At 64.4% G+C, this 112,505-nt stretch carries 102 protein-coding genes and 1 tRNA gene (2 of these 103 running past the window's edge); 56 read left to right on the forward strand and 47 right to left on the reverse strand.

What is annotated here, in order from left to right:
* From SKZ59_RS19255 to SKZ59_RS19275, 5 genes are all read right to left on the reverse strand, one after another.
* Nucleotides 1-46: the 5' portion of a TolC family protein gene (locus tag SKZ59_RS19255; protein ID WP_319992653.1), read on the reverse strand. Its footprint begins 1,226 nt before the window's first position; only the first 46 of its 1,272 coding nucleotides appear in the window; the start codon lies at nt 44-46; its stop codon lies off the left edge, out of view.
* A gap of 136 nt (nt 47-182) precedes the next feature.
* Nucleotides 183-7,226 carry a hypothetical protein gene (locus tag SKZ59_RS19260; RefSeq protein WP_319992654.1) on the reverse strand — a complete coding sequence of 2,348 codons (7,044 nt, stop codon included), beginning with the start codon at nt 7,224-7,226 and terminating at the stop codon, nt 183-185.
* Nucleotides 7,227-7,984: 758 nt separating this feature from the next.
* On the reverse strand, nt 7,985-8,986 hold the full coding sequence (locus SKZ59_RS19265) for a hypothetical protein (RefSeq protein ID WP_319992655.1): 1,002 nt from the start codon (nt 8,984-8,986) through the stop codon (nt 7,985-7,987).
* Nucleotides 8,983-9,855 carry an ABC transporter ATP-binding protein gene (locus SKZ59_RS19270; protein WP_034756930.1) on the reverse strand — a complete coding sequence of 291 codons (873 nt, stop codon included), beginning with the start codon at nt 9,853-9,855 and terminating at the stop codon, nt 8,983-8,985. The genes SKZ59_RS19265 and SKZ59_RS19270 overlap by 4 nt, the downstream gene beginning before the upstream one ends.
* Complete coding sequence (locus tag SKZ59_RS19275) at nt 9,852-10,232, reverse strand: GntR family transcriptional regulator (RefSeq protein WP_139091276.1); 381 nt, start codon at nt 10,230-10,232, stop codon at nt 9,852-9,854. The genes SKZ59_RS19270 and SKZ59_RS19275 overlap by 4 nt, the downstream gene beginning before the upstream one ends.
* Before the next feature lie 245 nt (nt 10,233-10,477).
* On the opposite strand from SKZ59_RS19275, the gene SKZ59_RS19280 reads away from it, so the two are divergent.
* Complete coding sequence (locus tag SKZ59_RS19280) at nt 10,478-12,718, forward strand: hypothetical protein (RefSeq protein ID WP_319992656.1); 2,241 nt, start codon at nt 10,478-10,480, stop codon at nt 12,716-12,718.
* Here SKZ59_RS19280 and SKZ59_RS19285 read toward each other — a convergent pair.
* From SKZ59_RS19285 to SKZ59_RS19300, 4 genes are all read right to left on the reverse strand, one after another.
* Nucleotides 12,715-13,434 carry a DUF72 domain-containing protein gene (locus SKZ59_RS19285; RefSeq protein ID WP_319992657.1) on the reverse strand — a complete coding sequence of 240 codons (720 nt, stop codon included), beginning with the start codon at nt 13,432-13,434 and terminating at the stop codon, nt 12,715-12,717. The genes SKZ59_RS19280 and SKZ59_RS19285 overlap by 4 nt on opposite strands.
* 69 nt (nt 13,435-13,503) lie before the next feature.
* A complete protein-coding gene (locus tag SKZ59_RS19290; protein WP_319992658.1) occupies nt 13,504-14,250 on the reverse strand; it encodes a UDP-2,3-diacylglucosamine diphosphatase in 747 nt (248 codons plus the stop codon).
* An 86-nt stretch (nt 14,251-14,336) separates the two neighbouring features.
* Entirely contained in the window at nt 14,337-14,828 is a 492-nt protein-coding gene (locus tag SKZ59_RS19295; protein ID WP_034756945.1) for a peptidylprolyl isomerase, read from the reverse strand.
* Between the two features lie 73 nt (nt 14,829-14,901).
* On the reverse strand, nt 14,902-15,531 hold the full coding sequence (locus tag SKZ59_RS19300) for a peptidylprolyl isomerase (RefSeq protein WP_319992659.1): 630 nt from the start codon (nt 15,529-15,531) through the stop codon (nt 14,902-14,904).
* A 277-nt stretch (nt 15,532-15,808) separates the two neighbouring features.
* Between SKZ59_RS19300 and cysS the strand changes: the two genes are divergently transcribed.
* The 7 genes from cysS (at nt 15,809) to SKZ59_RS19335 (ending at nt 23,254) form a co-directional block, all read left to right on the forward strand.
* Nucleotides 15,809-17,206: a cysteine--tRNA ligase gene (gene cysS / locus SKZ59_RS19305; RefSeq protein ID WP_319992660.1), complete on the forward strand. Its 1,398-nt coding sequence runs from the start codon at nt 15,809-15,811 to the stop codon at nt 17,204-17,206.
* Complete coding sequence (locus SKZ59_RS19310) at nt 17,206-17,916, forward strand: DNA-3-methyladenine glycosylase family protein (protein ID WP_219328453.1); 711 nt, start codon at nt 17,206-17,208, stop codon at nt 17,914-17,916. Before cysS ends, SKZ59_RS19310 begins: the two co-directional genes overlap by 1 nt.
* A gap of 54 nt (nt 17,917-17,970) precedes the next feature.
* Nucleotides 17,971-18,945, forward strand: coding sequence for an acetyl-CoA carboxylase carboxyltransferase subunit alpha (locus SKZ59_RS19315; RefSeq protein ID WP_034756951.1), 975 nt, complete (start codon nt 17,971-17,973; stop codon nt 18,943-18,945).
* A gap of 129 nt (nt 18,946-19,074) precedes the next feature.
* A complete protein-coding gene (tilS, locus tag SKZ59_RS19320; protein ID WP_319992661.1) occupies nt 19,075-20,493 on the forward strand; it encodes a tRNA lysidine(34) synthetase TilS in 1,419 nt (472 codons plus the stop codon).
* 196 nt (nt 20,494-20,689) lie between these two features.
* Nucleotides 20,690-21,937 carry an aspartate kinase gene (locus tag SKZ59_RS19325; protein ID WP_035817435.1) on the forward strand — a complete coding sequence of 416 codons (1,248 nt, stop codon included), beginning with the start codon at nt 20,690-20,692 and terminating at the stop codon, nt 21,935-21,937.
* A 110-nt stretch (nt 21,938-22,047) separates the two neighbouring features.
* Nucleotides 22,048-22,140, forward strand: a tRNA-Ser gene (locus SKZ59_RS19330).
* A gap of 433 nt (nt 22,141-22,573) precedes the next feature.
* On the forward strand, nt 22,574-23,254 hold the full coding sequence (locus SKZ59_RS19335; protein WP_413774576.1) for a DUF2325 domain-containing protein: 681 nt from the start codon (nt 22,574-22,576) through the stop codon (nt 23,252-23,254).
* On the opposite strand, the gene SKZ59_RS19340 is transcribed toward SKZ59_RS19335, so the two are convergent.
* Nucleotides 23,247-24,257 carry an alpha/beta hydrolase gene (locus SKZ59_RS19340; protein ID WP_319992662.1) on the reverse strand — a complete coding sequence of 337 codons (1,011 nt, stop codon included), beginning with the start codon at nt 24,255-24,257 and terminating at the stop codon, nt 23,247-23,249. The two genes, SKZ59_RS19335 and SKZ59_RS19340, sit on opposite strands and share 8 nt — an antisense overlap.
* 174 nt (nt 24,258-24,431) lie before the next feature.
* Here SKZ59_RS19340 and SKZ59_RS19345 point away from each other — a divergent pair, with 174 nt between their 5' ends.
* The 5 genes from SKZ59_RS19345 to SKZ59_RS19365 all read left to right on the forward strand — a co-directional run bounded on the left by SKZ59_RS19345 (nt 24,432) and on the right by SKZ59_RS19365 (nt 28,113).
* Nucleotides 24,432-25,256, forward strand: coding sequence for a TlpA disulfide reductase family protein (locus SKZ59_RS19345; protein ID WP_319992663.1), 825 nt, complete (start codon nt 24,432-24,434; stop codon nt 25,254-25,256).
* A 58-nt stretch (nt 25,257-25,314) separates the two neighbouring features.
* Entirely contained in the window at nt 25,315-25,590 is a 276-nt protein-coding gene (locus tag SKZ59_RS19350; protein ID WP_072454733.1) for a metal/formaldehyde-sensitive transcriptional repressor, read from the forward strand.
* 10 nt (nt 25,591-25,600) lie between these two features.
* Nucleotides 25,601-26,581, forward strand: a complete 981-nt coding sequence (dmeF, locus tag SKZ59_RS19355; RefSeq protein WP_319992664.1) for a CDF family Co(II)/Ni(II) efflux transporter DmeF — start codon at nt 25,601-25,603, stop codon at nt 26,579-26,581.
* Nucleotides 26,582-26,672: 91 nt separating this feature from the next.
* A complete protein-coding gene (locus SKZ59_RS19360) occupies nt 26,673-27,014 on the forward strand; it encodes a zinc ribbon domain-containing protein YjdM (RefSeq protein ID WP_034756972.1) in 342 nt (113 codons plus the stop codon).
* 64 nt (nt 27,015-27,078) lie between these two features.
* Nucleotides 27,079-28,113, forward strand: a complete 1,035-nt coding sequence (locus SKZ59_RS19365; RefSeq protein ID WP_319992665.1) for an RNA methyltransferase — start codon at nt 27,079-27,081, stop codon at nt 28,111-28,113.
* Between the two features lie 451 nt (nt 28,114-28,564).
* On the opposite strand, the gene SKZ59_RS19370 is transcribed toward SKZ59_RS19365, so the two are convergent.
* Nucleotides 28,565-28,969, reverse strand: coding sequence for a hypothetical protein (locus tag SKZ59_RS19370; protein ID WP_034756981.1), 405 nt, complete (start codon nt 28,967-28,969; stop codon nt 28,565-28,567).
* A 222-nt stretch (nt 28,970-29,191) separates the two neighbouring features.
* Between SKZ59_RS19370 and SKZ59_RS19375 the strand changes: the two genes are divergently transcribed.
* Complete coding sequence (locus SKZ59_RS19375; RefSeq protein ID WP_072454729.1) at nt 29,192-29,869, forward strand: phosphoribosylanthranilate isomerase; 678 nt, start codon at nt 29,192-29,194, stop codon at nt 29,867-29,869.
* Here the strand turns inward: SKZ59_RS19375 and SKZ59_RS19380 are convergent.
* From SKZ59_RS19380 to SKZ59_RS19410, 7 genes are all read right to left on the reverse strand, one after another.
* A complete protein-coding gene (locus SKZ59_RS19380; RefSeq protein WP_319992666.1) occupies nt 29,866-30,762 on the reverse strand; it encodes a LysR family transcriptional regulator in 897 nt (298 codons plus the stop codon). The genes SKZ59_RS19375 and SKZ59_RS19380 overlap by 4 nt on opposite strands.
* Nucleotides 30,763-30,960: 198 nt before the next feature.
* Entirely contained in the window at nt 30,961-31,476 is a 516-nt protein-coding gene (locus tag SKZ59_RS19385; protein WP_319992667.1) for a 4'-phosphopantetheinyl transferase family protein, read from the reverse strand.
* Nucleotides 31,477-31,491: 15 nt separating this feature from the next.
* Nucleotides 31,492-35,553, reverse strand: coding sequence for a Pls/PosA family non-ribosomal peptide synthetase (locus SKZ59_RS19390; RefSeq protein WP_319992668.1), 4,062 nt, complete (start codon nt 35,551-35,553; stop codon nt 31,492-31,494).
* A gap of 148 nt (nt 35,554-35,701) precedes the next feature.
* A complete protein-coding gene (locus SKZ59_RS19395) occupies nt 35,702-36,409 on the reverse strand; it encodes an anaerobic ribonucleoside-triphosphate reductase activating protein (protein WP_319992669.1) in 708 nt (235 codons plus the stop codon).
* On the reverse strand, nt 36,399-36,599 hold the full coding sequence (nrdD, locus tag SKZ59_RS19400; protein WP_092610345.1) for an anaerobic ribonucleoside-triphosphate reductase: 201 nt from the start codon (nt 36,597-36,599) through the stop codon (nt 36,399-36,401). Before nrdD ends, SKZ59_RS19395 begins: the two co-directional genes overlap by 11 nt.
* Nucleotides 36,596-38,344, reverse strand: coding sequence for a ribonucleoside triphosphate reductase (locus SKZ59_RS19405; RefSeq protein ID WP_319992670.1), 1,749 nt, complete (start codon nt 38,342-38,344; stop codon nt 36,596-36,598). The genes nrdD and SKZ59_RS19405 overlap by 4 nt, the downstream gene beginning before the upstream one ends.
* A 118-nt stretch (nt 38,345-38,462) precedes the next feature.
* Nucleotides 38,463-38,879, reverse strand: a complete 417-nt coding sequence (locus tag SKZ59_RS19410; protein WP_319992671.1) for a hypothetical protein — start codon at nt 38,877-38,879, stop codon at nt 38,463-38,465.
* A 162-nt stretch (nt 38,880-39,041) separates the two neighbouring features.
* Between SKZ59_RS19410 and ubiU the strand changes: the two genes are divergently transcribed.
* The 3 genes from ubiU to ubiT are packed head-to-tail and all read left to right on the forward strand — an operon-like array spanning nt 39,042 to nt 41,539.
* Complete coding sequence (gene ubiU / locus SKZ59_RS19415) at nt 39,042-40,079, forward strand: ubiquinone anaerobic biosynthesis protein UbiU (protein WP_413774577.1); 1,038 nt, start codon at nt 39,042-39,044, stop codon at nt 40,077-40,079.
* A gap of 9 nt (nt 40,080-40,088) precedes the next feature.
* A complete protein-coding gene (ubiV, locus tag SKZ59_RS19420) occupies nt 40,089-40,991 on the forward strand; it encodes a ubiquinone anaerobic biosynthesis protein UbiV (RefSeq protein ID WP_034757937.1) in 903 nt (300 codons plus the stop codon).
* Between the two features lie 20 nt (nt 40,992-41,011).
* Nucleotides 41,012-41,539, forward strand: coding sequence for a ubiquinone anaerobic biosynthesis accessory factor UbiT (ubiT, locus tag SKZ59_RS19425; protein ID WP_080698764.1), 528 nt, complete (start codon nt 41,012-41,014; stop codon nt 41,537-41,539).
* Nucleotides 41,540-41,570: 31 nt separating this feature from the next.
* Here ubiT and SKZ59_RS19430 read toward each other — a convergent pair whose 3' ends face one another.
* Nucleotides 41,571-41,834 (reverse strand): heavy-metal-associated domain-containing protein, encoded by a 264-nt coding sequence (locus SKZ59_RS19430; protein ID WP_070304264.1) that lies wholly within the window; start codon nt 41,832-41,834, stop codon nt 41,571-41,573.
* Between the two features lie 249 nt (nt 41,835-42,083).
* On the opposite strand from SKZ59_RS19430, the gene SKZ59_RS19435 reads away from it, so the two are divergent.
* From SKZ59_RS19435 to SKZ59_RS19470, 8 genes are all read left to right on the forward strand, one after another.
* On the forward strand, nt 42,084-42,953 hold the full coding sequence (locus tag SKZ59_RS19435) for a transporter substrate-binding domain-containing protein (RefSeq protein WP_319992672.1): 870 nt from the start codon (nt 42,084-42,086) through the stop codon (nt 42,951-42,953).
* 273 nt (nt 42,954-43,226) lie between these two features.
* Entirely contained in the window at nt 43,227-44,909 is a 1,683-nt protein-coding gene (gene aspT, locus SKZ59_RS19440; protein ID WP_319992673.1) for an aspartate-alanine antiporter, read from the forward strand.
* A 56-nt stretch (nt 44,910-44,965) separates the two neighbouring features.
* The gene (gene aspT / locus SKZ59_RS19445) at nt 44,966-46,654 is read left to right on the forward strand and encodes an aspartate-alanine antiporter (protein ID WP_034757016.1); all 1,689 of its coding nucleotides are present in this window, start codon (nt 44,966-44,968) and stop codon (nt 46,652-46,654) included.
* Nucleotides 46,655-46,699: 45 nt separating this feature from the next.
* Complete coding sequence (locus SKZ59_RS19450; RefSeq protein WP_070304267.1) at nt 46,700-48,310, forward strand: bifunctional aspartate transaminase/aspartate 4-decarboxylase; 1,611 nt, start codon at nt 46,700-46,702, stop codon at nt 48,308-48,310.
* Nucleotides 48,311-48,487: 177 nt separating this feature from the next.
* Nucleotides 48,488-49,897 carry a TolC family protein gene (locus SKZ59_RS19455; protein ID WP_319992674.1) on the forward strand — a complete coding sequence of 470 codons (1,410 nt, stop codon included), beginning with the start codon at nt 48,488-48,490 and terminating at the stop codon, nt 49,895-49,897.
* Between the two features lie 2 nt (nt 49,898-49,899).
* Nucleotides 49,900-50,874: an HlyD family secretion protein gene (locus SKZ59_RS19460; RefSeq protein WP_319992675.1), complete on the forward strand. Its 975-nt coding sequence runs from the start codon at nt 49,900-49,902 to the stop codon at nt 50,872-50,874.
* Between the two features lie 6 nt (nt 50,875-50,880).
* Complete coding sequence (locus SKZ59_RS19465; RefSeq protein ID WP_319992676.1) at nt 50,881-52,062, forward strand: ABC transporter permease; 1,182 nt, start codon at nt 50,881-50,883, stop codon at nt 52,060-52,062.
* Complete coding sequence (locus tag SKZ59_RS19470) at nt 52,059-53,207, forward strand: ABC transporter permease (RefSeq protein WP_319992677.1); 1,149 nt, start codon at nt 52,059-52,061, stop codon at nt 53,205-53,207. Before SKZ59_RS19465 ends, SKZ59_RS19470 begins: the two co-directional genes overlap by 4 nt.
* 59 nt (nt 53,208-53,266) lie before the next feature.
* On the opposite strand, the gene SKZ59_RS19475 is transcribed toward SKZ59_RS19470, so the two are convergent.
* Complete coding sequence (locus tag SKZ59_RS19475) at nt 53,267-54,130, reverse strand: LysR family transcriptional regulator (protein WP_319992678.1); 864 nt, start codon at nt 54,128-54,130, stop codon at nt 53,267-53,269.
* A 99-nt stretch (nt 54,131-54,229) separates the two neighbouring features.
* Here SKZ59_RS19475 and SKZ59_RS19480 point away from each other — a divergent pair, with 99 nt between their 5' ends.
* The 9 genes from SKZ59_RS19480 (at nt 54,230) to SKZ59_RS19520 (ending at nt 63,633) form a co-directional block, all read left to right on the forward strand.
* Complete coding sequence (locus SKZ59_RS19480; protein ID WP_319992679.1) at nt 54,230-55,087, forward strand: alpha/beta hydrolase; 858 nt, start codon at nt 54,230-54,232, stop codon at nt 55,085-55,087.
* Entirely contained in the window at nt 55,084-55,683 is a 600-nt protein-coding gene (locus tag SKZ59_RS19485; protein WP_319992680.1) for a glutathione S-transferase, read from the forward strand. Before SKZ59_RS19480 ends, SKZ59_RS19485 begins: the two co-directional genes overlap by 4 nt.
* 74 nt (nt 55,684-55,757) lie before the next feature.
* Complete coding sequence (locus SKZ59_RS19490; protein ID WP_319992681.1) at nt 55,758-57,338, forward strand: AAA family ATPase; 1,581 nt, start codon at nt 55,758-55,760, stop codon at nt 57,336-57,338.
* A complete protein-coding gene (locus SKZ59_RS19495; RefSeq protein WP_319992682.1) occupies nt 57,335-57,802 on the forward strand; it encodes a hypothetical protein in 468 nt (155 codons plus the stop codon). The genes SKZ59_RS19490 and SKZ59_RS19495 overlap by 4 nt, the downstream gene beginning before the upstream one ends.
* Nucleotides 57,803-57,811: 9 nt before the next feature.
* Nucleotides 57,812-58,783, forward strand: a complete 972-nt coding sequence (locus tag SKZ59_RS19500; RefSeq protein ID WP_319992683.1) for a hypothetical protein — start codon at nt 57,812-57,814, stop codon at nt 58,781-58,783.
* On the forward strand, nt 58,780-60,543 hold the full coding sequence (locus SKZ59_RS19505; RefSeq protein WP_319992684.1) for a VWA domain-containing protein: 1,764 nt from the start codon (nt 58,780-58,782) through the stop codon (nt 60,541-60,543). Before SKZ59_RS19500 ends, SKZ59_RS19505 begins: the two co-directional genes overlap by 4 nt.
* Before the next feature lie 83 nt (nt 60,544-60,626).
* The gene (locus tag SKZ59_RS19510; RefSeq protein WP_070304279.1) at nt 60,627-61,220 is read left to right on the forward strand and encodes a hypothetical protein; all 594 of its coding nucleotides are present in this window, start codon (nt 60,627-60,629) and stop codon (nt 61,218-61,220) included.
* On the forward strand, nt 61,217-62,596 hold the full coding sequence (locus SKZ59_RS19515) for a capsule biosynthesis protein CapK (protein WP_319992685.1): 1,380 nt from the start codon (nt 61,217-61,219) through the stop codon (nt 62,594-62,596). The genes SKZ59_RS19510 and SKZ59_RS19515 overlap by 4 nt, the downstream gene beginning before the upstream one ends.
* Nucleotides 62,593-63,633, forward strand: a complete 1,041-nt coding sequence (locus SKZ59_RS19520) for an AAA family ATPase (protein WP_319992686.1) — start codon at nt 62,593-62,595, stop codon at nt 63,631-63,633. The genes SKZ59_RS19515 and SKZ59_RS19520 overlap by 4 nt, the downstream gene beginning before the upstream one ends.
* 77 nt (nt 63,634-63,710) lie before the next feature.
* Here SKZ59_RS19520 and SKZ59_RS19525 read toward each other — a convergent pair whose 3' ends face one another.
* Nucleotides 63,711-64,268: a TetR/AcrR family transcriptional regulator gene (locus SKZ59_RS19525; RefSeq protein ID WP_319992687.1), complete on the reverse strand. Its 558-nt coding sequence runs from the start codon at nt 64,266-64,268 to the stop codon at nt 63,711-63,713.
* Between the two features lie 165 nt (nt 64,269-64,433).
* Between SKZ59_RS19525 and SKZ59_RS19530 the strand changes: the two genes are divergently transcribed.
* Nucleotides 64,434-65,243 (forward strand): SDR family oxidoreductase, encoded by an 810-nt coding sequence (locus SKZ59_RS19530; RefSeq protein WP_319992688.1) that lies wholly within the window; start codon nt 64,434-64,436, stop codon nt 65,241-65,243.
* On the opposite strand, the gene SKZ59_RS19535 is transcribed toward SKZ59_RS19530, so the two are convergent.
* From SKZ59_RS19535 to SKZ59_RS19585, 11 genes are all read right to left on the reverse strand, one after another.
* Nucleotides 65,240-66,526 (reverse strand): O-acetylhomoserine aminocarboxypropyltransferase/cysteine synthase family protein, encoded by a 1,287-nt coding sequence (locus SKZ59_RS19535; protein ID WP_070218279.1) that lies wholly within the window; start codon nt 66,524-66,526, stop codon nt 65,240-65,242. The genes SKZ59_RS19530 and SKZ59_RS19535 overlap by 4 nt on opposite strands.
* A 94-nt stretch (nt 66,527-66,620) precedes the next feature.
* Nucleotides 66,621-67,532, reverse strand: a complete 912-nt coding sequence (locus SKZ59_RS19540; protein ID WP_319992689.1) for a carbohydrate kinase family protein — start codon at nt 67,530-67,532, stop codon at nt 66,621-66,623.
* Nucleotides 67,529-69,163 carry an alpha-amylase family glycosyl hydrolase gene (locus tag SKZ59_RS19545; protein WP_072454707.1) on the reverse strand — a complete coding sequence of 545 codons (1,635 nt, stop codon included), beginning with the start codon at nt 69,161-69,163 and terminating at the stop codon, nt 67,529-67,531. Before SKZ59_RS19545 ends, SKZ59_RS19540 begins: the two co-directional genes overlap by 4 nt.
* 2 nt (nt 69,164-69,165) lie before the next feature.
* On the reverse strand, nt 69,166-70,056 hold the full coding sequence (malG, locus tag SKZ59_RS19550) for a maltose ABC transporter permease MalG (protein ID WP_034757081.1): 891 nt from the start codon (nt 70,054-70,056) through the stop codon (nt 69,166-69,168).
* A gap of 9 nt (nt 70,057-70,065) precedes the next feature.
* Nucleotides 70,066-71,577, reverse strand: coding sequence for a maltose ABC transporter permease MalF (gene malF / locus SKZ59_RS19555; RefSeq protein ID WP_072454706.1), 1,512 nt, complete (start codon nt 71,575-71,577; stop codon nt 70,066-70,068).
* 122 nt (nt 71,578-71,699) lie between these two features.
* Nucleotides 71,700-72,920 (reverse strand): maltose/maltodextrin ABC transporter substrate-binding protein MalE, encoded by a 1,221-nt coding sequence (gene malE, locus SKZ59_RS19560; protein WP_058047926.1) that lies wholly within the window; start codon nt 72,918-72,920, stop codon nt 71,700-71,702.
* A 109-nt stretch (nt 72,921-73,029) separates the two neighbouring features.
* Nucleotides 73,030-74,115: a sn-glycerol-3-phosphate ABC transporter ATP-binding protein UgpC gene (locus SKZ59_RS19565; protein ID WP_319992690.1), complete on the reverse strand. Its 1,086-nt coding sequence runs from the start codon at nt 74,113-74,115 to the stop codon at nt 73,030-73,032.
* Nucleotides 74,116-74,199: 84 nt separating this feature from the next.
* Nucleotides 74,200-75,837, reverse strand: coding sequence for an alpha-amylase family glycosyl hydrolase (locus tag SKZ59_RS19570; RefSeq protein WP_319992691.1), 1,638 nt, complete (start codon nt 75,835-75,837; stop codon nt 74,200-74,202).
* A gap of 299 nt (nt 75,838-76,136) precedes the next feature.
* Nucleotides 76,137-77,147 (reverse strand): substrate-binding domain-containing protein, encoded by a 1,011-nt coding sequence (locus SKZ59_RS19575; RefSeq protein ID WP_319992692.1) that lies wholly within the window; start codon nt 77,145-77,147, stop codon nt 76,137-76,139.
* 412 nt (nt 77,148-77,559) lie between these two features.
* On the reverse strand, nt 77,560-78,777 hold the full coding sequence (locus SKZ59_RS19580) for a maltoporin (RefSeq protein WP_034757095.1): 1,218 nt from the start codon (nt 78,775-78,777) through the stop codon (nt 77,560-77,562).
* A gap of 221 nt (nt 78,778-78,998) precedes the next feature.
* Nucleotides 78,999-80,558: an MFS transporter gene (locus SKZ59_RS19585; protein WP_070304285.1), complete on the reverse strand. Its 1,560-nt coding sequence runs from the start codon at nt 80,556-80,558 to the stop codon at nt 78,999-79,001.
* Between the two features lie 106 nt (nt 80,559-80,664).
* Here SKZ59_RS19585 and SKZ59_RS19590 point away from each other — a divergent pair, with 106 nt between their 5' ends.
* The 3 genes from SKZ59_RS19590 (at nt 80,665) to SKZ59_RS19600 (ending at nt 84,757) form a co-directional block, all read left to right on the forward strand.
* A complete protein-coding gene (locus SKZ59_RS19590; RefSeq protein ID WP_319992693.1) occupies nt 80,665-81,591 on the forward strand; it encodes a LysR family transcriptional regulator in 927 nt (308 codons plus the stop codon).
* A gap of 313 nt (nt 81,592-81,904) precedes the next feature.
* On the forward strand, nt 81,905-83,026 hold the full coding sequence (locus SKZ59_RS19595; RefSeq protein WP_070304287.1) for a patatin-like phospholipase family protein: 1,122 nt from the start codon (nt 81,905-81,907) through the stop codon (nt 83,024-83,026).
* An 84-nt stretch (nt 83,027-83,110) separates the two neighbouring features.
* On the forward strand, nt 83,111-84,757 hold the full coding sequence (locus SKZ59_RS19600; RefSeq protein ID WP_319992694.1) for a methyl-accepting chemotaxis protein: 1,647 nt from the start codon (nt 83,111-83,113) through the stop codon (nt 84,755-84,757).
* A gap of 23 nt (nt 84,758-84,780) precedes the next feature.
* On the opposite strand, the gene SKZ59_RS19605 is transcribed toward SKZ59_RS19600, so the two are convergent.
* Entirely contained in the window at nt 84,781-85,218 is a 438-nt protein-coding gene (locus SKZ59_RS19605) for a GFA family protein (RefSeq protein ID WP_319992695.1), read from the reverse strand.
* 31 nt (nt 85,219-85,249) lie between these two features.
* Nucleotides 85,250-85,666: a hypothetical protein gene (locus SKZ59_RS19610; RefSeq protein ID WP_319992696.1), complete on the reverse strand. Its 417-nt coding sequence runs from the start codon at nt 85,664-85,666 to the stop codon at nt 85,250-85,252.
* A 134-nt stretch (nt 85,667-85,800) separates the two neighbouring features.
* Here SKZ59_RS19610 and SKZ59_RS19615 point away from each other — a divergent pair, with 134 nt between their 5' ends.
* From SKZ59_RS19615 to phaP, 6 genes are all read left to right on the forward strand, one after another.
* The gene (locus SKZ59_RS19615) at nt 85,801-86,271 is read left to right on the forward strand and encodes an SRPBCC family protein (protein ID WP_319992697.1); all 471 of its coding nucleotides are present in this window, start codon (nt 85,801-85,803) and stop codon (nt 86,269-86,271) included.
* A 142-nt stretch (nt 86,272-86,413) separates the two neighbouring features.
* Nucleotides 86,414-87,307: a creatininase family protein gene (locus SKZ59_RS19620; RefSeq protein ID WP_319992698.1), complete on the forward strand. Its 894-nt coding sequence runs from the start codon at nt 86,414-86,416 to the stop codon at nt 87,305-87,307.
* 54 nt (nt 87,308-87,361) lie between these two features.
* Entirely contained in the window at nt 87,362-88,633 is a 1,272-nt protein-coding gene (locus SKZ59_RS19625) for a YncE family protein (protein WP_319992699.1), read from the forward strand.
* Nucleotides 88,634-88,748: 115 nt separating this feature from the next.
* Nucleotides 88,749-89,120, forward strand: coding sequence for a VOC family protein (locus tag SKZ59_RS19630; RefSeq protein ID WP_128139780.1), 372 nt, complete (start codon nt 88,749-88,751; stop codon nt 89,118-89,120).
* A 27-nt stretch (nt 89,121-89,147) separates the two neighbouring features.
* Nucleotides 89,148-89,483, forward strand: coding sequence for a hypothetical protein (locus tag SKZ59_RS19635; protein ID WP_319992700.1), 336 nt, complete (start codon nt 89,148-89,150; stop codon nt 89,481-89,483).
* A gap of 274 nt (nt 89,484-89,757) precedes the next feature.
* Nucleotides 89,758-90,393: a TIGR01841 family phasin gene (gene phaP, locus SKZ59_RS19640; protein WP_034757122.1), complete on the forward strand. Its 636-nt coding sequence runs from the start codon at nt 89,758-89,760 to the stop codon at nt 90,391-90,393.
* A gap of 118 nt (nt 90,394-90,511) precedes the next feature.
* Here the strand turns inward: phaP and SKZ59_RS19645 are convergent, their stop codons facing one another.
* Nucleotides 90,512-91,540, reverse strand: coding sequence for an alpha/beta hydrolase (locus SKZ59_RS19645; RefSeq protein WP_319992701.1), 1,029 nt, complete (start codon nt 91,538-91,540; stop codon nt 90,512-90,514).
* A 105-nt stretch (nt 91,541-91,645) separates the two neighbouring features.
* Complete coding sequence (locus SKZ59_RS19650; RefSeq protein ID WP_319992702.1) at nt 91,646-92,536, reverse strand: LysR family transcriptional regulator ArgP; 891 nt, start codon at nt 92,534-92,536, stop codon at nt 91,646-91,648.
* A gap of 202 nt (nt 92,537-92,738) precedes the next feature.
* Here SKZ59_RS19650 and SKZ59_RS19655 point away from each other — a divergent pair, with 202 nt between their 5' ends.
* The 6 genes from SKZ59_RS19655 (at nt 92,739) to SKZ59_RS19680 (ending at nt 96,367) form a co-directional block, all read left to right on the forward strand.
* The gene (locus SKZ59_RS19655; protein WP_034757131.1) at nt 92,739-93,344 is read left to right on the forward strand and encodes a LysE/ArgO family amino acid transporter; all 606 of its coding nucleotides are present in this window, start codon (nt 92,739-92,741) and stop codon (nt 93,342-93,344) included.
* A gap of 88 nt (nt 93,345-93,432) precedes the next feature.
* Nucleotides 93,433-93,882 (forward strand): thioredoxin TrxC, encoded by a 450-nt coding sequence (gene trxC, locus SKZ59_RS19660; RefSeq protein ID WP_219328264.1) that lies wholly within the window; start codon nt 93,433-93,435, stop codon nt 93,880-93,882.
* 70 nt (nt 93,883-93,952) lie between these two features.
* On the forward strand, nt 93,953-94,462 hold the full coding sequence (locus SKZ59_RS19665; protein ID WP_319992796.1) for a MarR family transcriptional regulator: 510 nt from the start codon (nt 93,953-93,955) through the stop codon (nt 94,460-94,462).
* Nucleotides 94,459-95,205 (forward strand): HEAT repeat domain-containing protein, encoded by a 747-nt coding sequence (locus tag SKZ59_RS19670; RefSeq protein ID WP_319992703.1) that lies wholly within the window; start codon nt 94,459-94,461, stop codon nt 95,203-95,205. Before SKZ59_RS19665 ends, SKZ59_RS19670 begins: the two co-directional genes overlap by 4 nt.
* A gap of 16 nt (nt 95,206-95,221) precedes the next feature.
* On the forward strand, nt 95,222-95,587 hold the full coding sequence (locus tag SKZ59_RS19675; RefSeq protein ID WP_319992704.1) for a DUF6616 family protein: 366 nt from the start codon (nt 95,222-95,224) through the stop codon (nt 95,585-95,587).
* Between the two features lie 189 nt (nt 95,588-95,776).
* Nucleotides 95,777-96,367 carry a DUF1287 domain-containing protein gene (locus tag SKZ59_RS19680; protein ID WP_072454688.1) on the forward strand — a complete coding sequence of 197 codons (591 nt, stop codon included), beginning with the start codon at nt 95,777-95,779 and terminating at the stop codon, nt 96,365-96,367.
* Here the strand turns inward: SKZ59_RS19680 and SKZ59_RS19685 are convergent.
* A complete protein-coding gene (locus tag SKZ59_RS19685) occupies nt 96,336-97,808 on the reverse strand; it encodes a PLP-dependent aminotransferase family protein (RefSeq protein WP_319992705.1) in 1,473 nt (490 codons plus the stop codon). The two genes, SKZ59_RS19680 and SKZ59_RS19685, sit on opposite strands and share 32 nt — an antisense overlap.
* Nucleotides 97,809-97,913: 105 nt before the next feature.
* Between SKZ59_RS19685 and SKZ59_RS19690 the strand changes: the two genes are divergently transcribed.
* Both SKZ59_RS19690 and SKZ59_RS19695 read left to right on the forward strand, forming a co-directional pair.
* Nucleotides 97,914-98,354 (forward strand): carboxymuconolactone decarboxylase family protein, encoded by a 441-nt coding sequence (locus SKZ59_RS19690; protein ID WP_034757156.1) that lies wholly within the window; start codon nt 97,914-97,916, stop codon nt 98,352-98,354.
* 80 nt (nt 98,355-98,434) lie between these two features.
* On the forward strand, nt 98,435-98,731 hold the full coding sequence (locus SKZ59_RS19695; protein WP_128139773.1) for a hypothetical protein: 297 nt from the start codon (nt 98,435-98,437) through the stop codon (nt 98,729-98,731).
* Between the two features lie 80 nt (nt 98,732-98,811).
* Here the strand turns inward: SKZ59_RS19695 and SKZ59_RS19700 are convergent, their stop codons facing one another.
* Nucleotides 98,812-99,987, reverse strand: a complete 1,176-nt coding sequence (locus SKZ59_RS19700) for a multidrug effflux MFS transporter (RefSeq protein WP_319992706.1) — start codon at nt 99,985-99,987, stop codon at nt 98,812-98,814.
* A gap of 188 nt (nt 99,988-100,175) precedes the next feature.
* Here SKZ59_RS19700 and epsC point away from each other — a divergent pair, with 188 nt between their 5' ends.
* The gene (epsC, locus tag SKZ59_RS19705; RefSeq protein WP_319992707.1) at nt 100,176-101,114 is read left to right on the forward strand and encodes a serine O-acetyltransferase EpsC; all 939 of its coding nucleotides are present in this window, start codon (nt 100,176-100,178) and stop codon (nt 101,112-101,114) included.
* Nucleotides 101,115-101,221: 107 nt separating this feature from the next.
* Here epsC and SKZ59_RS19710 read toward each other — a convergent pair whose 3' ends face one another.
* From SKZ59_RS19710 to SKZ59_RS19750, 9 genes are all read right to left on the reverse strand, one after another.
* On the reverse strand, nt 101,222-101,701 hold the full coding sequence (locus tag SKZ59_RS19710; RefSeq protein ID WP_319992708.1) for an META domain-containing protein: 480 nt from the start codon (nt 101,699-101,701) through the stop codon (nt 101,222-101,224).
* 72 nt (nt 101,702-101,773) lie between these two features.
* Nucleotides 101,774-102,658 carry a subclass B3 metallo-beta-lactamase gene (bla, locus tag SKZ59_RS19715; protein WP_319992709.1) on the reverse strand — a complete coding sequence of 295 codons (885 nt, stop codon included), beginning with the start codon at nt 102,656-102,658 and terminating at the stop codon, nt 101,774-101,776.
* A gap of 64 nt (nt 102,659-102,722) precedes the next feature.
* Nucleotides 102,723-103,481, reverse strand: a complete 759-nt coding sequence (locus SKZ59_RS19720) for a hypothetical protein (protein WP_319992710.1) — start codon at nt 103,479-103,481, stop codon at nt 102,723-102,725.
* Between the two features lie 75 nt (nt 103,482-103,556).
* A complete protein-coding gene (locus SKZ59_RS19725; RefSeq protein ID WP_319992711.1) occupies nt 103,557-104,291 on the reverse strand; it encodes an ABC transporter ATP-binding protein in 735 nt (244 codons plus the stop codon).
* Nucleotides 104,292-104,306: 15 nt separating this feature from the next.
* On the reverse strand, nt 104,307-105,131 hold the full coding sequence (locus tag SKZ59_RS19730; RefSeq protein WP_319992712.1) for an ABC transporter permease: 825 nt from the start codon (nt 105,129-105,131) through the stop codon (nt 104,307-104,309).
* Between the two features lie 6 nt (nt 105,132-105,137).
* Nucleotides 105,138-106,124 carry an aliphatic sulfonate ABC transporter substrate-binding protein gene (locus tag SKZ59_RS19735; RefSeq protein ID WP_319992713.1) on the reverse strand — a complete coding sequence of 329 codons (987 nt, stop codon included), beginning with the start codon at nt 106,122-106,124 and terminating at the stop codon, nt 105,138-105,140.
* 28 nt (nt 106,125-106,152) lie between these two features.
* The gene (locus SKZ59_RS19740; protein WP_319992714.1) at nt 106,153-107,544 is read right to left on the reverse strand and encodes an LLM class flavin-dependent oxidoreductase; all 1,392 of its coding nucleotides are present in this window, start codon (nt 107,542-107,544) and stop codon (nt 106,153-106,155) included.
* Nucleotides 107,545-107,547: 3 nt separating this feature from the next.
* Entirely contained in the window at nt 107,548-108,375 is an 828-nt protein-coding gene (locus SKZ59_RS19745; protein ID WP_319992715.1) for a MetQ/NlpA family ABC transporter substrate-binding protein, read from the reverse strand.
* A gap of 147 nt (nt 108,376-108,522) precedes the next feature.
* On the reverse strand, nt 108,523-109,737 hold the full coding sequence (locus SKZ59_RS19750) for an acyl-CoA dehydrogenase family protein (RefSeq protein ID WP_319992716.1): 1,215 nt from the start codon (nt 109,735-109,737) through the stop codon (nt 108,523-108,525).
* Between the two features lie 254 nt (nt 109,738-109,991).
* Here SKZ59_RS19750 and ssuE point away from each other — a divergent pair, with 254 nt between their 5' ends.
* The 3 genes in view from ssuE to ssuD are tightly spaced (at most 24 nt apart) and all read left to right on the forward strand, a layout consistent with a single transcriptional unit that may run on beyond the window.
* Nucleotides 109,992-110,612: an NADPH-dependent FMN reductase gene (ssuE, locus tag SKZ59_RS19755; protein WP_319992717.1), complete on the forward strand. Its 621-nt coding sequence runs from the start codon at nt 109,992-109,994 to the stop codon at nt 110,610-110,612.
* A 24-nt stretch (nt 110,613-110,636) separates the two neighbouring features.
* The gene (locus SKZ59_RS19760) at nt 110,637-111,641 is read left to right on the forward strand and encodes a sulfonate ABC transporter substrate-binding protein (protein ID WP_413774578.1); all 1,005 of its coding nucleotides are present in this window, start codon (nt 110,637-110,639) and stop codon (nt 111,639-111,641) included.
* A gap of 21 nt (nt 111,642-111,662) precedes the next feature.
* A protein-coding gene (gene ssuD / locus SKZ59_RS19765) for an FMNH2-dependent alkanesulfonate monooxygenase (protein ID WP_034757207.1) crosses the window boundary here: on the forward strand, nt 111,663-112,505 show its 5' portion. The gene runs 318 nt beyond the window's last position; the window shows 843 of its 1,161 coding nt (coding positions 1-843); its start codon is at nt 111,663-111,665; its stop codon lies off the right edge, out of view.

A 112,505-nucleotide genomic window follows, 5' to 3' on the forward strand; every position in this document is an offset into this window, starting at 1 on the left:
TGGCCATGGCCGCCAGCAAGGCCGCGCCACGTGGCAGTACAAACAATGCTGGGGAACCGCGTAATCTCATCCCGTATTTTTCCGGCATCAGGCCTGACGCATTTCTAGGTGTGGCGGGAGCGCCCGCTGTGCTGCGCTCCCGCCGCCGTGCCAGGCGCGGCGCCTGGCGTGGGTGCCCGGCTTCAGACGACGAAGTTGGCGCCCGTCAGCTGCGTGATGTTCACGCCGCTGAGCAGCACCAGCGCCGTGTCGATGGCGTTGGTGTTGCTCAGGTCAGTCGAGTGATACACGGTCACGGCGCCGCTGTTTTGCGCATCGGCGATGACGATGTAGCCCTGTCCCGACAAGACGCTGTCGTCGGCCGCGATGGCGCTGGCTGCCGCGCCGATCGACACGGACGTGCCGTCGAAGATGAACAGGTTGTTGTTGCCAAAGTCCGTGCTCACGTTGACGCCTACGGCCACCGATGCCGTCAGGTCGGCGATGGCCGACATGTCGATCACGTCGCCACCGGCGGCCGGCAATCCCGTGCTGAAGTCGGCTACCGTCAGCGGGTTGTGCAGGGCATTCTGGCTCAGCACGAACAGCTGGCTCGCGTCCGTCAGGTCGGCCTGGGCCTGGGCCGCCGCTGCCGCCGCGGCATCGGCATTCGCCGCCACCGTCAGCGAGCCGGCGTCCGTCAGGTCCGCCTGCGCCTGCGCCTGCAGGGCGGCGGCCGCGGCCGCATCGGCTGCCAGTTGCAGTGCGCTGGCGTCCGTCAGGGCGGCCGTCTGCGCCGCTGCCAGCGCTGCTGCCGTTGCCGCATCGGCGGCCTGCGTGAGCGCCACGGCATCGGTCTGGTCGGCGATCGCTTGCACGGCGGCGGCGTTGGCCGCATCCGCATTCGCCACGACGGCCAGCGCGCTGGCGTCGGTCTGCGCCGCGATGGCGTTCGCTTGCGCCAGTGCCGCGTCGGCTGCCTGCGCGTCGGCATTGGCCTGGGCCGCCGCCGCGTCGTCCGCCTGCGCGGCATCCGCATTGGCATGTGCTTGCGCCGCAGCCGCTGCCGCGCTGGCGGCGATCGCATCGTCCGCTTGCGCCGCTTGCAGGGCCGCCAGGGACGCGGCGGCCTGTGCCTGCGCCAGCGGCGCGGCGGCATCGGCCGCATGGGCTGCCGCTGCCGCTGCTATCGCATTGTTGGCGTTGACGGTGGCGGCCGCTGCCGCCGCATCGTCGGCCTGTGCCGCCTGGGTGATTGCCAGCGAGGCGGCGGCCTGGGCCGCTGCGGCTGCTGCGGCGTCATCGTCGTTCTGCGCTGCCGTGGCCGCTGCCAGTGCGCTGGCGGCCGTTGCCGCCGTGCTGACGGCCAGCGCGTCGGCGGCGATGGCGGCCGTGTGCGCGGCGGTGGCGGCAGCGGCATTGGCCGCTGCCTGGTTGGCGGCCGTGTCGTCGGCTTGCGCCGCCTGGGCTGCGAGCAGCGATGCTGCCGCTGCGGCGGCGCTGGCGGTGGCGGCGGCATCGGCGGCTGCCGCTGCCGTGGCAGCCGCTTGCGCCAGTGCGGCGGTTGCGGCGGCATCGGCCGCGGCCTGGTCGTCGGCGACGGCGGCATTGTGCGCCGCCTGGGCGTTGGCCGCGTTGGCCGCTGCCAGCGCGGCTGCCGCGTCATCGGCCTGCGCCGCCTGTGTGGCGGCCAGGGTGATGGCGGCCGCAACGGCCGCTGCCGCTGCCGCAACATCAGCGTCATGCGCGTTTTGCGCCGCCAGCTGGGCTGCCGCCGCGGCGGCGGCCGTGGCGGCGACGTCGGCGTCGGCGGCCAGCGCTGCATCGAGTGCCAGTTGCGCATTGGCTGCGGCGGTGGCGGCTGCTGCCGCAGTGGCGTCGTCCGCCTGGGCATTGAGGGTGGCGGCCAGGGAAATGGCCGCTTGCGCTGCTGCCGCTGCCGCGGCGGCATCGGCGTTTTGCGCCGCGACCGCCGCCGCATGCGCGGCAGTGGCATTGGCGGCAGCGGTGGCTGCAGCCGCATCGTCGGCCTGGGCCGCCGCCAGCGCCGCATGGGCGGCAGCCGCATTGGCATTGGCCTGGGCCGCGTCATCGGCCGCACTCTGGGCGGCGATGAGGAGGTTCAGTTTCAGCGTCTTGTCATTGTCGGCATCCGTCGCGTTGATATCGGCCGTCACGGCGGCGTTCAGGTTGAGGATGGCCGCATCGAGTGCGGCATGGGCGTTGAGGGCTGCCGTATCGGCCAGTTGCGCCGCCAGGGTGGCGGCCGCCGAGAGGGCGGCCGTGTGCGCGGCATTGGCGGCTGCATCGTCTAGGGCCAGCGCCGCGCTGGCTGCCGCCAATGCATTATTGGCAGCCGTGGCAAGGGCCGCCAGGGCGACATCGGCCACCAAGGCCGCATCGGAAAGCAGCTGGGCCGCTGCGGCCGCGGCTGCCGTGCTTGCCGCCGTGGCGTCGTCTGCCGCAGCGGCATTGGCGGCGGCGAGCGAGGCGCTGGCCGTCAATATCGCCGCGTTGAGTGTGGTCGTGGCGTTGTTCAGGGCCGCTTGCGCGTTGGCCGCTGCCGTGGCTGCGGTAGCAGCGGCGCCGTCGTCGGCCAGGGCCTGGTTCAGCGCGGCCAGGGCGCTCGCTGCCGTTGCCGCAGTCGTGCCGACGGCGAGATCGGCGGCCAGCGCGGCTTGCGTGGCTGCCAGCGAGATCGATGCCGTGAGGGCGGCGGCGGCAGCAGCGATATCGTCCGCTTGCGCGTGCTGCGTGGCGGCGGCCGAGATGGCGGCCACGGCGGCCGCCGCGGCAGCAGCCGTGTCGGCGGTGGCGGCGGCCACCGCGGCGGCCGTTGCATTGGTGGAGTTCAGCACGGCCGCAGCGGCAGCCGCATCGTCGGCCAGGGCCGCATTCAGGGAAGCGAGCGCGTTGGCGGCGATGGTGGCGGCGCTGGCGGCGGCATTGTCTGCCAGTTGCGCCGCTTGCGCGGCCGCTTGCGAGACGCTGGCGACAGTGGCGGCCGTCGCAGCGGCCAGATCGTCGGCGATGGCGGTAGCGGTGGCCGCACTCGCCGCCACGGCGGCAGCGGCCGTGGCGGCCGCATTCGCGTCCGCTTGCAAGGCCGCATTCAGGGCGGCCAGGGCGTTGGCCGCCGTCGCTGCCGTCGCGGCGGCGGCGGCATCGGCTGCCTGCGCCGCCTGGGCCGCGGCCAGCGAGGTGGCGGCCACGCCAGCGGCCGTGGCCGCGAGCGTGTCGTCCAGCGCCGCCGCCGTGGCTGCCGCCTGGGAAGTCAGGGCCAGGGTGGCGGCGGCGGTGGCGGCACTGTCGGCCGCGAGAGCATTGTTCAGGGCGGTCAGGGATGCTGCCGCCGTGGCGGCTGTCGAGGCGGCAGCCGCGTCATCGGCTTGCGCCGACTGCGCGACGGCCTGCGACAGGGCCGCCGTGGTAGCCGCTGTGGTGGCCGCCAGCGCCGCCACCAGGTCGAACGGGTGGGCAGCTGAATAGGCGGCCAGGGCGGCGGCATTGGCCGCATCGTTGCTGGCGATGGTGGTCAGTGCGGCGGCATCCGTCAGGGCAGCCTTGGTGGCCGCCACGGTGGCGGCCGTCACATTGAGCGTGTGGGCGGTACCGAGCAGGACGGCGTCGGTGAGACCGGCGACGGCGGCTGCTGCCGTCGAGGCGGTGGCATTGACGGTCGCGACCAGGCCCAGGGCGACGGCGTCCGTCAGGTTGGCCGTCGTTTGCGCGGCAGTGGCGGCGGCCGCATCGACGGTGGACACCAGGCCCAGGGCGACGGCGTCGGTCAGCGCGGCGGTGGCCGCTGCCGTGTTGGCGGCGGCCGTGGCGGCCGTCGACACGGTGCCCAGGGCGACGGCATCGGTCAGGCTGGCGACGGCGGCAGCGGCGCTGGCGGCCGTGTTGGCGGCCGTCGACACGAGGCCCAGTGCTACTGCATCGGTCAGGTTGGCTGTCGTTTGCAGGGCGGCGGCGGCAGCCGCATCGGCCGTGGCGACCAGGCCCAGTGCCGTGGCGTCCGTCAGCGCGGCGGTGGCGGCAGCCGTATTGGCGGCCGTGGTGGCCGCTGCCGAGAGCGTGCCCAGGGCCACCGCATCGGTCAGGTTGGCAACATTCGTCGCCGTATTGGCGGCGGCGGCGGCGGCCGTGGCGAGCAGGCCCAGGCCGGCGGCGTCCGTCAGGTCGGCCGTTGCCTGCAGGGTGGCGGCCACGGTGGCATCGGCGGTCGAGATCAAGCCCAGCGCCGTGGCGTCCGTCAGCGCCGCCAGGCTGGCTGCCGAGGAGGCGACCAGCGCATCGGCATTCGAGATGAGGCTCAGCGTGGTGGCATCGGTCTGGCCAGCCGTCGTGACGGCCAGGGCTGCGGCCGCGTCGGCTGCGGAAGAGACCAGACCCAGGGCCACGGCGTCGGTCAGGTTGGCAACGGATTGTGCCGCCGTCAGCGCGTTTTGCGCCAGCGTGTTGGCGGCCGTCAAGGTGGTGACAGCCGTCTGGGCAGCAAGTTCGGCGGCGGCGTCGGTGGTGGAAACGAGGCCTAGCGCGCCGGCATCGGTCAGCAGGGCCGTGGCGGCGGCAGCTGCGGCGGCGGCCTGTGCGGCGGCGGCAGCACTGACTGCCGAGATATCGATCCCGCCCAGCCCAGCGGCCACCTCCGCCGCCGAGACGGCAGCGGCCGCCGCAGTGATGAGTGCATCGGCATCGGTCGCGGCGGCGAGGGTTTGCAGGCCGGCTGCCGTCAGCGCATCGGCGGTGGAGATGCCGGCAAGGATGGTGGCATCGAACAGGGAGGCAGTGATATCGGCATTATCGGCACCGAGCTGCAAGGTATTCACGGTGGCCGTCAGGTCGAGCACGCTGGTTTGGCCAGCCGTGACGTTGGCGGCCAGGGCGGCGAGGCTGGCGAGATTGAAGGCATTGAGCGCGACATTGACGTCCAGCAGGCTGGCCTGCGCATTGGCGGCGGCCGCATCGGCATCGGCCTGATCGGCCGCTTGCTGCAGGGCGACCACATCGGTCTGGTCGGCCACTGCCTGGGCGTTGGCGGCATCGCTGGCGGCCGCTGCGTCGGCGGCGGCCAGGGCGGCCGCATCCGTCTGGTTGGCCGTCGTTTGCGCTGCCAGCGCGGCGGCGGCATCGGCGTCGGAAACCAGTTGCAGGGCGGCCGCGTCCGTCAATGCCGCTTGTGCGGCGGCGCTGGCGGACGTGCTGGCGGCCGCATCGGCCGTGATTTGCAGGGCGGCCGCGTCGCTCAGGCTGGCTGTGACGACGGCGTTGGCCGCCACGGTGGCGGCAAGGGCGGCGGTGGCGTCGAGCGCGGCGGCATCGCTACTGGCGGCCAATGCGGCTGCGGCTGCGGCGGCAGCGTCGGCATCGGAAATCAGGGCCAGCGCAGCCGCATCCGTCAAGCCGGCCTGCAGTTGTGCCGCGTCCGACGCCAGGGTAGCGGCATCGGCGATCAGGCCCAGGGTGGGCGCGTCCGTCATGTTCGCTTGCGTCTGGGCATTGGCGGCGTTCGTCGCGGCGGCATTGGCGGCCGCTTGCAGGGCGACGGCGTCCGTGGCGTTGGCGATGGCGGCGTCCTGGGCGGCAATACCGGCGGCGGCGTCCGCTGCCATCGTCAGCGCGACGGCATCGGTGAGGTTTGCTTGTGCATCGGCGGCAATGGAGGCATTCGCGGCGGCGGTGGCGGCAATGCCCAGTGCCGTGGCGTCGCTGGCATTGGCCGCTGTCGCCGCATCGGCGGCGGCCGTGGCGGCGGCGCTCGCGGCGGCGGCCAGGGCGGCGGCATCGGTGACATCGGCCAGTTCGGTCGCGGCGGCAGACGCGGCGGCATCCGCATCCGAGATGAGGGCCAAGGCAGCGGCATCGGTAAAGCTGGCCTGGATGCCTGCGGAGACGGCGGTGTTGGCGGCGGCGGTTGCCGCCAGGTCCAGCGCGGCGGCGTCTGTGGCATTGGCCAGCGCCGTGGCGGCGGCTGCAGCGGCGGCGTCATTGGCCGCGATGACGCCCAGTGCGGCCGCATCGGTCAGCGCCGCCTGCGTGATGGCCGCGGCGGCGACCACGTCGGCCGCATCGGCGATGGCTTGCAGGGCAGGGGCGTTGGTCTGGTCCGCTTGTGTTTGCGCCGCATCGGCGGCGGCGTGTGCGGCGGCGGCGTTGGCGGCGGCCGTGGCGGCAGCCGCATCGGCATTTTGCGCCGACGTGGCGGCGGCCTGGGATATGGCGGCAGCAGCGGCAGCGGCGGCGGCAGCGCTGTCGTCATTCGTGGCGGCGCCAGCGGCCGCTTGCGCACCGGGCACGACAGCGGCCGTGCTGGCCGCCAGCGCATCGTCGCTGGTGGCGCTATTGGCGGCGAGCAAGGCTGCCGCCGCGTCAGCGGCCGCTTGCGCCGCCAGCTGGTCGGCCAGGATGGCCGCATTTGCCGCGGCCAGCGAAGCTGCGGCCGTGGCCGCTGCAGCCGCCGCTGCGGCGTCATCGGCCAGGGCATTGGCGGCGGCCGCCGCGGCGGCAGCGGCGGCCAGCACGGCTGCGTTGCTCACGACGGTGGTGGTGGATTGATTGCCCGTGCCACCGCCGGTCGAGCCGCCCGTGCCACCTGTGCCGCCGGTACCGCCCGTCCCCGTGCCGCCTCCGGTACCACCGGTGCCGCCTGTCCCCGTGCCGCCACCGGTGCCGCCTCCGGTGCCGGAACCGCCAGCCGCGGCGCCACCGCCTCCGCCACCGCCGGCTGCGGCGGCGACCAGGCCAAGGCCGCCGAGCGCGCCCAGCACGCCAAGTCCGCCCAGGCCACCCGCAGCGCCAGCGCCCGCGCCGCTACCGGCGCCAGCCGATGCCCCGGCCACATCCACGACACTGCCGCTGGGGATGCCGGCAGCGCCTGCGCCTGTTCCCGCGGCGCCTGCGGCGCCACCATTGTTATCGCTTTGCGGCGTGCCGAGGTCGGCACTGCCATTGCCGGCCTGGCCTGCGGCCGCGCCACTGCCACCGGCTGCCAGGGCGGCTGCCGCCACAGCGGCCGCCGCGCCCACGGCGCCGGCATTGCCGTTGGCGGCGCTTCCCGTGACTTCCACGACATTTTCAGGCGGCATGGTCGCGCTGGCATCGTCCCCTTTGATCAGTTCATCTTCGTCATACTGCTTGCGGTCGCCGTTTTTTGGGTCGACGGCTTTTTTTGCGGGCGTCGCGATCTTGGCGCCAGCGCCTTCGGCATTGGCGGGAACTTGTGCTGGGTTTTGGGTGGTGGCCATTTGAAAGTCTCCGGAAAAGGTTAAGTATTCGTACAATTTTCTAAAATAATAAAAAATCAATAATCTGCTTCGATTCCTTGCTTGCTCCGGCGAGGCTTGGGCCGTGGTTGAACTCTGGTGTTTCCGCTGTTGATAGTGGCAAGTAAAACATAATTGGGAAAAAAACGTTGGGGCAAAAGAACGCGATTGCGGCGATATTTAAAATGTTATTTCCATATTCGTTTTATGCGTTGCCGCTTTCCTGTATTTTGTGGCGCCGGCAACTGGCTGGTCCGGCGAGACGTAACGGCAGGATGCAGCGTTTGCACGAGGTATGTGCTGGCTGCCACTATGAGGATAGTTTCAATTTTGAAACTTCCAATTTCATTTTGATCACTTCCCACGGTCTTATTTTCTCTGGCGTCATGCGGGTAAATACTCACGAATTGTCACGAAACAGGTGTTTTCGGCTGAGTCTGCTGTCGTGCCCGCGTATTTCTGTGCTTTTTATCCAAAAAACCGCCTTGCTATCGAATTGCTAGTTGTTGTTTTTTAACTGTCGATTATCAAATGTGATTGGTAATAAAATACGATAGAAATAATTATTTGTAATTTTTATATCGGATTAATGCTATCGAATGAATAGTCTTGATGTTGCGATGGGGAGTTTTCATAATAACTATCGCTAAGGTAGTTATTATTTTTTGGGGCTGAATGGAGTAGAAATGAAAAACGCCCCGGCGGGCGGGGCGTTTTGTGGGGGAGGTGATATGGCGCTGTCAGCCTTCCTCGCGCCAGCGGCGCAGGCGGATGGCGGCGTAAATCAGCGCCGCGCCTGCCGCCGCCCCCAGCCAGACGGCTGGCAAGGCCAGGCTGGACCAGGAGTTGCTGAACACATCGATGCGCGTCATGTGCGATCCCCCTTCTGCCAGGGCATGCATTTGCGACAGCAATTGCGGCTCGAACAGATACCAGCTGCCGGGAAGGGTGCCCAGCAGGGCGCGTCCGATGACATTCATCTGTATCCAGCCGACATTGCTTTCTGTCTGCGTCAGCTTGCCGGCCCAGACGGTCAGGATGAGCAGCAGCAGCGGCACGCCGACGGCCCACAGGAAGACTTTCGACTTGGCCCAGCTCGATACCATCAGCAGCCAGCCGACCGTCGGCAATGCCCACAGGCAATACACGGGCAGCAAGCCGAACACGCGCAGCGGTCCCAGGTACAGGCCCGGGGTGGCGAGCAGTTCGGCAAACACGTGGATGCCGTTGGCTGCCAGCACGCCGCTGAGGATCAGGATCAGGGCCAGCGAAGTCAGGCTGGCGGCGGCGGCCACGATCAGCGGCGCGACCAGCAGGGCGATGGCTGCTTTCGACAGCACCGTCTGCGCATCCGAGATGGGCAGCGATTTCCAGAACAGCACGCTGCGGTCGCGGCGGTCGTCATGCAGGGCGCTCAGGCAATAGAAGAACACGAGGAAACCCAGCGCCAGGAACAGCGGCGCGGCCGCGTACGTGTAGTTGTTGGCGACGGCGTCGATGATTTCCGTGCGGCGCGGGCCGAAGGTGCGCGTGTTGAAGACGGTGCTCCAGGACACTTCCTCGCCATTGACGATGAGCGCCGTGCGCATCTTGGTCTTGGCGATGGTACCTATCGTCATCAAGGCGCCCAGCACGGTCATGGCGATGCCGATCAGGGCGGGTGTCCATACCAGCATGCCCTTGTGTTCCCACAGTTCACGCCGGATCAGCCATTGCAGCTTGTTGGCAGGGGAAATACTCATTGGTACGATCCTTTCATGGTCGCGACAAACAGGTCAGCCAGGCTGGGCGTGCGTACTTCGCCCAGGGCGGCCAGCTGGGTGCGGGCGACGCCGTCGAACAGCATCACCGACTTGCCGAATACGCTGCGTTCGCTGATCGGCTGCAGCGCGCGCGCCGGATTGACGTGCTGCGGGCCCACCATCACTTCGATATAGCGCTCGCCCACTTCTTCCATGCTCGAGGCCAGTACGATCTTGCCGTCGCGAATGAACATCAGGTCGCTGAGGATGTGTTCCACTTCCTCGATCTGGTGTGTGGTGATGACGATGGTCTTGTTTTCATCGAAATAGTCTTCCAGCAAGTTCTGGTAGAACTGCTTGCGGTACAGAATGTCCAGGCCCAGGGTCGGCTCGTCGAGCACCAGCAGTTTGGCGTCGATGGCCATCACCAGCGCCAGGTGCAGCTGCACCACCATGCCTTTCGACATGGCCTTGACCTTCATCTTCGGCGACAGCTTGGTGTGGGCCAGGTAGCGCTCGGCCTTGCTGCGGTCGAAACGTGGATGCACGCCAGCAACGAAATCGATGGCGTCGGCCACGCGCAGCCAGCCCGGCAGGATGGCCACGTCGGCGATGAAGCACACGTCGTCCATCAGCGCATCGCGCTGCACACGGGGATCGCGCCCCAGCACCGACAAGTCGCCTTCGAAGCCCGTCAGGCCCAGGATGGCTTTCAGGGTGGTGGTCTTGCCGGAACCGTTCGGCCCGATCAAGCCGACGATGCGTCCCGGCGCGATATCGAAGCTGATGCCGTCGATGGCCACCTGCTTGCCATATTGCTTGCGCAAGCCGCGCGCGCTGATGACGCTATCCTTGTTCAATGCATTCATGCGCTCTCTCCGTGTGCGCCGCTGTCGCGGCTCGCTTGCAGTAGTTGCTCGAGGTTCAGGCCCAGTTGCGTGATGCGTTCAAGCATCGCCGGCCATTCTTCGCGCATGAAGCGCTCGCGTTCACTGGCCAGCAATTTGTCGCGGGCGCCTTCCAAGACATACATACCGAGTCCTCTGCGTTTTTCCACCAGGGCATCGTCGACCAGTTCCTGGTAGGCGCGCGACACCGTGATGGGATTCAATTGATAGTCGGCCGCCACCTGGCGCACCGAAGGCAGGGCGTCGCCGGACTGCAGCACGCCATCGAGCATCATGCCCACCACCCTGGCCTTGAGCTGGCGGTAGATGGGGCTATTGTCGTTCCATTCCGCGCTCATGGAATGCGCTCCCATAAGGGTGGTGCGGCGCGGCGCGTGAAAAATGCGGTAGGCATCGAAGCTCCGTGATGTATTGAGTTGGTGTTGTAGTTAACTATAACAGTAAAAAATCACATGTCAACACAATCTGTGTATTTTCAATATTGTTAAACGGGTAATATGCTGGATCTCGAATAATGCCCATAGGCAATTATTAGAGAAAATCTTCCTCAATAGCAATGAAAGCAACGATGAGAATGAAGTGCATGGAGAAACAGAATCTATACGGGCGCGCTGCCTGCGGCGTCGCCTTGCTCATTGGCCTGAGCGCCTGCGGCGGCGGTTCCAGCGATGCCGCTGCCCCGGTTGCGCCAGTCGCGCCGGTCGCACCGGTGGCCGAAGCGCCGAGTTACCTGGTGGGCGGCACAGTGAGTGGCCTGGTGCCCGGCACCCAGGTGCTGCTGGCCAACGGCGGTGACAAGATCACCGTCACCGCCAACGGCGCCTTTCACTTTGCGGGCAAGCTGGCGCCAGGCGCCAGCTACGATGGCAAGATAGTAAGCACGTCCGAGGGCCTCGGCTGCACCCTCGCCAAGGGGGCGGCGACGGTGGGCAATGCGGATGTCAACACCTTGGCCGTGCGTTGCCTGCCCGTCATGCTGGCCGGCGTGCAAGAGAAAATCCATAATGTGTCCGGCATGGTGCAAGATGCGGCCGGTAACTATTACATCGCCGATGCTGTCCGGCAAGTCATCCATAAAGTGACGCCTGCCGGCGCCGTGAGCGTGTACGCGGGCATTCCGGGCAAGCCGGGCGCCGACGATGGCGCCGCTGCCACAGCCACTTTCTACATGAGTAGCGGTGTGTCGATCCTGGCCATCGACCGGGCAGAGAATCTGTATCTCTTCGAAAATTGCAATACGCTCCTGCGCAAGATTACGCCAGCCGGCGTTGTCAGCACGGTGGCGGGGCAGCGCAGCGCGGCCTGCGATTGGTCCGCCCCGGAATCCGTGGTCGCCGATGGGCAGGGCGCGCAGGCGCAATTCGCCTGGATGACGGGTATGGCCATGGATAGCAATGGCGATGTCCTGCTTGCGAATGCGGGGCAGCAAATGATTCGCCGGGTGACGCCCGCGGGCCTCGTCAGCTCCGAAAAGCTGATCGATGGGAAGGGCTTCCGTATATCCCCATCGCAAATTGCCGTCGATGCCAGCGGCATGATTTACTTCAGCGAAGGGGCTGGCAGCCGGATATTCCGCTGGCAGCAGGGCGTGGCCGTCGTGGTTGCGGGAAGCAACAAGCGTGTGAGCTCGGACGGCAAAGGCGTCGCCGCCAGCTTCAGTAACATCCGGGGCATGGCGACTGACCGTGACGGCAATGTGCTGCTGGCCGATACCACCTCTCTTCGCCGCGTCACTCCGGATGGTAACGTGACGACCCTGGTGGGCGGGACGGTGACCGATGCGGCGGGGACTTCGGCCGACTGGACAAACCTCGGTTCGCTATTGCTGGAGCCTTCCGGCAGCATGATCGTCCACGATGTCAGCAAGCACCGTTTGAACAGGCTTGACACGGCAAGGGTGTTGTCCGCCATGCCTGTCATGCCGGGCAATAGGGGCGTGACCGAAGCTGTCGGCGGGGCGGCCCGCGTGGGAAACGTGGGGAGCTCTGGCATGTGCAGCGATCCTGCCGGCAACGTTTATTTGCTCGATATGACAAACAAGGTGCTGCGCCGTGTAACGCCGGATGGGACATTGAGCGTCTACGCGGGCATGGCTGGCGTCGCCGGCAGCAATGACGGGCCGCGCGCAAGCGCGACCATGCTTGGTCCTGTCGCGATCGCCTGCGACCAGGATGGCGCCGTATATTTTGCCGACAAGGCAGCGGCAGGCACCGCGTTTAATTTGCGCAAGATCAGCAAGGATGGCCAGGTGTCGACACAGGAAGCGTTGCCTGCCGGCACAGGCAAGCCTTTGCAGTATCGGCTGGCCATCGACAAGGATGGCTATATGGCCTGGCTGGGCTGGGGCCGCGACGGCGTTTTCCGCCGCCCTCCCGGTGGAACGTTCTCGGCGTTTCTGTCATTCGAAGCCATGATGCGCTCGCTGGGGGAGACAGGCAATTGGGAGCACATGGACCCGGGCAGCCTGGTTTTTGACAGCAAGGGCAATCTGTATTTTGACGATAGTGTGCACCAAGTCGTCTTCAAGGCCGATCGCACAGGCAAGGCCAGCGTGTTTGCCGGTACCCTCAACAAGGGCAACGGCGGCGATGGCCCGCCAGGCGTGGGCGGCTTGCCGTTTTCGGGGATATCAACCCTGGCTGTCGATGCGAGCGACAATCTGTACCTGAGCGGCCAGGGCTGGGTGCGGAAGATCGATACGGCTGGCGTCATTTCCACGCCAGCATTGGCCTGGGGCCATCCTGCCATCAGTATCCTCGCCTTCGGCAACGGTACCCTGTACGGTTTCACGGCCCAGGCCGTGTTGCAGACACTGATGCCCTAGGCGCAGATCCGCGCCTGCAAGTCCAGCGCATTGAACAGGGCCGCCCCGGCCGCCGTGTTGTCGAATATGCACCAGCTGTCCGCCTGCGCCGATGCGTGCAATTCAGCGGCCAGTGCTGCCAGGTCATCGGCCGGATAGTCCGAATAATATATTCTCGGGCTGCCATGCAGGCGCACGTAGGCTACGCTGGTCGTCGGTACGTGCGGGCCCGGCTGGCCGGCGGGCGGATCGGCGCGCACGCGCGTGATGCGCTGCATCGTCAACAGCTCGGTCGCGCCTTGCTCGAACCAGCTGGGATGGCGCGCTTCACACGCGAGCATGCCGTCGAAGCGTTGCCGTAGCGCAGTCAGGAAGTCAAAGGCCGCGTCCGCTTCGAATCGCAGGCTGGGCGGCAGCTGCACCAGCACGCAGCCCAGCTTGCTTCCCAATTCCCCCACTTCCGACGCAAAGCGATCGAGATCGGCCTCACCACCGCGCAAACGCCGTTCGTGCGTGATGCTGCGCGGCAATTTCACGCTGAAGCGGAAGTGGTCGGGCACGCTGTCTGCCCAGCGCGCGTAGGTGGCGGGCTGGTGCGGGCGGTAGAACGAGCTGTTGATTTCCACGCAGTTGAGCACGTGGGCATAGCGCTGCAGGTGGCTGCCATCGAGGGGGAAGTGGCTGGCGGCGGCGCTGGAAATGCTCCAGCCGGCCGTGCCGATGTAAACAGTATGCATGGCGCCATTACAGCAAGGCCAGGCGGGCGCGGCTATCGGACAAACGCCCGTGCCGCCGTCGGCGCAGAGCTAGTCGATGATGTTGCCGTTCAGGTCGTGGCGCGTGATGTTGCCGCGCGCATCGATGGCGATCCAGCCGCCGCGCGGCGGCGTGACATCGCATTCCCAGTCGGGCAGGACATAGCGCAGGGTATGGCCGACCTGGTGCAGTGCAGGGCGGTGCGTATGGCCGTGGATCATGATGGTGCTCGCATGTTCGGCAAATACTTGCGCGACAGCATCGGGGGTGACATCCATGATGTCCATGGATTTTTCGCCATTGTGCTCGCGGCTGCTCTTGCGCAAACCGTCGATGATGGCCTTGCGCTGCGCCAGCGGCATGGACAGGAACTGTTTTTGCCAGGCGGGCTGGCGCACCATGGCGCGAAACTCCATGTATTGCACGTCTTTCGTGCATTCGGCGTCGCCGTGCAGCAGGACGATGCGCTGGCCCGCTATCGTGGCCACGTGCGGTTCGCTGAGCAGGGTGGCGCCCGCGGCGGCGGCAAAGCCGGAGCCGACAAGAAAGTCGCGGTTGCCGGCGATCCAGTAGACGTGCACGCCAGCATCGCTGACGGCGCGGATGGCGGCCGTCATGCGCGCATTGAACGCGTCTTCCAAGTCATCGTCGCCGGCCCAGTATTCGAACAGGTCGCCTAATAGATACAGCGCTTGCGCATATTGCGCATGGTGTTCCAGGAAAGAAAGAAACGCCGCGCTGGTGCGCGGGTGCGAGCTCTGCAGATGCAGGTCGGAAATAAAGAGTGCGGCAGGCATTGTCATCGTTCAACGCTCCCAAAAAGTGATGTACATGGAGAGGCGAAAACGCTGCAATGCCTGTTATTCATGATGCTGAAGCCTGATTACGCGGCTTCTACCTTCTCGATGATCACGTCCGTCACTGGCACGTCGGCGAACATGCCGGCGCGCGAGGTTTTCACGGCGCGGATGGCGTCGACGACTTCCTTGCCTTCGGTGACTTTACCGAACACGGCGTAGCCCCAGCCGTCCTGGCCTGGATAGTCGAGGAAGCTGTTGTTCTTGATGTTGATGAAGAACTGGGCCGATGCCGAATGCGGATCCGACGTGCGGGCCATGGCCAGCGTGTAGGTATCGTTTTTCAGGCCGTTCTTGGCTTCGTTTTCCACGGTGGTGTCGGCTGGCTTTTGTTTCATGCCTGGCTCGAAACCGCCGCCCTGGATCATGAAGCCGTCGATGACGCGGTGGAAAATCGTGTTGTCGTAGTGACCGGCTTTCATGTAGGCCAGGAAGTTGGCAACCGTTTTCGGCGCTTTTTCGGCGTCCAGTTCAGCGGTGATCTTGCCCAGATTTGTGGTGATGATGACGGAGGTCATGATGATCCTTAATAAATTGGATGAATAATTGATTCAGCGGCGCCAGGCAGGCCGGCGCCGCAAAAACGCTATTTTACAGTTTTGCGGGCGCGGATTTGAGTAAAGTCGCCGATTCGATCACCACGGGGGCGACCGGCACGTTCTGGTGCGGGCCCTTGTCGGCAACGGGCACGGCCTTGATCTTGTCGACCACGTCCATGCCGCTGACGACTTTGCCGAACACCGTGTAGCCGAAACCGTCGCGGCCAGGGTAGTCGAGCGCGCCATTGTCGTTGACGTTGATAAAGAATTGCGCGGTGGCCGAATGCGGGTCCCCCGTGCGCGCCATGGCGATGCTGTAAGTGACGTTTTGCAAGCCGTTTTGCGCTTCATTCTTGATCGGCGCCTTGGTGGCTTTCTGCTTCATGTTCTTGTCGAAGCCGCCGCCCTGTATCATGAAGCCGTCGATGACGCGGTGAAACACCGTGCCCTTGTAATAACCGCTTTTGACGTACTGCAAGAAATTGGCCACGCTGTGCGGCGCTTTTTCCTGGTTCAGTTCCAGCACGATCTCGCCCATGCTGGTTTTCAGGGCCACGTGGGGCGTGGGGTCGAGGGCGGTCGCCGGAGCGGCTGCCACGACGGCGCTGCCCAGGGTCAGGCCGGCAAACAGGGTGCAAAAGCGGGCCAGGAAAGACAGGCGTTTCGATTTGGTTTCTTGCATGAGGTGTCCTTGATCGTTATTTTTCTCTAAACTTGCTTTAATTGTAAAGAAATGAAAATTCGGTTGAACATCGTAAAAACCTGATTCATATCGGGCCAGTATGGTTTTTATCAATGTTATACTTGACCGCTAACGCCCTAATTCTAACAAACAAGAACAACAATACAGCGGGTCGTCCCGTCTCGGCGCACACGGCAGTTCTGTGGCGCGGCACCCCCGGTGTCCGCGCCTGTCTGTCGTTTTGCCAGGCTGGCGGCCGCTCCACTTGCAAAGTACGATGAGCAATCTAAAGATTTACAACACCCTGGCGCGCGAGAAGCAGGTATTCGTTCCGATGGAAGCGGGCAAGGTACGCATGTACGTGTGCGGCATGACCATCTACGATTATTGCCATATCGGCCATGCGCGCATGATGATGGCGTTCGACGTCATCTACCGCTGGCTGAAAGCCTCCGGTTTCGACGTCACCTATGTGCGCAACATTACGGACATCGACGACAAGATCATCCGCCGCGCCGTGGAAAACGGCGAGACGATTTCCCAGCTGACGACGCGTTTCACCCAGTACATGGATGAAGACACGGCCGCGCTGGGTATTTTGACGCCCGACCACACGCCGCGCGCCACCGAATACGTGCCGCAGATGCTGCGCCTGATCGAGCAGCTGGAAGCGAAGGACCTCGCTTACCAGGGCGCCGATGGCGACGTGAACTATGCCGTGCGCAATTTCCCCCACTACGGCAAGCTGTCGGGCAAGTCGCTCGACGACCTGCGCGCGGGCGAACGTGTCGACGTGAACACGGGCAAGCGCGATCCGCTCGACTTCGTGCTGTGGAAGTCGTCGAAAGAGTCCGAACCGGAAGAAGTCAAATGGGATTCGAAGTGGGGCAAGGGCCGCCCGGGCTGGCATATCGAATGCTCGGCCATGTCATGCGCCTTGCTTGGTGAACAGTTCGACATCCATGGCGGTGGCGCGGACTTGCAATTCCCGCACCACGAAAACGAGATCGCCCAATCCGAAGGCGCGTTCGGCCACACCAGCGTCAATTACTGGATACATAACGGTTTCGTGCGCCTGGACAATGAAAAGATGTCCAAGTCGCTCGGCAACTTCTTCACCATCCGCGAAGTGCTGCAAAAGTTCGATGCCGAAGTGATCCGCTTCTTCATCCTGCGCGCGCACTACCGCAGCCCCCTCAATTACTCGGATGTGCACCTCGACGATGCGCGCCTGTCGCTGACCCGCTTGTACACGGCGCTGGCCGACGTGGTGGTGGAAGAGGGCGCCATCGACTGGAGCGAAGCACATGCCGTGCGCGTGCGCGAAGCGATGGATGACGATTTCAATACGCCGCTGGCCGTGGCCGCCCTGTTCGATCTGGCAACGGAAGTCAACAAGAGCAAGTCGCCAGCCCTGGCGCGTCAATTGAAGGGCCTGGCGGGCGTATTCGGCTTGCTTGAGCGTACGCCGCAGCAATTCCTGCAAGCAACCGTCGGCGCCGCCGCTGGCGGCCAGGACGAAGCGGCCGGCATCGAAGCGGCCATCGCGGCGCGTAGCGCGGCAAAAAAGGCGCGCGACTTTGCGCAGTCCGACAAGATCCGCGCCGACTTGCTGGCGGCGGGCATCATTCTTGAAGACAAGCCTGACGGCTCGACCAACTGGCGCCGCGCATGATGCCAACGTCCAGGGAAAACGGGGAAGCGCCAGTAGTTGCGCAGGTGATCCAGGTGCCGCACTACTGGGAAGAGGCGAAGATCGAGCTGATGAAGCGCGATCGCATCATGAAAAAGCTCATCCCGCAATTTGGCGACCTGCACCTGGTCGGCCACAGCGACCCGTTTACGACCCTGGCCCGTTCGCTGGTGGGACAGCAGATCACGCCCAAGGCGGCCGATGCTGCCTGGAAAAAGCTGCTGCTCGCTTGCCCGAAATGCACGCCGTCGCAAGTATTGAAAGCAGGCGCCGAGCAGCTGTCCGCCTGCGGCTTGTCCAAACGCAAGACCGAATACATCCTCGACCTGGCGGACCATTTCAAGGCCAAGCGCGTGCACGCGAGCCAGTGGGACCAGATGGATGACGAAGCCGTCATCGCCGAACTGGTGCAGATCCGCGGCATCGGCCGCTGGACAGCCGAGATGTTTCTGATATTTAATCTGCTCCGGCCGAATGTCTTGCCGCTCGACGACCCCGGTTTGATCCAGGGCATCAGCGTCAATTATTTCTCCGGCGAACCAGTTTCCCGCAGCGATGCGCGCGAAGTTTCCGCCAATTGGGAACCGTGGCGCACCGTGGCGACGTGGTATTTGTGGCGCAGTCTCGACCCTGCAGCCGCCCCTGCCGCACCCGATGCAGCCCCCGGCGCACCAGCCGGTACGGTAAAATAAACATAGATGACGCCGCGCGCCTTGGCGCCGTGGCCGGTAAAACCTGGAGGTACAATGACTAAAACGACTTTCCTCAATTTTGAACAGCCGATCGCGGAACTCGATTCCAAGATCGAAGAGTTGCGCTTCGTGCAAGACGATTCGGCCGTCGATATCTCCGAAGAGATCGACCGCCTGGCCAAGAAGAGCCAGCAGCTGACCAAAGATATCTACGCCAAGCTGACCCCTTGGCAAGTGGCGCAGATCGCGCGCCACCCGCAGCGCCCCTACACCATGGATTACGTGAATGAAATCTTTACCGATTTCCACGAATTGCATGGCGACCGCAGCTACGCGGACGATCTGTCCGTCGTGGGTGGCCTGGCCCGCTTCAACGGCCAGCCGTGCATGGTCATCGGCCACCAGAAGGGCCGCGACACGAAAGAGCGTGCCATGCGCAATTTCGGCATGCCGAAACCGGAAGGCTACCGCAAGGCCATGCGCCTGATGAAAGTGGCTGAAAAGTTCAACTTGCCCATCTTCACCTTCGTCGACACGCCAGGCGCCTTCCCCGGCATCGATGCGGAAGAGCGCGGCCAGTCGGAAGCCATCGGCCACAACCTGTACGTGATGGCCGAACTGAAAGTGCCGCTGATCGCCACCATCATCGGTGAAGGCGGTTCCGGCGGCGCGCTGGCCATTGCCGTGGGCGACGCCGTGCTGATGCTGCAATACTCGACCTATGCCGTGATCTCGCCGGAAGGCTGCGCCTCGATCCTGTGGAAGAGCGCCGAGCGCGCCTCCGACGCGGCCGAAGCGCTGGGCCTGACCGCCCACCGCCTGAAAGCCATGGGCCTGATCGACAAGATCATCAACGAACCGCTGGGCGGCGCCCACCGCGATCCGAAACAGATGGCCACCTTGCTCAAGCGCGCACTGGCCGACACCCTGCGCCAGTTCCACGGCATGAAAACCAAGGACCTGCTGGCCGCGCGCCATGAAAAACTGCTGAGCTACGGCAAGTTCAAGGAAACGACGCCGAGCGAGTAAGGCTGGGGTCAGACCCGTCGGGTCTGACCCCAAATGTAAGCCAAGATAGCATTCAAACACCAGGGACAGCCAGCTAAACGAACCCATCCGTTTAGCAGCCTGTCCCTCTTTGCATTCCCGGAGTCCTGATTGAAAAAGCAACAAACCGCCACTGTCGCCGATATCTTTGCCCACGCGCTGGACGCCTGCGCACCGCAAACCGGCGAGACGGTCGCCATCGCCCTCAGCGGCGGCCTCGATTCCTCGGCCCTGCTGCACCTGGCCCATGCCTGGGCGCAAGAGCACGGCGTTGCTCTGCACGCCTTTCACGTGCACCACGGCCTGAGCCCGAATGCGGATGCGTGGCTGGTCCACTGCGAACAATTGTGCGCCGGCATGGGCATCGCTTTCGAGGCGCGCAAGGTCACCCTGGAAAAAAATGCGAAGACGGGCACGGAAGAAGCGGCCCGCAAGCGCCGTTACGCGGCCCTGGGCGAGCTGTGCGCCGCGCACGGCGTGCGCCTGCTGCTCACTGCCCACCACCAGGATGATCAGGCGGAAACCGTGCTGCTGCAATTGCTGCGCGGCTCCGGCACGGCGGGCTTGTCCGGCATGGATGGCGTCAACAGCGCGCCCGAGCTGCTGGGCAATCGGGACCTCGTGATGGCGCGCCCCTTGCTGCCCGTGTCGCGCAAACAGCTCGAAGCGTATGTGGCGAAACATGCGATCGCGCATATCCACGATGAATCGAACGACGATCCCCGCTTTGCCCGCAATGCCCTGCGGCACCAGGTGATGCCCGTGCTGGCGCAGGCCTTTCCCGGCTTCCAGGAACGCTTCGCCCGCAGCGCCCAGCACGCGCAATCGGCGCAGCGCTTGCTGACGGAACTGGCGACGCAGGATCTGGCGGCGTGCCTCGATGGCGACTGCATCGAACTGGCGAAATTGCGCGCGCTGAGCGCGGACCGCTGCTACAACCTGCTGCGCCACTGGTTCGGCACGCGCGGCTTGCGCATGCCGTCGACGGCGTGGCTGGCGGAAATGCTGGCACAATTGCTGGAAGCGCGGCCCGATGCGCAATTGCTGGTCACGCATCCAGAATGCCACGTGCGGCGCCACCGCGACCGGCTGTACCTGACGCCGAAGCTCGATGACCTGGCCGGCATGCGCGACAAGAGCGATGCGGGCATTCCCGGTCTGGAAAAAGCCAGCCAGGAATTTGTGTGGAAAGGCGAGGCCAGCCTGGCCTTTCCCGCGTATGGCGGCGTGCTGCATTTCGATGCGGTGGAAGAGGGTGGCCAGGGTATCGATATTGCCTGGCTGCAGTCTCAAACCTTGACCATCGATTTTCGCCAGGGTGGCGAGCGCCTGAAACTGGCCTTGAACCGTCCCACGAAGAGCTTGAAATACCATTACCAGGCGTTTGACGTGCCCGCCTGGGAACGCGAACGCCTGCCGCTTGTCTGTGCGGCGCAACAATTGCTGTTCGCGGCTGGTATTGGCCTCGATTGCCATTGCCTGAGTCTGCTGGATCGTCCCCGCGTCACCTTGCGCTGGGTCTCCTGCTGAGCGCAGGGGCAGCCGCTACGGCCACTCCCGGGGTGGCCGCCAAGCGGCTGCCCAAGCCGGCTGGACTGCATGGATTGGTTATTTCCATATGCGCAATCGGTATGAGCTAATGCGCTTTTTAGCTTGTTATTTTGCATTGCGGCATGTAGAGTAAAGCCCTCCTTTTTTATTCTTCTTGAGCGGAAACTTCACTCTTATGGCTTTAATCGTCCACAAATATGGCGGTACGTCGATGGGCTCGACTGACCGTATCAAGAATGTCGCCAAGCGCGTTGCCAAGTGGCACGACGCTGGGCATCAAATCGTGGTGGTGCCATCCGCCATGTCGGGCGAAACCAACCGCCTGATTGGACTGGCCAAGGAAATCATGGATCAACCCGATCCCCGTGAACTTGACATGATCGCCTCGACAGGCGAACAAGTGTCCGTCGGCCTATTGTCGATGGCACTGCTGGCGATCGGCAAACAAGCCGTATCCTATGCTGGCTGGCAAGTCGCGATCAAGACCGATTCCGCCTTTACCAAGGCACGCATCCAGTCGATCGATGACGAAAAAGTCAAACGCGACCTCGATGCGGGCAAGATTGTCATCATTACCGGTTTCCAGGGCGTCGACGAACACGACAACATCGCGACCCTGGGCCGCGGCGGTTCGGACACCTCGGCCGTGGCGATCGCCGCTGCCATGAAGGCGGCCGAATGCCTGATCTTCACGGACGTCGACGGCGTCTACACGACCGACCCGCGCGTGGTCTCCGAGGCGCGCCGCCTGAAGACCATCACCTTTGAAGAAATGCTGGAACTGGCTTCGCTGGGCTCCAAAGTGCTGCAAACGCGTTCGGTGGAATTCGCCGGCAACTACCGCGTTCCCACGCGCGTGCTGTCGTCGCTGACCGACCCGATGTTGCCGCTGGAAATAGAAGCCAATTCAGGCACCCTGATTTCGTTTGAGGAAGATACAAACATGGAACAAGCAGTCATCTCCGGCATCGCCTTCAACCGCGATGAAGCCAAAATCACCGTGCTCGGCGTACCCGACCGTCCAGGCGTGGCGTACCACATCCTGGGACCGGTGGCGGACGCGAACATCGAAGTCGACATGATCATACAGAATCAGTCGGTCGACGGTAAAACGGACTTCACCTTCACCGTCTCGCGCGGCGAATACACGCGCGCGCTGGCCGTGCTGGAAGCGAACCGCGAATCGCTGGGCGCGGCCAGCATCACGGGCGACGCGAAAGTGTCGAAACTGTCCGTCGTCGGCGTGGGCATGCGTAGCCACGTTGGCGTCGCATCGCAAATGTTCCGTACCCTGTCGGAAGAGGGCATCAACATCATGATGATCTCCACTTCCGAGATCAAGATCTCCGTGCTGATCGACGAAAAGTACATGGAACTGGCCGTGCGCGCGCTGCATAAAGCGTTCGAGCTGGAAAAAGCTTAAATATCCAAAAATATTGCCCCACGCCCTTGACCAAAGGGGGGGCAATCGATATTATGACGTTCGTCGCTGCAGCGCAGTTAGCTACAGAGACATAGTTGAGTAATCAGCTAGGAGACGTGGCCGAGTGGCCGAAGGCACATCCCTGCTAAGGATGCATACGGCTTATACCTGTATCGTGGGTTCGAATCCCACCGTCTCCGCCAGAATCAAATAAAAAAGCCTCCCCTGCGGGAGGCTTTTTTATTTGTCTGGACGGAACGGTGGGATTCGAAGACGGATCGCCCTAAGGGGTGCGAGGCTATTCGAATCGCCATTCTGCCGCGCCCCGCGCGGCCCCGCTGACCGCGCAGTGGCCAGCGCCGTCCCCTCATCTCAGGCACTAGCAGCCAGCTCTCCCACCGGCGCCACGTCCCACGCCAGGCCAGCATCCATGCCGACATGGAGTGGTGAACGTACAGTGGCTCAATGAATCGTTTGCCAGAAAGAATGCGCACAATCGCTGGCCGGCAGCCCCACATACCCCTACGGCGCACGCGCGCATACACAAATAATAATAATTCTCATTTATAATTCGGGTCAATGGGGTAGCATGGGCTGGCGCCATGGCGCCATGGCGCCACGGGCGGTGAAGGAGGCATGATGGGCAGTGTGTATGGCAACGAGGATGTGATCGCGCACGAGCATCGCGTGCTGATGGGAGAGTATGGCCGCGCGCAGGCGCGCTGCAGTGCGCAACTGGCCGCGCAGGCGGCCCGCATCGCGCAGCTGGAATCGGAATTGATGCGCGCGCGGGCGCAGGTTGTGATCCGCGATACCAAACTGGCGCTGGCGCGCGACGAACTGGCTGAACTGGCGGCCAGCGTGCCGGGCTTGCCGACGCGTGCCAGGCTGGCGCGCAAGGTCGAATGGCTCGGTGAGCGCGTGCAGGACCTGATGCGCGAGTTGCTGCGCCTGCAGTGGCTGCCCACGCCAGCCTTGCAAGCCGACGTGCGCGAAAAAGCCGTGCTGTATGTGGGCAGCTATCTGGAGCAGAATGCGGGCCAGCAGGCCGCCGGCGCCAACGTGGCGCAGCAGGCCATCGAGCAGGCCGGTGGGCGCTTCCTGCACCATGCGGGCGGCGACGATGGCGCCGATGACGTGGCGGCGCTGGAAGCGGGCCTGGTGGCGGCCGACCTGGTGATTTGCCAGACGGGCTGCGTCAGCCACGACGCCTACTGGCGCGTGCACGACCACTGCAAGCGCACGGGCAAGCGGTGCGTGCTGGTGGACCAGCCGCAAGCCATGCATTTCGTGCGCAAGGAAGCGCTGCTCACCTGACGCCTGTTTCTTCCTGGCCGAGTCCGATGCCGGCGTCGTATCCGACGCGCGCCGTTTCGCGCAGCAGGGTGGGTTGCGACAGGTGCTGGATCATGTGGCCTGCGCCGGGCAGCAAGGTCAGTTCGCTGTTGTCCAGCGCATCGTGCAGGCGCGCGGAATGGTAGCTGGCGCTGACGATCGCATCCTCGCGCCCTGCCACGATGGACACGGGCATGCGCAGTGCCGGGTAGTGTTTGCGCAGCACCGCCGCGCTCGGGATCATCATGGCCGTTTCTTCCGCCTCGGCGCGCAACTGGCGGGGCCGCAGCATCATCCACGGCGACAGGCGCTTGAAGCTGTCCGGCACCGCCGAGGGCGCGAACGCGCGTTTGACCAGCAGGGGCCACATCAGGCGCCCCAGCAGGGGCGACACGGTATGGCTGAGCACGTCGCCGATGACGGGGATGGCCGGCGTTGCCGTCAGCACATCGAAGCGCACGCTGGGATAGTAGTAGCCGGAAGCGAGCACCAGGGCTTGCACCAGCTGCGGGTGCTGCACGGCCATCGAGATCGCCACCAGGGTGCTCCAGGAGTGCGCCAGTACCACGGCGCGGTGTACGCCCAGCTGCTCGAGCGCGGCCGCCAGCAACGCGGCCTGGGCGGCCGGCGTCCACAGCGTGCCGCGCGGCCGGCTGCTGTAGCCGAAACCGGGCCGGTCGAAGGCGATCACGCGGTGCGTGCGCGCCAGCTGCTCGAACAGGCCCGCATGGCGAAAATCCTCGGCGATCACGCCGTTTCCATGCAATAGCACGATGACGGGGCCTTCACCCTGGCTCAGGTAATGCAGGCGCGTGCCGTGCACATCGAGAAATTGGCCGGCCGGCGGATGCGCGCGCTCCGCCTGCCGGCTGCGGCTGCGGACAAACAGCCACGCCGCGCCCAGAGCCAGCGCGCCCAGGGCCCAGCCCGTATGTGCCGACACCGGCGCGCCCTTCGCCACAGCGTTGTTGATGTCTTTGTTCATCTCTTGCTCCCGTGCGAGTGTGCCAGGCATCCATGATGCCCATGGCAGCCCGCTGGCGCGGTAGGCGCGCTGCGGTGCCTGGCGTAGGAAAAAGGCCCGCTCGTCTTTGCCGTGTGGCGCTGCCCGGCGGAGCTTGAGGCACAATGGGCGCCTTGACTGTTGATGAAAGCGCCCATGCTGTCCCTGCAAATCGGTCCCCTGGTCCTGCCCACGGGCCTCGTCCTGCTGTTCGTTTCCCTGTGCGTCGCTTACGGCGTGGCGTGGTGGCTGCGCAGATCCCGCCAGTTGCCGGACGCCGGTCCCCTCGTTTCCGACATGCTGATCGCCGGCCTGCTGGCGGCGCGGCTGGCATTCGTCTTGCGCTGGCACGAACAGTACCTGGCCGCTCCCTGGTCCATCATCAATATCCGCGATGGCGGCTTCCTTGCGCCGGCCGGTATCGCGTCCGCGCTGGCCATTGCCGCGTGGCGCTGCCGGCGTCCCGCCATGGCGGCCATGCGCCGACCGCTGGCCATCAGCGTGGCGGCCGGCGCGCTGGCCTGGGGCATGTTGAGCGCGGGGATCTCGCTGGCCTACGACAAGCCGGCGGCCTTGCCGGCCGTGGCCCTGCATGCGCTCGACGGTGCGCCAACGACCCTGGCCGCGCTGGCCGGCGGCAAGCCGCTGGTGGTGAACTTGTGGGCCAGCTGGTGTCCGCCATGCCGGCGCGAGATGCCCGTGCTGGCCGCCGCGCAGCAGGCGCGCGCCGATATCGTCTTCGTGTATGCGAACCAGCGCGAGGATGCGGCGGCGGCCAGCAATTTCCTGGGCAGGAGCGGCGTGACCCTGCGCAATGTGGTGCTTGACAGCGAGGCGGCGCTGGGCAAGGCGGCCGGTTCCTCGGCCCTGCCCACCACCCTGTTCTACGACGCGCAGGGGCGCCTGGTCGACACGCACTTGGGCGAACTGTCCGATGCCTCGCTGGCCAGCAAGCTGCAAAAGATCGCGCCGGCGCCTTGAGGCGGCCGTGGCCGTTTCTGATAGTATACCCCCCTATAGTATTGATCGAGGTGAAATCATGGGACACACGACGCACAACAAGACCAAGCTGCTCAATCGCGTAAAGCGTATCCGGGGGCAGGTGGAAGGCCTGGAGCGGGGCCTGGAAGAGGGGCGCGACTGCGGCGAAGTGCTGCAGCTGATCGCGGCCGTGCGCGGCGCCGTCAATGGTTTGATGGCCGAAGTCATCGAAGAACACTTGCGCGAGCACGTGGCCAGTCCCGATATCTCCGGCGAGGAGCGGGCCAGGGGCGCCGACGACATCGCGGGCATCCTGCGCACCTACCTCAAATAAGGAGAACGTCATGAAAACGCAATCCCTCGGCGAAGACCTCTCCGCCTGGCAGCACGAACACGTTTTTGACAGCAGCAATGGCAAGGCCGAACGCCGCGCGCGCATCGTCATGTGGATCACCCTGGCCACGATGGTGCTGGAAATCGTCGCCGGCTGGTGGTACAACTCCATGGCCCTGCTGGCCGATGGCTGGCATATGAGTTCGCACGCGCTGGCCATCGGCCTGGCCGCGTTTGCGTATGCGGCCGCGCGCCGCTATGCGCGCGACCCCCGCTTTGCCTTCGGCACGTGGAAGATCGAAGTGCTGGCTGGCTACACGAGCGCCATCCTGCTGCTGGGCGTGGCCGTGCTGATGGTCGTCGCCTCGCTCGAGCGCCTGTTCTCGCCGCAGCCCATTCACTATCCGCAGGCGATGGCGGTGGCGGCCATCGGCCTGGCGGTCAACCTCGTGTGCGCGCTGATCCTCGGCGGGCATCACGATCACGATCACCACCATGGCCACGGCCACCATGACCATCACCGCCACCACGATCACCACGATCACCACGCCCATGGCGAAGACCTGAACATGAAAGCCGCGTACATCCACGTGCTGGCCGATGCCGCCACGTCCGTGCTGGCCATCGTCGCGCTGGGCGGCGCTTGGGCTTACGGCTGGCAGTGGCTCGATCCCGTGATGGGTATCGCGGGCGCCGTGCTGGTGGCCCTGTGGGCGAAAAAACTGATGCAGGAGACGGGCAAGGTCTTGCTGGACCGCGAGATGGACCACCCCGTCGTGGCTGAAATCCGCGAGGCCGTGGAAGTGGAAAGCGCCGGCGATACGCCGCGCATCGTCGACCTGCACGTGTGGCGAGTCGGCAAGCAGCTGTATTCGTGCGCCTTGTCCGTCGTCAGCCGCGATGCCGCATTGACGGCCGCCGAGCTGCGCGCGCGCATCGGCATCCACGAGGAAATCGTCCACAGCACCATCGAGATTATTCGCCGGCCTTGACAATGATGGTGAAACAAGCCCGCTGATGCGGGGCGTAGGCAGTATAATGTCGGCTTTTACAGCACGCGCTGTTCACCAGACAGAGAAGAAAATGAGCACATTACCACCATGCCCGCAATGCAAGTCCGAATTCACGTACGAAGACGGCAGCCAGTTGATCTGCCCTGAATGCGCGCATGAATGGTCGGCCACGGCCGGCGAAGCGGTCGAAGAGGGCGCCAAGGTGTACCGCGATTCGGCCGGCAATATCCTGCAGGACGGCGACACGGTCAGCGTCATCAAGGACTTGAAATTGAAGGGCGGCGGCGGTGTCGTCAAGATGGGCACCAAGGTCAAGAACATCCGCCTGGTCGACAGCGACCACGATATCGACTGCAAGATCGACGGTTTCGGTTCCATGAGCCTGAAGACGGAATTCGTCAAGAAGGTCTAAAGCTTTTACCCGTAACACGGCGCGCCGGTTTCATTCCTGCGCGCCGTTTTTTTATTCAGACGCCATGCAAATCGATACCATCCGCCAGCGCCTGAGGGCCCTGGGCGCCAAGCCCCTGCACGAACAGCGCGTGCTGCGCGACTGGATACAGGGCCAGCCGCACGACCAGGGCCGGCGCCGCGCCGAGGATTTTTTGCCGCTGCCCGTGCGCGTGGCCTTGCCCGCGCTCGACCTGGAATTGCAGGGCATGCTGAAACTGCTCAGCACCCATCCGGGCGCGGACGGTTCCGCGCGCCTGCTGGTGGGACTGCACGACGGCCAGACGGTGGAAAGCGTGCTGCTGCCGCGCGAGGGCTTGTGCGTCTCGAGCCAGGTCGGCTGCGCCGTGGGATGCCAGTTCTGCATGACGGGCCGCGATGGCTTGATCCGGCAAGTCACCAGTGGAGAAATTGTCGCCCAGGTGGTACTGGCGCGCACCATGCGCCCCGTAAAAAAAGTCGTCTTCATGGGCATGGGCGAGCCAGCGCATAACCTGAACAATGTGATGGAAGCGATCGAGCTGCTGGGCACCGAAGGCAATATCGGCCACAAGAACCTCGTGTTTTCCACGGTGGGCGACCCGCGCGCCTTCGAGCGCCTGCCGCAAGGCAGGGTCAAGCCGGCGCTGGCCCTGTCGCTGCACACGACCAAGCCGGAACTGCGCGAACAGCTGCTGCCGCGCGCGCCCAAGCTCACTCCGCGCGAACTGGTGGACTTTGGCGAGTCGTATGCGCGCCTGACCGGCTACCCGGTGCAGTACCAGTGGACCCTGATGGAAGGTATCAACGATGGCGAGGACGAGATGGACGGCATCGTGGAACTCCTGAAGGGCAAGTACGCGGTGCTGAACATGATTCCGTATAACACCATAGCCGACTTGCCGTTCAAGCGCCCCAGCTGGGAAAAGGCGCGCGCCATTGCCGCCGCCCTGCACGAACGCGGCGTGCTGACCAAATTGCGCGATTCGGCCGGGCAGGACGTGGAGGGCGGCTGCGGGCAGTTGCGGGCGCGCGAAGCGAAGGGCAAGGTCATTCCCATCCGCGCCAGCGTGGCGGCGTAGGTCGGATTAGCGGAGCGTAATCCGACATTCGAGCATACGCTAACAATGGTGTCGGATTACGCGGTGCCCGCTAATCCGACCTACGTGACTGAGCAAATTGCGCGATTCGGCCGTGGAAGGTGGCTGCGGGCAGTTACGGGCGCGCGAAGCGAAGGGCAAGGTCATCCCCATCCACGCCAGCGTGGCGGCGTAGGTCGGATTAGCGGAGCGTAATCCGACATTCGAGCATACGCCAACAATGGTGTCGGATTACGCGGTGCCCGCTAATCCGACCTACGTGACTGAGCAAATTGCCCGACTCGGCGGGGCAGGACGTGGAAGGTGGCTGCAGGCAGTTACGGGCGCGCGAAGCGAAGGGCAAGGTCATCCCCATCCACGCCAGCGTGGCGGCGTAGATCGGATTAGCAGAGCGTAATCCGACATTCGTGCATACGCCAACAATGGTGTCGGCTCACACCCCGCCCAGCAAATCGTTTTCATTCAAGATCGCAAACGCGATCTCGGGGTGTGCGGCCAGGCAGCGGCGCACGGCGGCCGGAATGGCGGCGCGCGTCTTGCGGCACAGGCCGGGCCGCTCCAGCAGGCGGATCTGGAAGCCGCGCACGGTGCGCACTTCGCCGCTGCCCGCTGCAATCTGCAATTCCACGCCCAGGTTTTTCTGCAACAGCAGTTGCAGTTTCCGCAGCTGGGCAAGCGTGGCGATGCCCTCGATGTGCGCGAGCAGGCGCTTTTCTTCCGTCAGGTTCAGGCGCAGGATAGACAGGTCCGCCTGCGCATCGCCTAGCAGGCGCTCGCGCTCGCAGTCGCATAACTGCGGCGGACACTCCTTGCGGACTTCAAAGTCGACGATACGCATGTACGGCTTCCAATAGCAACCCCGGATGTCAAGTATCGTCCGCCACCTGGCGCGTGTCAATCAGCGCGGGCTGGCGAGCAGGCGGCATGAATGGCCTTCCGTCGGGACGAAGTGGGCGCTCCCTATTCTGGTACTCAATCGTGCGCGGCCTTGACCGCGTGTCTTGGCGCGCGCGCCGCCCTGTGTTGTAATGTTGATCATCCAGACTGCACACGCAAGGCCATGAGAACCCGCATCAAGATCTGCTGTATCGCTTCCATCGACGAAGCGCAACTGGCCATTGCCGCCGGCGCCGACGCGCTGGGCCTGGTGGCGGCCATGCCGTCCGGCCCCGGCCCGATTCCCGACGCGCGCATCGCACAGATCGCCGCCTGGACGCCGCCGCCCGTGGCCACGTTCCTGCTGACGTCCGAGACGACGGCGCAAGCCATCGCCGAACACGTGCGCGCCACGCAGCCATCGACCGTGCAGATCGTCGGCCATATCGACCCGGGTGAGGTCGAGAAACTGGCGCGCTTGCTGCCGCACGTGCGGCGCGTGCAGGTGATCCACGTGGAAGGGCCGGAGGCGCTGGACCTGATTCCCGCCTACGCGCCCCACGTCCATGCCTTCCTGCTCGACTCGGGGCGTCCCGGCGCGGCGGTGCCGGAACTGGGCGGCACGGGCCGCACGCACGACTGGTCCGTCAGCGCGCGCTTCGTGCGCGCCAGCCCCCGTCCCGTTTTCCTGGCCGGTGGACTGGACGACACCAATGTGATGGAAGCGCTGCGCCAGGTGCGCCCCTACGGCATCGATCTGTGCTCGCGCGTGCGCACGGATGGCCAGCTCGATGTCATGAAGCTGGCCTTGCTGATGGCGGCCGTGCGCGACGTCGATGCGGCGCTGTATGCGGAAGGCTAGAGTGTATTCATCTCGCGCACGAACGCTTCCGTAAACGCGGCTACCATGCCGCTGGCCGCGCGCGGCGAGATCAGGCCGACGACGGAGTGCGATTCCTCGTCCGGCAGGGCGATGAAACGCACGCCCGGCGGCGCCACCAGGCGCATGCTGTCGGGGACGATGGCGATGCCCATGTTGGCCTCGATCAGGTTCAGCTGCGACGTCTTGCGCGACAGGGCGCGCGCCGCCTTCGGAAAGAAACCCTGCGCCAGGCACAGGCCCGCCACCAGGTAGCTGAGGCCTCCGCGGTCCTTGTGCGGGATCGAGACGAACGCCTCGTCGCGCAGGGCGGCAATCGTCGTGCGTTCCAGCGCGGCCAGCGGCGACGCCGCCGACACGGCCACCACCAGTTTTTCCGCAAACAGTTCGCGCACGATGATGTTGGCATGCTTGCGCAGGGTGGGCAGGCGCACGAGACCCAGGTCGGCGCGGCCTTCCTCGATGTCGGCAGCCTGGTTTTCCGACGACCCCTTCGACACATCGAGCGAAACGCCGGGGAACTGCGCCAGCAGGCGGTTCAGCACGGCGCCGATGGCGGGCGTGAGGGTGACGGAGCTTGAATGCAGCAGGCGGATGATGCCTTGCGCGCCTTGTCCCACGTGGCGTGTCTGGCGCACGGTTTCGTCGATGTCGTCGAGGATGCGTTTTGCCCGCTCATAAAAGACTTGTCCCGCGGGCGTGAGCTCGATATGGCGCGCGTCGCGCGTGAGCAGCAGTGCCTGTATCTCGCCCTCGAGTTCCTTGATTTGCCGGCTCAGGGCCGACTGCGCGATGTACAGCTTTTCCGCCGCGCGCGAGTAGCTGCCCGCATCGACGACTTCGACAAAGTAGCGGAACTGTCTGATGGAAATCAATCGTATGCCTTTTCGAGATCGGAGACTGCCTGATTTGATATTGGCCTGGCACTGCCGTTCGCGCTACAGTGGCCTGGTCTGCTGTCACTGCAAAGGAAAGGCCATGCTGGAATTGATCGGGGTGCTGGGACTGCTCGTCAGTATTATCGCAAAACTGATTTTCGTCCAGATCGGAGGCGCAGGAAAAGGAAAGGAGGACTAAGAGGCGAGGGTCGCGACGTAAGGCGCAGGCAGGGATAGGGGCTGTAAATGGCAGTCTATGGGCCGTGCATCCCATTCCGCCAACTGCCTGCCCGCGCACTTGAGCGCCGCCTCGCGCGCCGTCCACGCCTGCGCCAGGGCCAATGGGCGCTGCGCATCGGTGCAGGTGCTCAGTGCTTCGGCCACCTGCGGCCCCAGGTAATCGCGCGCCAGAGTGAACCAGTCGGCAATGTCCTGCACGCGCATCACGTCAATGCCAACGGCGCCATGCAGGCCGATGGCGCCCAGCGACAGTCCCTCGTCATGGCTGAACGACAGGCTGGCCGCGCGGCCGGCCAGCCGCAAGCGGGGAGGGGTGCCCGGCGTCGACTCCACCGAGATCGTCTCGATATCCAGCTTCAGCCAGTGCGCCGCCGCCTCGCGCACGGCGGCGCGGATGCGCAACCGGGCCTCCAAGCGCGGCAGCACGGCGGCGATGCCGATCACCAGCACGCCATCCCCTGACCAGAGCACCGTAGCATCCATCAGCTACGATCCGTTGCGTAAAGGCGCAGCCGGGCAGCCCGCCCAGTTGCTGCCGGCGGGGATGTGCTCGCCCTTCATCACCAGGGTCAACGGTCCCAGGCGTGCGTTGTCGCCCACCTTGGCGCTGTACAGCACGGAGCTGCGCGGGCCCATGTAGACGCGCTGGCCGATCTCCACGTGGTCGATCTTCATCACGCGGTCTTCGAACAAATGCGTCTGTGGGCAGGTCAGCGCATTCAGTTCGCTGTAGTCGCCGATGTGCACGCAGTCGAATTCCGTGATGTCCGTCGTGTCCATGTAGACGCCGCGGCCGATCTTGCAGCCGAACAGGCGGAAGGCCAGCGGCAGCCACGGCGTGCCGCGCAGGTAGCGCATGAAATTGGGTACGGCGATGCCTTCATACAGATTGGTCACGCCTTCGGAAATCCACACGAACGGCGTCCACATGGGCGCCGCATGCTTGCGGTAGCGTCCCAGCAGCAGCCACTTGAACAACACGACCACCAGGAAATTGCCGATGCCGTAGGCCAGGCCGGCAATGGCCAGGTCGCTCACCACTTCGCCCCAGCGCCCGGCACCCGCGATCGGCATCACGTCCAGCACCAGGGTATAGCCGACGGCGATCACCACCGCGTGCGGGGCGACGATGCGGAAGGCTTCGATCAGGCTGCGGCCCAGGCGGCGCAACAGCGATGGCTTGAACGTCAGGTGCTCGGCAAAGCCGCTGACCTGTTCGCGCGCGGGCAAATGCATGGGCGGGGAACCTAGCCACGTATCGCCGCTGTGCATCTGCTCATTGCGCGGCGCATGCGTGTGCACGCCGATCAGCACGTGCTCGGGCAGCACCGTGCCATCCGGGATGTAGCTGCCGTTGCCGACGAAGCTGCGGTGCGAGATGACGGTGGGGCGCATGGTCATCCAGCCGCCGTCGATCTGCTCGTCGCCCAGCATGACGGCGTCGGCGATGAATGTGTCGTCGCCCAGGGTCAGCATGTCGGGCACGACGCCCAGGGCCGTGGAAATCTCGGCGCCCTTGCCGACCTTGGCGCCCAGCAGGCGGTACCAGTACGGCGCGTAGACGGTGGCGTAGATGCCGTGCAGGACGTTCAGGCTCGATTCCTGGATATGGCTGACCAGCCACTTGGCGCAATAGATATTGCTGTGCACGGGCGAACTGCCCGGCTTCAAACGGGGCAGCGCGCCCCAGCGGATGGCGGCCGACAGCAGGGCTGTGAGCACGATCAACACGGCGCTGGCGGGGAAGGCCAGCAGGAAGTAGCGGGCCAACTGCGTCGTCACGTCGCGGCCCTGCAGCCATGGCATCATTTCGCGCTCGTCGAACCAGTCGATCAGCACGAAGCTGGGGAAGACGGGCATGAAGAACAGCACGGCGATCAAGACCATGCCGAAGCAGAAGAACACGGTTTCGCCCGTCAGGCGCAGGCGCGAGACGGCGGGGCGCGGCGGGTGGCTGGCAGGGTCGAACGCGCCAATGTCGCGCGCGGGCGAGCCCGTGTACACGCGCCCGGCCGGTACCGCGGTGCCATCGGCCAGCGCGGACTGTCCCTCCAGGTGGCCAAACGCGCCCACCTTGGTATTGCCTTCCAAAATCGCATAAGAGCTGATGCAGGCATCGTCGCCGATGTCGATCTGGCCCAGCAGTAAACGGCCCCGCTCGACCCGGGCGTTTTCAAAGTTGACGGCATTGCCCACGCTGACGTTGTCGCCGATGGCCAGCAGGTCGGGCGCGCGCAGGGTCATCGAACCGATGACGACTTCCTTGCCCACTTTCGCGCCGAGCGCGCGCAGCCACCAGCTGTTCAGGGACGAGCCGCTGAGCAGGTAGGCGGGCGCCGATTCGACCAGTCGGTCGGCCAGCCACCAGCGGTAGTAGGTAACGCCCCACAGCGGATAGCTGCCTGGTTTCAGACGCCCGGCGATCAGCCACTTGCCGGCAATCGCAATGGCAAATTCGGCCAGGGTGGCCAGCAGGAACACGGCGATCGAGGCGGCGATGGCGCGCGGCACGGTGTCGCCCGTGTCGCCCGTGAAGAAGTGGTAGGTGAAGAAGGGCGCCATCCACTGCGCCATGCGCAGGGTGACGAGGCCAGGCACGGCCGCCGCCTGCGCCGCGCCGCAGGTCCAGCGCTTCCACGTCGATGGCGGCGTCCATTGTGCTTCCGGCGTGGCCAGCGCCGGCGCTTCATTGAGCACGGCGGCGATCTTGCCGATCTGCCGGTTCTGGTAAATATCGCGCACCGTCATGTGGGCGTAGGCCGGATCGGCGCGCAGGGCGGATGCCAGGCGGGCGGCCAGGAAGGAGTGGCCACCGAGGTCGCTGAAAAAGTCCAGCTGGCGCAAGATCGCCTGGCCCGGGAAGAGTTTGGCCAGCGCCGTGAACAGGGCCGCTTCGGCCGGCGTTTCCGGTACGTCCGATACACCCGCCTCGCCCGGCGGCGGCGCGGACAGCGGCATGGCCTTCAACGCCTTCCGGTCGATCTTGCCCGAGGTCAGGCGCGGCATCAGCGGCAGCAATTCAAAACGGCCCGGCACCATGTAGGGCGGCAGGTGCAGGTTCAAGGCCGCGCGCAGGGTTTTCGTGCCCAGCGCATCGGCCGGCGCATCGTCGCTGCCGACGATGTAGGCCACCAGCTGGTCGATGCCGTCATCCTTGCGCAGCAAGACGGCCACCGTGCCCACGCCCGGTTGCTGCGCCAGCACGGCTTCGATCTCGCCCAGTTCCACGCGGAAGCCGCGGATTTTGACCTGGTCGTCGGCGCGGCCCAGGCACAGCACCTGGCCGTCCGCATCGATGCGCGCCAGGTCGCCCGTGCGGTACAGGCGCGCGTCGCCGGGGCCCGTGCTCCAGGGATTGGGCAGGAATTTTTCCACCGTCAGGTCGGGCCGGCCCAGGTAGCCCTCGGCCAGGCCGGGGCCGATGATGCACAGCTCACCCGTCTCGCCGCGCGCCAGCAAAGTCAATGGACGGTTTTCTCCCGGCTCGGCCACCTGCAGCACCAGCAAGCCGTAGTTGGGCAGCGGCGTGCCGATGGTCACAGGCTCGCCGGGGCGCAGGCGCGCCAGGCTGCACGAGACGGTCGCTTCCGTGGGGCCATAGGTGTTGAACATGGCGCGGCCCGGGCGCGACCAGCGCTCGACGAGCGACTCCGGGCACATCTCGCCGCCCAGGTTGATCAGGCGCAGGCTCGGTACTTCCTCGGCGAACAGGGCCAGCAAGGTCGGCACGGCGTGCAGCACCGTGACTTGATTGGTGGCCAGCGCGCGCGGCAAGGCTTCCGGGTCGCCCGACATCTCCTTGGGTCCCAGCCACAGGCTGGCGCCCACCAGGTAGGCGATCCAGATTTCCTCGAACGACATGTCGAAGGCGACGGAAAAGCCCTGGTAGACGGTGTCGGACTGCGCCACTTCCAGCACGGCGTTTTCGCTGCGCAGGAAGTGGCAGATGCTGCGTTGGTTGATCAATATGCCTTTGGGCTTGCCCGTGGAGCCGGACGTGTAGATCACATAGGCCGGATGTTCGGGCAGCACGGTTGCGCGCGCGGGCAGCAGTTCGCCCGGCGCGGCGGGGACCAGCAGGCTTTCCGCCGTCCATACGGGGCGGCCAATGCCTGCCCCGGCCAGGCGCGGCGCGAATTGGGCGCAGCTGACGACACCAAAGCCATTCGCGTCATCGAGGCACACCTGCAGGCGCTCGACGGGCGTGTCTTCATCGACGGGCAGCCAGGCGGCGCCCGCCTTGGCGATGGCCGCCTGCATCAGCAGCAGAGGGGCACCGCGCGGCAGCCACAGGCCCACGATGTCGCCGGGCTTGACGCCGGCCGCCACCAGGCGCGCCGCGGCCAGGCTGGCTTGCGCATCGAGCTGCGCATACGTGATGCGGCGTTCGCCATCGATCAGGGCGATTTGCTCGGGGCAGCGGCGGGCCGTCGCTTCCAGCAGGTCGGCCAGTACTTCCTCGCGCAGCAGATCCGGTCGCGGCGGGCCGTACAGGATGTCGGCGTGGGTGGAAGGGATGCCTGGACTGACTGCGGTGAAATCGTTCATGGATGACGCTTATCTGTAATGCGGAGTGAGGAATCTGATGGGCTGCGCATGGCGCGCGGCACAGTTGATACATTACAGTACGCAAGACATTTCAGCGTTGCAGAACGGGGAATTTTGTGGAATTTTCAGCAAGTATGTGGCTGCAGGCTCAACTGCCATGATTACGGAATGTAAATCGCGGAAACATGGCGGCGATTTGCGCCAAAGTCGTCGCCGCCGGATAGCCGTGCAAGGGGCGGCCGGACAGCGCCGCGTCCGCGCAGCCTTCAGCGCGGAACTGCTGCAGCACGTAGTTGTCGACGCCTTTCGCGGCCAGGGTGCTGGCCAGGGCCAGCAACTGCTCGTCCGGCAGCAAGTCGGGGTGGGTGGTGGTACGGCATTCGTAGGCCACGCCGCTGGCAAGGATGGCATCGAGGCAGGCGCGCGCCGGGTCGCCGCTGCCGGCCACGCGGGTCACATGACGATAGTCGGCAAACGGCGCCTTGATGTCGAAACCGACCCAGTCGACCAGGGGCAGCACTTCCTGCAGGCGCTGCGGATAGATGCAGGCCGTGTGCAGGCCGATGCCGAAACCCAGTGCCCTGACGTCCTGCATGGCGTGCGCCAGCGCCGGATCCATGCACGCTTCGCCGCCGCTGAAGACGACGGCATCGACCAGGCCCGTTCTGCGGCGCAGCCAGGTCAGGACGTCCTGCCACGGCATGGCGCCTTCCGGCGTGCGCGCCTGCAAGTGCGGATTGTGGCAATAGCCGCAGCGCCAGGGGCAGCCCTGCACGAACACCACGGCCGCCAGCTTGCCCGGGTAGTCGGTGGCCGAAAAGGGCGTCAGGCCGCCCACTTTCAGTTCAAGCGCCATGGCAGGCGGGCTGGCCCACGCGGGCGCTCGCTTCCGTAAAATACTGGCGCTCGTGGAATTCACCCTGCTTGCCGATGTTGAACGAGGCGACAGGGCGGTGATAGCCCATCACGCGCGTCCAGATTTCGCAGCGCTGGCGTTCCGTATCGAGCAGGGTGATGGCGGGAGTGAAGTCGGGACGTGCGTTCATGGCGTTTCCTTGAGTGGGTGAGCGAGATCGGACTGCTTGCGGGCGATCAGTTCCGCGTCGCAGGTGGGGCAGAATTCATGTTTGCCGGCCAGGTAGCCGTGGCGCGGGCAGATGGAAAACGTGGGCGTGACGGTGATGTAGGGCAGCGAGAAGCGGCTCAGCGCGCGTTTCACCAGCTCGCGGCAGGCGTTGGCATCCGACAGCGCTTCCGTCATGTACAGGTGCAGCACCGTGCCGCCCGTGTACTTGCGCTGCAGCGCGTCCTGCAATTCCAGCGCTTCGAACGGGTCGTCCGTATGGCCGACGGGCAGTTGCGACGAATTCGTGTAGTACGGATTGTCGACCGTGCCCGCCTGCAGGATGGCCGGATAGCGCTTGCGGTCTTCGCGCGCGAAGCGGTAGGTCGTGCCTTCGGCCGGCGTCGCCTCCAGGTTGTACATATGGCCCGTCTCTTCCTGGAACTGCACCATGCGGGCGCGCACGTGGTCGAGCAGACGTCTCGCCAGCGCATGGCCCTCGGCGGACGTGATGTCGTAAGCGTCGCCGCTGAAGTTGCGGATCATCTCGTTGATGCCGTTCACGCCCAGGGTGGAAAAGTGATTGCGCAGGGTGCCCAGGTAGCGTTTCGTGTACGGGAACAGGCCTTGCTGCATCAGTTCTTCGATGGTGCGGCGCTTGATTTCCAGGCTGGTCTTGCCCAGTTCCAGCAGGCGGTCCAGGTCCGCCATCAGCGCTGGCTCGTCGCCGCGCCACAAGTGGCCCAGGCGCGCGCAGTTGATGGTGACCACGCCCAGGGAGCCCGTCTGCTCGGCGGAACCGAACAGGCCATTGCCCCGTTTGAGCAGTTCGCGCAAGTCCAGCTGCAAGCGGCAGCACATGGAACGTATCATGTTCGGCTTGAGTTCCGAATTGATGAAATTCTGGAAGTAGGGCAGGCCGTAGCGGGCCGTCATCTCGAACAGGCGCTCCGCGTTGTCGCTATGCCAGTCGAAATCTTCGGTGATGTTATAGGTCGGGATGGGGAAGGTGAAGACCCGGCCCTTGGCGTCGCCCGCCATCATGATTTCGATATAGGCGCGGTTAATCATGTCCATTTCCACCTGCAGCTCGCCATAGCTGAAGTCCATCTCCTGGCCGGCGATGACGGGAATCTGCTCGCGCAAATCGTCCGGGCAGATCCAGTCAAACGTGAGGTTGGTGAACGGCGTCTGCGTGCCCCAGCGCGATGGCACGTTGAGGTTGAAGATCAGCTCCTGCATGTACTGGCGCACGTCTTCGTAGCGCAGGCTGTCCTTGCGGATGTAGGGCGCCATATAGGTGTCGAAGGAGCTGAACGCCTGCGCGCCGGCCCACTCGTTTTGCAGGGTGCCGAGGAAATTGACAATCTGGCCAATGGCGCTCGACATGTGTTTCGGCGGACCCGATTCGATCTTGCCCGGCACGCCATTCAAGCCTTCGTGCAGCAGGGTGCGCAGCGACCAGCCGGCGCAATAGCCGGCCAGCATGTCGAGGTCGTGGATGTGCAGCGCCGCTTCGCGGTGCGCCGCGCCCACTTCCGGCGGATACACCTGGTCGAGCCAGTAGTTGGCGATGACCTTGCCCGACACGTTGAGTATCAGGCCGCCCAGCGAGTAGCCCTGGTTGGCGTTGGCGTTGACACGCCAGTCGCGCCGGTCCAGGTATTCATTGATGGACGCGGCGACGTCGACCTGGCCGCGTGTGGGGGAAACTGCATTTGTCGTCATGAAACCTCCAATAAACACAACATGCGGTGTTTTTATGGAGATTAATCACTAAATATAGTGGCGTCAAAGGGCGCGTGCAGTTGCGTGACGAATCCTTGATGCAGGTGAAGAAAGCGCGTCAGCGGCTTTTTTTCGCGCGCCCCAGGCGCGGGATGAAGCAGCTCAGGCCAAAGTACATGGCGCCGCAGACGGCGATGCTGGCGACGGAGGCGGGCAGCACGTGCGCCCAGATTTCCCGCGCCGAGAAGGTGCTCCAGCTGGCCACGCGCGCGTCGAACGTGACGTAGTTCGCCAGCAGCCAGTAGACGGCCAGCAGGCCCGTGCAGATGGCGGCCTGGCGCAGCACGGGCATGGCGCGGCGGGCGAAGACGGCTTGCAGGAACAGCAGCAGCACGCCGGCCCAGACGCCCAGCGCCTCGGGCGACAGCACGGAGAGCGTTTCTTCGACATAGCCGTCGGCGGGCGAAGCCCACTGTATTTGCAGCACGGTGAGGAATAGGGTGAGCAGGAATAGCAGCAGCGGTTTGCGGGGCATGGCGGGCAATCGGTGAGGGAGAAAAGTGGGGCATTTTACAGCCAGGTCAAGCAACTTGAACGCGCGCCAGCCATGCATGCATTCCTTCACCTGCGTCAAGGACTGGGCGGTATGGGCGGGGCTATAGTCTGCACCCTGAGCCGATACAGGACTGTGAACACCATGATGCTTGAATCAACCACCGCCACCCGCGTGGCCGGACCGCTGGAACTGGTCTGCCCCGCCGGCAGCCTGCCTGCCTTGAAAGCGGCCATCGACAATGGCGCCGATACCGTCTACCTGGGTTTTCGCGACGCCACCAATGCGCGCAATTTCGCCGGCCTCAATTTCGACGAGAAGGCCATCGCCGAGGGCGTGCGCTACGCCCACCAATATGGACGCAAGGTGCTGCTGGCGCTGAACACCTATCCGCAGCCGCACAACTGGGCCGTCTGGCGCAGCGCCATCGACCGCGCCGCGCAGGCCGGTATCGACGCCATGATCGTGGCCGATCCGGGCCTGATGGCGTATGCAAGCGAGCACCACCCGCAACTGCGTTTGCACCTGTCCGTGCAGGGTTCGGCCACCAACTACGAAGCGATCAATTTTTACCATGAGCACTTCGGCATCGCCCGCGCGGTGCTGCCGCGCGTGCTGTCGATGGCGCAGGTCGAGCAACTGATCGCCAAGACGGAAGTCGAGATCGAGGTCTTCGGCTTCGGCAGCCTGTGCGTGATGGTCGAAGGGCGCTGCGCGCTGTCGTCGTACGCGACGGGCGAGGCGCCGAACACTCACGGCGTGTGCTCGCCGGCGAAATCCGTGCGCTGGCTGGAAACACCGAACGGCCTCGAATCGCGCCTGAACGGCGTGCTGATCGACCGCTATGCCCCAGGCGAAAACGCCAGCTATCCGACCCTGTGCAAGGGACGTTTCGAAGTCAACGACGAAGAGTATTACGCGATCGAGGAGCCGGCCAGCCTGAACACGCTGGCGCTGCTGCCGCAGCTGATCGCCATGGGCGTGCGCGCCGTGAAGATCGAAGGACGCCAGCGCAGCCCCGCCTACGTGGCGCAGGTGACGCGCGTGTGGCGCGAAGCGATCGACGCCTGCCGCGAAGGCAATGCGCGCTACGCCGTCAAGCCGGCCTGGATGGCGTCCATGGACAAGCTGGCCGAGGGCCAGCAGCACACCTTGGGTGCCTACCATAGATCTTGGAAATAAAGGATGAACATGCTGAAGCTTTCTTTGGGCCCCTTGCTCTACTACTGGCCGCGCGCCACCGTTTTCGAGTTTTACCAGCAGATCGCCACCACGGCCGTCGATATCGTGTACCTGGGCGAAACCGTCTGCTCGCGCCGGCACGAGGTGCGCCTGGCCGACTGGCTCGATATCGCCGACATGCTGGCCGCCGCCGGCAAGGAAGTGGTGTTGTCGACGCAGGCGCTGATCGAGGCGGGTGCTGAACTGGCGACCCTGCGCCGCATCACGGGCAATGGCCGCTACGGCGTCGAGGCCAACGACATGGGCGCTGTGCACTGCATGGAAAAGGGCACGCCCTTCGTCGCCGGTCCCCATCTGAACCTGTTCAATGGCCCCAGCCTGCAATTGCTGGCGCGCCTCGGGGCGCGGCGCTGGGTGATGCCGCTGGAAATGGGACAGACGGCGCTGGCCGAGATGCAGCGCCAGAAACCGGAAGGGCTGGAGACGGAGGTATTCGCCTACGGCCGCATGCCGCTGGCGTTTTCCGCGCGCTGCTTCACGGCGCGCAACCGCAACCTGCCGAAGGACGATTGCGGCTACAGCTGCCTGGAAGAGCCGGACGGCCTGCTGCTGCGCACGCGCGACGAAGTGCCGTTCCTCGTGTTGAATGGCACGCAGACGCAGTCGGCGCTCGTCTACAACCTGGTGCGCGAACTCGACGCCATGCGCGACATGGGCGTGTCGGTGGCGCGCATCAGCCCGCAAGCCATGCACACGGAACAAGTCATCGCCATCTTCGACCGCGCGCGCCGCGGCCAGGTCAGCGGCATCGGCGCCCAGGCCCAGCTGGCCGCTTGCCAGCCGGCCGGCGCCTGCGACGGCTACTGGCACGGCCAGCCTGGCATGGAACAGCACCAGCACGCCGCCCATTGAACGCATCGAAAGGAAGCACCATGCAAGATCAACTGGAAAGATTGCCCGTCCCGGCCAAGCCTCCCATGAGCAAGCCCGCCGCGTCATACCGGCTGCCCGAACCGCTGGCCGAATTGCTGTCCAAGCTGCCGCCGTATCCCGCCTCCTGGCTGTTCGTGCAAGGCTTGAACCGCCTGCTGGCGCCGCAATTGCCCGACGACGTGCGAAGCAGCCTGGAAGGGCGCAGCCTGCGCTTGCGGCTGCTGGACGCGGGCATCGCCTTCGATTTCGAGTGGCAGGGAACGGTGTTTGTGGCCGAGCGCTATGTGGACGTGCCGGACCTGTGCATCGCCGCCAGCGTGCATGACTTGATGCTGCTGGCGCGGCGCCAGGAAGATCCGGACACGCTGTTCTTCAGCCGCCGTTTGAGCCTGGAAGGTGATACGGAGCTGGGCTTGCTGTTCAAGAATACGCTCGATGCCATCGAGTTGCCGCCGTTCGACCTGCAGGCGCTGGGACCGCGCCGGGTGCTGGCGCATCTGCGCGACCGGGGCGCGCGGGGAGGGTAGGCGGAGAGCTGGCGGTGCGCAGTGGCGGCACTCAATGGCGGCAGTGGCCGCAGGCGCCGCTGCACGAGGCCAGCTGTACTTCATCCGTTGCTTCGCCCATGAAGCCGGCGTCGTTGACGGCGGCCAGCAGGCGTTCCTGCGTGGCCAGGCGTTCGTCGAATTGCACCGTGGCGCCGTGGCGCGCCAGCGAGACGCAGACGGTGGCCACGCCCGTGACGGCTTCGAGCGCGCCCGTCAGCCTGTCGGCGCAGCCTTCATGATCCATTCCAATAATATTCAAGCGCGCTGTCTGCATGGGTTCCTCTTGTTTTTCAGATAAAAAAACAGCGTAGGCGAGGGGCAAGCATGCCGTCCAGAGCCGCACGCAAGATTTATTTTCTATTTGCGGTTTTATTGATCTGGATTAATTCCAACCGCTGCTGGCCAGCCTGAAAGTGCTGTTGTTTTATACACGGTCGCCGTATTCCAGTCGACAAGCGTGCTCTGCTGCGTGATACTGTCATTCTGATAAGTACGCTGATGAAAGCGCTGGAAAGGAGGGCCCATGCAGCGCCGCCCCCTGCTCAAGCTTGCCGCCCTGTGGCCGTTGGGCGCTGCCGCCGCCGGCAAGTCGTCGCCGCTGCCGCTCGTGTATCCGCGCCACCAGGCGATCGATGATCCGCAGCAAGGCTATGTGACGGCCTTGCTGCAACAGGCGCTGGCCCGCTCGGGCCAGGCCTATGTCTTGCGCCGCTCCGAACTGCGCATGGTGCAGACGCGCGCCATGCAGGAAATCGCCACGGCGTCGGGCAGCGTCGACGTCGTCTGGACGATGACGAGCCGCGCGCGCGAGACGCAATTGCTGCCGGTGCGCATCCCCATCGACCGCGGCCTGATCGGCTGGCGAGTGGCCCTGATCCACGCGCGCCAGCCGCAGTTGCTGCGCGATGTGCGCAGCATCGCCGCGCTGGCGCGGCTGTCAGCCGGCCAGATGCGCGACTGGCCCGACTCCGTCATCCTGCAGGCAAATGGCTTGCGCCTCGATACCTCGAGCACCTATGAAGGCCTGTTCCAGCAACTGGCGGCGGGGCGCATCGACTACTTTCCCCGTTCCGTGATCGAGGCGCAAAGCGAGCTGGCCAGCCATGCGCGATTGCCGCTGGCGCTCGATACTCACCTGGTCATTCGCTACCCGGCCGCGCTGTACTTTTTTGTCGGCAAGCACCGGCCGGAACTGGCGCGCCATATTGAAATCGGGCTGGAGAAAATGTTGGCCGATGGCAGTTTCGCGCAGTTGTTCCAGCGCCATTTCGGCCGCTTCGCCGATGGTTTGAAATTGTCCCGGCGCCACGTGCTGGAGCTGGCCAATCCCGACCTGCCCGAAGAGACGCCGCTGGCGCGCAAGGCACTTTGGTATCGTCCAAAAAATTACTAATAGTTTTATTGATCAGTGTCAAACATGCGCTTCAATCGTGCGCATGATGTTTGATGAAACGCAAAGCGAGTTCAACAGAACACCTGTTGACATAAATAGAATCTTCGCCGAACATAATTCCACGTTGCAACACTTTTGCAAACCTTTCCCAGCACAAGCGGTGATACGCAGGTGTCGTGCGGGACCCGTGCGCCCGTTCAACAGCCAGCTGCGGCCAGCCGCCGAACGCTCTGTTCCCTTGTAACCATCCGTTATCTTTTCGAAGGTTTGCCCATGCTCGAGTCGATCACGTCGGTATTGCACCAGGTGCCGGAACTGGCCCTGTTCCTGGCGCTGGCGCTCGGTTATGCGGTAGGGCAGATACGCTTCGGTCCCATCCAGCTGGGCGGCGTGTGCGGCACCCTGATCGCCGCGCTGCTGATCGGCCAGCTGGGCATCACCCTGGACGCCAGCGTCAAGAACGTCTTCTTCATGCTGTTCATCTTTGCCCTCGGCTATGCGGGCGGTCCCCAGTTCTTTGCCAACCTCAACGCCAAGGGCTTGCGCCTGGGCTTGCTGTGCCTGATCGAAGTGGTGGTGGTGCTGGCGCTGGTGCTGCTGGCCACGCGTTTCCTGGGCCTGGACCAGGGCACGGCGGCCGGCATGATGGCGGGCGCGGCGACGGAATCGGCCGTCGTCGGCACGGCCACGGACGCCATCTCGAAACTGGCGCTGCCGGCCGCCCGCATCGCCGAGCTGCAGGCCAACGTGGTCACTGCGTATTCCATCACGTATATCTTCGGCCTGATCGCCATCGTCATCGTCACCAGCCAGATTTTTCCGCTGCTGCTGCGCGTTAACCTGCGCGAGGAAGCCGATAAATTGTGGGAAAAGATGGGCGGTGCGCAGACCGACGGCGACGGCGTGCAGGCGACGCCGGAAATGGTGGGCCGCGCCTACCGCATCAGCCGCGGCGCGGGCCGCCGTCTCGACGCCTTGCAGCATATTTTCGCGGGCCGCGCCAGCATCACGCGCGTGCGCCGGCATGGCAAGGTATTGGCTCTGGAGCCCGCGCTGCGCCTGCGCAATAACGACGAAGTGCTGGTGATCGGCCACCGTCCCGCACTGGTGGCGGCCGAAGCCATCCTGGGCGAGGAATTTGCCGACACTACGGGCTTGAACATGGCGGTTTCCGCCGTCGAAGTGGTGCTGCAGCAAGCCGCGCTCGTCGGCCAGCCCTTGCGCCAGCTGGCCTTGCCTTCGGGCGTGCACGTGGCGGCCGTCGTCCGTGGCGAGCACAGCATGCCGCCGCTGCCCGACCTGGCATTGCAGCGCGACGACGTGCTGCGCCTGTACGGCACGACGGAAGGGCGCGAACTGAACACGGCGCTGGCCGCCATCGGCAAGCGCGTGCCGACGGGCGACCGCAGCAATATCGTCTACGCCAGCATCGGCATCGTCCTGGGCGTGTATATCGGCGGCTTCAGTGCCAAGCTGGGCGGCATTCCGTTTTCGCTGGGCACGGGCGGCGGCGCCTTGCTCACAGGCCTCGTGTTCGGCTGGTACCAGGCGCGCAAACCGGGCATGCCGGGCATCCACCCCAGCGCGCTCGACATGATGAAGGATATCGGCCTGGCCACCTTCATCGCCTGCGTGGGCCTGGCGTCGGGGCCGCAGGCGATCGATCTGATCCGCCAGTACGGCCTGTCGCTGCCGCTGATGGGCGTGCTGATCGCCGTCATCCCCGCTTCGCTGTCGCTGCTGGTGGGCCACTTTTTCCTCAAGCTGGAAGCGCCCGTGCTCTTGGGCGCCATCGCCGGCCAGCAGTGCAGCACGCCGGCCCTGTCCGCCGTGCAGAACGCGGCCGGCAATTCCACGCCCTTGCTGGGCTACACGATTACCTATGCTATCTCGAACGTGGTGCTGCCCCTCTTGGGGCCGCTGATCGTGGCCCTGGCCGGGTCGGTGCACACATGAGCAGCTTGCAAGAGCATAAGCAGTAAAGAATTCCTTCAACATGAAAGGCGGTCCGCATGGAATGGTTGCATGAGTTATTCAAGAAGTCGCCTGAAATTGCCTTGTTTCTCTCCCTGGCAGTGGGTTATTACATCGGCAAGATCAAGTTTGGCTCGTTCCAGCTGGGCGGGGTGGCCGGTTCATTGCTGGTGGCGGTACTCGTCAGCCAGGTAGGCGTCGCTATCGATCCTGGCGTCAAGTCGGTGCTGTTCGCGCTGTTCATTTATGCGGTCGGCTATGAAAGCGGGCCGCAGTTCTTCAATTCCCTGGGGCGCCAGTCCGTGCGCGAAATCATCCTGGCCGTCGTGCTGGCCGTGACGGCGCTGCTGACGGTGGTCATCCTGGCCAAGATGTTCGACCTGGACAAGGGCCTGGCGGCCGGCGTGGCGGCGGGCGGCTTGACGCAGTCGGCCATCATCGGCACGGCCGGCGACGCGATCACCAAGCTGGGCCTGGCGGCCGACGAAGTGGCGCGCTTGCAGGGGAACGTGGCCGTCGGCTATGCCGTCACCTATGTGTTCGGTTCGTTTGGCGCCATCATCGTTTGCGTCAACATCTTGCCAAAGCTCATGGGGCGCACCATCCGCGAAGATGCGATCAAGGCGGAAACGGCGCTGCAGGCGGGCGTGCAAGTGCTGGGGCCGGGCCAGACGCCGGCCGCACCCGACTTGATCGGCCGCATCTACGACGTGGGCCCCGGTGCCGGGCGTTCCGTCGAGGAGATCGAAAGCGCCCATCCGAATACGGCCATTACCATCGAGCGCGTGAAACGCAATGGCCAGATCATCGACGTCAGCCCGGACCTGGTGCTGGCGGCCGACGATATCGTGCTGCTGGTGGGCCGGCGCGAAGCCATGCTCAGCGTCTCTTCCCAGCTGGGCAAGGAATTGCTTGCCGTCGAAGGCATGGAACTGGTGATGCAGCGCCGCGACATGGTGCTGACCAACAAGGCTTACCACAACAAGACGGTGGGCGAGATCCGCAGCGCGACGGCGCCGGGCGTGCGTCACGGCATCTTTGTCGTGCAGCTGAGCCGCATGGGCAAGATCCTGCCGATGCAGGCGGAAACCGTCGTCCAGACGGGCGACGTGGTGACCATCTATGGCGCCGAGCAGGACGTCAAGCGCGTGGCGGCCGAAGTGGGCTACATGATCGTGCCGAGCGCCAAGACGGACTTTGTCTACATGGGCGCCGGCCTCGTCGTCGGCCTGCTCGTGGGCTTGCTGGTGGCGCGCATCGGCTCGATTCCGCTGACCCTGGGCAGCGGCGGCGGCGTTTTGCTGTCGGGCCTGGTATTCGGCTGGTTCCGCGCCAAGCGCCAGACGTTCGGCTATATGCCCAGCGGCGCCGTGCAAATCTTGAAAGACTTGGGCCTGGCCGGCTTCGTTGCCGTCGTCGGCCTCACGTCCGGCCTGCAAGCCGTGCAAACCGTGCGCGAACACGGCCTGACACTGTTCGGCGTCGGCGTGGTGGTGACCATCCTGCCGATGATTTTGACCATGCTGATCGGCCGCTACATCTTGCGTTATGACAACGTGGCCGTGTTTGCGGGCGCCTTGTCCGGCTCGCGCAGCGCCAATCCAGCGTTCGGCGAAGTGCTGAACGCGGCGCAAAACTCGATTCCCACCGTACCGTTTGCCATCACGTATGCCTTGGCCAACGTTTTCCTGACCTTGCTGGGGCCGCTCATCGTGGCCTTCGTCTGAGTCTGCAAGAACCCTGCACATTGTCTGTCTAAAGGAGTAGCAAAAATGGATTTCAGTAACCCAAGCAAACTCGCCCTGTTGAGCCCATTCGAATTGAAGGATGCGCTGATCCAGACGGCCAAGCAAAGCAACCGTTTGATGCTCAATGCGGGCCGCGGCAACCCGAATTTCCTTGCCACCACGCCGCGCCACGGCTTCTTCCAGTTCGGCCAGTTCGCCATGACGGAAGCGGAACGCTCCTATGTCTACATGGACGACGTGGGCGGTTTCCCCACGCGCGACGGCATCGAGGCGCGCTTTGAAATCTTCGTGCGCAAGCATGAAGGCAACCCGGGCGTGCATTTCATCGAAGCGGCCGTGTCGTACGTGCGCGACCAGCTGGGCTTGAGCGCGGGCGACTTCCTCTACGAGATGTGCGAAGCCATCCTCGGCTGCAACTATCCCGTGCCGGACCGCATGCTGCGCCTGTCCGAGAAAATCGTCGGCCAGTATATCCACCGCGAAATGGTGGGCGACCATCCTTTCGTCGGCAACTTCGACATGTACGCCGTCGAAGGCGGCACGGCCGCGATGACGTATCTGTTCGCCAGCCTGAAATCGAACCACATCATCCAGGAAGGCGACACGATCGCGCTGGGCATGCCGATCTTCACGCCGTACATCGAAATTCCACAGCTGAACGATTACAAGCTGAACACCGTGCACATCGATGCGCCGCAATCGAACAACTGGCAATTCACGAAGAAGGAACTGGACAAGCTGCTCGATCCGAAAGTAAAAGCTTTCTTCCTCGTCAACCCCAGCAATCCACCGTCCGTCAAGATCGATGACGACACCCTGGAATACATCGCCAAGATCATCAAGAAGCGCCCGGACCTGATCATTTTGACCGATGACGTGTATGGCACTTTTGCCGACAATTTCGTCTCGCTGTTCGCCATCTGCCCGTTCAACACCATCCTCGTGTATTCGTTCTCGAAATACTTCGGCGCGACGGGCTGGCGCATGGGCGTGGTGGCCACGCATGAAGACAATGTGCTCGACGCCAAGATTGCCAAGTTGCCGGAAACCATCAAGAAGCAGCTCGATGCGCGCTACCACTCGATCACGACGGAGCCGCGCGCGCTGAAATTCATCGACCGCCTGGTGGCCGACAGCCGCACGGTGGCGCTGAACCACACGGCCGGCCTGTCCACGCCCGTGCAGGCGCAGATGACCTTGTTCTCCCTGTTCTCGCTGATGGATGAAGAGCAAAAGTACAAGCAGTCGATGAAGCGCATCGTGCTGCGCCGCAAGGAAGCGCTGTACCGCGAACTGGGCTTGCCGATGGTGCACGACGCCAATTCCGTGCGCTATTACCACTTGCTGGACATGGAATCGCTGGCCGCGCAAATGCATGGCGTGGAGTTTTCGCAGTGGCTGCTGAAAAAACTGAAACCGAACGAAGCGCTGTTCCGCCTGGCCGAGGAAACGGGCGTTATCCTCTTGCCGGGCCGCGGCTTCGGCACCACGCACCCGTCCGGCCGCGTATCGCTGGCCAACCTGAACGAATACGACTACGCCAACATCGGCCGCGCCATCCGCAACATGGCGTCCGAGTTCTTTGCCGTGTTTGAAAAGGAAAAAGAAAAGGGCGGCAAGAAGGCGAAGAAATAATTAGTTTGGTAAAGGCTTGACCGCAACGGGCGCCCCGCAAGAGGCGCCCGTTTTCATGTGCCAGTCCCGGTAACCAATAGTGCAGGCTGGAATGGACATCCGTAGATATAATTGCTATTGTGAAAGTATAAACATGGCAACCCCGTGCTTTCCCCTCATTCATTGACTGGACGCTACATGGGCAGATTGCAAGGACACTTATCATTATTGCTGGCCAGCGCGCTGGGCGCGGCCATGCCCGCCCAGGCGGAACCGCTGACCTTTAACGAAGCGCTGCAGCAAGCGGCCAAGGCTTCGGGCGCCGTGCAGGGCGCCGCGCTCGACGTACGGGCAAAAACACTGAAGGCGGAAGCCTTGTCGAATATCGATGGTCCATCCGTGGACTTGACGGCGTTTCGCGGCCGTTTGTCGACGGACTTGAATATCGATACGAGCGGCCTGGCCGGCGTGGTGGGCGGCATCGAATCCGTGCTGCCGCCGATTCCCGGCTTGCCCACGCCGCACATTCCCAATTCCCTGAACCGCGAAGTGGTGACGGATTTGACGTCGTTCGGCTTGCTGGGCATGTGGCCCATCTACACGGGCGGGCGCCTGGACGCCGTCAAGGGCCTCGCATCGAGCCTGACCCTGGCCGCGCAGGCCGAGCGCACGGAAGCGGAAGAGCAGCTGGCCACCTTGGTGGCGCAGCGCTATTTCCAGTTGCTGCTGTCCAAAAGAGTGGTGGCCGTGCGGGCCGAAGTGACGGCTGGCGTGACGCAGCACCAGCGCGACGCGGCCAGGCTGGAAAAGGGCGGCCTGATTTCGCGCGCGGAACGCCTGCGCGCCGACGTGGCTCTCGACAGCGCCCGCAGCGACGAGGCGCAGGCCCGCAGCGACGAGGAAATCGCCCAGGTGGCGCTCGACCGCTTGCTTGCCGTCAATACACAAGTGCTTCCCAGCACGCCGCTGTTCGTCAACAGCTTGCCGGTCGGCACCTTGCAATCGTTCATCAGCACGGGCATGCGGGAAAACGCGAACTGGAAAAAGATCGACAGCAAGCGCGTGCAGGCCGAGCAAGCGTTGAAGCTGCATGGCAAGGAATACGCGCCCACCGTGTTTGCCATCGGTAACTACAATCTCAATCGCGGTAACGAAAAGCTCGTGCGCTCGAACTGGGCCATTGGCCTCGTCGTGTCCGTGCCGCTCGTGCACCGCATCAATACGGGCAAGATGATCGCCGCCGCCAAGCTCGACCAGGAGCGGGTGGAAGTGGTGGCGCGCCAGGCCGAGCGCGACATTCCCACCCTGATCGAGAAGAACTGGCGCGCGCTGGAAAACGCCCGCATCCAGTATTTGTCAACGGCCTCGTCGGTGGAGCTGGCGCGCGAAAATATCCGCTTGCAAACGGTGGCTTTCCAGCAAGGGCAAGTGACGTCGCTGGAAGTGGTCGACGCGCGCCTGAACCTGGCCAAGGTCGAGACCCAGCGCGCGCAGACGGCCTATAACTATGTGATGGGGCTGGCGCAATTGCTGGAAGCGACGGGCGAGACGCAGCGCCTGGGCAGCCTGGCCGCCGCGGCCGATATCCAATTACCTGTGGACAAATAATAATGAGTACTTCCAAAAAAACCTTGGCCATCGGCGCCGCCGTCATCGTGCTGGCCTTCGTCGGCTGGGGCTTGTACCAGGCATTCCAACCGCAGCGCCTGCCTTTGCAGGGACAGATGGATGCGCAGGAAGTCAATGTCTCGTCTAAAGTGCCGGGCCGGGTGGGCGAGCTGTACGTCAAGCTGGGCCAGACGGTGCCGAAAGGTGAGCTGCTGTTCCAGCTGACGAGTCCGGAAGTGGATGCGAAGATTGCGCAAGCGACGGCCGCCACGCAGGCGGCCGAGGCCGTGGCGCAAAAGGCGCAAGCCGGTGCGCGTCCGGAAGAAGTCGCGGCCGCCAAAGCCAACTGGGAGCGTGCGCAAACGGGGGCGACCATCGCCAAAACGACGTACACCCGCGTCAACAATATGTACGAACAAGGCGTGATCGCCCAGCAGAAACGCGACGAGGCGCAAGCCCAATGGCGCGCCGCCGACCAGCTGGCGCAGGCTGCCCGCGCGCAATATGACATGGCGCAAAAGGGCGCCCGTCCGGAAGACAAGACGGCCGCCGCCGCCCAGGCGCGCCAGGTGGGCGCCGTGTTGACGGAAGCGCAGGTCGCCCTGGCCGAAACGAAGATCGCCGCGCCGGTCGCCGGGCAGGTGAGCAAGATCCAGATACAGCCAGGCGAGCTGGCGCCGCAAGGTTTCCCCGTGATTACCCTGGTGAACCTCGACGACGCCTGGGCCGTGCTGCAAGTGCGCGAAGATGAAATGGCCGCGTTTGCCATGGGCAGCACGCATACGGCCAATGTGCCGGCGTTGAAACAGCAACTGAGTTTCAAGGTCAGCTCCGTGGCCGTGCTGCCGGACTTCGCCACCTGGCGCGCGGCCCGTCCGGGCGGCACGGATTTGCGCACGTTTGAAATCCGCTTGCGTCCCGCCATCAAGGTCGAGGGCTTGCGTCCTGGCATGTCGGTCGTGTTTCCACCGCTCTGATACTAGATGAACGAAGCGGATAAAGAGCCGGTTTCGGCGCTGGCACGCGAGTGGCGGCGCTTGCGCGGCGACTTCTGGGACTTTGGCATGCTCAGCTGGATTCCGGTCGTGCTGTGCGGCATGCTGTGGCTGGTGTTTTCGGCCGGCATCGCGCGCGACTTGCCCATCGTCGTCATCGACAACGATAACTCCACCTTGTCGCGCCAGCTCACGCGTTGGCTCGACGCCTCGCCCGGCATCAAGGTGGCGGCGAAAGTGGCGTCCAGCGACGAAGCCCTGCACCGCTTGCGCGAGCGCACGGCGTTTGGCTACCTGCTGATCCCGAACGATTTCGAGCAGAAATTGCTGGGCGAACGCCAAGCCACCGTGCAATGGCTGTACAACGCGCAATTTTCCTCGCACGCAGGTGCCTTGCTGCGCGACGTGCGCACGGTCAGCACGACCTTGTCGGCCGGCATCGAGATGACGGCGCGCGCGAAAAAAGGCATGTCGGGCGTGCAGGCTGCCGCCCAGTTCGAACCGATACGCACGACCTTGAACAGTTTATACAATGAAAACATCAGCTATGAAGCGTTTCTGACCCTGGCCCTGATGCCGGCCATGCTGCAGATTTTCATCGTCGTCGCCATCGTCACGAGCATAGGACGCGAGTTGCGCGATGGAACGGTGCCGCAATGGCTGGCCTCGGCGGAGGGCAGCTGGCTGCGCGCCATCGGCGCCAAGCTGCTGTTTCCCCTCATCGCCTACTGCGCGCTGGCGCTGCTGTACTTGCTGTTCTTCAGCCTGGCGCGGGGCTGGGCCGTGGCGGGCAGCTTGCCGGCGTTACTACTGAGCATGCTGCTGCTGGTGCTGGCCTATTGCGGCCTGGCCACCTTGCTGATCGCCGCGACATTATCCCTGCGTCTGGCGCTGTCGGGCGCGGCCTTCATCACGGCGCCGGCCTTCGCGTTTGCGGGCCAGGCCTTTCCCCTGATGGCCATGCCGGCGCCGGCCCGCGCTTGGGCGGAAGCCTTGCCGCTCACGCATTATCTGCAGCTGCAAACGAAATACTGGCTGGCCGGCGCGCCGTGGCGTTATGGCGTACAGGAAATGCTGATACTGGCCGGTATCGCCATCGGCTGCGGCGCCGTGGGCATACTCCTGCTGGCGCGCCGCGCGAATACGCCTGCCGCCTGGGGACGCACATGATGTGGAAATCCTTCCTCGCCACCTGGCGCGCCATGCTGACGGACAAGGGCGCGCTGACCTTGCTGTTCATCGGCGGCATCATCTATTCCTTCTTTTATCCGCTGCCATACTCGACGGAAATCGTCCAGCGCGTGCCCGTGGCCGTCGTCGACCAGGACCGCAGCGCCATGTCGCGCCAGCTGACGCGCTTTGCCATGGCCCATCCGTCGCTGGAGGTGATCGCCGTCACGCCGGACCTGCCCGTCGCGCAGGATTTATTGTGGCGCGATGAGGTCATGGGTGTGCTGATCATTCCCGACGGCTTACAGACGGACGTGCTGGCCGGCCGCGCCGCCCACGCGCAAGTGGCGGGCAACGGCTTGTATCTGATGCTCAACAAGGTGGCCCTGAATGGCCTGGCCGAAGTGGTGGGCACGGTGTCGGCCGGTATCGAATTGAAACGTCTGGGGGCGGGCACGCCGTCGGGCATCCAGGCCAATGAGCAGCGCTCGCCCATCGCCTTCGACGCCGTGCCCCTGTTTAACGTCAAGGAAGGCTATGGCGCGTATGTCGTGCCTAGCGTGGCCACCTTGATCGTGCAGCAGACTTTGCTGATCGGCATGACCATGCTGTTCGGCACCTGGTACCAGCGCAAGAGTTTCCCCGTGGCAGGCAAGCGCACGGCGGGCGGATATATGGGCATGCTGCTGGCGTTTGCCTGCGTGGCTTTCCTCAACTGCTGCTATTTCTTCGGCTTTGTCTTCTGGTTCCAGGATTATCCCCGTGGCGGCAACTTCGGCGGCATGCTCTTGCTGCTGGTGCTGTTCTCGCTGGCGGAAGCGGCGTTCGGCATGCTGCTGGGCATGCTGTTCCGCACGCGCGAACGGGGCACGCAGCTGATGATCGCCACCTCGATGCCCGTGCTGTTCCTGGCGGGCCTGACCTGGCCCGTGTCTTCCATGCCCGTCGTGCTGCAATGGCTGCGCTGGCTGCTGCCATCGACGGCCGGCATCCAGGGCTTTGTCGCGCTGAACCAGATGGGGGCCTCGGTGTATGAAATCCGCCATGAAGTGGCGGGCTTGCTGGCCCTACTGGTAGCCTGCGTGGCGCTGGGCTGGTGGCGCTGGCGCGCCGAGGCGCCAGCGACCATCGTCCAGCAAGGATGAGCATGAAACCAGGGAAAGAGCTGGAGCCCCAACTGCCGCATCGTTAGCGACGGGATCCATCAAGCTTTCTGCAATGCCGCCAGCAGCAGCTGGCAAAAACCGTCACGCACGGGGTCGGGCAGGTTGTCATTGGCCCGCAGCAGGCTGTCGACGCGGGGCAGCGGTGCCAGCCGTTCCAGTGCCGCGTGCCGGTGCACGCCCTGGCCCAGCTTGCGTTCATTGACCACAGCCATGCCCAGGCCGGCGGCAACGGCGGTCAGCATGCCCGCCACCGATGGGCATTCCAGGCCCACGCTCCAGGCCATGCCGGCCTGGCCCAGCTTTTCCTCGGCCAGCCGGCGGTAAAAGCAGTGTGGCCCGTAGGTGATCAGCTTGACGGTCTCTCCCGGCAAAGCCTGCTCTGCCGTGGCTGCGCACCAATGCAGCGTTTCTGTCCATAACAGCGTGTCGCCCGGCGCCGCCTTGCCGGCAAAATCCTGGTGCAAAATCACATCGAGCACGCCGTCGGCAAAGCGTTCGCGCAATACCTGGCTTTGCTCCACCACCAGCTGCACATCGACCTTGGGGTGGTGATGCGAGAACTGCGACAGCACCGCGCACACGTCGGCCAATGAAATCTGCTCCGTCACGCCGATGCGCAGCCGGCCTTGCATCGCCGATGGCGAAAAATGGGCGACGGCGTCATCGTGGGCGTCGAGTATGTTGAGCGCATGCCGCAGCAGCACGGCTCCCTGGTCGGTCGTGCCAAACAGCCCGCCGCTGCGCGCCAGCAGCTGGCAATCGAGCTGCTGCTCCAGCCGCTTGATTTTCCAGCTGACGGCCGACTGGCTCAGATGGAGCAAGCTGGCGGCCTGGCTCATGCTGCCGGTTTGTACCACTGCCCTGAATACACGCAGGGCGTCGACGGATAGGCGTAAATTCATGGGTTATGACAAAAGTTGGATTGAAAGTAAAAAGAATGTCACTGGTGTCATGTTCAGTCTAGCCTTAGCCTGCAGGTTCTGCAAACAAAAGGACATCTGATGAGGAGTCAAGAACCGCTGTTGAATGACCATGCCCTGATCCACGGCCAGCGTATCGCCACCGGCATCCATGGTGCAGGCACGCCGCTGGTGCTGGTACATGGCACGCCGGCGCACAGCATTATCTGGCGCGAACTGGTGCCGCTGTTCGTCGATGCCGGTTTCCACGTGCACCTGTATGACTTGCTGGGCTTCGGACGATCCGAGCGGCCCGTCGAAGCCGACACCTCGGTAGCGGCGCAGGTGACCTTGCTGGCGGCCTTGCTCGACCACTGGCAATTGCCGACCACCCATTTGTTTGGCCACGATATCGGCGGCGCCATTGCGCTGCGCCTGGCGTTCGACCATGCGGCGCGCCTGCGCAGCTTGAGCATCGCCGACGCGCCCAGCTACGATTCCTGGCCATCGCCCACCTGGAAGCATCTGCGCGACGACTTCGCCCGGTGTGCTTTGATGCCGGCCAGCGAGCATCGCGCCACGATGGCGCGCCAGCTGGGCATGGCCGTTTTTCACAAGGACACGATGCAGGGCGAGCTTTTGCGGTGTTACCTGGAGCCGCTGTGCGGCGTGGTGGGGCAGCCCTCGTTTTACCAGCACCAGGTGGCGCACTATAACGCCTGCTATACGATGGACTTTACCGAAAAACTGCCGCAGTTGACCTTGCCGGTACAGGTCTTATGGGGCCGGCAGGACGAGTGGCAGCCGGTCACTTATGGCCATCGCCTGCAGCACGATATTCCCGGCGCCACCTTGCACCTGTTTGACGAGGCCGGGCACTTCCTGATGGAGGATGCGCCAGCGGCCGTCGCGGCACAAGTGATCGCGTTTATTCATCAGATGGAGAGGAGGGGACCATGATATTGATCGGAATGCTCGATTCGCCTTACGTCAGGCGCGTTGCCATTGGCATGAAAGTGCTGGGTCTGGAATATGAACACCGGCCCCTGTCGGTGTTTTCCGATTTCGACCAGGTACAAGCGATCAATCCTGCCGTCAAAGTGCCGACCCTGGTCACCAGCGACGGCCAGGTGCTGATGGACTCGACCCTGATCCTCGCATATCTGGAGGCGCTGGCCCAGCATGCTCCCCGCATCAGGCCGGAGCCTGCACGCCTGCGCGCGCTGTGCCAGACCAGCTATGCTTTGGCGGCCTGCGACAAGGCCGTGCAGATCGTCTATGAGCGGCGCTTGCGCCCGCAGGAAAAACAGCACCAGCCCTGGCTGGACCGGATCCAGCTGCAATTGCATGGGGCCTGGCGGCAGCTGGAAGCGTCACTGCGCGAAGAGGCGCCGGACTGCCTGAGTATGGCCGGCATCACCATTGCGGTGGTCTGGAGTTTTGCTCAGCAGATGGTGCCCGACGTGATGGCGGCCGGCGACTATCCGGCCGTGGCCGCGCTGACGGCGCTGGCCGAGCGGCAGCCGGTGTTTCTGGCTACGCCGATGGCGGGCTAATCTGCTTTCATCCGAACCGGTCATTGCAGGCGGCTTGTGCAATAATTTCATTTCCTTAACGGAAGAGTATTGTCATGCCGTCTTTTAATCTGTTCCAGCGCCTGTCCCAGGCCCCCACCAAACCCAAGTCCGCGCCCGTTGCGCGGCAGTTCGACGTGGCCGATCTGTACCAGGGACCAATCGCGCTGGGAGCGGAAGGCGAGGCGCAGGCGCGGCCTTTCGATGAAAAGCTGCGCCAGGCCTACTTCTGGATCGTCAACCACGCCATCATCAGTCCCCATTACGATATCGAATACAACGATGGCCCGTCGCAGACGTATTCCGTGGGCGACAGCCGGCGCACCCTGAATCTGCCGTCGGCGCAAAGCTATTCCAGTTTCATTTTGCTGCCGCTGCTGACGTTCGCCACGCGCCGCAAATGCCTGTTCGTCGGCGGGCCGGGGCGGGGCAAGACGGCCAGCGCCTTGCTGATGGGCGTGCTGGCCGGCTCCACCGTCAAGGAAGTCAAACGCGCCATGCAGCATGGCCACCCGCAGATGACGGTGGCCGACTTGCTCGGCAATCCGCTGCCCGCCGATTTGGTCAACGCGCAAAGCATGGACGATATCCGCATCGCCTGGCGCGCCTGGCTGGGCATGCGCGTGAAAATCGTCGATGAATACAACCGCATCCCCACGCGCACGCAAAGCGCGCTGCTCACCGTCATGGGCGACAATTATGCGGAAGTGCTGAACCATATTTACGAATGTCCAGAGGCTGCCTGGTATCTGACGGCCAACGACGACCAGGGCGGCGGCACCTACCAGGTGATCGAGGCGCTGCGCGACCGGGTCGACGTGACGGTGCAGGCGCTCGCCTTCAATCCCCGCTTTTTAAATGAACTGCTGCTGCGCGTGGAAGAAAACGTGCGCCCCGAAGAGCTGGTGCCGCCCGATATCATCTTCACGGAATCGGAAGTGGACCAGATCGGCGAAGCGATCCGCCAGGTGGATATCCCCGACGCCGTGCGCCGGCGCCTGGAATTCTTCGCCAGCCAGTTCGAGCTGTTCGAGACGGCCGGCGGCCAGTTCGAATACATGACCAAGGACACGGCTCGCCTGGCCGGCGCCGACCGGGGGCAGGCGCAGGCGGCCGACAATGGGCGTGACCGCCTGAAAGACCTGGGCTGCCAGACCTTGAACGGCATCTCCGTGCGCACCCTGATGGCGCTGATGATCTACGCCAAGGCCATGGCGTATTTCCGCGGCAATGGCGAGGTGGAGCTGGAAGACTTGCGCCAGGTGCTGCCATTCGTCCTGCATAACAAGCTGCAGCCGGACCCGGACGCGCCATTTTTCGCGCTGCCGGAAAACGCCGCCTACCGCAGCGACAGACTGGGCTGGCTGCGCCGTTTGTTCGACCTGTCGAACGATGAATTCAACCGCCTGGACCTGGACCGCGACGATCCTGTCGGCGTGCTGTCGGCCGAATTCGACCTGGGCCTCGATGGCGTCAGCGAACGCGAAACCCTGGCGCGTTTGAACCGCATCGAAAAGCTGATCGCTGAACGCACGAAGGGGAGAAAACTGTATGGTCCTCTGTACGACGACCTGTTGAAGCTCAAATACCTGCACCAGCGCTATACGAACTACCGCAGCTGGCTGCGTTCGCAATGAGCGTCCTGCGTTGTCAAGGCTTCCTGGAAGCGCTGGCCCTGCTCAATGGCGAAGCGAGCGACCTGTGCGCCAGCTACGAGTTGCAGCGCCTGCCCGATGCGCCCGATCTCGCCACGGCGCTGGGTTTGCGCGTGGAAGATTATGCCTTGCACGTCATCGCCCCCGCGCACGACTTGCCGGCCGACCTGTGGCATATCCATACGGTGCCGTGCGGGCGCGCGCAGCTGGAGCAGGTGTGCCAGCGCTGGTTTTTCTCGTCGCGGCACATGCAGGCGGCGCCACCGGGGCGCTTCCGCGCGCAGCTGGTGGCCTCCTTCATGGAATCGATCGACGACGCGCTCGGTGGATTTTCCCTGCACGCCGTGACGATGACGCCACCAATGTGGTACGCGATCCACTGGGACGAGATCGCGTTCGAGCGCGATGGCGAACGCTATCTGCTGCACTTTTCGCATAGCGACTGACGGGCCGCGATGATTTCTCCTGCTTTTGCCTCGATACTCGCCAGCGGCCGCGCCCAGTTCAATGCACGCGCAGCGGAAGCGCGCCGGCGCTTTCCCTCGCTCGACATGGCCGCCTTTGGCGCCTTCTTGCACGATGGCGTCGATCCGCTGGTGCTGGCCGTGGCCGCCGCTGCGCCCGAGCGCGTGGGCGGCGCCACCCTGGCCGCCTATGACATGGCACTGGAACTGGTGGGCCACGGCCTGGCCGGCCCGGCGGCGAAAAACCCGTTCTTGAATACCGTGTGGTGCGAACTGGCGCCGCTGTTTGCTCCGCTGCTGGCGACGGCCCCCGTCGACGTGCTGGGCATGCTCAGCAACGCCGCCATCCACCTGGGGAGCGTGCCCGGAGCGCGGCCCGCGCAATGGCAGCGCGAGCTGGCTGCGGTGGCGCCGCAAGTCGGCAGCGTCGCGCAGCTGCGCGCCGTGGGCCAGGTGCTGGCATGGCGCGCCGGCGTCGCGCATTTCCGCCAGGGCGCGCTGGCCGCCGCCGATACCTTGCCGCCCGCGCTGGCGCTGGCCGCGTTTGACGAGCCGAGTGCGCAATGGCCGCAGGTGCGGGCGCAGTTGCTGGACTATCCCTGGCGCGGCAACGCCGAGGGCAGGGAGTTCGGCAGCTTCAGCGGCCTCGGTGGCGACTTCGGCACGCCGCCGCAGGTGCGCGCAACAAACGACGGTTTTGTCGTGCGCAGCGCCGAGCGCCACTACCTGCTGGTGGCCGATGCCTATGGCGCCGTGCTGCACAGCGCCACGGCGCAGGAGTTTGAGCAGGCCAATACCGGCATGCCATCGTCCGTGCGCCTCGATGGGACGACCGTGCATATCGGCGCGCGCAGCATCGCGCTCGACCTGCCTGCCGGTGACATCGCCATCGCCGCGAATGCGCATACGCTGGCCATCACGTCGCCGTGGTCGCACGCGATCCGCCTGCTGCCGCTCGCATGAAGACGACCGCCGACACCGCGCTGATCGACGCCTGGCGCGCCGCCTGGCCCGAGGCCCTGGCCGTGTGGAGCAAATTTACGCGCTTGCGCGACCCGAACCTGTGCGCCAGCCGCGTCGAAGCCAGCAAGCAGGGCTTGTCCGGCAGTTTCGCCATGATCCGCTTGCTGGACCAGAGCGTGGTGGTGGACTTGCCGCTGGTGACGGAGCTGGGCCTGAACGACTATGCGCTGGAAGTGCTCGCCCATGAAATCGGCCACCACATCCTCGCGCCGGGCAGCGCCAGTGACCAGTTCCGCCTGCTGGCCCGCATGCGCCGCGCCTTGCCCACCCTGGAGCAGCACGCGCCCATGGTGGCCAATCTGTACACGGACCTGTTCATCAACGATCGCCTGCAGCGCCAGGCGAACCTGCGCATGGCCGACATCTACCGCAAGCTGCAGCAGGGACGCGCGGCGGATGCGGACGCAAAAAGCAGCGGCGGCGTGTGGACCCTGTACATGCGCATCTACGAAAACTTGTGGCAGCTGGAAAAGGGCGAGCTCGGTGGCGGCCAGGCTGACGAGCGGCTGGACACGGACGCCTGGCTCGGCGCGCGCCTGATACGCGTGTATGCGAACGACTGGATGCTGGCGGCGGGCCGCTTCGCCACCTTGCTGCTGCCTTACCTGGTGGAAGACACGGACGCTCTGAGCCCGAGCCGCTATCTGCTCGACACGCGCGATGCAGCCCGTGGCTGCCAGACGTATGGCGCGCAGCAGATCGAGGATGACGAGGAGGACGGTGCCATCCATCCCGTGCACGACAAGCGCATCTCGGGCCTCGATGGGGATGAGCCGCCTGCCGAGCCGGCGGCCAGGCAGGGCGGCGGCCAGCTGCGCGAACCGTTCGAGCTGGGCGACATTCTAAAGGCGTCGGGCGTGGACCTGAGCGACCATGAAATCGCCATCCGCTATTACCGCGAGCGGGCCTTGCCGCACCTGGTGGCGTTCCCCAGCCGCCCCGCGCCCGAATCGCAGGAACCGCAGATGGAAGGGCTGGAACCGTGGGAAATCGGTGACCCGCTCGAAGACATCGACTGGCTGCAATCGGTGATGCAGTCGCCGCGCCCCGTGCCGGGCGTGACCACCGTGCGCCGCGTGTATGGCCGCGAACCGGCGCGCGCCATCGACGCCGTGCCCGTCGACCTCGATATGTACGTGGACAGTTCCGGTTCCATGCCGAACCCGCAGGCGCATACCTCGTTTTTGACCCTGGCTGGCGCCGTCATCGCGCTATCGGCCTTGCGCGCCGGCGCGAAAGTGCAGGTGACCCTGTGGAGCGGCAAGAACGAGGTGATGCAAACGCCGGGTTTCGTGCGCGATGAAGACATGATCCTGGGCGTGCTGACGGAGTTTTTCGGCGGCGGCACATGCTTCCCCATCCACCGCCTGCGCCAGACTTATGCGGCCAAACGGGAACGGCCCGCGCACATTTTGATGATTTCCGACGATGGCATCACCACCATGTTCGACAACGATGAACTGGGCAACAGCGGCTGGGATATTTCCGCCAAGGCGCTGGCGCAGGGGGGCGCGGGCGGCACCATGGCCCTGAACCTGGAGCGCGAATGGGAGGGCGCGGCGGCTAACAAGTGGCTGCAGAAAACCTATGACGACTTGAAGCGCGCGCGCCGCGAGCAGGGCTGGGATATCCACGCCGTCGAGCGCTACGAGGACTTGCTGGACTTTGCGCGGGCGTTCAGCCGGCGCCACTATGTTTAAATCCGGGGTCAGACCCGCCGGGTCTGACCCCAGCCTTTGCTTTTTGGGCTAAATTTGCGCATCACTGTATTAAGAAAAGGCCCATGAATATCTCTGGTCCCCACCTCGAAACCCTGACCCACCGCCTGGCCGACACGCCCGTCGAATTCCTCGCCGAGCCGCGCATTGCCGGCGTCGCCAATGCGCAGGCCGTGGCCGTGGCCGCGCTGGTCAACGACATTTTGCTGCTGCATGGCGCCCGTGCGCCCGCCGCGTCCTTGCAGGGGTTTATCGGCGCGCAAGTGAAGGCGGACCGCAACCGGCTGGCGCTGGCCATGATCGTGTGCTGGCTGCTGGCCGACGACTGGTTCACCGGCCAGCAGTTGCCGCAGCCAGCCTTGCTGCAAGTGCTGGGCGAGGCGGCGCGTGAACTGGCCGCCGCCACGCCGGCCCACCAGTTCACGCAGGATCCCGAGCGGCGCGAGGAACTGGCGCGCATCGTGCTGGCGCGCCTGGGTTTTCGGCCGCGCGACGAAAGTGTGGCGCAGGCGACGGACAGATTGTCCGCCATCAGCGGCACGGAACGCCGCCGCCTGCTCGAAGCGAGCCGGTTGGCCGAGCAGCGCGCGCGCGAAATCCGCGAGGCGCTGGCGAAGAAGGCGGCCGAGGAATCGGCCGACAAGTGGTCGCGCGAATGACGCTCGCTGGCAAACCTGACGTCAACCTGCCTGGCGGCGCCTGGGAATCGGACCGCGACTACTGCCCCACCCTGACGCCAGCGGGCGCGCGCATGCTCGCGCATATGCGCAGCCATCCTAGCGCGCCCCAGTACCGCAACCGCAGCGGCAACAAGCTGCTGGCAGCGGAGGTCGAATCACTGCGCGCCTACGAGCGGGAGGTCATGGATGCGGTAGTCGCTTGGGGCGCCGATGCGCCGCCGCCCTGGCTGGCGGATTTTCTCGGGACGGTCTACGCCACGGTGCCCCATTACCGCGCCTGCGGCTCGCCACCCGCGCGCCTTGCGGACGTGGCGCCCATCAGCCGCGCCGAGCTGGCGCACGACATCGCCGCCTTCGTGCCCGACGATGCGGACCTGGCGCGCATGATCAACTTCCAGACGACGGGCACCACGGGCCATCCGCTGCTGATCGCTTCGCACCCGCTGGTGGCGGGCCGTTACCTGGCCTTCCACAAGCGCGCGCTACGCCGCTTCGGCGTGACCCTGCGCCATGGAGCGGGACAGGTGGGCGTGATGCTGCTGGGGCACCAGCGCAGCTGCTTCACCTATGTCTCCGTCACGCCGACGATGAACGAATCGGGCCTGGCGAAGATCAACCTGCACGTGGACGACTGGCGCGACCCGGACGACCGCGCGCGCTACCTCGACGCCATGGCGCCGGAGCTGATCGCGGGCGACCCCATCTCGTTTGCCGAACTGCTGGCCTTGCCCATGGCGCACAAGCCGGCCGCGCTGATGTCCGTGTCGATGATGTTGTTGCCCGGCATGCGCGCGCGCCTGGAAGCGGCATTCGGTTGCCCCGTGCTCGATATTTATTCGCTCAATGAAGTGGGACCCGTCGCCGTCTACGACGAACAGGCGGGCGGCCACGTGCTGCTGCAGCACCGGCTGTACGTGGAAATCCTCGATGGCGCGGGCCTGCCCGTGCCCGAGGGCGCGCGCGGCGAAATCACGGTGACGGGAGGCTTCAATTTCTGCCTGCCCCTCGTGCGCTACCGCACGGGCGATTACGCTTCGCTGGCGCACGGCCCGCACGGCCCCGTGCTGGTGGGGCTGGCGGGACGCAGCCCTTTGCGCTATCGCACGGTCAACGGCGAATGGATCAATAATATCGACATCACGCACGCCTTGAAACCGCTGGCCATCGCCCTGTTCGGCGTGCACCAGCATGGCGATGGCGCCATCGCACTGCGCCTGGCGCCGGGCGCCATGCCGCAGGCTGACCGGGCGCGCGCCTTGCTCGCGCCTTTTTTCGGCGCCATCACGGTCGAGACTTTGCTGGCGGAAGACAAGATCATTCAATACACCTCGGATTTGCAGGAAGCGGCAGCATGAACCTTTACAAGCGCGGCCTCGTGGTCGGCAAATTCTGCCCGCTGCACCAGGGCCACGAACTGTTGCTCCATCGTGCGCAAGACGCCAGCGAAGAACTGCTGGTGGTCAGTTACACCAAGCCCGAATTTCCCGGTTGCGAGCCGCCGCGCCGGGAACGCTGGCTGCGCGCGCAGTTCCCCCAGGCGCACATCGTCGTGCTGGACGATGCGCGCCTGGCCGCGCTGTGTGCCGCGCGCGGCGTGCCGGTGCGGACCTTGCCGCACAACGACGACGATGGAGACGCGCATCGCCACTTCATGGGCTGGCTGTGCTGGACGGTGCTGGAGCGGCCCGTCGATGCCGTCTTTACCAGCGAAGAGTATGGCCCCGGCTTTGCGCAGGTACTGGAACGGCACTATGCGAGCGGGCCTGTGGCGCACGTGAGCGTGGATCAGGCGAGAACGTTGGTGCCCGTGTCCGGCACCGTGGCGCGGCAAGATCCACATGCGCACAGCGCCTTCTTGTCACCCATCGTGCGCGCCGATTTTGTCACGCGCGTGTGCGTGCTCGGTGGCGAATCGAGCGGCAAGACCACCTTGTCGGCCGCGCTGGCGGCGCATTTCGAGACGGCCTGGGTGGCCGAGTATGGCCGCGAATTGTGGGAAAGCCAGGATGGCGTGTTGGCCTATGATGATTTACTCAAGATCGGCCGCGAGCAGCTGCGCCGCGAAGCGCAGGCGCTGTTGGCCGCGCGGCGCTGGCTGTTCTGCGATACCTCGCCCATGACCACGTATTTCTACTGCGTCGAGATGTTCGGCAAGGCCGAGCAGGAACTGGCGCAGTTGGCCGAACACGGCTACGACCTGGTGCTGCTGTGCGCCCCCGATTTTCCCTTCATCCAGGACGGCACGCGCCGCGACGAGGATTTCCGTGCGCGCCAGCATGCGTGGTACCAGGCCGAACTGGCGCGGCGGGGCATTGTCTATGTCAATGTGTCAGGCACGGTCGCAGACAGGGTCGGGCAAGTCGCCCAGTTGCTTGCGCGTAGGTCGGATTAGGCCCGAAGGGCCGTAATCCGACATCACCACATACGTCAACAATGTTGTCGGATTACGCGCTCGCGCGCTAATCCGACCTACGCGGTAAAAGCTGTGTTCACGGCTTTCAGGATTTCATCGGAAAATGCTTCATCGTCGACGGCGCGCGCCAGCGCCACGGCGCCCATCATGGCCGACAGCATGACGATGGCGTCTTGCCGCGCATGATTTTTCTTTTTCCACGGGAAATGCGCTGCCAGCTTGCCGATGATGGCTTTCAGGTGGAAGGTGAAGGCAGGGCGCACGGCCGGCTGCTTGCGCGCGTCGCCGGCCAGCGCCGCCAGCAGACAGCCATCGCCCGGTGCGTCGCGATGGGCCGCGCTTACGTAATCGCGCACGTACTGGCGCATGGCTTCCGGGCTGATGGTCGCCGCATCGAGCGCCACGCGCGAATGTTCCGAGCCGTGCAGGGTGCTTTCGGCCATCAGCGCTTCCTTCGAGGCGAAATGGTTGTAGAAGGGGCCGTGCGTGAGTCCCGTCGCCTGCATGATCTGCCCCACGCTGACGCCGTCGTAACCCTTTTCACGGAATAGCCGCGCCGCCTGCGTCAGGATGCGCTGGTGCTTTTCGGCGGTTTCTTCGGCGGGATAACGCATGGCAGGCTCCTGATCGCGATTCAAAAAATAATGGTTGACATCATACATGATGTTCGTCATGCTTCAACACATTAAACATGATGACCGTCATATTTAATGTGTTGAAGCATGATGGCTATCATGTTTGATGGCCTCAACCCACCCCATACTGAAGAAGGAATGATCATGAATGCAGTTACTACCCAAGGCACGGCCCTCATCACCGGCGCCTCGTCCGGCCTGGGCGCCGTGTATGCGGACCGTCTGGCCGCGCGCGGCTTCGATTTGATCCTCGTGGCGCGCCGGGTCGAGCGCCTGGGCACCCTGGCTGCCTCGCTGGCGGAAAAATATGGCGTGGCCGTGCGCGCCATGGCGGCCGATCTGGCCGCACCGGCCGACCTGCAGCGCGTGGCCGAAGAACTGGCCAGCAACCCAGCCATCACCATGCTGGTCAATAACGCGGGTGTCTCGACCCTGGGCGCCGTCGTGGACTCGCCACGCGAGGGTATCGCCGCGATGGACCAGGTCAACGTGGCGGCGCTGGCGCAGCTGACGTACGCCGTGCTGCCGCAATTCAAGCAGCGCAACCGGGGCACCATCATCAACATCGGCTCCGTGCTGTCCTTCCACATCCTGCCCGTCAGCACGATCTACAGCGCCACCAAGGGCTATGTGATGAATTTCACGCGGGGCTTGCAGCAGGAACTGGCCGGCACGGGCATCACGGTGCAGCTGGTGCTGCCCGCGTCGACGGCGACGGAAATCTGGGAATTGAGCGGCGTGCCGCTGGCACAGCTGGACCAGGCGACCATCATGCGCGCGGAAGACTGCGTCGATGCGGCGCTGGCGGGCCTGGACCAGGGCGAGCTGGTAACCTTGCCTTCGGTGGAAGACCAGGCCTTGTGGGAGCGTTTTGACGCGGCCCGCCTGGCCCTGTTCGCGGGCGCGATGCGCGGCAAGCCGGCATCGCGCTATGGCGTCAAAGGCAGCGCTTAAGCGGCGTTGAGCGCCTGTTCGAGGTCTTCGCGCAAGTCGTCGATATGCTCGATGCCGACGGACAGGCGCAGCATGTCTTCGGACACGCCCGCCTTGGCCAGTTCCTCGGGATTGAGCTGGCGGTGCGTCGTGGAAGCAGGGTGCGTGGCCAGCGACTTGGCGTCGCCGATATTGACCAGGCGCGTGAACAGCTGCAGGGCGTCGAGCACGCGGGCGCCTGCCGCGCGCGGATCCTCGCCAGCCGCCAGTTTCAGGCCGAAGGACAAGATGCCCGAGGCGCGGCCGTGCATGTATTTTTTCACCAGCGCGTGGTCCGGGTGGTCTTCCAGGCCCGCGTAATTGACCCACGCGACCTTCGGATGCTGTTTCAGGTGTTTGGCCAGGGCCAGCGTGTTGTCGCAGATGCGGTCCATGCGCAGGGCCAGGGTCTCGATGCCCTGGATCAGCTGGAAGGCGGAGAGCGGTGAAATGGCCGCGCCCATGTTGCGCAGCGGGACGACGCGCGCGCGGCCGATGAAGGCGGCGGGGCCGAACGCTTCCGTGTAGACGACGCCGTGATACGACACGTCCGGCTCGTTCAGGCGCTTGAAGCGTTCCTTGTGCTCGGCCCACGGGAATTTGCCGCTGTCGACGATGGCGCCGCCCACGGTGGTGCCGTGACCGCCCAGGTATTTGGTCAGCGAATGGACGACGATGTCGGCGCCATGCTCGATGGGGCGGAACAGATAGGGGCTGGGCACCGTGTTATCGACGATCAGCGGGATGCCGTGCGCATGCGCGATCTCGGCCAGTTTCGCCACATCGGTGACATTGCCCAGCGGGTTGCCGATCGATTCGCAGAAGATGGCCTTGGTGCGCGCATCGATCAGGGCGGCGAAGGTCTCGGGCTGGCGCGCGTCGGCGAAGCGCACTTCGATGCCGATCTGCGGCAGGGTGTGGGCAAACAGGTTGTAGGTGCCGCCATACAGCTGGCTGGCGGAGATGAAATTGTCGCCCGCTTCGGCAATCGTCTGGATCGCATAGGTGATGGCCGCCATGCCCGACGCCACGGCCAGCGCGGCCACGCCGCCTTCCAGCGCCGCGACCCGTTTTTCCAGCACGTCCTGCGTGGGGTTCATGATGCGCGTATAGATATTGCCTGCCACCTTGAGGTCGAACAGGTCGGCGCCATGCTGGGCATTGTCGAAGGCGTAGGCCACCGTCTGGTAAATGGGGACTGCCGCCGCCTTCGTGGTCGGGTCGGGGGTGTAGCCGGCGTGCACGGCCAGGGTTTCGATTCTCATGTGGTCTCCGGTGTCGATGGTATGCGGTGGTGAAATCCGCAGCCATTGTGCCATGCGACCATTAGCGCGTTGCTACGCTTGATAGAATATTAAGTCATAAGCTAGTGCTGTCTTGATATAAGTCATTCAGCTCCGCCAGGCCGATGAAACGTTCATGCGTGCCGTTCTGTGCGCAGGCAAACGCGCCGCCGATGGCGCCGCGGCGCATGGCGGTGTCGATGCCCGCGCCATCGAGCCAGGCGTGCAAGAAGGCGGCGACAAACGAGTCGCCGGCGCCATTCGTGTCCACCACGGGCAGCGTCAAGCCTGCCGTCGGATAGTGGCGCACTTCGCCGCTCGTGCGTTCCAGCAGGTAGGCACCGTACGCGCCCGCCATGGCGATCACGGCTTGTGCGCGGCCTTCCGAGATGATGGCGCGCATGACGTCGTCCCGGCGCTCGCCCAGCGCCGCCGTGCTGAGGAAGACCAGGTCGGCGCGCAGTGCGAATTTTTTGTGGTGCGGGTTGATGCCATCCCAGTCGTGCAGATCGGTCGACACCGTCGTGCCGCATACCTGCGCATCGTCAAACAGTTCGGCCACCCAGCCCATGATGGAAAAGTGCGCGTGGCGGGCCGGGCCCAGGTAGGGCAGATAGAAGGCGGCCGGCATGCGCACGTCTTCCGGGTGGCGGCCGTCGTACAGCGACAGCCGGCGGCCTTGCGGGTCGACCAGGTTGACGCTGCGCCGCGTGCCCGAAGGCTCGACGATGTGCGAGAAATCGAGCCTGGTTTCCTTGTAGCGCTGCAGGATGGCCGCGCCTTGCGCATCGTCGCCGATGAAGTCGATGAACTTGCAGCGCAAGCCCAGCGCATGGCAACCGAGCGCCACGCCATTGCCCGTGTGCGCCACGTAGTCGCGGATGGGTGGCACATGCAGCGAATCGGCCACGGGCAATTGCAGGTCGGGGACGCGGACGATGGTGTCGATGCCGGCGCCGCCGACCACTAAGATGTCATAGTTGCTCATGGTGCTGCCTTTTCTAACAGGACGGTGCCGGCCGCGTTCACGGCGACGGCACCCTCCTTGACGATATAAGTTTGATGCGTGTAGGCGTCGCGCAGTTGTGTGCCATCGGCGAACACGCCGTGCACCTTCAGTTCGAGCGCGCCTTGCGCCTCGGGCACGGCGATGATGGCGTCATCCTGTATCACGCGGGCGAACGCATACGGCTTGTCGTTGATGAACCGGTGTTCGCCGCGCGCCAGGGCAGGGTGGCGCAGCCGGAACTGGCCCAGCTTGCGTGCATGCGTCAGGGTGGCCCCATCGAGCGAAGACCAGTTCATGTCGGAGCGGGTCGCCTGCTGTTCGTCGCCGATGGGCGCCACGCCGGGCTGGCGCGCGCTTTCATCACCGTAGAACAGCTGCACGCCGCCTGGCGCCAGCAGCAGGGCGGACAAGCCATGCTTCAGCCGGTCGCGCGGGAACAGGCTGGTGTCGTGCGACGAGATATACGACAGGATGTCGTGGCGGGGGCCCGGGCCCTTGCCCAGCAGGCCCGCGTACTGGCGGTACACGCCATCGATGCTTTTCCAGTCGCCGCCCGCGCGATTCTGGAAATCGAAATTGATCATCGAGTCGAATCCCGCGTCATGCCAGCTGCTGCGCTCGGGGCCATGGCCCCATGCCTCGCCCGTCATCCAGAATGGTGCGTCGTCGATTTTCTGCTGCGGGTGGCGCGCCTTCCAGTCGGCCAGGGCATCGGTGGCCGCCGCGCGCAGGGCCAGCCAGCTGGCCGGCTCCACGTGCTTGACGGTGTCGGCCCTGAAACCGTCGACGCCGAATTCGCGCACCCAGTCGGCCAGCCAATGCACCAAGTAGCCGCGCACGGTGGTGTCGGGCAGGGCGACGGCGCGTGTATCGGCTTTGCGCTGCAGAATCGGCGGCAAGCCCACGGCCTTGCCGCTTTCCGTGCGGAAGTCGGGCAGGTAGGCCAGCTGCATGGTGTAGTCGTCCTTGCCGCCGTCTGAATAGCCGGGCAAGCCGGCGCGCACCCAGTCTGGACCCCACCACTGCTTGAATTCGAAGTTGTTGTAGTCGATGAAGCTGTGATAGTCGCGCAGCACGGCCTTTTCGTGGCCAGGCCACAGCACGGGCACCTTGTATTCGGACAGGGTGCGCAGGTCCGCATAGCCGGGATGGTTCAGCACCACGTCGAACAGCACGCGGATGCCTTGCGCGTGGGCCGTGTTGATCATTTCGCGCAATTCCTCGCGCGTGCCCATGTTGGCGTCCATCGTCGTGTAGTCGAGCGCCCAGTAGCCGTGGTAGGCGTAGTGCTGGAATTGCTGTTTGCCGCCCACCACCCAGCCGTGTATCTGCTCGTACGGCGCCGTGATCCACAGGGCGTTGACGCCCAGTTCCTTGAAGTAGCCGGCTTTGAGCTGCTGCGTGATGCCGGCGATGTCGCCGCCGTGGAAGCTGCCGACGTCGCCGCCTTGCGGGTCGGCGGCGCGGCCATAACTGTGGTCGTTGCCGGGATTGCCGTTGGCGAAACGGTCTGTCACGGCGAAGTAGACAATCGGATTCTCGGCAAAGCTCCCTGCCTGCGCCGAAGCGCACAACAGCAGGGCGGCCAGCGTAGTCAGGGTGCGCCGCATGGTCAGCCTTTCACGCCGCCAGCCGTCAGGCCGGAGATCATCCATTTTTGCGCCAGCAGGAACACGGCCGTGATGGGCAGGCCGGACAAGATGGCGGCCGCGGCGAAGTCGCCCCACAGGTATTTTTGCTCGTACAGGAACAGCTTCGAGCCGACGGCCAGGGTCAGGTTGTTCTGTTCATGCAGCAGCACGGAAGCGATCGGGTACTCGATGATGGCGCCGATGAACGACAGCAGGAAGACCACCATCAGAATGGGCACCGTCATCGGCAGCAGCACGTAGACGAACGCTTGCCACTGCGTGGCGCCGTCGACCTTGGCCGCTTCCTCGATCTCGATGGGGATGGTTTGATAGTAGCCCTTGATGGTCCAGATATGCAGGGCGATACCGCCCGTGTAGGCCAGCACCAGGCTGCCGTGGTGGTCGATGCCCAGCCATGGCACGTAGCTGCCCAGCACGTCGAAGATGGCGTAGATGGCCACCAGGGCCAGCACGGCGGGGAACATCTGCAGCAGCATCAGCGCGGACAGCGTCTGCGACTTGAAACGGAACTGCATGCGCGCGAACGCATACGCGCAGGTGGTCGACAGCAGCACGGTGACGGTGGCGCTCATGCTGGCTACCTTGATGGAATTCCACAGCCACAGCAGCACAGGGAAATCCGGTTCGACGAGGGCACCGTTGGGCGCCTGGTAGGACATGCCCAGCGCCAAACGCCAGTGCTCGAAGCTGATCTCGGGCGGTATCAGGCTGCCCGAGGCGAAATTGCCGGGCCGCAGGGAGATCGACAGGATCATCAGGAAGGGGAACATCACCAGCGCGATCAGCGCGATCACGGCGACGTGGGCCGCCAGGATGCGCCAGCGGTTGGAACGGTCGACAACGATAGCCATGGCTGTCCTTTATGCTTTGTTCATGCGCGTCAGGCGCATGTTGACCAGCGAAATCGCGGCCACGAGGAAGAAGATCAGGGTCGAGATGGCGGCAGCCAGGCCAAAGTTCTGGCCGGAATCCTCGAACGCGATGCGGTAGGTGTAGGACACAAGCAAGTCCGTCGTGCCGGCCGGCAAGGTGGTGTCGAGGAAATCGGGACGCCCGCCCGTCAGCAAGCTGATCAGCACGAAATTATTGAAGTTGAAACCGAGACTGGCCACCATCAGCGGCGTGAGCGGCTTGATGATCAGGGGCAGGGTGATCTTGAAGAAATTCGTCAGCGGTCCCGCGCCGGCCAGGGCCGAGGCTTCGTACAGGTCCGACGGAATCGCCTTGATCAAGCCCATGCACACCACCATCATGTAAGGGTAGCCGAGCCAGGTATTCACGATCAAAATCATGGCCTTGGCCAGGGTGGTGTCCGAGAACCAGGCGGGCTTGATGCCGAACAGGGCGTCGAGCACGAGGTTGATTTCACCAAAGTTATTGTTGAACAAGCCCTTGAAGACGAGGATGGAAATGAAGCCCGGCACGGCGTACGGCAGGAACAGCAGGGTGCGATACAGGCCGCGGAAGCGCAGCGCATCCCAGTTCAGCAGTACAGCCAATACCATGCCCAGGCCTGTCGTCGTGGCCACGCTGATCAGGGCGAAAACGATGGTCCAGACAAAAATGCGCAGGAAGGGGCCGCGGAACGCTTCATCGGAGAAAATCTTGACGAAGTTGGCGAAGCCGACGTTGACCTTGAAGCCCGGCTCCAGTTTCGTGCCATCCGGCATTTCATAAAAGCCCGTCTTGAAGTTCGGCGTGACCAGTTCGCCCGTGGCGATCTTCTTCAGGGTCTTGTCCGGTAGTTGCTTGTAGACGTGCGCGACGGGACCGAATTCGCGCAAGCCCACCATGCGCAGCTCGATCTTGTTCGGCAGCACGAGGGTGAGCAGTTTCAAATCTTTTTGCAGGGCGATGATGTCCTTGATGCCCAGCGGCGCGGCCAGCACGGGCGCCTGCACGGGATCGACCGGTGCTACCTCCACGTTCAGGGGCACGGCGCGCTTCAGGGCCAGCGGCTGCGTCAAGAGCACTTCGCCCGTGTCCGGGCTTTCCAGGCGCAAGCGGTATTCCTTGTTGTCGGCATGCACGGTCATCGCATAGCCGGCGCTTTCCACCCGCTGCGTTTCGTCGAGCAAATATTGCGTGGCCCGTTCATAGGTGAGCAGGTTGCGCGAGCTGAAATTGGTAAAGCCGATCGACACCGTGTACACCATCGGCAGCAGCACGAAGACGATCACCGCCGTGATGCCGGGAAACAGATAACGGTAGGCATAGGCGCGCGGCGACGTGAAGACAAACGTCGTCAGGGTCAGCAAGCCGAGGAAAACGGCGGCCAGCATGGTCTGGCCGGAAATGTACAACATGAAGAGCAGATACAGACCCAGCGCCATGCTGATGGTCAATACCGTAGGGCCGATAAACTTGCGCACGATGGATACCTGTGAAGATGGATGCTGTTTGCGTTGAACTTGTACGCAACGGAGAGCTGGGGTCAGACCCGGCGGGTCTGACCCCGGATTTCGTGAAGTTACGTGATGCAGCGCGATACTGATTAATTCGCCGTCGTAATCCGCTTCGCCGCCGCATCCAGGCCATCCTTGGTCGTCTGGCGGCCTTGCGTGATGTTTTCCAGCGCCGATTGCATCGACGACCAGAAACGGCCCATTTCCGGGTTGTTCGGCATCGGGCGGCCCGCTTGCGCGCTTTCCATCGTTGCCTGGATGTTCGGATTGGCTTTCAGTTCCGCGAACAGCACCTTGTTGGCTGGCGTGCCCAGCGGGACGTCGGCGTTGATGGTTTTCAGGCCATTGATCTGCAGCATCTGGTTTTCCAGGAATTCTGTCGCCAAATCCTTGTTCGGGCTGGCCTTGGAAATCATCGCGCCCAATACGCCCACGAATGGCGTGGCCGTCTTGCCTGCCACGGTAGGGATCGTTGCCACGCCGAAGTTGATCTTCGACTTGCGCGCATTGTCCCACGACCATGGGCCGTTGATCATCATGGCGATCTTGCCCTGGTTGAAGCCCGCTTCCATTTCCGCGTAGCCGGCACCCTTCGGCATGGCGCCGCTGTTGATCAGGGTCATCAGCGCATTCACGCCCGCCTGCGAACCGGCATTGTTCACGCCCGTCTTGGCTGCATCGTAGCGGCCGTCGGACTTGACTTCAAACGGGAAGCCGCCGCCCGCGCCCAGCAATGGCCACGTGAAATAGGTATTCGTGTAATCCCACAGGATGGCTTTCTTGCCTTGCGCGGACAATTTCTTGTCCAGTGCGGCGATTTCCTCGAAGGTTTTTGGCGGCGTTGGCACCAGGTCCTTGTTGTAGACGAGGGCGACGGCTTCGATGGAGATCGGATAGCCCCAGGTCTTGCCGCTCACCGTAAAGGCGTTCCAGGCCAGCGGCAGGATGGCGGCGCGCGCTTCTTTGCTTGGCGTCAATGGTTGCAGCAAGCCGGCGTCGATCCAGGTGCCGATGCGGTCATGCGGCCAGATCCAGATGTCCGGACCCTTGCCGGCGGCGGCCGCTTGCTGGAATTTGTTCGGCGCATCTTCCGGATGCTCGACGACGACCTTGATGCCCGTCTTCTTGGTGAATTCTTCGCCGACCTTGGCCAGGCCCTTGTAGCCTTTGTCGCCATTGATCCAGATCAGCAGGGTGCCTGCTTCGGCCGCGTTCGCCATGCTGACGGCGGCCAGGTTGCCGATGCCGGCCAGGGCGGCGGCGATCAGGGTGGTTTTGATGAAGCTGCGTTTCGGGTGCGTGAAGGACATGTCAATCTCCAGTATCTTTTTTTATGCTAAGTTTATGTTGAGTATCAAGGCTGAAACGATACAACCAGGCCAGGCGGCGCCTGTAGCGCCTGGCCCTTTAAATGCGGAATCAGGTACGGGTCTGGCCGTGCTCGTCGAATACGTGGACGCGGGCGGGCGCCACCTGCAGCGCCACGGATTGGCCAATGGTCCAGTCCGTTTCCGCATCGGCGCGCACGACCAGCGGCTCGTCGCCGCCTGCTACGTGCACGTACAGATAGCTGATGTCGCCCAGTTTTTCCACGGCCTGCACGGTGGCCGTGATGGCGGCCGTGGCGCCGGGCGCGCATGCCTGTACGTGTTCGGGACGCGCGCCGACGGTGACGGGGGTGCCGCTGGCCAATGGCTGCGTCAACACGGCTTGCAGCATGCCGCCCGCGTTGGTGGCGATGGTGGCCACGCCGTCGGCATAGCTGTGGATCTTGCCCTTGAGGAAATTCATGCGGGGCGAACCGAGGAAGCCGGCCACGAACAGGTTGGCCGGGTGGTGGTACAGCTCGAGCGGCGCGCCCACCTGTTCGATGCGGCCCGCGTTGAGCACGACGATGCGGTCGGCCAGGGTCATCGCTTCGACCTGGTCATGCGTGACGTAAATCATGGTCGAGCGCAATTCGCGGTGCAAATTCGCCAGTTCGATGCGCATCTGCACGCGCAGCGATGCGTCGAGGTTGGACAGCGGTTCGTCGAACAGGAAGACGTCGGGCTTGCGCACGATGGCGCGGCCGATGGCCACGCGCTGGCGCTGGCCGCCCGACAAGTCCTTCGGTTTGCGTTCCAGCAAAGGTTCGATGCGCAGGATTTGCGCGGCGCGCTGCACGGCGTCGGCGATCTGCACCTTGCTCATGCCGGCCAATTTGAGACCGAAGGCCATGTTCTGCGCCACGCTCATGTGCGGGTACAGTGCGTAGCTCTGGAACACCATGGCGATGCCGCGCTTGGCGGGCGGCACGTCGTTCATGCGGGTCTTGCCGATGAACAAGTCGCCGCTGCTGATTTCTTCCAGGCCGCAGATGCTGCGCAGCAAGGTGGATTTACCGCAACCCGACGGACCCACGAAGACCATGAATTCGCCATCGGCGATCTCCAGGTCGATGCCGTGCAGGGTTTGCACGTCGCCATATGCCTTCTTCAGCCCTGCTAATTTCAGTCCTGCCATGTCGTCCTCATCATCTCAATTTGGCCCCGCTGATGCGCGGGGCTCGTTATTGTAATTGGCGGCATGGCCGCCAAAGCCTGCGATTTACGCCAAAGTGCCGAACCAGCCGCCATGCGGAGGCAGGCTGAGCTGTTGGTTATCTTTACTACCTGGCAAGCCATGGCCGACAAGATCGGCCGCTGCCGCCGCGTCCGGCCAGGCGAAGGTGACGGCCTCCGTGCCCAGGTTGAAGGCAGCCAGCACGGACGGTTGGCCGGGCAAATCGCGGCGCAGGGCCAGCACAGGTTCCGGCGCATCGAAGAAGACGATATCGCCGCGCAGCAATTGCGGCAGGGTACGGCGCCAGGCGAGGATGTTCTGCGCAAAGCGCAGCGCCGAGCCGCTATCGTGTTCTTCGACGTCGACGGCGCGCGCCAGATGCTCGGGCGGCACGGGCAACCACGGCGTGGTGGTGCTGAAGCCGCCATGCGGCGCTTCGGCCACCCACGGCATCGGCGTGCGGCAGCCGTCGCGGCCCTTGAACTGAGGCCAGAACGGGATGCCGTACGGGTCTTGCAGCGCTTCGAAAGGAATGTCCGCTTCCGTCAGGGCCAGCTCGTCGCCCTGGTACAGGCACGGCGTACCTTTCAAGGCGGCTTGCACGGCCAGCACGACCTTGGCCAGCGAGGGCGATGGGTTCTCGCCACCCCAGCGCGTCATGACGCGCACGCTGTCGTGGTTGCCCACGGACCAGGAAGCCCAGCCGTCGGCCACTTGCGCTTCGAATTCTTCCACTTGCTTGCGGATGTGCGCGGCCGAAAACTCCGCCGTCAGCAAGTTGAAACTGTAGGCCATGTGCAGCTTGTCGGCGCCCGTGTAGGCAGCCATGGTGGCCAGCGCATTGTCGTCGCCCACTTCGCCGATGGAAACGGCCTTGTATTCGTCGAGCACGGCGCGCACGCGCTGCAGGTAGGCGATGTTTTCCGGCTGCGTCTTGTCGTACACGTGCGCCTGCATGCCGTAGGGATTGATGGCCGACACGCTGCTCGCATCGCGCTGCGCGGCTGGCGGATTGTCGCGCAGCAACTGGTCGTGATACGGGAAGTTGCAGGAATCGAAGCGGAAGCCATCGACACCGCGTTCGAGCCAGAAGCGCAGGTTGTCCAGCTGGGCCTGCTGTACGGCCGGATTGTGGAAGTTCAGGTCGGGCTGGCTGACGAGGAAATCATGCAGGTAGTACTGGCCGCGGCGCGGCTCCCATTGCCAGGCCGAACCGCCGAACACGGACAGCCAGTTGTTCGGCGCCGTGCCGTCCGGTTTCTGGTCGGCCCACACATACCAGTCGGCCTTGGGATTGTCGCGGCTCGAGCGGCTTTCCACGAACCACGGATGGTTGTCGGACGAGTGCGACAGCACCTGGTCGATCATCACTTTCAAGCCCAGTTCATGGGCGCGCGCCACAAGGCGGTCGAAATCGGCCAAAGTACCAAACATCGGGTCGACGTCGCAGAAATCGGCCACGTCATAGCCGAAGTCCTTCATCGGCGACGTGAAGAAGGGCGAGATCCACACGATGTCGGCGCCCAGGGCGGCGATGTAGTCGAGCTTGGAGGTAATTCCGGGCAAGTCGCCGATGCCGTCGCCATTGCTGTCGAGGAAGCTGCGTGGATACACCTGGTAGATGACGGCGCTGCGCCACCAGTCGGCGGGCAGATGGGCGAGATTGTTCTGGATGGTCGGCATGAATGATTTCTTAAAAGTTGCCTGTAGCGTTGGCTATCAGGGCGGCGCTGCTGGTTGGTAGGCGAACGTCTTATTTTAAAATTCAAAGCGCTTTGGGTATGAAATGAGTATAGTTCAAAGCGCTTTGAAAAGTAAAGCGATACACGCTCCAGACATACGATTTTTTTATGAGGGTGATTCAGGACAACAAGGTGGGAGGACCGGGGTCAGACCCGGCGGGGGAATGGCCCCAGTGGGACCCATTCCGATCACGCAGTGACTGACCCCAGCTTTCTGCTGCGGGCCAATGCAATATTTAACTACCTAATTACCGGTCCCGCCGACTCGCCCGGCAACAGTTCGCACGGCCACAGTTCCTGCAGGTCGGTGACGGGCGTGCCGTCCATCAGGGCCAGCAGCATGTTGATCATTTTTGCGCCGGCGCCGCGCGGGTCGGGCTGGACGACGGTGGTGACGTTGTGGCCGGCCAGGGAATCTTCCATCACGCCCCAGACGATCAGCGACATCTCGCTGCCGATGGCGATGCCCGCGTCGAGCAGGGCGCGCACGGCGCCCACGCCCGACATGTGATTGTCGACGATGACGGCGGTAGGGCGGGGCGAGCGGGCCAGCAGGCGCTGCATGGCCTGGTAGCCGGCGCGGCGGTCGTGGGCATTGTCGACCAGGTTGTCCGGGTCGACGGCCAAGCCGCCCGCCTGCATGGCGTGCTGGAAACTCTCGACGCGCTGGCGCACGAAGTTCAAGTCCGGCGTGGCGCTGATCAGGCCGATGCGCTGGTGGCCCAGCTGCGCCAGGCGCTCGACGGCCAGGCGCATGCCGGCCTCGTTGTCGTAGTCGAACCAGGCGTGCGGCTGGTTCAGCTGCGTGCGGCCATGCGCGACAAACGGCATGCCCTGCTGCGCCAGGTAGGCGATGCGCTCGTCGAACGGTTTCGTGCGCCCAACGATCAGGCCGTCGATGCGGCGGCCCTTGACCATGCGTTCATAGGTGTGGAATTCATTGGTGGCCGAAGCGGGCGCGATCATCATGTCCATCTGCTGCGCTTCCAGCGCTTCCGACATGCCGCCCACGATGTCGATGAACATGGGGTCGGCCAGGTCGTTCGGCATCAGCGGGTAGATGATGCCGACGATATTCGTGCGCCCCACGGCCAAGCTGCGCGCCATGGGATTGGGACGGTAGCCGGCCGCCTGCGCGGCGGCCAGTACCCGCTCGCGCGTGCGTTCGCTTACTTCCGGATAGCCATTCAAGGCGCGGCTGACGGTGGTTTCGGATATTCCTAGCGTTTTGGCGAGATTTTTGAGGTTCATGGATGCTGCAGTCGGGGTGGGTCGGGAGCGGTGCGGTGCCGTGCAATGCAGGGTAGTTTATCTGATAAATGCCGGAATGATCAGGGGTGTGACAAGCGGCGGCAGCGCCCAAAAAAATACGCGGGCAAACCCAGGGGCGCCCGCGCTAAAAGAGGATACTGCTGAATCACTACATTGAAGCTGCCGGCCATCGCGTGCAGCGGCGAAATGGTGGGTCCGGTTACTACCTGCCCCTGAATGAGCGGGCGGTGCTGCTGCCAGTGGCTGGCGCCTTGCGGCGTCAGCCAGTGTTGGATGCCTCTGGTCAATAAAGAGCGTCTGATAAAACGTTCAGGGCAAGGCGCGCGGTCGCAGACAGTACGCTAGTACGGCAAGACCGTGCAACGCCGCCATGGACGTTTTTCAGATGCTCTTACCACCACGACTCGACCTGGAAACCAACCGAGCTGCCGTTGGTCTTGCCACCAAACACGCCCGTCGACGACAGCGCCGATTCCGCGGCGGCGGCCGACTGGGCTGCCTTGTTCCATTTGGCGTAGGTGTAGAAGGCGCGCAGCACGGGACGCGACCAGAAGCTGTTGCCGGCCGACAGTTGCGGCGCGAAGGTCAGCTTGGTCAGGTTGCGGCTCTCGCCGCCTTCCGGCTTGACGATGTCGTGGCCCAGTTCCACGGCCAGGCTGTAGTTGTCCGTGAAGTGGTAGACGGGACGCGCGCCGATCGATGTCCATTTGCTGCTCACGCCTGCCGTTTCCTTGTCTTCGTAGACGAAGGTGCCCATGCCCGACCACGCGCCTTTGGGCTGGATCATGATCTGTTCCGTCAGGCGCACGACCTTGTCATCCTTGCCGGCGCCCAGGCTGAAGCCGCCCGTGTTGGCGGCGCTGCCTTTGCCGTACTGCAATGCCACCTTGTTGAAGCCGCCCAGCAGATTGCCTTGCGTATGCATGATGGTCAGCAAGTGGCCGCTGGCGATGGGGGCCGCGCCTTGCGCGTTGCGTTTCTGGTTGAATTGCAGGCCCAGGGTCAGTTCGCCATCGGGGTTGACCTTGATGCCGGAGAAGCGCAAGTCGTGCGACAGGCCCATGCGATTGCTGTCGCCATCGTCGGCCGTGCGCACGATGGCGTAGGCCAGCTTGGCGGCGCCCAGGTCGATGTTTTCCAGGCCGGCGCCCGGGCCGCTGTTATTCCAGAAGTAGTAATCGGTGATGTGCACGTCCTGGCGGTCATAGTAGCGCTTGCCGACCCAGGCGCGCGCTTCGGCGAAGGCGCCCGTGCCGATCTTGTCGGCGACCACGTTCATTTCACGCCACGCCGGGTCCGATTGCTCCCAATCCTGGTTCTGATTGACGGAAAACGCCACCAGGGTATTGATGCGGAAAGTGGTGCCGTTGGCTGCCTTGAAGGCTTCGCCGCCGAATTTCAGCTCGCCGTAGGTTTCGCACTCATTGCCCAGACGATACTTGGACGATGCGCCAGCCAGGCCGAAACACGCTTCCTTGCCGCCTTCGCTGCTGGTGCCGAAGCCCGAACGGATGTAGCCGCCGAAGTCGATCGGCAGGGCGGCCTGGGCCGACGCGCTCAAGGCCATGAGCACTGCCGCTGGCAACGCTTTCAAGAAAAATTTGTTCATTGTGTCTCCAGTGTTTTTATAGGTGTGGGATTAGCGCGCGTAATTTCGCACAACCAAAGCGCTTTAGTTATGTTTCAAAGCGCTTTGAGTATAGTTCAAAGCGCTTTGATCAGTAAACTAGTTTTATTCCTTGAAACTTTTGAGGTGTTGCGGAGAAACATCAGGGACGGCGGCGCGTGGGCGCCGCCGTGTACGGCAGGAGGAACGGTGATGGTCGTGACTTATTGCTGCGCCTTGCAGGCGGGCAGGGCGGTCGTGTCCGTTGGCACGGCCGCCGGATGACGCAGGAAGGCCAGGATCAGCAAGGCCGAGGCCGTCGTAATGCTGGCCAGCACATACAGCAAGTGGCGGAAGGCGGCGCCATACGCTTGCGCCAGTTCGGCGGCGCCGGCCTGCGGCAACAGAGCGCCCGCATGGCGTAATTCTCCCAGCGCCAGGAAGGGCGCCGCCAGCGCCGCCTGCTCCGTGGCGAGGCCGGGCACCTTGCCCAAGGCCGCCATCGTGAGCGTACCGAGCAGCGCGCTGACGATGGCCAGCGCCAGGCCTTCACCCGCCACGCGCGTCGTATTGAAGATGCCGGCCGCCATGCCGGCCCGCTCGACGGGCACGACGCTGATGGCCAGGCCATCCATCAAGCCCCACGGCAGACTGATGCCGCAGCCGATCAGCAGCAGCGGCCCGATCAAGGTAACGGGCGGTTGGCCCGGCGCACAAGTGGACAGCCACAGCAGGCCACCGGCCGCCAGCAGCAGTCCGGTGGCGCAAATGTGCGCGGCGGCGATGCGCTGCGCCGCCATGCCGGCCAGGATCGGCAGCACCAGCATGGGCGCCGACAGGGCGATCATCATGCGTCCCGCCTCCAGCGCGCTGTAGCCTTCGATGCCGATGAAGCGGGCCGGCAGCAATACCAGCAGCACGACAAAGGAAAACGCGGGCGCGGCCGCCAGCAATTGCACACCGGCAAAGGCGGGCAGGCGGAACAGGGTCAAGTCCAGCATGGGGCGCGACGCGCGCCGCTCCACGCGGATGAACACGCCCAGCAGCAAGGCCGCGCCACCGAGCAGCCCCAGGCTGGCGGCGCTGCCCCAGCCACTATCGGGCGCCTGCAGCAAGCCATAGGTAAACAAGGACAGGGCACCGGTAAACGTCAGGGCGCCGGGCCAGTCGACACCTTGCGCCTGCGGGTCGCGCGATTCGCGCATGGCGCGCGCGGCGGCCAGCAGGGCGGCCAGGCCGGCCGCGGCCGTGGCCGCAAAAATGGCGCGCCAGCCCGTGTGCGTGATCAAGGTGCCTGCCAGGAAGGGGCCGAAGGCCAGACCTACGCCGAAGGCCGTGCCGATCAGGCTGAAGGCGCGCGCACGGGCGGGGCCGTCGAATTCCTGCGCCAGGGCCGCCAGTCCGCTCGACAGGGCCATGGCGCAACCGAGGCCCTGGACGGCGCGCAGCACGTCGAGCCACACAATGCCGGGCGCGGCCGCCAGTGCCAGCGCGGCGGCGGAAAACACGGCCATGCCCAGCAGGAACACGCGCTTGCGGCCATAGCGGTCGGCCAGCGCGCCGGCCACCATCAGGCAGCCGCCAAAACTGAGCATGAAGGCATTCGTGATCCACGCCAGCGCCAGCGGCGTGCCGTGCAGGTCGGCGGCGATGGCGGGAATGGCGATGGCCGGCCCCGTAAAACTGAGCGGCATGCACAGCGCGGCCAGGCAGACGGCTGCCAGCACCAGCGTGCGCCGTGCAGTCGCTGGTTCCGGGGCTTGCGCGGGAAGATTCGTATCCATGGGAATGATTCCAGAAAGAGGGAATCCGATGATAATATGGACGTAATCTGTGAAAAAGTGGTTGAAAATCCGCTCATAACGGACAAATATTCCCTAGTGAGATCGCATGGATAATCTGAATGGTATTGCCGCCTTCGTGCGCGCGGCGGAAACTTCCAGCTATGTAGCGGCCGGGCGGCTGCTTGGCGTGTCGGCTTCGGCCGTGGGCAAGAGCGTGGCGCGGCTGGAAGAAAAGCTGGGCGTGCGCCTGCTCAACCGCAGCACGCGGCGCATCAGCCTGAGCAACCAGGGCGCGCTGTTTTACGAGCGTTGCCAGCGCATCCTGGCCGACCTCGGCGATGCCGAGGCGGAACTGTCGCACCTGGCAGAAGCGCCGCGCGGCAAGCTGCGTGTCAGCCTGCCCGTGATCGGCTACCGCATCATCCTGCCCCTGCTGGCGGAATTTACCCGGTTGTACCCGGAGATCGAACTCGACCTCGATTTCAACGACCGCCTTGTCGACGTGGTGGCCGAAGGCGTCGACGTGGCCGTGCGCAGCGGTACGCTGACCGATTCGCGTCTGATGGCGCGCGAACTGGGGCCGTTTGCCTTTGCCATCGTCGGCTCGCCCGCGTATTTCGCCCGCCATGGCGTGCCGGCCACGCCGCGCGCGCTGGAAGAGCACGCTTGCGTGCGCTACAAATTTCCCACCACGGGCAAGTTGCAGGAATGGGCCTTGCAGCGCGCCGAGGGCGACAGCGGCGGCGAGTTGCGCTTGCCGACCGCCTTGACTTGCAACAATATCGAAGCCTTGATCGGCGCCGCCACACAGGGCGTGGGCCTCGCCTATCTGCCTGACTTTATCGTGTGCGACGCCATCGCGCGCGGCGAACTGCAAGCGGTGCTGGCCGGCTACTTGCTGCACTCGAGCAAGTTCTGGGTGCTGTGGCCGTCAAGCCGCCACTTGTCGCCAAAAATTCGCGTCTTTGTTGACCATTTGTGTACCCACTTGCATTTCTCTTCGCTCCCTCCCGGCCCCGCGCCACTCCCTTGATGCCCCTGGCCGCCGCGCTGGCGGCTGCTTGGGGAATATTCCTACCCTAAAGCGATTAATCCTAACGCCGCCGAATTTATATTTGCTGCACCGCATCAAGCTATGCCGCACGGCATCAACTTATACCCTTTCTGAATACCCATCATTCGTTATGGAAATTGCCATAAGGAATTTATTTATGTTAATTTCATATCTGTTTCTGCAACATTGCATCGGCTCGCCGCTGGTGGGGACATGGGCAGGATTAGGCGCCATCAGCGTGTAGTAACCAACAATTAAGGGATGATAGTCCCGTTCCGTTCAGGGAGTGTGCATGAAGACAGTCACGACGACACCGCCGGATCCGGCATCAGCCGCGACAGCGAAACCGGCCCGCAAAACGGGTCTGCTGCTCGGTGGCGGCGCACCAAATTCCACTTTGATCGCCGGTGCCCTGGCCGCGTTTCTCGATGAGGGCATCGAATTCGACGTCATTTCCGCCTCGGGCGCCGGTGTGTTGATGGGTTTGCTTTACACGACGCCGCACGAAGCCACGCCGCGCCAGGCCTTGCAAAGCTGGGCCGACACGGGCGTGGCCGACAGCATCTACAAGATGATCCCGATCAACTACAAGGTCTTCCAGAAGCCGGGCATGCATGCGAGCACTTTCCGCGATGCCTTCCAGCCGCCGGCCAACAATCCTTTTTTTCAGGCGTTCCAGCAAACGTTTGCGGGCGTGCCCACGGCCTGGTCCGACTGGGGCAAGCTGATGGTGTCGTCGCTGTCGCCATCGGACTTGTCGGCGAAAAGCCTGGGCCTGTGCGCGCATTTGCCCTTCCTGGAAAAAGCCGTGGATTTCTCGGGCGTGGCGCGCATGCGCCCCGATTTCTACATCAATGCCTACAACCTCAGCGAGCACCGCATGCAAATCTGGGGCAAGCACGAGATCGAACCGATCCACGTGCGTGCGGCTCTGTCGTTCCCCTTCCTGTATGCACCGACGACCATCGCTGGCGACGACTACATCGAAGGCGCGGCCCTCGACACGCTCAATTTCGACCCGTTTATCGAAGGCAAGGGCGAGCACCATGACGCCGACACCCTGGTCATTCTCGACATCCTCGGTGACGAGCGCTTGCTGCGCAAGCCGCGCAACCTGTACGACGCCTGGGTGCGCTCCATCATTACGCCGCTCGTGAAAATTTCCAAGAGCGAGCTGCGCCTGTTTGAGCTCGAGCACAACACGGATGCGCGCACGGGCCAGCCCAAGCGGCGTTTGCTCAAGCTCGACCTGATGGGCGGCATCCCGGAGCAGCACTGGCCCGACACCCTGGACTGGTCCAGTTCGAACATGCAGCTGCTATTCGACGTGGGCCACAAGGCGGGCCTGGCGTTTTGCCGCCAGCATGGCGACTTGCTGCGCCGCGCGCCTGACGCCGCCCCAATGGCAGCTTAGCCGCTTGCAAGCGATCCCGGCCACCTGATCGGCAGCTCTTATCCCGCCTGGCCTTGCCAGGCTACCTTTTTACTGTGACACACCATGAATCTCACCAAGCAATTAATTCTGACCCTCACCATCGCCTTGCTGGCCCTGCTATTGCTGGGCGCCGGCGGCGCCATCCAGCTGCAGCGCGCCCAGGAGCGTTTTGACACCGTGCAAAACCGTATCATTCCCAGCATCCAGGGCTTGAATGCGGCCAAGGGTTTCCTCGCCGATTCGCGCCTGGCCGGCTACCGCCTGTCCGTGTTCTCGAACCTGGCCGACAAGACGGCGCTGGACAAGGCCGTGGCCGATGCCAACACGAATTTCGACAAGGTCATCGCCACCTACCGAGCCGAGCGCCTGTATGACGCGACGGACAGCAAGATGCTCGACGCCGACCAGGCCGCCATGGAAGCCTACCGCCGCGCGCTGGCGCCATTCTTTGCCGCCGCCTACGCGGGCGACATGGATGGCGTGCGCGCCACCTTGCTGGCCGGCACGCCGCTGGCCATCACGGCCGCCGCCGCGAAAAAGAGCATGGATGACCATATCGCCTACAACAACAAGCTGGTCGATGACGTGAAGGCGGAAAGCCTGGCCGCCTACGACACGGCGTTCAGCACCATGCTGGCCGTGCTGGGCCTGGCCGTGCTGCTGACGGGCGCGCTGGCCTGGCATATCTACCGCACCATCAGCGGCGGCCTGGGCAATATCGAACATACATTGGAAAGAGTCAGCGCCTCGCTGGACCTGTCCGCCGCCATGCCCGTCGAGCGCATGGATGAGGTGGGCCGCACGGCCACGGCCTTCAACAAGTTCCTCGAGCGCATCGTCGGCGTGATCGCCACCGTGCGCGCCTCGGCCGATACGGTCAGCGTGGCGGCCGCGCAGATTTCCGCCGGCAACGCGGACTTGTCCGTGCGCACGGAACAGCAGGCGTCATCGCTGGAAGAAACGGCGTCGAGCCTGGAAGAGCTGACCTCGGCCGTGCGCCAGAATACGGACAATGCGCGCCAGGCGAACTCGCTGGCCGTGTCCGCCTCGGACGTGGCCCGCAAGGGTGGCGCCGTGGTGGCGCAAGTGGTGGGCACGATGGGGTCGATCAACGAATCGGCGAAGAAGATCGCCGACATTATCGGCGTAATCGACGGCATTGCCTTCCAAACCAATATTCTGGCGCTGAACGCGGCCGTGGAAGCGGCCCGTGCAGGCGAGCAGGGCCGTGGCTTCGCCGTGGTGGCCACCGAGGTGCGCAACCTGGCGCAGCGCTCTGCGGCTGCCGCCAAGGAAATCAAGGGCTTGATCGAGGATTCCGTGGATAAAGTCAACACGGGCAGCGCGCTGGTCGACCAGGCGGGCGCGACGATGGAAGAAATCGTCGCCAGCATCCGCCGCGTGACGGACATCATGGGCGATATCGCCAACGCCAGCCACGAACAAAGCGCCGGCATCGAACAGGTCAACCAGGCCATTTCGCAAATGGACCAGGTCACCCAGCAAAACGCGGCCCTGGTGGAAGAGGCCGCCGCCGCCGCATCCTCGCTGCAAGACCGCGCGGTCGAGCTGGTCGACGTGGTGGCCGTGTTCCGCCTGCGCGGCGACGCCCAAGGGACGGCGTTGAAAGTGGCGGGCGGCTTGCCGGCCCCGGCAACAACTGCCGCCAGCCGGCGGGTGGCGCTGCCGGGACGTAGTGCTCGCGGCTAAATCTTTTGACCGCTCCGGTTCATTTAAGGGGCGGTATTAGGAAAAAAGCGCAGGTATCCAGCGATGTCAGGTCCGCCTCCAGCACTTTTGTCTTTTGGATGGAGTCGGCCTTCGTTGACTGCTACCTCTTCAAAGTCAAACGGACTGATTCCTTCCAGGCAGGCTACATTGATCCCGAATTGATCGGGTTTTGACCGGCGTTGGTGATGTGTGTATATCCCGCATTTTGAGCAGAAATAGTGCTTCGCTTGCATGGTGTGAAACTGATAGAGGGTGAGCAATTCCTCTCCAGAAGTGATCTCTATATCCTGAAGCGCCGCAGAAACTGCTATCGCACCGCGCATGCGGCAATAGGAGCAATTGCAGCGCCTTGCTGTCTTGAGTCCGTCGCTAAGTCGAACTTGAAATCTTACAGATCCACAATGGCATGAACCTCGTAACTTTCCATCCGTGCTTTTCATTTTTTTCCTTTCAATGACGGCTTATGGCCGTTCAATCAAAGACAATCCGTTGCCCCAGCTCGAATTGATTCTCATGGCAATAAAACAGGATAAGCGGCGTGTCCTTCGAATAGATCATCGCGTCGTCACGTGACGGCACAAAAATATCCGACCAGTTCTCGATCAGGAACGCACTGCTGCAGATGAAGCATGCGTCTTCTCCAAACACCACTATGACCTGCTGAATTCCCGGCACACGGGCACGTAACCAGCTGCTTGCGGCGGCCACATCGTCTCCGGAGGCGAGCCGCTCGATTGAATCGACGGTGTCAACGTTCAGGCCCAGATGCGTCTTCGAGTCATGAAGGCCGACCAAATCATAGGCATGGCGAGCTTCCTCGGCATCCAGCCAGACAATATCGGCCGAGTGATGCTGTAGCTCCTGAACTCTCCAATGTGTTGCATTCATAATTTTCAAAATCTAAGGGCTCTTGGCCAGCGTTTCTAGGGTAGCATCGTGCCCAGGTGTGGATACATGCCTTGTCATTTGTTTGTATAGCCAGAATGCAATTATATTGATATTAATAGGGAGATACCCCACTGATGCAAATCGAAGAAAGCATCCACATTGCCGTCCCGCCCACGGTCGTCGATCAGATTTGGAGCGAGGTCGACCGATGGCATCAGTGGGATCCGGACACCAAGCAAGCCCGGCTCAATGGGCCATTTGCGGTGGGAACACATGGCAGGATAGTTCCCAGCAAGGGGATGGGCATTCCCATGCTCGTCACGGAGCGCTCCGCGGGCCGCTCGTTCACCGTCGAAGGCTACATCCCTTTGTTCCGCATCCATTTCGAGCACACGGTGGTTGCCGCAGATGGCGGATCGGAAGTCGTTCACCGGGTGTGGTTTACGGGAGCGCTTGCCTTTTTGTTCGGGCCAGGCGTTGCCAGGCAAGTCCGGGACGGGCTTCCCAGGACGATGCGCTCGCTTAAGGCCTATGCCGAGAAGCGTAACGAGACTCTCCATGATGGCGAGGCGGCGGGGGCGGCGCGACAACAGCCTGATGGATAGTTTCCCCTCGTCAATTCCTTGCAAACTGCCGCGTCAAATTAACGTGCCGTTCCCCTCATGATGGAATACAATTCCTGCGTGGCAGCCAGCTTGCCTGGCAAGGCCGGGCACGGCGCCTTTGACCTCGGAAAGATGTTGGCTTATGACTCTGCAGTTCCCCCAGCGAACGGCGCCTTGCGCGCCATCCACGCTCCGCATTTCGCGCAAGCCCCTCGTTTCCCTGTTCGTCCTGACGTTTTCGTGTCTGCTGCTCACGGCGCCCGCGATGGCGGCTGCGCCCGCCAGCAGCAGCGTCATGCTGGAAGAGCTGACGAGCACGGAGTTGCGCAGCCGTATCGACCACGGCGCCACGACCGTGTTGGTGCCGATAGGTGGCGTCGAGCAGAGCGGGCCGTATATCGCGCTGGGCAAGCACAATGTGCGCGCCGGGCTGCTGGCGCGGCAGATTGCGCAAAAACTGGGCAATACCATTGTCGCGCCTGTCGTTTCCTATGTGCCCGAAGGCGCGATTGTTCCGCCGGCCGGCCACATGCGCTTTGCCGGCACGATCTCGATTCCGCCCGCCGCTTTCGAAGCCGTGCTGGAAGGGGCGGCCGCCAGCCTGCGCCAGCATGGTTTCCGCGACATCATCTTCCTCGGCGACCATGGCGGCTATCAAAAAAACGAGCAGAACGTAGCCAACAAGCTCAACCGTGCCTGGGGCAAAGCCGCCACCGCCAAGGATGCGCGCGCTTACGCCTTGCTCGACTACTATGACATCACGCAATCGGCCTACATTGCCGAGCTGCAAAAGCGCGGCCACAGCAGCGCCGAGATCGGCCTGCATGCGGGCTTGGCGGACGCGGCGCTGATGCTGGCGACGGACCCGTCGCTGGTGCGCAGCGAGGCCATGGCGCACGGGCCGAAGCCTGGTGTGGCTGACGGCGTGCGTGGCGACGCCTCGCGGGCGACGGCTGAACTGGGCCAGATCGGTATCAAGTTGCAGGTGGACACGTCGGTGGCCGCCATCAAGCAGCTGCTGCAACGTACTAAATAATTCCGCTGGGAGTGCTGAACTTCCGGCTTTTGCAACGAAACGACGCGAAATCACATGAAAAAATCTCAACGACGTACCATCGTCACCTTGTCCGCCCTGGCTGCCGCACTGGCCGGCCTGGGCGTGGCCAGCCAGGTCACCGGCGCCAGCACGCCGGCCCCGGCCGCCGTAGCGCCGGCCGCCGCCTATTCGCCGCTGCCGGGCATGCCGCCGCTGGTGGATCCGAAAAACGTGTACGGCAGCATCGCCAGCAGCAATATGAGCCCCGTCGTCAAGGATCATTTGCGCCGCGTCTACGTGCCCAATCTGCGCTCGAACGATGTGTACGTGATCGACCAGGAGAGCCTGAAAGTGGTCGACAAGTTCAAGGTCGGCAGCGGCCCGCAGCACGTCGTGCCGTCGTGGGACTTGCGCACCCTGTGGGTGGCGAACAATGCCGAGCGCACGGACAAGGGCAGCTTGACGCCAATCGACCCGTTGACGGGCAAGCCGGGCAAGGAAGTGCCCGTCGATGACCCCTACAATATGTACTACACGCCCGATGGCAAGTCCGCCATCGTCGTGGCCGAAGCGCGCCACCGCCTCGATTTCCGCGATCCGAAGACCATGGCCGTGCAGTATTCGATCGACACGCCCCAGTGCGGCGGCATCAACCATGCGGACTTTTCGAATGACGGCCGCTACGCCATGTTCACCTGCGAGTTCGACGGCACCATCGCCAAGATCGATCTGGTGGGCCGCAAGGTCGACGGCTACCTGAAATTGCAGATGCCGGCCAAGCGCTTTGCCGAGTCCGGTCCTGTGGGCGGCCCGGCGAATGAAATCTGCAGCGTCAAGAAGGGCATGCCGCAAGACATACGGATCTCGCCAGACGGCAAGAAATTCTTTATCGCCGACATGGACGCCGACGGCGTGCACATCGTCGATGGCGCCACCCTGAAGGAAATCGGCTTCATCCAGACGGGCGTGGGCGCGCATGGCCTGTACCCTAGCCGTGACGGCAAGAAATTGTACGTGGCCAACCGCGGCACGCACCGCATCCATGGCAAGCCGAAGGGCAAGGGCAGCGTCAGCGTGATCGATTTCGCCACGGAAAAAGTCGTGTCGAACTGGCCGATTCCCGGCGGCGGCAGCCCGGACATGGGCAATGTGTCCGCCGACGGCAAATATCTGTGGCTGTCCGGCCGTTTCGACGACGTGGTCTACCGCATCGATACGAACAGCGGCGACGTTGCCAAGGTCAAAGTCGGCCAGGAGCCGCACGGCCTGACCGTGTGGCCGCAGCCGGGCCGCTATTCGCTCGGCCATACGGGCAACCTGCGCTAGGCTGGCGCATGGCGCTTCCTGGAGTAACTGCGGCGAATATACAGTCGTGATTGCCTAAAAAGCAATATTGGCGCATACTGTATTTTCTATTCCACTACCTCCAGGGAGCGCCACCATGATTCTTGATCACATCGGTTTGAATGTCAGCGATGCACAGGCCAGCAAGGCCTTCTTTTCGGCCGCCCTGGCGCCCTTGGGCGTATCGGTGGTGATGGAAGAGCAGGGCTGGGTTGGCATGGGCAAGGATGGCAAGCCCGATTTCTGGTTCGGCGTGGGCGACAAGCCGCATGCCGGCATGCATCTGGCCTTCGCGGCGGACAACCGTGCCCAGGTGGACGCGTTCTACAAGGCCGCGCTGGAAGCGGGCGGCAAGGATAATGGCGCGCCAGGCATCCGCGCCCTGTACCACCCGAATTACTATGGCGCTTTCGTGCTGGGGCCCGATGGCCACAATGTCGAAGCCGTCTGCCACCGTCCCGAGCCTTGACGCCGGGCATTACCTGAAGAGAGCAGCATGAAGCGCAGCGCCACCCTGTTCGCCGACGATGCCGGCCGCTATGCCTACGTCAAAGCGGGTTTTTCCTGGCCGGCCCTGTTCCTGGGCTCGTTCTGGGCCGTCGCCAAGCGCCGCTGGTGGTTGTTGCTGCTCATGCTGGCGATGGATGCCTGCCTGTGGTTTGGCAGTCATCTCGCCACCGGAATGCGCATCGGCCCGATGATGCTGCTGATGGCCGGCGCGGAACTCAGTTACCTGCTGGCGCGTGGCTGGTATGGCAACCGCTGGCTGGAAGCCTCGCTGCGCAGCCATGGTTACAAGCCCGTTGTGCCGGGCACGGGCGCCGTTGGCTGAGCCTGCCTGGCACAAATTTCCCCCTCTGTTACTGACGTTTGCCAAGGGCAGGCTGTCCAGTACAAACTTTCTGCGCTGCCTGGCGCACCTTTGATCCAGATCATCCCTCACCTGCGGTGCTCACGTAGCCTTGGGACTCGCGTTGCAAAGCATCTTCCCACCAACCGGATATGTTTTTTCGCGTTTCGTGGCGTAGCCCGGCCGTCTGCCTATCCGTTCGACAGCCGGTGGTGCCGCCATATGTCCACCCAACCGCTATTTAATGAGGAACTCCATGTATCCATATTCCCGTAGTGTTACCCCCGCCGCCAAAAACCACCTGGAAGCACAACTGGCTTTCTTCAATGGCCTGTCGAAGTCGCTGTTTCAATCGATGCAGCAGTTCAGTGACCTGAATATGCAACTGGCGCAAGGCTTGCTGGAAGAAACCACGGTCACCAGCCAGAACCTGCTGACGGTCGAGCGCGCTGAAGATGCGTTCCAGGTGGCTGCCGCATCGGGCCAGCCAGCCGCCGAGCAATTGCGCAAGTACCAGCAACAGGTGTCGCGCCTGGCCGCCGATACGCAGGTCGAACTGGCCAATGTGGCAGAGCGTCATGTGAATGAAACGAGCCGTACCGCCAAGGCCCTGGCCGAAGAAGTGGCCCGCACCGCTTCGGAAGAAACGGAGAAAAACGTGCGCAAGCAGCAGGAAGCGATGCAGCGCATGGCCGAACCGTTCCAGGCTTATCAGCAAAACGGCGCCAACCGCGACCAGCAACGTGGCGCGCAAAGCCGTGACGGTCAAAGCCTGCAAAGTGCCAGCCACCAGGGCAGCCAGCAGTCGGCCGGCAGCGAAGGCTCGGCCAGCGGCAGCGCCTCGCAAGCGGGCTCTGCACAAAGCAAGAGCGGCGCCAGCCGCAAAGAGTAAGCACGAGGCTGCTTGCAGCTGAGCCGCATCGCGAGGGCCGAGCCTTGCTATGCGGCTAGCTATGCGGCCAGACGGCACGCGGTATCGTGCGTATTGGTTCAGGCAGAACGCCCGCCCTTCACGGGGCGGGCGTTTTGTCGTAGGCGTGCGGCTCAGGCGCCGGCATGGCCGCGCCAGGTACGTGAGGCTGCAAGGCTATGCCTGCCGGCAAGGCTGTATCTGACAAGACCGCGGACAAGACTGCGGACGAGGCCGCATCACCGCTCCCGGTCCCGCTGTTCGCATTGATGAAGGCGCTGACGGCATCCAGGGTGGGTGCCAGCCTGCGCAAGGGGCCGGCCAGCGTGGCGACCAAGGTGGCGTGGCCCACGTGGTCGAAATAGGTTTCCGTCACGGGCCGGTGCAGCGCCCGCAAGGCGCTGGCCAGGCCGCCCGTGTTGCGTTGCGGATTGACCAGCTTGTCCTTGCCGGGCAGCGGGGCGATCAGCAGGGCGGGCGGGGCGTCGGCCGTCACATGGTGGATCGGCTGCGAAGCGGCGGGCGTGTCCGGGTAAAAAAAGACGGGCCGGGTCGTGGTGTTTTCGATGGGCAGGAAATCATAGGGGCCGGCCAGGCCTATCCAGCCCCGCAAGTCGTGCGGACGCATGCCGTGGCGCGCCAGCAGGCTGGCGTCGAGCGCCAGCATGGCCGCATTGTAGGCGCCGGCGCTATGGCCCATGACGAACAGGCGCGTCGGGTCGCCGCCATGGCGGCGCGATTCCATCGCGGCCCAGGCCACGGCGCGGGCCGCATCCTGCAAGATCTCGGGGTAGTGCACGTCCGGATACAGCCGGTAATCGGCGATCACGGCCAGGTAGCCGCGCGCAGCGAGCGCGTGGCCGACGAAGGCATAGTCGGCGCGTTCGCCCGTCGTCCAGTTACCGCCATAAAAGAACACCACGACGGGCACGGGTCCCGTGCGGGCCTTGGGGGCATACACGTCGAGCTTCTGCCGTGGCAGGGGGCCGTAGGCCAGGCCCCGCGTCACTTGCGAGGCGCTGCCGGACGACAAGGCATTGATGGCGGTCAAGGGCGAGCAGGCGGCCAGGCCGGCAGCGAGCGGGATGGCCGCCAGCACGCCGAGCAGGGTGGTGCGCAGGATCGTCATGCAAGCTCCCGGTGGTGGTGGATGATGCTTGCAGTGTAGGCCAGGCTGGGCAGGGCGCACATGGGAAAGTTGCTCTCTAGCATAGATAAATGTTGCATGCGTCAATCAATCCTGTAACAGCCATTTGCGCGCCGTGGCGATGACGGCGTCCGACAGCGTGCGCGTGAGAGGTGTCTGGATATCCCAGGCATGCCAGGTCAGGGGCACGTCGAGCGCTTGCCCGGCCGCCACGTCGATGAGCCGGCCGGCGGCCAGCGCCGTTTCTGCCTGCAGCAAAGGCACCATGCCATAAGCATAGCCCGCTTCGATGAAGCGCACGAAGTCGCGCGCCGAACCGAGCACATGGTGCGGATAGCGGCCCGTGTAGCCGAGCCGGTGCTTCAGGTAGCGCTCGTGCAGCGCATCCTTGCTGCCAAACGTGATGGCGGGCGCCTGGCTGACGGCCTCGACCGTAAAGCCATGGGGAAACCACTGCTGCGCGAACACGGGCGAGGCCACGCACAGGTAGCGCATGCCGCCCAGCGGCGTGGCCGTGGTGCCGGCCACCAGGTCGTTGGCGCTGGTGACGCAGGCAAACACGCGCCCTTCGCGCAGCTGGCTCAGGGTGTGGTCCTGGTCGTCGAGGCGGATATCGAGCAGGCAGGACGGCGGCAACAGCAGCGGCCCCAGCGCTTCCGGAATCCAGGTGGCGGCGCTGTCGGCGTTGACGGCGATGGCCAGCGCCGGCAATTGCGTGGTGGGGCCGGGCTGGGCGTCGAGCGCCGCTTCGAGCAGCTTGACTTGCCGGTAATGGGCGATCAGGCGCTGGCCCGCTTCCGTCGGCAGGGGCGGATGGCTGCGGATGATCAGCAGAGTGCCTTCCAGATTTTCCAGGGTGCGGATGCGCTGCGACACGGCCGGCTGGCTGATCGCCAGCGCCTGCGCGGCCTTTTCAAAGCTGCCCAGTCCGATCACGGCGTCGAGGGCGGCCAATCCACGGTAATCGACGACACGCATAAGTTTCTCTTATATATGGTTAGAATCATTCATTATACTTATATTTACTTTTTCTTTACACTGTTGAAATAGGGTAACAACTCCACTCTGCCGCGCGGTCCTCCTGGTTCCGCACCACCCTCCACCTACCTCTGATGACTTTGCCTTTGCCGGCAGAGCGTGGGCGGCCGTGCGCGTGATGGAAAGCAATAAAGGAATCGATATGGACAGCGCAATCTTCTTGAAAGGCATGGGGCTCGGCGCGAGCCTGATCGTGGCCATCGGCACGCAAAACGCCTTTTTGCTCAAACAGGGCTTGAAGCGCCACTACGTGCTCACCTGTATCCTGGTCTGCCTCGTGTGCGACGCGATGTTGATCACGGCCGGCGTGGCCGGCATGGGCACGTTCATCGCCGACAACCCGAATTTCCTGCTATGGGCCAAGGCCGGCGGCGCCACGTTCCTGATCGCCTACGGTTTGCGCGCGGCCAAGTCTGCCTGGCGCCCGACGGCCCTGACGGTGTCGGCCGCCAAGTCGCCCGAAGGCTACTGGGCCGTGATCGGCGCGGCGCTGGCGTTCAGCCTGCTGAATCCGCACGCCTTCCTCGACACGGTCATCCTGCTCGGCTCGATCGGCGGCCAGCATGAAGGCGTGGGACGCTTCTACTTCGCCGGCGGCGCCATCATGGCGTCGGCCCTGTGGTTCTTCCTGCTGGGCTTTGGCGCCCGCTACCTGGCGCCCGTGTTTGCCAAGCCCATGGCCTGGCGCGTGCTCGACGGCATCATTGCCCTCGTCATGTGGGCCATCGCCGCCTCGCTGTTCCTGTAAGCGGAAGAAGCGCCGCAGCCTGCCTGCGGCGCGCGGCAATTCCCCGTAGAATAGCCGTCAACTTGACGCTATGCTTTTCAGGAATGCCATGACCAACACGCCAGACTCCCTGCACATCGTGTGCCCCCATTGCGACGCCGTCAACCGCCTGCCCGCCGCGCGGCTCGCGGAACAGCCCACTTGCGGCAAGTGCCAGAAGGATTTATTCACGGGCCAGCCCGTGGACCTGGCCAGCGCCCGTTTCCTCAAGCATATCGAACGCAGCGACATTCCCGTGCTGGTCGACTTCTGGGCGCCGTGGTGCGGCCCGTGCCGCAGCATGGCGCCATTCTATGTGCAAGCCGCCAAGACCCTGGAGCCGGCGTTTCGCGTCGTCAAGGTGAATACGGAAGCGTCGCCGGACCTGGGCAGCCGTTTCAATATCCGCAGCATTCCTACTCTGGCCCTGTTTCGCAAGGGCGTGGAAGTGGCGCGCCAGCCGGGCGCCATCGATGCCAATGCCATCGTCGCGTGGGCGAGGGATAAAGCCCGTCTTTGAGCAGCAAGGAAAGCCTTCGCGGTTTTCCATTTGACATTTAATATGGTGCCATATTATATTGCGCCATATGATAAAACTCGAACAGAAATACACGGCCTTGCTCGGTGATGTGCAGCGCCGCGCGCTCGGCGCGGACACGCAGGCATCGATCGGACGCTTGCGCCTGTGCTTTGAAGTGCTGGGCCTGGCGTCCGCCATCGATGGCGATTGCGCTGTGCGCCTGGGCCGGCATGGCTTGTCGGAAGGGAAATTTGTGCTGCTGTCTCTGTTGCGCGACGTGCCCGACGGACTTTCGCCGCACGCACTGGCCGAGCGGGCAGGCGTGACGCGCGGCACCATCACGGGCTTGCTCGACGGCCTGGAACGCGACGGTTTCCTCGCGCGCCATGCTGACCAGCTTGATCGGCGCAAGCTGCTGGTGCGCCTGAGCCCCAAGGGAGAAGCGGCCGCCGCGACCCTGGTCGATGAGCACGCGCAGTGGATCGCCAGCCTGTTTGCCGATTTCACGCCGGCAGAAATGCAGTTGTTGAGCGCGCTGCTGGAAAAAGCCTGGCGCAAGACGGACCGGGGTGCCGCATGAGCCGCGGCATCGCCGACATCGCGCCCGCGCGCCTGGCCCTGCTGAACGGGGGCAATGTGCCCAGCGCCACCCTGACGGAAGGGCTGGCCATCGATTTCGCCCAGCTGCTTGCCGCGGCCGTGCCTGGTATTGGCGCCGCCCACCTGGAGCAGATGCGCGCGCAGGCGGCAGACGGCATCACCAGGCGCATGGCGCTGGCGGCGCAATTGCTGCTTGACGCCAAGGCCGATCTGGCTGTGCTGCAAGCCCACCCATCCGACATGGTACGGGGCTGGGCCTGCTTTGCCATCGCCGCCCAGGCTGGATTGAGCTTGCCGCAGCGGCTGGCAGCCATGCGGCCGCTGGCCGACGATGGCCACTTCGGCGTGCGTGAATGGGCCTGGCTGGCGCTGCGTCCCCATCTGGCGGCGCATCTTGACGAGGCCATCAGCTTGCTGGTGCCGTGGACGGCGGACCCGTCGGAGCGGGTGCGCCGCTTTGCCTGCGAAGCGCTGCGTCCGCGCGGCGTGTGGTGCGCGCATATCGCCCAGTTAAAGGCGCAGCCGCAGCTGGCCTTGCCCGTGCTGCAGCCTTTGCGCGCCGACCCGGCCATCTACGTGCAGGATTCCGTGGCCAACTGGCTCAACGATGCGGCCAAGAGCCAGCCGGACTGGGTGCGCAGCCTGTGCGCGCAATGGCTGCAGGAAAGCCCCGCTGCCGCGACGCAACGCATCTGCAAGCGCGCCCAGCGCTCGCTTTCTTAATCATTGGGAGGAAAACATGCATTACCTGTTAGAACTATACAGCCCGAAACCGGCCTGGCTGGCCCTCGATGGCACCGCGCACCAGGCGTATTTCGACACGGTCGGCGCCGGCATGGCGGCCTTGTCCGGCCTGGGCGCCGAAGCGCTGGCCATGGGCGCCATCGATGGCGGCAAGCTGCACGCGGCTGCCCAGCAATTCTATGCCGTCTGGCGCTTCCCGGACGAGGCGGCACTGGACGCCTTGCTGGCCGGCATCGCCGCCACGGGCTGGCATGATTACTTCGACACCGTCAATGCGGCTGGCACGGCCGTGGATTTCCCTGGCCACCTGGCGCAGCTGGCGGCCGTAAGTAATCCTCAGGAAATTATTGTGAAATTATGACGAACAGAACCGGATGCTATGCAAGGCGCCCGCTGCGACGCAGTGCGAGCACTGCTAGCAGCGGGCAACGCCGCAGAGCGCCGGTTATGGAAGTCAGAAATCACAATAATTTATTGGGGGTTACTTAGCGTACGGCGTTTTCCTTGCCGCTGCGGTAAAGTTGGCATTTCCATCCGAACACTGACGTTGATGCCGACCAAACTGCTCTCCACCCTGTTGCTTGCCCTGGCGCCCATGCTGGCGTCGGCAGTCCCTGCCACCCCGCAAGCCCTCGTCGCCGCCGCCCGCAAGCAGGTGGGCGTGACCGTGCAGTACGATCCGCGCTATGAACGGCTCGCCTATCCGGGCGGCGACGTGCCGCTCGAGCGGGGCGTGTGCACGGACGTGGTCGTGCGCGCTTACCGCCAGCTGGGGCAGGATTTGCAGGTGCTCGTACACGAAGACATGCGCAAGGCGTGGCAGGTGTACCAGCAGCAGGGACGCTGGCAGATGAAGGGACCGGACCGCAATATCGACCACCGCCGCGTGCCGAACCTGGGCACCTACTTTGCCCGCCACGGCACCAGCCTGCCGCCAAGCAAGGAGGCGAACGCCTACCGCGCGGGCGACATCGTCACGTGGCGCTTGCCGGGCAACCTCACGCACATCGGCATCGTCAGCGACAAACAGTCGTGGGGCGGCGTGCCGCTCATCATCCACAACATCGGCGAGGGCGCGCGCGAGGAAAATATTCTGTTCAGCTATCCGATCACGGGACACTACCGCTGGCAGCCGCGCTGACGGATACGGGCGCTATTTCCTGCAGGATCGCCAGCACCTTGGCCAGCGCCGTGTCGATATCGAGCTTGTCAATGGCGCCATAGCCGAGGAACAGGCCTTCATAGCGGGCGGGGCCATGGTAAAAGCTGGCCAGCGCATACAGGCTGATGTCGGCCTGGCGCGCGCGGCGCTGCAATTCGGCGATATCGAGCGGCGCCTGGGCCAGGGCCGCCACGTGAAAGCCGGCGCTGGCCGGCACCAGGCGGAACCACGGCGCCAGCGGACCGTTGAACCAGTGCAGCAGACGCTCGCGCCGCCCCGCATAGATGTCGTGGCAGCGGCGGATGTGGCGCAGCAAATGGCCGTCGCCGATGAACTTGGCCAGCGCATGCTGGCCCAGGCTGGCCGTATGGCAATCGCTCAGGTATTTCACCGTCTGCACGGCGGCCACGATGGCTTGCGGCAGCACCACATAGCCGAGCCGCAGTTCCGGCAGCATGATCTTGGAAAAGCTGCCCACGTGCGCGACGATGCCGTAGCGGTCCATGCTTTGCAGCGCATCCTCGGGCCGGCCCTCGTAGCGGAAGGCGCTGTCGTAATCGTCCTCGATGATGATGGCGCCCAGCTGCTGCGCCCGCTCCAGCAAGGCGTGACGGCGCGCCATGCTCATCGGCATACCCAGCGGGAATTGATGCGCGGGCGTGACATAGATCAGCCGCGTGCCGTCCGGAATTTGCCCGACGATCAGGCCATCCTCGTCCACTTCGATGCCCACCACGCGCGCGCCCTGGCTGGCGAACACGGCGCGCGCCACCGGGTAGCCGGGTTCTTCCACGGCAACCGTGTCGCCCGGTTCCAGCAAGGTTTGCGCCAGCAGGTGCAAGGCTTGCTGCGCGCCGCTGGTGACGAGCACTTGCTCCTCGGTGCAATGGATGCCGCGGCTGAAGGCGGCATGGCCGGCAATCGCCGCGCGCAAGGCGGGCAAACCTTCCACGGGGCCATAGCGGCCGCGCGCCTGGCCACCCTGGCGCAGCGCGTGCAGCATGCAGGCGCGCCATTCATCTTGCGGGAAGTGCGCGGGCGTGGCACGTCCGCCGATGAAGGCGTAGCGCGCCGGCGTTTCCTGGCTGGCGCGGCGCAGGGGCGTGGGCGTCGCTTCCCAGCGGGCGATGCGCTGCGCGCTGGCCAGCGGCGCGCTGGCGTGGCGCCGTTGCGGCGAGGCGTGCGGCGTCTGCACGAAGCTGCCCACGCCTACTTTGCCGACCAGCAGCTTTTCGTAACCGAGCTTGTCATACACGTCGGACACCGTCTTGCGCGACAGGCCCAGCTGGCTGGCCAGCAGGCGCGAGGGTGGCAATTGCTGGCCGTCCGTCAGCCGGCCCGAGCGGATGGCTTCGCTGAGCTGGCGGTACAGCTGGCCGCCCAGGTCGCGCGTGCCGTCGATCAGGATATGTAATTCCATGGTGTGTCTGCTGGTGGTCTGCTGTTTTTCGGGGAGATTGGCCTGCCGCACGCTCTTCTTGCGCTTCTACAATGATGTATCTCTACTTTATCAAGGAATGCCATCATGACACAGCAACGACTCGACTTTGTGCAAGCTTCGCCCGATGCCATCAAGGCCATGTATGCGCTGGAAGCGGCGATCGCCAAGCTGGGCGTCGAACACTCGCTGCTCGAGCTGATCCGCCTGCGCGCTTCGCAAATCAATGGCTGCGCCTTTTGCGTGGACATGCACACGAGCGACGCGCGCAAGGCGGGCGAAACGGAGCGCCGCCTGTATGCCGTGTCCGTCTGGCGCGAAACGCCGTTCTTCACGCCGCGCGAGCGGGCCGTGCTGGCCTGGACGGAAGCGCTGACTCTGCTGCCGCAGAACCACGCGTCCGATGAAGATTATGCTGCGCTGGCGGAACAATTGACGCCGGCGGAAATGGTCAACGTGACCTTGGCCATCGGCTCCATCAATACCTGGAACCGCCTGGCCGTGGGCTTTCGCAAGATGCCGGAATAAGTTCTTTGTTCGTTCGCGAACAGACGCATGGCTTGTCCCTGCGTAGGCTGGCAGGACGATTGATCAGCCAGGGAGCAGCCATGCAAGTACCTATCGGGGAAGGCGCCGACAAGACGCCCGAGCAACAGGAAGAAGCGCGCCGCGAATTCATCGCCGAACTGTGGCGGCGTTTCGAAGCCTTGCAGGAGTGGGCTGTCAGCCACTGGCCCGACCAGCAGCACCCGCTCAGTTCGGCAGACTTCGTTGAGACGCGCAAGGAGATCTTGAGTCTGCGTTCGCCGGCCGGGTCGTTGAACCAGCCGTCGCAAAAGGATGAAGCGGAACCGGAGCAGGGCGGGGCGCAATATGTTGACGTCACCCCTGCGCCGTGGCCGTAGGTCGGATTAGCGCTTGCGCGTAATCCGACGCCACCCGCCAACAATGTTGTCGGATTACGGCCCTCCGGGCCTAATCCGACCTACGCGTTGCTCTTCCCTTGCGCAAACACCCAGCAAGCCAAACTCACCAGCAATCCCGCCATCACGCCATACGCCAGGTTCAAGGCGCTGTCGAACAGCAGCGGCGCCACCAGGCCCGAGACGAGGGCGAACAGCAGCATCTGGATGAACGACTGCATCGACGAGGCCAGGCCGCTGTTGTTGGGGAAGTGGTTCAAGGCCATCAGGGTCATCGGCGGCATGGCGATGGACAGGGCGAATGAATAGAAGAACAGCGGCAGCACGGCCCACGGCACTTCGGCGGCAAAGACATAGTTGTAGCCGATGTTGGCGGCGGCCGCCACCAGCATCAGTATGAAGCCGGCCCAGATCATCTGGCGCTGGCTGTAGCGGTGGGCGATTTTCGCCGACAGGGCCGAGCCGAACACCATGCCGCTGATCAGTGGAATGAACAGCCAGGCGAATGCCGTTTCCGGCAGGTGCAGGATGTTGATGATGAAGTAGGCGGCCGAGCCGATGTACAGGGCGAAGCCGCCAAAGGCGGCGCCGATGGCCGTCGACAGCAGCAGGAACTGGCGGTGGCACAGCACCTTCCAGTAATTGACGGCGATGTCGCCCAGGTGGAAGGCTTGGCGCTGTTCCTTCGGCAAGCTTTCCGGCAGCGCGCGCCAGACGACGACGAACATCAGCACGCCGAACGCCGTGAGGAACCAGAAGATCCAGCGCCAGCCCAGGCCCACCTGCAGCCAGCCGCCCAGCACGGGCGCGATGGCCGGCGCCAGCGCGAACACCATCATGATGTGCGAGAGGATTTTCTGCGCGGCGGCGCCCGAATAGCGGTCTTGCACGATGGCGCGGCCGATCACGGAACCGGCGCCCGCCGAGAGTCCCTGTAGCACGCGCCAGGCCAGCAGCCAGCCCAGCGACGGCGCCAGCGCGGCGCCAACGGAGGCGATCACATACAGCACCAGCGAGACGAGGATCACGGGACGGCGGCCGAACGAGTCTGACAGCGTGCCGTAAAACAGCATCATGAAGGCGAACGTGAACAGGAAAAAGCTCAGGGTTTGCTGCACCAGCAGGGGGCTGGCATTGAAATCTTGCACGATGGCGGGGAACGACGGCAGATAGGTGTCAATTGCAAGCGGTCCGACCATCGCCAGGCCCGCCAAGATCCATGTTAATAATTTAGTCATGTTAAACAGTGTTTTTGTTAGTCCGTCATTTTACGCTAGTGGCAACAATCGGGTTTGATCGCTGGCCGCCACGCGGTTGATATGCGTTTTTCGTATATGTAATCTTGGAATTCTTCGTTGGAATCGCAGTGCCTGGCCGCTAAGCTGGGGCGACCCGGCTTGTTCGCCGTTTTCTGGAAGCGATACCCATGCACAGCATTTATCCCGCGGCGCCCGCCGACGACACGGCCCAGTGGAACCTGGGGCCCGTGATCCAGGCCTTGCGCAGCTCGCGCGAAGACAAGCACAAGATCCGCCATAACGGCAGGGTGCGCGAACTGCCGTCGCGCGAAGCGCTCACCACCATCGTCAACGGCCTGTCGGCGGCCCTGTTCCCCACCCATTACGGGCGCCCCAACCTGACGGACGAAAGTATCGACTACTTTGTCGGCGACACGCTCAATACCACGTTGAACCGCCTCAGCGAACAAGTGCGACGCGGTTTGCTCTTTTCCGTACCGGCCGGTGATGAGGGCGATGCCGCCAGCGACGACGCAGCCCTGGCGCAGCAGGCGCGCGACATCACGCGCGCGTTTGCCGCCAGCCTGCCCGATATCCGCGCCTTGCTCGTATCGGACGTGCAGGCCGCCTACGCAGGCGACCCTGCCGCCACCTCGGTGGCCGAGATCATGCTGTGCTATCCGGGCACCATCGCCATTTTGTACCACCGCCTGGCGCACCAGCTGCACGCGCTCGGTGCGCCATTCCTTGCGCGCCTGATCGCCGATATCGCGCATACCCTGACGGGCATCGACATCCACCCGGGCGCGCACATCGGCGCCTCCTTCTTCATCGACCACGGCACGGGCGTCGTGATCGGCGAGACGGCCATCATCGGCCAGCGGGTGCGCCTGTACCAGGCCGTCACCCTGGGCGCCAAGCGTTTTCCGGCTGACGCTTCCGGTGCGCTGATCAAGGGCACGCCGCGCCACCCCATCGTCGAGGACGACGTGGTCATATACGCGGGCGCGACCGTGCTGGGGCGCATCACCATCGGCGCGGGGTCGACTATCGGGGGGAATGTGTGGCTGACGCAGAGCGTGCCAGCTAACAGCAATGTATCGCAGGCGCAGATGCGCAACGATTAGGTGCGTCGGAAGGGGCTTGACTCCAGAGTTAGTGCTGGGGTCAGACCCGACGGGGGAATGCGCCCCAAAGGGCGGATTCCGATCGCGAAGCGACTGACCCCACAGTTTTACTTCGCCGTCAGCACTTCATACCGCGCCACGGGCACGCCATCCTTCAGCAGCAGCAATTCCTGGTCGGCGTAGCGGTAGCCGTTGACTTCGCCCAGGGTGGCCAGCAGCAGGCGCTCGAGGTCCATGTCCTGCGGCTGGCACATCATCATGGTGCCGGCCATCTGTCCAAAGTTCAAGGTGCTGATGCCATCGCTGGTGTAGCCGCCCATCATCTGGTTGCAGCCGCTGTTGCCGCTGGCGCGGCCTTCAGCCAGCTGCAGGGTCACTTCGCGCTGCTCGGGCGCCTTGCGCACCACTTGCTTGCCCTTCAATTCCTTCAGCTTCCACTGCGTGCCCGTCAGCTTCGGCGCCGGCTTGGCGGGCGAGGTGGCGCCTGGCGCGGCGGCGGCAGCGTCGCTGCGCACGGGCGTTTGCGCACAGCCGGCCGTGATGGCGACGATGGCGGCGAGAGGAATCAGTCTGGCGAGTGTGAACATGGCAATCCTTCTTCAATTGAATGGCGCCAGCGTAGCAGATCGGCGCCGCGCCAGCGTGCACGGTTGACAAGCTCACTGCTGTTTTTCCTGCTCCAGCCGGGACTCGAGCACGGTGCGCGCCGCCGCCACGTAGGCGCGGCAAGCCTGCGGGTCGACAAACGCCTCGCTGCCGGCCGTGGCGCTCGCTTCCAGCCTTTCCCACAGCTGCGATGCTTCCGGGTGGGCCGAGATCAGCACGTCGCACGGCAGTTTTTCCAGTGTCTCGAAGCTGTGGCGCAAGTCCGCCACCGCGTTCGGATACTCGCTGCTGGCGCTGAACTTGAAGCCGGGACGCGAGACGGCGTTGAGGCTGTCCGCATAGACCATGTTCAGGCAACGGGGGCCGTCGCACGATTGCCATGTCCAGCTCAGGCCTCCGGGCGTGTGGCCCGGCGTGGCGTGCGCCGTCACGTTGACGGGGCCGACGTTGAATTGGCCGCCGTCGCGCGCCAGGCGCATGTCCTTGACGGGCGGGTACTTGGGCAGCGCGTGGTATTGCGGATCGTCCGGGCCCACTTCGCCCGACGCCAGGTCCAGCGCGGCCGAAGGACTGGCGGCCACCAGCGCATCGCTGCGCCGCTGCAGTTCGGCCAGGCCGCCCGCATGGTCGATATGGCCGTGCGAATTGAGGATCAGTTTCACGTCCTCGATGCGAAAGCCCAGGGCGGCGATATTGGCGATGATCTTGGGTGCCGATTCCGGCAAGCCGCCGTCGACCAGCACGTGGCCTTGCGGCGACGTCACCAGCACGGAACTGAGGCCCTTCACGCCCACATAATAGGTATTGCCGAAGATGCGGAACGGCGCCTGGTCCGCGTTCCAGGTGGCGCAGACGTCGCAGCCCGGCGTCTGCGCCTGAGCGACGAGGCCGGCCAGCAGCAGGGCCATGGCCAGCACGCGTGTAAGAGTAGGGGGCATTGCGATCCTTATCCGTGTTGCCAGGGTGGCGTATGCTGACACGGAACGGGGCTGGACGCAAACGTCACAAGGGTGCGGGCCGCGCATCGCCAGTGTCCTTGTACACCAGTTCGATCAGGGTATCGTCCGCATAGCGGGTATCGCCCACGGGCGCCAGGAAGGACGTGCCGCCATTTTTCACCTGCAGCGCGACGCGGCGCTCCCCATCGAGCAGGGTGGCGCTGGCGATGGCCGGATCGCTGTGCGTGCCCATCTTGAGCGCGTCGGCGGAGCACCAGTCGGTGGTGCGCAGCTTGGTGGCGACCAGGGTGCGTATCAAAAATGGGATCTCTTTCTTGGCGATGGCGACCGTCACCTGGCATTGCAGGCGCAGGTCGCCCAGGCGGCGCATGCCGGGCGGCACACCGTCGCTGCGGACGCTGGCCTGCCAGCGGAACTGGCCTTGCTTGCTGTTGGTGACCAGGTCCGCATCTTCGCTGTCGGCTTGCGCGCTGCGAGGCAGCACAAAGCTGCCATCGGCCGACAGGGGCACGGTGATCGTGGTGTCGTTGCCGGCGATGCGCAAGGCCACGTCCTGCATGATGTCCGCCGGAGTGCCGGGGCCCGGAATCAGCTGGAAGCGCACTTCGCGCGCCTTGGGCGCCAGTGCATGGTGGTCGTCAAAGGCATCGAGGCCGGCCGTCATCACGCGATACGATTTCAATTCCGGATTGCGGATGCTGTTGACGTGGACCGCCTGGCCGGTGTCGGCCGGCGCATCGGCGTGCGCCGCGCTGTGGCCGAGGGCCAGGATGGCGAGGACGGTAAGTAAGGAAAAGTGCACGTAGCCGCCTGTTTGTTTTTACCATGGCAAGCTAACATGAATGACCAGGCTTGTCACTGGGGCGGCGAGCCAGCCTCAGATCGCGTGCGCGGCGTGCAATTCGCCCAGGATGGTCTCCTTCAATTGCGCCTGCGCCGCCGGCGTGCGCACGCGGGGGCGGGGCGCGGCCACGTCGTAATGGGCGCGTGGCGGTCCGGCGCGCGTATCGAGCATGACGATGCGGTCGCTCAGGTACAGCGCTTCATCGATATCGTGCGTCACCAGCAGCACGCTCAAACCATGGCGCGCGGCGACGGCGGCCAGCAAGTCCTGCAGCTTCATGCGCGTAAAAGCGTCGACGGCGGAAAACGGTTCGTCCAGCAGCAGGATGCGGGGCTGGTCAAACAGGCCGCGGGCAATCGCCGCGCGCTGCGCTTGGCCGCCCGACAGCTGCTTGGGCAGGCTGTGCGCATGGCCTTGCAAGCCCACTTCCTCCAGCAGCTGCGCGACCCTGGGATCGTCTGCGCCGCCGGCACCGAGGCTGAAGGCAATGTTTTGCGCCACCGTCAGCCAGGGAAACAAACGCGGTTCCTGGAAGATCAGGCCGATGTCGGCGTGCACGCCGGCCAGCGGCTTGCCGCCCATGCGCAATGTGCCGCGAAAGTCCGTATCGAGTCCCGCCACGATGGACAGCAGGCTGCTCTTGCCGCAGCCGCTGGCGCCGATCAGGCTGACGATCTCACCCCGGTGCAGCTGCAATTGCAGATTGTGCAGCACGCGCCGCGCACCATAGGATTTGTCGTGGATGGCAATGTCAAGCAAGGCAGTCATGCGTGGGTGCTTTCGTCAGGTGGTGGCATAGCTGTCGCGCCAGGCGAGCAAACGGGTCTCCAGGCGCTGCATCAGGCTGTCGCTGGCCTTGCCCAGCACGGCCAGCAGCACGATGGCCGCCAGCACGATGTCGGCGCGGCTCGTTTCGCGCCCGTCGCTGAGCAGATAGCCGAGGCCCCGGCTGGCGGCGATCAGCTCGGCCGCCACCATGAACATCCAGGCCAGGCTCAAACCGTTGCGCAGACCCGTGAAGATGGCGGGCAGCGCGGCCGGCAGCAGCACGCGCCGCGCCAGCGCGGGACGGCTCAAACGGTACATGCGGGCCGCGTCGATCAGCTTGCGGTCCACGTCGCGGATGCCCGACGCCACGCCCATGTAGACGGGGAAGAAGGCGCCGATGCCGATCAGGACCAGTTTCGGCGCTTCATCGATGCCCAGCCACAGCAGCAGCAAGGGCACCCAGGCCAGCGAAGGAACGGCGCGCAAGGCCTGGAACGTGGGGTCGAGCATCGCCTCCACCGTGCGGTTCAAGCCCACGGCCGCACCGAGCACGATGGCCAGCAGCGCGCCGCCCGCAAAGCCGATGACTACGCGCGCGGTACTGGCCAGCACATGGCCGGCCAGGTCCTGGCGTGCCAGTCCGGCGATGGTGGCGGCGATGTCGCTGGGCGCCGGCAGCAGGTTGGCGGGAATGGCGCCCGTGCGCACGCCCAGTTCCGCCGCCAGCAGCGCCAGGGCGGGCAGCAGCAGGCCGAGCGCCGCGCGCGGCAAGGGAGGAAGCTTGCGCCGGACGCCCGTGTCGTGGGCCTGTGCCGGCGCGGCGAGCGTGTCTCTGGCCATGGCCGCTTACGCCTTGCCGATGAAGGGCGCGGCGAAGCGCGTGTCGACCAAGTCCGCGATGGCGCGGTTCAAGTCGGCGCCGGGCTTGACCAGCGCTTCATCGACGAGGATGGGCGCGGCCACCAGCAGGGCCTTCACATGTTCGTTCGAAGGCTGCGGATTGCTGAAGTCACTGCGCAGTTTTACCTGCAGCAGCGCCACCGGCAGGCTGACCTTCGCTTCCTCCGACAGGATCTTCGCCGCCTCGGCTGGGTTGGCGCGTATCCAGGAGCGCGCCCGTTCGTAGGCCTGTATCACCTTGCCCACTTCGGCGGGGCGGCTGGCGAGGAATTCCTCGCGCACGTTCAGGAAGCCGTAGGTATTGAACGCCACGTTGCGGTAGATCAGGCGCGACCCCGCTTCCAGTTCGCTGGCGGCCATGTGCGGATCGAGCCCGGCCCAGGCATCGACCTTGCCCTGCTCCAGCGCCGCGCGGCCGTCGGCATGCTGGAGGCTCACGTGTTCGATATCGCCGCGTTTCAGGCCCGCCGTCTTCAATGCGCGCAGCAGGAACAGATACGGGTCGGTGCCCTTGGTGGCGGCCACCTTCTTGCCCTTCAGGTCGGCGAGGCTGCGGATGGGGCTATCCTTGCGCACCACCAGCGCCGTCCATTCGGGGCGTGAAAAAATATACGGCGCGCGGATAGGATTGCCGTTGGCGCGGGCAAGCAGGGCGGCCAGACCGGCGCTCGAACCGATGTCGATGCTGTTGGCGTTCAGGTATTCGAGCGCGCGGTTGCTGCCCGCGCTGAGCACCCACTTGATGCTGGTACCGTCCGGCTTGAACGCTTCTTCCAGCCAGCCGAAGCGGCGCAGCACCAGGCTGGCGGGCGAATAATGGGCGTAATCGAGGCGCAGCTCCTTCAGCGGCGCTTGCGCGGCGCGGGTGAGGCCGGGCAAGGCGGCGAGGGTGGCGCCGCTGGCGGCCAGTTGCAAGATGGTTCTGCGTTTCATGGTGTCCTTGAACGGGGAATCGGATATGTCAGGCCGCTGCCAGGGCGTCGGCGGCGGATGCGATGCTGACCAGGCGTCCCGCGTGATCGGCAGGCAGGCGCGGGCCCCGGCCGAAGACCTTGTGGCGCAAGCTGCCTTCCTCGTAATGGGTGCGGTAGCGGCCGCGCCGCTGCAGTTCCGGCACGATGTGCTCCACCACGTCGGCCATGCTGTCGTGGGCCACGGCGAAGGCGAGGTTGAAGCCGTCGATGCCCGTTTCATCGAGCCAGCTTTCCAGCTGGTCGGCCACCTGGCGCGCATCGCCCACCAGCACGGGGCCGCGCCCGCCCAGGCCGATGTATTCGGCCGCTTCGCGCACCGTCCACGTGCGATCCGGATCGGCCTGGCTGAACGAGGCCAGCGCCGAGCGGCCGGCCGGGGAATCGATGTAGTCGATGGTGGCGTCGAGCGGGTAGCGGCTGAAATCGACGCCCGTCCAGCCCGACAGCAGCACGAGGGCCGCCTCGATATTTACGTGGCGCAGGTAGCCGGCATGCTTGGCGCGCGCTTCTTCTTCCGTGGCGCCCGTGATGACCAGCGCCTGCGCGTAGATCAGCAGCGCGTCGCCATCGCGCCCGCTTTGCCGCACGGCGGCGCGCAAGTCGTCGGCGTAGCGTTTCACCACCGTCTTGCTGGGGCCACTGACAAAGGTCGCTTCCGCGTGGCGCGCCGCGAAGCGCGTGCCGCGCGGCGAGGTGCCCGCTTGGTACAGCAGCGGCGTGCGCTGGGGCGACGGCTCGCACAAATGGATGCCGGGCACCTGGTAGTGGCGCCCGGCATGGTTGATCGGATGGACTCTGGCCGGATCGGCGTAGATGCCGCGTGCCTTGTCGTTGACGACGGCGTCGTCATCCCAGCTCTTTTCCCACAGCTTGTAGACGACGTCCAGGTATTCGTCGGCCAGGTCGTAGCGCTCGTCGTGGCCCAGCTGCTGGCTCAAGCCCAGGTTGCGCGCCGCGCTGTCTAAATAGCCGGTGACGATATTCCAGCCGATGCGCCCACCCGTCAGGTGGTCTAGCGTGGAAATGCGCCGCGCGAACGTGTACGGGTGTTCATAGGTGAGGGCGCAGGTGACGCCGAAACCCAGGTGCGTGGTCGCTTGCGCCATGATGGGCACGAGCGCCAGCGGATCGTTCAGCGGCACCTGCACGCCGTGTTCCAGGGCCGCATCGAGGCTGCCCCGGTACACGTCGTACACGCCCAGCACGTCGGCCAGGAACACCGCGTCGAACAGGCCCGCTTCCAGCAGTTGCGCCAATTCCGTCCAGTGCGCGGGATCCGTGTAGCGGTGGCTGCGGTCGCGCGCATGCGTCCACAGCCCCGGCGACTGGTGGCCGACGCTGTTCATCTGGAAGGCGTTGAAGCGTATCGTCTTCGCCATGGCTTATTTGGCTGCCGTCTGCAACGCTTGCTGGTAATCGGGTTTCGAATAGCCGGCAAAGTGCTTGTTTGTGATGTCGAGGAATTCGCGCGAGCGGTAGGCGGCCGCCAGGTCTTTGGCGAACTGCTTGTCCTTGTCCGCCGTGCGGACGGCCACCAGGTTGATGTAGTTGGGCGAGATTTTCTCGGCCACCAGCGCCTCCGTCAGCTTCAGTCCCGACGCCAGCGCGTAATTGCCGTTGATGAAGGAGTAATCGGTGTCACCCAGCGAACGTGGCAGCTGCGCCGCTTCCAGCGGCAGCAGCTTGATTTTCTTCGTGTTGACAGCGATATCCTTTTCCGACGCGCGCACGGGGTCGAAGCTGGCGCGCAGCTTGATCCATCCCAGCTGGTCGAGCAGCACCAGTGCGCGCGCCTGGTTGGTCGGATCGTTCGGCAAGCCCACCGTCGTGCCTTCCTTCACGTCGTCCAGCGTCTTGTGCTTCTTGCTGTAGATGGCGATCGGTGCCGTGGGGATCGTGATCAGGTCCGTCAGGGCCAGCTTGTGCTCCAGCGCGAATTTCTTCAGGTAGACGATGTGCTGGAACACGTTGGCGTCGAGCGAACCCTCGGCCAGCGCGAAGTTCGGCTGGATGTAGTCATTGAACTCCACCAGCTTGACCTTGTAGCCTTGCTTTTCCAGGATAGGCTTGATGCCCAGCTTGATCTGGTCCGCATACGGCCCGGCGCTGGTGCCGATGGTGATGTCTTTCGGGTCCTTGGCGTGGACGAAGCCGCCGGCCAGGGCGAGTGACAGGGCGGTGAGGAGGATGCTGCGGCGGGTGATGGTCATGTTAACTCCTGCTTAGTGAAGAACTGGGGTCAGACCCGCCGGGGGAAATACGTCCAATGGGACGTATTCCGATCGCGAAGCGACTGACCCCGGAAGTCCGCTGAATAGCCTACGGCGTAAATGTATCGATTCGCCCAAGCCGTGGTTTTACGAGTAAGCCGTCGGCTCGGGCACCGTGCCTGTCAAGGCAAAGCGTCCCAGGTCGCGCAGCTTGTAGTCGATGGGGTCGTGCAGGGTATGCACGCGCACGTTGCGCCAGTAGCGGTCATAGCCATACTGGGCCGAGGTGGAACGGGCGCCCGTCAGTTCGAACATCTGGCTGCTGATTTCCAGTCCCGCCCTGTGCGCCAGGCACTTGGCTTCGGCCACGGACACGGCCAGCAAGCCCCGTTCGCGCGCCGTCACCAGCGCGCCCTTGTGGAACACTTTTTCCAGTTCCTGCGCCGCCAAGTCGGCCAGCACTTGTGCGGGGCGCAGCAACAGCCATAGCTGGCCATAGCGGTGCTGCACCAAGGGGTCGTCCGCTGCCTTGGCCACGCCCGAGGCAAACCAGGCTTTTGCCTGCTCGTCCGTGTACTGGCGCGCCGCCTCGAACGCGCCTTCGGCGATGCCCAGATAGAGGTTGCTCATGATCAGTTGTGCGATCTGCGAGCGCACGGTCGCTTGCGGCGTGGCCGCTTGCGCGGGCGCCTGCAGCACCAGTTCGCGCGGCAGGGCGACATTCTGGAAGTGCACGTTGCCGCTATCCGTCTGGCGCTGGCCGAAGGCGTCCCAGTCCGCCTGCACGGTCACGCCATCCTGGCGCGTGGGCAAGGCGGCGATCAGCGCCGTCTGTGTGGGCGCGTGCCAGGCGGAGACGGTCAGCCAGTCGGACCCCACGGAACCGGAAGAAAAGCTCTTGATGCCGTCGAGGATATAGCCGTCGCCGCTGTCGCTGGCCGTGACCCGTTTGTCGAGCGGGTTCAAGGCATTGCCCCAGAACAGGCGCTCGTCGACGGTCAAGGTGAGCAGGCGGCGCTGCTGCTGCGCGCTGCCATACAGCTGCAAGCCGGCCAGCTGCAAATGGTGGAAGCCGAAGACGTGCGCGAGCGCGCTGTCGGCGCGCGCCAGGATGCGGATCACCTCGTACACGAGGGGCCACGACGCGCCCTGGCCGCCGAATTCCACGGGGATCGACAGGGTCAGCAAGCCGGACTCGCGCAGCCATTCGCGTTCCTGCGCCGCATGGCCGCCGGCCTGGTCGCGGGCATTGGCCGTTTCGGCCAGGCGTGCGGCCAGCGACGTGGCGATGCTGATGGCGTCCTGCAGGGGTTCCGGCACAGGCGGCTGGGGACGGGCGGCATGGAGAAAAACGCTAGACATGAGTGAGATTCCAGAAAGACGATGACGCCGATATTGCACCGCTCCGCGTGCGCCGTACACGAAGAAAACCGCGCATGGATATGCGAAAAAAGGCATGCGGGGACCTGCGCCTTCGCTTGCGGGGCGTCAGGCCCGGATAGTCAAAAAACGCATATCGAAGCGCGAAAGCATTCGTTTTACTGGGCTTCTGATGGCGATAGGCTGCAAGCATCCGAACAACGCCGCTTTCGACAACCTACAGGGACGGGCATCACATGAGCATCTTGTTATTGGGCGGTAGCCCGCAACTCCCATCGAGTTCCAGCCGCCTGCTGCTGCATATCGGCGAACAGCTGGCGCTGCAGGGCCACAGCTACGCCCAGCTGCATGTGCGCGACTTGCCGGCGCGCGCCTTGCTGCTGGCCGACTACGACGATGCGGCGATCGCCCGCGCCGTGCGCGCCGTGGCCGATGCGGACGCCATCGTGATCGCCACGCCCATCTACAAGGCGTCGTATACAGGGCTGCTGAAAGCCTTCCTCGACCTGCTGCCGCAAGATGGCCTGGCCGGCAAGCTGGTGCTGCCGCTGGCCACGGGCGGCGGCCATGCCCACACCCTGGCGCTCGACTATGCGCTGCGTCCCGTGCTCCATGCGCTGGGCGCCAAGCAAGTCTTCACCAGCATCTATGCCAATGCGCAGCAGCTGGCGTGGCACGAAGAAGGGGGCCTGAGCCTGGACGCGCCGATTGCCGACCGCGTGCAGGCCGGCATCGAGGAGCTCTCCACCGGCCTGTTCGTACTGCAGGGACAGCGTCCGCCCGCGCCAGCCGATATTGCGCACCCCGTACGTTCGCTGCAAGACCAGCCGTATGCGCCTCACTATCAAGCCGCCTGATTATTCACCGACCAAGGAACTGCCATGACACACCGCCACGCACAACGACTCTCGCGCCGTACCACCCTGGGCCTGCTGTTTGCCGCCGCTGCCGGCGTGATGGCGGCCGGCATGCCGGCCGCGGCGCAGGCGCAGGCCAAAGGGGAGCTCCAGGTGCGCATCGGCTACCAGAAATACGGCACCCTGACCCTGCTGAAGGGGCGCGGCACCCTGGAAAAACGCCTAGCCGAACAGGGCGTGGGCGTGAAATGGACGGAGTTTCCGGCCGGCCCCGTGCTGCTGGAAGGCTTGAACGTGGGCAGCATCGATTTCGGCACTGTGGGCGAGGCGCCGCCGATCTTTGCCCAGGCGGCCGGCGCCAACCTGGTCTACGTCGGCAATGAGCCGGCGTCGCCGGCCAGCGAAGCCATCGTCGTGCCCAAGGGATCCGGCCTGCGCACCCTGGCCGATTTGAAGGGCAAGAAAATCGCCCTGAACAAGGGCTCGAACGTGCACTACCTGTTATTGAAAGCGCTGGAAAAGGCCGGTGTCGCGTACGCCGACATCCAGCCCGTGTTCCTGCCGCCGGCCGATGCGCGCGCCGCCTTCGAGCGGGGCAGCGTGGATGCGTGGGCCATCTGGGATCCGTTCCTGGCGGCCGCCGAAAAGCAGCTGGGCGCGCGCGTGCTGGCCGATGGCAAGGGCCTGGTGGCGAACTACCAGTTCTACCTGGCTTCGCGCACGTATGCGGAAAAAAATCCCGAGATCCTGCGCATCGTGCTCGATGAAGTGGCCAAGGTCGATGACTGGGGCCGCAACAATCCGGACGAAGTGGCGACGATCCTGTCGGCACAGACGGGGCTGGGCAAGGATGTCGTGGCGCTGGCCGCCTCGCGCTATGCGTATGGCGTCAAACCCGTGTCGGTCGATGTCATCGCTTCGCAGCAAAGGGTGGCCGATGCGTTTTCCGGACTGAAGCTGATCCCGAAACCGATCGTCGTCAAGGACGCGCTGCTGCCGGCGCGCCAGCTGGCCACCAGCACAAAATAAACAAGCAAAGGAAAGCGCACCATGTCATTGAATGTCTTCTGGTTTATCCCTACCCACGGCGACAGCCGTTACCTGGGCACGTCGCAGGGCGCGCGTCCCGTCGATGCCGATTATTTGCGCCAGGTGGCCGTGGCCGCCGACACGCTCGGCTACGACGGCGTGCTGCTGCCGACGGGCCGATCCTGCGAAGATGCGTGGGTGGTGGCGTCGTCGCTGATCAGCGTGACGCAAAAGCTCAAGTTCCTCGTCGCCATCCGCCCCGGCCTGTCCACGCCGGGCCTGGCCGTGCGCATGGCGTCCACGTTCGACCGCCTGTCGAACGGGCGCCTGTTGATCAACGTCGTCACGGGCGGCGACCAGGGCGAGCTGGAAGCGGATGGCCTGTTTGCCGACCACGCCAAGCGCTATGAAATCTCCGATGAATTCATCAAGGTGTGGCGTGCCACGCTCGCGGGCGAGGGCGGCGCCGCCGGCTACGATTTCGAGGGCAAGCATATCCAGGTGAAGGGCGCGAAAACCCTGTATCCGCCCGTACAAAAGCCGTATCCACCGCTGTATTTCGGCGGCTCGTCGGAGCCCGCGCATGAACTGGCGGCCGAGCAGATGGACGTGTACCTGACGTGGGGCGAGCCGCCCGCCGCCGTGGCCGAGAAAATCGCCGACATCCGCGCGCGCGCGGCAAAAAAAGGCCGCACAGTCCGGTTTGGCATCCGATTGCACGTGATCGTGCGCGAAACGAACGAGGCGGCCTGGCGCGCGGCCGATGAACTGATCAGCCACCTCGATGATGACATCATCGCCAAGGCGCAGGCGGCCTTCGGCAAGATGGATTCCGTGGGCCAGCAGCGCATGGCGGCCCTGCAT

The sequence above is a fragment of the Janthinobacterium sp. GMG2 genome (genome assembly GCF_033949445.1).
Classification (GTDB): domain Bacteria; phylum Pseudomonadota; class Gammaproteobacteria; order Burkholderiales; family Burkholderiaceae_D; genus Janthinobacterium; species Janthinobacterium aestuarii.

What these genes read in the sequence shown, in the direction of transcription:
- SKZ59_RS19725 (WP_319992711.1), bottom strand. Translation starts at nt 104,291, where the DNA reads ATGACTGCCTTGCTTGACATTGCCATCCACGACAAATCCTATGGTGCG.
- SKZ59_RS19545 (WP_072454707.1), bottom strand. Translation starts at nt 69,163, where the DNA reads ATGCGGCGCACCCTGACTACGCTGGCCGCCCTGCTGTTGTGCGCTTCG.
- SKZ59_RS19510 (WP_070304279.1), top strand. Translation starts at nt 60,627, where the DNA reads ATGAATATCTCTGGTCCCCACCTCGAAACCCTGACCCACCGCCTGGCC.
- SKZ59_RS19745 (WP_319992715.1), bottom strand. Translation starts at nt 108,375, where the DNA reads ATGACCATCACCCGCCGCAGCATCCTCCTCACCGCCCTGTCACTCGCC.
- dmeF (WP_319992664.1), top strand. Translation starts at nt 25,601, where the DNA reads ATGAAAACGCAATCCCTCGGCGAAGACCTCTCCGCCTGGCAGCACGAA.
- SKZ59_RS19280 (WP_319992656.1), top strand. Translation starts at nt 10,478, where the DNA reads ATGGAGAAACAGAATCTATACGGGCGCGCTGCCTGCGGCGTCGCCTTG.
- malG (WP_034757081.1), bottom strand. Translation starts at nt 70,056, where the DNA reads ATGGCTATCGTTGTCGACCGTTCCAACCGCTGGCGCATCCTGGCGGCC.
- ubiV (WP_034757937.1), top strand. Translation starts at nt 40,089, where the DNA reads ATGCTGAAGCTTTCTTTGGGCCCCTTGCTCTACTACTGGCCGCGCGCC.
- SKZ59_RS19430 (WP_070304264.1), bottom strand. Translation starts at nt 41,834, where the DNA reads ATGCAGACAGCGCGCTTGAATATTATTGGAATGGATCATGAAGGCTGC.
- SKZ59_RS19650 (WP_319992702.1), bottom strand. Translation starts at nt 92,536, where the DNA reads ATGCGTGTCGTCGATTACCGTGGATTGGCCGCCCTCGACGCCGTGATC.
- SKZ59_RS19535 (WP_070218279.1), bottom strand. Translation starts at nt 66,526, where the DNA reads ATGAGAATCGAAACCCTGGCCGTGCACGCCGGCTACACCCCCGACCCG.
- ssuE (WP_319992717.1), top strand. Translation starts at nt 109,992, where the DNA reads ATGAGCATCTTGTTATTGGGCGGTAGCCCGCAACTCCCATCGAGTTCC.
- SKZ59_RS19270 (WP_034756930.1), bottom strand. Translation starts at nt 9,855, where the DNA reads ATGAATGCATTGAACAAGGATAGCGTCATCAGCGCGCGCGGCTTGCGC.
- SKZ59_RS19520 (WP_319992686.1), top strand. Translation starts at nt 62,593, where the DNA reads ATGAACCTTTACAAGCGCGGCCTCGTGGTCGGCAAATTCTGCCCGCTG.
- SKZ59_RS19310 (WP_219328453.1), top strand. Translation starts at nt 17,206, where the DNA reads ATGCCAACGTCCAGGGAAAACGGGGAAGCGCCAGTAGTTGCGCAGGTG.
- SKZ59_RS19540 (WP_319992689.1), bottom strand. Translation starts at nt 67,532, where the DNA reads ATGAGCAACTATGACATCTTAGTGGTCGGCGGCGCCGGCATCGACACC.
- SKZ59_RS19360 (WP_034756972.1), top strand. Translation starts at nt 26,673, where the DNA reads ATGAGCACATTACCACCATGCCCGCAATGCAAGTCCGAATTCACGTAC.
- SKZ59_RS19390 (WP_319992668.1), bottom strand. Translation starts at nt 35,553, where the DNA reads ATGAACGATTTCACCGCAGTCAGTCCAGGCATCCCTTCCACCCACGCC.
- SKZ59_RS19285 (WP_319992657.1), bottom strand. Translation starts at nt 13,434, where the DNA reads ATGCATACTGTTTACATCGGCACGGCCGGCTGGAGCATTTCCAGCGCC.
- SKZ59_RS19585 (WP_070304285.1), bottom strand. Translation starts at nt 80,558, where the DNA reads ATGGATACGAATCTTCCCGCGCAAGCCCCGGAACCAGCGACTGCACGG.
- SKZ59_RS19735 (WP_319992713.1), bottom strand. Translation starts at nt 106,124, where the DNA reads ATGAAACGCAGAACCATCTTGCAACTGGCCGCCAGCGGCGCCACCCTC.
- SKZ59_RS19620 (WP_319992698.1), top strand. Translation starts at nt 86,414, where the DNA reads ATGACTCTGCAGTTCCCCCAGCGAACGGCGCCTTGCGCGCCATCCACG.
- SKZ59_RS19685 (WP_319992705.1), bottom strand. Translation starts at nt 97,808, where the DNA reads ATGGAATTACATATCCTGATCGACGGCACGCGCGACCTGGGCGGCCAG.
- SKZ59_RS19485 (WP_319992680.1), top strand. Translation starts at nt 55,084, where the DNA reads ATGATATTGATCGGAATGCTCGATTCGCCTTACGTCAGGCGCGTTGCC.
- bla (WP_319992709.1), bottom strand. Translation starts at nt 102,658, where the DNA reads ATGCCCCCTACTCTTACACGCGTGCTGGCCATGGCCCTGCTGCTGGCC.
- SKZ59_RS19700 (WP_319992706.1), bottom strand. Translation starts at nt 99,987, where the DNA reads ATGACTAAATTATTAACATGGATCTTGGCGGGCCTGGCGATGGTCGGA.
- SKZ59_RS19695 (WP_128139773.1), top strand. Translation starts at nt 98,435, where the DNA reads ATGCAAGTACCTATCGGGGAAGGCGCCGACAAGACGCCCGAGCAACAG.
- SKZ59_RS19475 (WP_319992678.1), bottom strand. Translation starts at nt 54,130, where the DNA reads ATGAATTTACGCCTATCCGTCGACGCCCTGCGTGTATTCAGGGCAGTG.
- SKZ59_RS19450 (WP_070304267.1), top strand. Translation starts at nt 46,700, where the DNA reads ATGGATTTCAGTAACCCAAGCAAACTCGCCCTGTTGAGCCCATTCGAA.
- SKZ59_RS19300 (WP_319992659.1), bottom strand. Translation starts at nt 15,531, where the DNA reads ATGCAAGAAACCAAATCGAAACGCCTGTCTTTCCTGGCCCGCTTTTGC.
- aspT (WP_319992673.1), top strand. Translation starts at nt 43,227, where the DNA reads ATGCTCGAGTCGATCACGTCGGTATTGCACCAGGTGCCGGAACTGGCC.
- SKZ59_RS19710 (WP_319992708.1), bottom strand. Translation starts at nt 101,701, where the DNA reads ATGTTCACACTCGCCAGACTGATTCCTCTCGCCGCCATCGTCGCCATC.
- SKZ59_RS19290 (WP_319992658.1), bottom strand. Translation starts at nt 14,250, where the DNA reads ATGCCTGCCGCACTCTTTATTTCCGACCTGCATCTGCAGAGCTCGCAC.
- malE (WP_058047926.1), bottom strand. Translation starts at nt 72,920, where the DNA reads ATGTCCTTCACGCACCCGAAACGCAGCTTCATCAAAACCACCCTGATC.
- SKZ59_RS19470 (WP_319992677.1), top strand. Translation starts at nt 52,059, where the DNA reads ATGATGTGGAAATCCTTCCTCGCCACCTGGCGCGCCATGCTGACGGAC.
- trxC (WP_219328264.1), top strand. Translation starts at nt 93,433, where the DNA reads ATGACCAACACGCCAGACTCCCTGCACATCGTGTGCCCCCATTGCGAC.
- SKZ59_RS19595 (WP_070304287.1), top strand. Translation starts at nt 81,905, where the DNA reads ATGAAGACAGTCACGACGACACCGCCGGATCCGGCATCAGCCGCGACA.
- SKZ59_RS19370 (WP_034756981.1), bottom strand. Translation starts at nt 28,969, where the DNA reads ATGCGTATCGTCGACTTTGAAGTCCGCAAGGAGTGTCCGCCGCAGTTA.
- SKZ59_RS19575 (WP_319992692.1), bottom strand. Translation starts at nt 77,147, where the DNA reads ATGAACCTCAAAAATCTCGCCAAAACGCTAGGAATATCCGAAACCACC.
- SKZ59_RS19460 (WP_319992675.1), top strand. Translation starts at nt 49,900, where the DNA reads ATGAGTACTTCCAAAAAAACCTTGGCCATCGGCGCCGCCGTCATCGTG.
- SKZ59_RS19365 (WP_319992665.1), top strand. Translation starts at nt 27,079, where the DNA reads ATGCAAATCGATACCATCCGCCAGCGCCTGAGGGCCCTGGGCGCCAAG.
- SKZ59_RS19675 (WP_319992704.1), top strand. Translation starts at nt 95,222, where the DNA reads ATGCATTACCTGTTAGAACTATACAGCCCGAAACCGGCCTGGCTGGCC.
- SKZ59_RS19515 (WP_319992685.1), top strand. Translation starts at nt 61,217, where the DNA reads ATGACGCTCGCTGGCAAACCTGACGTCAACCTGCCTGGCGGCGCCTGG.
- SKZ59_RS19455 (WP_319992674.1), top strand. Translation starts at nt 48,488, where the DNA reads ATGGGCAGATTGCAAGGACACTTATCATTATTGCTGGCCAGCGCGCTG.
- SKZ59_RS19635 (WP_319992700.1), top strand. Translation starts at nt 89,148, where the DNA reads ATGAAGCGCAGCGCCACCCTGTTCGCCGACGATGCCGGCCGCTATGCC.
- SKZ59_RS19435 (WP_319992672.1), top strand. Translation starts at nt 42,084, where the DNA reads ATGCAGCGCCGCCCCCTGCTCAAGCTTGCCGCCCTGTGGCCGTTGGGC.
- ubiU (WP_413774577.1), top strand. Translation starts at nt 39,042, where the DNA reads ATGATGCTTGAATCAACCACCGCCACCCGCGTGGCCGGACCGCTGGAA.
- ubiT (WP_080698764.1), top strand. Translation starts at nt 41,012, where the DNA reads ATGCAAGATCAACTGGAAAGATTGCCCGTCCCGGCCAAGCCTCCCATG.
- SKZ59_RS19750 (WP_319992716.1), bottom strand. Translation starts at nt 109,737, where the DNA reads ATGTCTAGCGTTTTTCTCCATGCCGCCCGTCCCCAGCCGCCTGTGCCG.
- SKZ59_RS19680 (WP_072454688.1), top strand. Translation starts at nt 95,777, where the DNA reads ATGCCGACCAAACTGCTCTCCACCCTGTTGCTTGCCCTGGCGCCCATG.
- SKZ59_RS19730 (WP_319992712.1), bottom strand. Translation starts at nt 105,131, where the DNA reads ATGGCCAGAGACACGCTCGCCGCGCCGGCACAGGCCCACGACACGGGC.
- SKZ59_RS19760 (WP_413774578.1), top strand. Translation starts at nt 110,637, where the DNA reads ATGACACACCGCCACGCACAACGACTCTCGCGCCGTACCACCCTGGGC.
- SKZ59_RS19570 (WP_319992691.1), bottom strand. Translation starts at nt 75,837, where the DNA reads ATGCCGACCATCCAGAACAATCTCGCCCATCTGCCCGCCGACTGGTGG.
- SKZ59_RS19490 (WP_319992681.1), top strand. Translation starts at nt 55,758, where the DNA reads ATGCCGTCTTTTAATCTGTTCCAGCGCCTGTCCCAGGCCCCCACCAAA.
- SKZ59_RS19580 (WP_034757095.1), bottom strand. Translation starts at nt 78,777, where the DNA reads ATGAACAAATTTTTCTTGAAAGCGTTGCCAGCGGCAGTGCTCATGGCC.
- SKZ59_RS19615 (WP_319992697.1), top strand. Translation starts at nt 85,801, where the DNA reads ATGCAAATCGAAGAAAGCATCCACATTGCCGTCCCGCCCACGGTCGTC.
- SKZ59_RS19260 (WP_319992654.1), bottom strand. Translation starts at nt 7,226, where the DNA reads ATGGCCACCACCCAAAACCCAGCACAAGTTCCCGCCAATGCCGAAGGC.
- SKZ59_RS19480 (WP_319992679.1), top strand. Translation starts at nt 54,230, where the DNA reads ATGAGGAGTCAAGAACCGCTGTTGAATGACCATGCCCTGATCCACGGC.
- SKZ59_RS19505 (WP_319992684.1), top strand. Translation starts at nt 58,780, where the DNA reads ATGAAGACGACCGCCGACACCGCGCTGATCGACGCCTGGCGCGCCGCC.
- SKZ59_RS19565 (WP_319992690.1), bottom strand. Translation starts at nt 74,115, where the DNA reads ATGGCAGGACTGAAATTAGCAGGGCTGAAGAAGGCATATGGCGACGTG.
- phaP (WP_034757122.1), top strand. Translation starts at nt 89,758, where the DNA reads ATGTATCCATATTCCCGTAGTGTTACCCCCGCCGCCAAAAACCACCTG.
- SKZ59_RS19340 (WP_319992662.1), bottom strand. Translation starts at nt 24,257, where the DNA reads ATGAACAAAGACATCAACAACGCTGTGGCGAAGGGCGCGCCGGTGTCG.
- SKZ59_RS19600 (WP_319992694.1), top strand. Translation starts at nt 83,111, where the DNA reads ATGAATCTCACCAAGCAATTAATTCTGACCCTCACCATCGCCTTGCTG.
- SKZ59_RS19465 (WP_319992676.1), top strand. Translation starts at nt 50,881, where the DNA reads ATGAACGAAGCGGATAAAGAGCCGGTTTCGGCGCTGGCACGCGAGTGG.
- cysS (WP_319992660.1), top strand. Translation starts at nt 15,809, where the DNA reads ATGAGCAATCTAAAGATTTACAACACCCTGGCGCGCGAGAAGCAGGTA.
- SKZ59_RS19335 (WP_413774576.1), top strand. Translation starts at nt 22,574, where the DNA reads ATGATGGGCAGTGTGTATGGCAACGAGGATGTGATCGCGCACGAGCAT.
- SKZ59_RS19605 (WP_319992695.1), bottom strand. Translation starts at nt 85,218, where the DNA reads ATGAAAAGCACGGATGGAAAGTTACGAGGTTCATGCCATTGTGGATCT.
- SKZ59_RS19405 (WP_319992670.1), bottom strand. Translation starts at nt 38,344, where the DNA reads ATGACGACAAATGCAGTTTCCCCCACACGCGGCCAGGTCGACGTCGCC.
- SKZ59_RS19645 (WP_319992701.1), bottom strand. Translation starts at nt 91,540, where the DNA reads ATGACGATCCTGCGCACCACCCTGCTCGGCGTGCTGGCGGCCATCCCG.
- SKZ59_RS19590 (WP_319992693.1), top strand. Translation starts at nt 80,665, where the DNA reads ATGGATAATCTGAATGGTATTGCCGCCTTCGTGCGCGCGGCGGAAACT.
- SKZ59_RS19395 (WP_319992669.1), bottom strand. Translation starts at nt 36,409, where the DNA reads ATGGCGCTTGAACTGAAAGTGGGCGGCCTGACGCCCTTTTCGGCCACC.
- SKZ59_RS19325 (WP_035817435.1), top strand. Translation starts at nt 20,690, where the DNA reads ATGGCTTTAATCGTCCACAAATATGGCGGTACGTCGATGGGCTCGACT.
- SKZ59_RS19410 (WP_319992671.1), bottom strand. Translation starts at nt 38,879, where the DNA reads ATGCCCCGCAAACCGCTGCTGCTATTCCTGCTCACCCTATTCCTCACC.
- SKZ59_RS19275 (WP_139091276.1), bottom strand. Translation starts at nt 10,232, where the DNA reads ATGAGCGCGGAATGGAACGACAATAGCCCCATCTACCGCCAGCTCAAG.
- SKZ59_RS19670 (WP_319992703.1), top strand. Translation starts at nt 94,459, where the DNA reads ATGAGCCGCGGCATCGCCGACATCGCGCCCGCGCGCCTGGCCCTGCTG.
- SKZ59_RS19345 (WP_319992663.1), top strand. Translation starts at nt 24,432, where the DNA reads ATGCTGTCCCTGCAAATCGGTCCCCTGGTCCTGCCCACGGGCCTCGTC.
- SKZ59_RS19530 (WP_319992688.1), top strand. Translation starts at nt 64,434, where the DNA reads ATGAATGCAGTTACTACCCAAGGCACGGCCCTCATCACCGGCGCCTCG.
- SKZ59_RS19500 (WP_319992683.1), top strand. Translation starts at nt 57,812, where the DNA reads ATGATTTCTCCTGCTTTTGCCTCGATACTCGCCAGCGGCCGCGCCCAG.
- SKZ59_RS19740 (WP_319992714.1), bottom strand. Translation starts at nt 107,544, where the DNA reads ATGGCGAAGACGATACGCTTCAACGCCTTCCAGATGAACAGCGTCGGC.
- SKZ59_RS19525 (WP_319992687.1), bottom strand. Translation starts at nt 64,268, where the DNA reads ATGCGTTATCCCGCCGAAGAAACCGCCGAAAAGCACCAGCGCATCCTG.
- SKZ59_RS19265 (WP_319992655.1), bottom strand. Translation starts at nt 8,986, where the DNA reads ATGAGTATTTCCCCTGCCAACAAGCTGCAATGGCTGATCCGGCGTGAA.
- epsC (WP_319992707.1), top strand. Translation starts at nt 100,176, where the DNA reads ATGCACAGCATTTATCCCGCGGCGCCCGCCGACGACACGGCCCAGTGG.
- SKZ59_RS19625 (WP_319992699.1), top strand. Translation starts at nt 87,362, where the DNA reads ATGAAAAAATCTCAACGACGTACCATCGTCACCTTGTCCGCCCTGGCT.
- SKZ59_RS19315 (WP_034756951.1), top strand. Translation starts at nt 17,971, where the DNA reads ATGACTAAAACGACTTTCCTCAATTTTGAACAGCCGATCGCGGAACTC.
- SKZ59_RS19610 (WP_319992696.1), bottom strand. Translation starts at nt 85,666, where the DNA reads ATGAATGCAACACATTGGAGAGTTCAGGAGCTACAGCATCACTCGGCC.
- nrdD (WP_092610345.1), bottom strand. Translation starts at nt 36,599, where the DNA reads ATGAACGCACGTCCCGACTTCACTCCCGCCATCACCCTGCTCGATACG.
- SKZ59_RS19350 (WP_072454733.1), top strand. Translation starts at nt 25,315, where the DNA reads ATGGGACACACGACGCACAACAAGACCAAGCTGCTCAATCGCGTAAAG.
- SKZ59_RS19655 (WP_034757131.1), top strand. Translation starts at nt 92,739, where the DNA reads ATGGACAGCGCAATCTTCTTGAAAGGCATGGGGCTCGGCGCGAGCCTG.
- SKZ59_RS19495 (WP_319992682.1), top strand. Translation starts at nt 57,335, where the DNA reads ATGAGCGTCCTGCGTTGTCAAGGCTTCCTGGAAGCGCTGGCCCTGCTC.
- SKZ59_RS19630 (WP_128139780.1), top strand. Translation starts at nt 88,749, where the DNA reads ATGATTCTTGATCACATCGGTTTGAATGTCAGCGATGCACAGGCCAGC.
- SKZ59_RS19375 (WP_072454729.1), top strand. Translation starts at nt 29,192, where the DNA reads ATGAGAACCCGCATCAAGATCTGCTGTATCGCTTCCATCGACGAAGCG.
- SKZ59_RS19295 (WP_034756945.1), bottom strand. Translation starts at nt 14,828, where the DNA reads ATGACCTCCGTCATCATCACCACAAATCTGGGCAAGATCACCGCTGAA.
- aspT (WP_034757016.1), top strand. Translation starts at nt 44,966, where the DNA reads ATGGAATGGTTGCATGAGTTATTCAAGAAGTCGCCTGAAATTGCCTTG.
- SKZ59_RS19690 (WP_034757156.1), top strand. Translation starts at nt 97,914, where the DNA reads ATGACACAGCAACGACTCGACTTTGTGCAAGCTTCGCCCGATGCCATC.